The sequence below is a fragment of the Pseudotabrizicola formosa genome (assembly GCF_002900965.1).
Classification (GTDB): domain Bacteria; phylum Pseudomonadota; class Alphaproteobacteria; order Rhodobacterales; family Rhodobacteraceae; genus Pseudotabrizicola; species Pseudotabrizicola formosa.
This window is the reverse complement of sequence record NZ_PJOM01000003.1, coordinates 115,122-230,464: the sequence shown is the minus strand read 5'-3', so window position 1 is coordinate 230,464 and position 115,343 is coordinate 115,122. Positions and strand designations below refer to the sequence as shown.

The window sequence follows — 115,343 nt, the reverse complement described above, 5'->3', positions numbered from 1 at the left end:
GGACTTCCGCCGCCATTGTTCAGGTCAGCGGTCGTTCAACAGAAGGGGGCGGGAAAGGTCAAGCGGTTTTCCTGTTTGGCCATCAGTATTGATCCCGCTGGACCGCCGTTGGCGCAGTGCGCACAACCGTGACAAAGCCCTGTGGCGCCCTCCCCCTTGTGCCGCCTGGTGGTCACCCCCTTTGCCCGAACGGCATCGCATGCTGCCGCGCCAGTTCATGCCAGGCGATCCAGTCAAAGGTTTCCTCCATCGCCATCGGACGGGCAATGCCGAACCCCTGAACATGCCCGCACCCCAGTTGCGCCACAGTCACATGCTCTCCGGGCGTTTCGACCCCTTCGGCGACCGTTTCCAACCCCAGATGCTCACACAGCGACAAAATCGCCGCGACCATGCGCTTCTGATCCGGGTCGGTGTCGCATCGGGTGACAAAGCAGCGGTCAACCTTGATCCGCCGGACGGCAAAACGCCGGATGTTGACGATGGACGCCTGCCCGGTGCCGAAATCATCCAGATCAATACCGCAGCCCAGTTCGGCGATCCGCGCCAGATTGTGCACGATCACATCATCGTCAGACCGCGCCGCCACGGTTTCGAGCACTTCGACCGTCAGCCGTTCCGGCATCAGCGCGAAGCGGTCCAGCGCCCAGAGGAGCCGGTCAGGCAGGCGCGGATTGCGCAATTCGGCCCCGGAAAAGTTGACCGTAACCCGCGCGATGCTATGGCCGGCCTTGTCCCACCGGGTCAGGGCTGACAGCGCCCCATGAAGGATCAGCTCCCCCAAACGCTCTGACAGGCCGGTCTCCTCGGCAAGCGGCAGAAACTCTGACGGTGGAATGCCCCCGCGTTCCGGGTGGTGCCAGCGGGCCAAAGCTTCAAACCCAGTGATTTCACCGGTGTCGGTGGACAGCTGAGGCTGAAAAAAGGGGCAGATCTGCCCCTTGTCCAAGGCTTCTTCCAATCCCGCGCGCAAATCTGCCCGGTCGGCACGACGCTGGGCCAGTTCCGGTTGAAAGGCGCGCATTGCGCCGGGACCATGGCGCAGCGCCTCCTCCGCCGCGGTCCGGGCGGCATCCAGCAGCGGCGCGCCCAGCACGCCCGGTGCCCGGTCAGCCAGACAAAATCCCACCGATAGCGATGGATGCACGGTCAAATCATCAATGACCAGCGGGGCCGTGACCGCTGCCTGCAGACGCGCAGCCATCTGCACAGCGCTTTCCAGATCAAACCGTCGCATCGGCGCAAGGCTGACGGCAAAGCCGTTGCCGGGCAGCGCTGCCACCACATCGCCGTCACGCAAGGCCCGGCCCAGCCGTTCGCCTGTGCGCGACATCGCCCGGTCAAGCGCAAGCCGCCCAGTGCGGCCCGCAAGCCCGGTCAGGTCATCAAACATCAGCACAAAGCAGACGGTCGTCCTGCCCTGCGCCATGCCGCCCTCAAGCACACGATCCAGATTGGCCACAAACCACGTTTCGTTGGCCAGCGCTTCAGGTCGGCCGCCATCCGCAGGCGGGGCCACCCCGCGCCTGCGGTTGACGATCAGGGCAAAACCCGCGGTGGCAGCGATCGCGCCGGCCAGAAATCCCGCCGCGCCGCCAAGCCAGACCGCCAGGACTGCCGTGGCAGGCAACAGGATCACCCCAAGCCTCTTGGACTGTTTGCACAGCAGCGCCCCGACCGCAGATGTTTTGAACGCAATTCGGTGCATGCCCGCCCCCCGGACGCGGAGGCCCATCCTCCTGGCCGGCAAACCTAGAACGAGGGGGTATCGGAACCCTTAATCCGCATCCCGCAGGTGAGGAGGATTTTCTGCATCGGCCCGCATGGTCTGCATCAGTCCCGCAAAGTCGAACAGGCCGGGGTCGGCAAGATGCGACGGACGTACATTCATCAGAGCGCGGAACATCACCTGCCGTCGACCGGGCACCCGTGCCTCCCACTCATCCAGCAGCTTTTTCACCTGTGCGCGCTGCAAGCCCTCCTGGCTGCCACACAGGTCACATGGGATGATCGGATAGCCCATGGCCCGGGCAAACCGGTCACAATCCGCTTCGGCCACAAAGGCCAGCGGCCGGGCGACAAACAGATCGCCATCTTCATTGAGCAGGCGCGGCGGCATCGAGGCCAGGCGGCCGCCATGGAACAGATTCATGAAAAAGGTCTCGAGAATATCATCGCGGTGATGGCCCAGAACCACTGTCGAGCACCCTTCCTCGCGCGCGATACGGTACAGGTTGCCGCGCCGAAGCCGCGAACACAGGCTGCACATCGTGCCCCCCGGTTTGATCTTGTCGATCACGACCGAATAGGTGTCCTGATACTCGATCCGATGGTCTACCCCCATGCGGGTCAGAAACTCGGGCAGCACGGTGGCGGGAAAGCCGGGTTGGCCCTGATCGAGGTTGCAGGCCAGCAGATCCACCGGCAGCAGGCCGCGCCATTTCAACTCCTGCAAGACAGCGAGCAGTGTGTAACTGTCCTTGCCACCCGACAGGCAGACAAGCCACCGCTCACCTGGCTTTGCCATGCCATAGGTGTCAATCGCCTCGCGCGCTTGCTGCACCAGCCGTTTGCGCAGCTTGCGAAACTCCAGCCCTTTGGGCGCGCCGTGAAACAGCGGGTGAATGTCGTCGGCGTCATCAAGCATTGGAACCTCCGCGGGGATGCCCGGATATGCGGGTCGGGGACGCGCGCGTCAAGCGGTGCTGCCTGTGCCGCCCGCAAACGCAGGCCGCGGCCGGTCAGACATGCTGCGCGCCGTTCACCTCGATTTCGGCGCCCGAAATGTAGCTGGACTGGTCGGAACACAAAAACCAGATCACATCCGCCACCTCTTTTGGCTGCCCCAGCCGCTGCATCGGCAGCTTTTCCACAATCTTGTCGGTGCCCGGCGAGAGAATGGCGGTTTCCACCTCACCCGGCGCAATCGCATTGACCCGCACCCCCAAGGGCCCGAAATCATGCGCCATCTCGCGCGTCAGCGCGGCAAGTGCCGCCTTGGACGTGGCATAGGCCGCCCCTGCGAACGGATGCACCTTGACCCCGGCAATCGAGGTCACGTTGACCACCGATCCCTTGGCCGCCGCCAGCTCATCCTTCAGGCCGCGCGCCATGATCACCGAGGCAAAGAAATTGACGTGAAACACTTGCCCCCAGGTACGCAGATCGGTGTCCAGCGTGTTCAACCGGGCACCATCCGGACCCTTCGGGCTGATCCCGGCATTGTTGACCAGCGCATCCAGACGGCCGTTGATCCTGCTCTTGATCGTCTCGATCGCCGCGATGGTCTTGTTCGGGTCAGCCAGATCGATCTGGATATGGTTGTCCTCGCCCCCCGGCCAAGGGCAACGCGGATCGAACGGCTGGCGCGAACAGGTCAGCACGCGCCAACCCTCGGCTGAAAACCGCTTGACCGTGGCATGGCCTATCCCACGCGATGCCCCTGTCAGGACGATGGTTTTCTGCTCGGTCATGACCTACTCCTTGAGCCTGGCCAAACCCTACGCTTATGGTCGGAAAAGACAAGCCAGACCCGAGAGCGGACACTGTGCTTGGCAGGCTGCGGCAAAGGGTTTACCAACCACCCCAACCCGGAGGCCCCATGAAACAGCAGACCCTGACCATGCAAGATGCCCTGAACACCGCCAAGATGCTCTCTGAGGCCCTGCCTTACCTGCAACGCTATGCCGACTCGGTTGTCGTGGTGAAGTTCGGCGGCAATGCCATGGGCGACGATGCCGCCATGGCGGAATTTGCCCGCGACATTGTGTTGATGCGTCAGGTGGGCGTGAACCCGGTCGTCGTGCATGGCGGCGGGCCGATGATCAATGACATGCTGAACAAGCTGGGCATCACCTCCGAATTTGTGCGCGGCAAACGGGTGACCGACAAGGCCACGGTGCAGGTGGTGGAAATGATCCTGTCGGGTCTGGTGAACAAACGGATCGTGCAGGCGATCATGGATGCCGGGGGCCGCGCGGTGGGCATTTCCGGCAAGGACGACGATCTGATGGTATGCGAGGCAGATGATCCCGAGCTGGGCTTCGTCGGCCGCCCGGTCGAGATGAACGTGCAGGTGCTGCGCGATCTGTACAAGGCCGGTATCATCCCGGTGATTGCCCCCGTGGGAACCGGGATGGCGGATAACGAGACGTTCAACGTCAACGGAGACACGGCGGCCGGGGCAATTGCCGGCGCTTTGCAGGCTGACCGGCTTTTGCTTCTGACCGATGTGGCCGGTGTCAAGAACGCGGCCGGAGAGGTGATGACCCAGATCACCCCCGATGAAATTCGCCAGATGACGCGCGATGGGGTGATCTCGGGCGGGATGATCCCCAAGACCGAAACCGCGCTGCTGGCGATTGAACAGGGCACGCGGGCAGTGACCATTCTGGATGGCCGCATTCCAAATGCCTGCCTGCTGGAACTGTTCACCGACCATGGTGCGGGCAGCCAGATCCGATCGACCGAACCGCGGGTGAAACCGCTGGTGCGGCGGTGATCTGACCACGGCTTTCGGGGCCAAGGGCAGAGCCTCCGTCTGGCGGTTTTGGGAAGGGTGCAAATGGCAGAGCTGAGCCTCGACCGTCTGAACGCGCTGCTGGAGCCCCAGTTTCTGGAGGTGCTGGGTGCGTTTGACTGCACGCATGAGACAAGCTTTCCGACCTGGGCGCGCACAGTGGTGCTGCTGGGCCCGCGTGAGCCGGGGTTCTGGCCACATCTGAAGGCACAGCCGGAATGGGGCGGGGATGATCCGGTCGACCACTGGTCGCGGCGGGTGATCGGGCGGCTGGCCTGCGATCTGGGGGGCAAGGCGCGCTTTCCCTTTGGGGGCCCGCCGTATCATCCGTTCTATCAATGGGCGTTGCGGACGGGGCGTCTCTGGGCCAGCCCGGTGAGGCTGCTGGTGCATGGGACGCAAGGATTGATGGTCAGCATCCGGGGGGCCCTGGTTCTGCGTGACAGGCTGGAGCTGCCCCCTCCAGCCAAACCTTGCGACGGCTGCGCCCAACCTTGCGTGACGGCCTGCCCCGTTGGCGCTTTGGGCGCGCATGGGTATGACGTGGCCGCCTGCCACGCCTTTTTGAACCAGCCTGAGGGCGCGGACTGTCTGTCGGGGGGCTGCCGGGTTCGCCGTGCTTGCCCGGTGTCGCAAGGCTATGCAAGACTTGCAGAACAGTCGGCCTATCACATGGGCCGATTCCACAGGGCGGGGTAACCGTCTGTATCGGGGGGAGAGTGGAATGAAGCGCCTGATCTTGACGCGGCATGCGAAATCGAGCTGGGACGATCCTTTGACTCCAGACCATGACCGGCCGCTGAACGAACGCGGGCGGGGGGCGGCGGCGGATCTGGGGCAATGGCTGGCCAGCCGGGGGTATGTGCCCGGGCAGGTTCTGTGCTCGGATGCGGCGCGGACCCGCAAGACCTGGGAGGGAATTGCGCCCGCCCTGCCCGCCACGCCAGTTCTGGAACTCAAGCCGTCGCTCTATCATGCCGGGCCGGATGTGATGCTGGCGGTGCTGCGCCACGCGTCTGCCGATACGGTGATGATGATCGGGCATAACCCCGGGATTGCGGAATTTGCGGCCCGGCTGGTGGCGCATGCCCCGGTCAATCCGGAATTTGCCCGCTATCCGACCGGCGCGACGCTGGTGGTGGATTTTGTGGCGGACTCCTGGGAGGATGTCGGTCTTGGCCAAGGGGTGGTGGATGATTTCATCGTTCCGCGGGAGATCATGGCCTGAGGCTCCGCGGGCTTCCCCCTGTGTTACAGGGTGTAAAATGTAGCAAAATCAATAGGTTGACCTTCTGATCTTCATGAAATCTTAACGATTGCCACCGGATACAGCCCCTGGCGCACCGCTTGCGGCGGTGACCGGTTTCAGGCATGACGCATGATCAGACTCTGGAACAAGGCGACAGCCCATGGATTACGCAAAATCAGGCAACCCGAAACTGAGCAAGGATCAGGGCCGCCAGAAGGACCCCAGCGCCAAGCCGGGCAAGGAACTCAAGGCCAAGGCCCCGACCAAGATTCCGAACCTGCGGCCCAGCAAGGAAGAGCTGCTGGAGCGGATGAAGGCCAAGGCAACGGGCAAGAGCGCGGAATAAGGCGATCGGCCCCGGCACAGAGCCGGTCAGCCTTTGATCATGAGAAGATCTGTGCGATCTGATCTTCGTCCAGCAGCACCCACTGACCGGGTGACAGGCTCTTTGGCAGGGACAGACCGCCCAGGCGGACTCGGTGCAGGTCTTCGACATGGTTGCCGGTGGCGGCAAACATGCGGCGCACCTGATGGTAGCGGCCTTCGGTCACCGTGAGCAAAGCCTCGGTCTCCGAGAGCACCTGCAACTGCGCCGGGGCCAGAGGCTTTGCCTCACCTTCCAGCATCATATCCCCTGAGGCAAAAAGCGCGGCCTCGCTGCCCGTCAGCGGGCGGGCGAGCCGGGCGTGATAGGTCTTTGCGACATGGCGCTTCGGGCTGATCACCCGGTGCAGCAGCGCGCCGTCATCGGTCAGCAGCAACAGGCCGGTTGTCTGCTTGTCGAGCCGCCCGATGGTGGAAATCGCCGGGCTGCGCTGACGCCAGCGGGGCGGCAGACTGTCATAGACCAGCGGCCCCGCCTCTTTGTGTGAACAGGTCATGCCCAGCGGCTTGTGCAGCAGGATGACCAGCCCCGCCACCGGATCAAGCGGCTGGCCGTCGATCTTCATGCGGTTGGGCAAATCGGGTGTCACCGGAATGCGGATGGAGGCGTCTGACAGCACGGTGCCATCCAGCGTGATGCGCCCCGCCTTGGCCAGTTGCAGCATTTCGTTGCGCGAGCCATAACCCATTGACGACAGAAGCTTGTCAACGCGCGAGGTCGGGGGTTTGGCCATGGTGGTCATGCTTTCCCGGCGGGTCTGTCATTGGCCGCCCTTGCCGCTTTTCGGACAGGCCGTGGCGGGAGACAAGATGAAAAAAGGGCCCCGGAGGGCCCTTTTCTGACCGATGTGCCCCCCGCCCGGCCGGGTTCAGTGCCCCAGAATCTGCGACAGGAAGAGTTTGGTCCGGTCCGATTGCGGGTTGTTAAAGAACTCTTTCGGGTTGTTCTGTTCCACGATCTGACCCTGATCCATGAAGATCACCCGGTTGGCGACGGCCTGCGCAAAGCCCATTTCATGGGTGACGCAGAGCATGGTCATGCCTTCCTCGGCCAGTTCGATCATGGTGTCGAGCACCTCTTTGATCATCTCGGGGTCGAGGGCAGAGGTGGGTTCGTCAAACAGCATGATGCGCGGTTTCATGCACAAGGACCGCGCGATGGCCACACGTTGTTGCTGGCCGCCCGACAACTGGCCAGGGTATTTGTTCGCCTGTTCCGGAATTTTCACCTTGCGCAGATAGTGCATGGCCACCTCTACCGCCTCTGCCTTCGGGGTCTTGCGGACCCAGATCGGCGCAAGCGTCAGGTTTTCCAGAATGGTCAGATGCGGGAACAGGTTGAAGTGCTGGAACACCATCCCAACCTCGGACCGGACCTTGTCGATGTTCTTGAGGTCTGAGGTCAGTTCGGTGCCATCCACGATGATCTGGCCCTGCTGATGCTCTTCCAGCCGGTTGATGCAGCGGATCAGGGTGGACTTGCCCGAGCCGGACGGGCCGCAGATCACGATCCGCTCGCCCCGGTTGACGGTCATGTTGATGTCGCGCAGCACGTGGAAAGTGCCGTACCACTTGTTCATCTGGGTGATCTGGATGGCGACTTCGTCGCTGACCTTCATCTGGCTCGGGTCAATCTGGCGGGCAGTCAAGTCGAGGGCTGTGGCTTCGGACATGTTCCGGCTCCCTTAGCGATGATCGGTTTTGAGCTTGGATTCCAGATACATCGAGTACCGGGACATGCCGAAGCAGAACAGGAAGAAGATGGCACCGACGAAGATGTAGGGCTCCCAATAGATCCCTTTCCAGTCGGTGGAGGCGCGGACCGCGTCGGTGATGCCCTTGAGCGGATCAAGAAGCCCCACGAAGACCACCAGGGTGGTGTCCTTGAACAGTCCGATAAAGGTCGACACGATGCCGGGGATCGAGATTTTCAGCGCCTGCGGCATGATGATCAGGCGCTGCGCTTTCCAGTAATCCAGCCCCAGAGCGTCGGCGGCTTCATACTGGCCGCGCGGCAGGGCGGCGAGACCGCCCCGGACGACCTCGGCAATATAGGCGGCGGCGAAGAGCACCACCATGATGATGACGCGCAGGATGATGTCAAAATCGGTGCCCGGCGGCAGGAAGTAGTTGAGCAGCAAGGAGGCCGTGAACAGCAGGGTGATCAGCGGCACGCCCCGGATGAACTCGATGAACCCGACCGACAGCTTGTTGACGATGAACATGTCGGACTGACGGCCAAGCGCCAGCATCACGCCAAGCGGCAGTGAAAACGCGATGCCGGTGAAGCCGATGGTGAAGGCAAGGATGAAGCCGCCGAATTCGCGCGAGCGCACGCTCTCCAGCGCAATGGGGAGGAGCGATTGCAGGGCATCGGCAGCGGGACCGGCGAGGAACAGCCACCACAGGACCGGGGCGAGCACGGCCGCGATGGCGGCGATGATGGTGCCTGCGACGGGTTGCAGAAATTTGGCGGCGGCATAGCCGATGGCAAAGCCCGCGACCGCCATGACCGGAACCCAGACCGACCCGCCCCACAGCAGCCAGAAGCCGACGGCGGGGTAGACCAGCGAAAACCACAGCATCTTGCGCGGCAGTTTGTCAAACAACACCGGGGCGACGGCGACGCAGAGCAGGACGAAGGCCAGCACCGGGCGCCAGTACAGATGCGACGGGTAAAAGCCGAACAGGTATTGCGGCCAGCGTTCGCGGATCACCGCCCAGCAGGCGCCGGTGACGCCCTCACCCCAGCGTTCGGCGATGATCTGACGGCATTCGGACAGGCTGCCCGCGTTCCAGACCGAGCGTGACAGCCAAGGCGCAATGCCGATGACAAGATAGGCCACGATCACCACGCCCAGCACCGTCAGGATGCCGTTGAGGACAGAGGAAAACAGGTTTTCGCGCACCCATTTGACAGCCCCTGACTCGGTCAGCGGCGGGGCCTGTTCGGGCAGCATTTCGGTGCGGACGAAGGTGCTTGTGCTGGTGTTCATCTCAGCGCTCCTTCAGCTTGACGCGGTTGTTGTAGACGTTCATGGCCGACGAGATCAGCAGGCTGACGATCAGGTAGATCAGCATCAAGAGCATCATCGCCTCCAGCCCGCGGCCGGTCTGGTTCAGCGTGATGCCGCCCAGCGTGCCGCGCAGGTCCATGTAGCCGACCGCAATGGCCAGCGACGAGTTCTTGGTGAGGTTGAGGTATTGCGAGATCAGCGGCGGGATGATGACCCGCAGCGCCTGTGGCAGGATGATCAGGTTCATCGTGCGGCCCGGGCGCAGGCCAAGGGCAAAGGCGGCTTCGGACTGGCCGCGCGAGATGGCATTGATCCCGGCGCGGACGATTTCGGCAATGAAGGCGGCGGTATAGAGGGTCAGCGCCAGCCAGAGGGCCACCAGCGAGTTTGACACCTGCAGACCGCCGGTGAAGTTGAAACCTTGCAGGCTGGGGCTGTCGAGATGGGTGCCAAGGGCCAGCAGCACAAGGATGATCGGCCCGAACAGCGCAAGCATGCACTGCCACCAGGTGGTGGGCCGCAGGCCGGTTGCTTCCTGGATGCGGGTTGCGCGGCGCAGGATGTAACGGTTGAGCAAAAAGCCCCCGACCAGCGCCGCAACGATCGCCGTCAGATCAAGGTTCAGCCACAACGGCCCAAGGGGCAGCCAGCCCAGCGAACGGTCAAACATCAGCCAGGGAATGGCGGTGTAGCGGTTGGTGAAGGCCACCGTGTCGAACATCACCATCGACGCCGCCGGCGTCTCACCCCGGAAGGCGTTTGGGGCCGGAAATGCCTCGGTAAAGATGGTGTAGATCATCAGGATCCACAGCAGGAGCGGAATGTTGCGGAAGATTTCCACATAGACCGTCATCAGCCGCGCAATCACCCAGTTGTTGGACAGGCGCAGCACCCCGGCGATGACACCCACAACGGTTGCAGCGATACAGCCCAGAAAGGCGATCAGCAGGGTGTTGAGCAGCCCGACCAGTGTGGCGCGGGCATGGGTGCTGTCATTGGTGTATTCCACCAGTGTCTGGTTGATGTCATAGCCTGCGCGGTTCCACAGGAAACCAAAATCGATCCCCCGCCCCAGCGCGGCCAGATTGCTCAGCAGGTTGTCGATCAGCCAGGCCGCGCCGAGCATGACCAGCATCAGCACGACGATCTGGATGGTAATAGAGCGATAGCGGGTGTCGTAGATGAGCATCCCGAGCCGAAAGCCAGCTTTCGGTTCTTCCGTGACTACGGCCATTTATGTTCCCCTGAAGTCCGCGCGGTCCCGGGCTTTGCCCTTGTGTGTGGGGATGCTCCCCCGACGCTGCGGATTACCCTGTTCTTGCTTTTGGAAAGGTCCGGTTTGGCAAGGGGCGCACCGGGCAGGCGCGCCCCAAGGTCTTAGCCGATCAACGGAACGGCGGGGTGTAGAGCAGGCCGCCCTGGGTCCACTGCGCGTTCAGACCACGCGCCAGACCGATCGGGGTCGATTCGCCAATGGTGGCCGCGAAGATTTCGCCATAGTTGCCACCTGCCTTGATCGCGTTCAGAGCCCAGTTGGCCTCCAGACCGATCATCGCCCCCAGATTGTCCGAGGTGCCCAGCAAGCGCTGAACTTCCGGATTCTGCGACGAGGTTGCCAGTTCGTCGATGTTGGCCGAGGTGATGCCGAATTCTTCGGCAGCGACCAGAGCATTCATCGTCCAGCGAACCACGTCACCCCATTCGCTGTCGCCATGGCGCACTGCAGGCCCAAGCGGTTCCTTGGAGATGATTTCCGGCAGGATGACATGGTTTTCCGGGTCTGCGAACGCAGCACGGGTCGCCGCAAGGCCGGAGGCATCGGTGGTGTAGGCATCGCAGGCACCTGCCAGGTACTGCTGTTCACCCTCGGCATTGGTTTCGATCGGAACCGCCGTATAGGTCATGTTGTTGGCTTTGAAGTAATCAGCCAGGTTCAGTTCCGTGGTGGTGCCGGTCTGGATGCAGATCGTGGCGCCGTTCAGCTCTTTGGCCGAAGACACGCCCAGATCATTGCGGACCATGAAGCCCTGACCGTCATAGTAGTTCACGCCGACGAAATCCATTTTCAGGTCCGTGTCGCGCGAGAAGGTCCAGGTGGTGTTGCGGATCAGCAGGTCGATCCGGCCCGATGTGAGCTGTTCAAAGCGGTCGGACGATGTGGTCGGGATGTAGACCACTTTCGAGGCATCGCCGAAAATCGCGCCGGCAACGGCCTTGCACAGGGCGACGTCAAAGCCCTGCCAGTTGCCGCTTGCATCCGGGGCGGCAAAGCCGACCAGACCGGTGTTGACGCCACAGTTCAGTTCGCCACGGTCCTTGACGGTTTGAAGCGTCGAGGTGCCCTGCGCCAGTGCCGCGCCTGCAAGCAGGGTGGTGGCCGCGAGGGTGCCGAGGAATACGGATTGTTTCATTCTTACCTCATCCTGAGTTGTCGGCATTGTGCCGACGTTTTTATGCCCCGAGGCCGGTTGATGGGCGGACGGGGGCGAAACTAGTGGAGGTGAGCCTCTCCCAGTGGAAGCAGTTTCCTCCGAAGCGGTTTGAAAGGTCAAGCGTGTCGCGGATATTTGCCTAAAATCTTTGCAAATTAACGATTTAGAGGCTGTTACAGGCAGGCCTGCGCCGCTGTGCCTGCCTTTTAGGCAGGATTGTTACCCGCACAATGCCAAGAATCGCTCTGCGTTGAGCAAGGCGTCGCGGCGCAGGACCTCCATCGCGGCGGCCTCTTCATCTGTGCCCCAGAGCTCATTCTGCCAGGTTTCGTCGATTCGGCTGAGGGCAAAGGCCTGATCGCCGGTGAGCCGGCCTTGGGTGACGGCAAGGCCCAGAATCAGCGAGCCCGAGATCGCCACAAGGTCGTGCAACGCTGCCAGCTGAAAGGGTCCGAGCGCCGCCACATGGGCGCGCAGGCGCGCCAGACTGGGCTCGGGCTGCGGCACCGGAATCACGCCCTGGGTGACGGCCAGCGGCGCGCCAAGGGCCGTGCGGGCCCAGTCCAGCTCCGGGTCCCAGCCTGCGGCCTGGCGGTCGATCAAGGGCTGCGGTGCCGTCGCGCGATAACACAGCAGATCAGTGCTGCCGTAATTGGCAATTTCATCCACCACGCCGCCCGGGTGCGGGGCGACCTTGTCGAGGGCCGAATTGGCCGCGCGCGTCAGCGGCATGGTGTCGGGGCGGATCAGGCCCTGTTGCTGATCCCATTCGGCGGCGATGGCCTGCGCCATGGCAAGGGTCGGCAAGACCAACGGCTGTTTGGCCGGGGTCTTGACCGGACGCGCATCCAGCCGGACGGTGAAGCCGCCGTCACAGGGTTCGGCGGCTGTTGCAGCCCAGAAGCGTTTTGCCGCCCAGGTGCTCACCGCAGACTCTCGAACGGGTCGGCGGGCACGTCTTTCTCGTTCCAGTCCAGCAGCTTCCAGGTCCGTGCCATGTGTTCGGGCAAGGGTGCGGTAAAGGTCATCATTTCCTTGGTGATCGGGTGCTGGACTGACAGACTCCGGGCGTGCAGGTGCATTTTCTTGGACATCTCGCCGCCCGCCTGCGCGCCCCAGCCATCGCCCATATTTTCCTGCGCGGAGCTGCCGTATTTGCCATCGCCGATGATGGGGTGGCCGAGTTCGGCCAGATGTGCGCGCAGCTGGTGGGTGCGGCCGGTGACCGGCTCCAGCGCCATCCAGCTCATCCGGGTGCCGAGGAACCAGAGCGTGAAAAAGTCGGTGTGGGCGCGTTTGGCATCGGGGAATTCGGCCATCTTGGCGGGGTGGATGCACAGCATCTTTTCGCCCTCGCCGCCACGCCCGCCACCGGGGGCCTTCATCAGCCCGTATTTGATGCTGCCCTGACGCGGATGCGGCACGCCCGCGACCAGCGCCCAATAGATCTTGCGGGTGTTGCGGTGGCGCAGCGCCTCGGACAGGGCGCGCGCCACCCGGTCGGTGCGGGCCAGCATCAGAAGGCCCGAAGTGTCCTTGTCCAGCCGGTGGACCAGTTTGGGCTTTTCCTTGTAGCCGAATTTCAAGGCTTCGGCCAAGCCGTCAACATGCCGGTCGCCCTGCCCCGATCCGCCTTGCGACGGCAGGCCGGCAGGCTTGTTGAGAATGATGATATGCTCATCCTTCCACAGCACGGCGTTCTGGATCAGCTTGGTATCGGCCGCCGAAATCCGGCTTTCGGGTGAGCGGCTTGGGGCCTCGGTATCTGGCAAGGGCGGCACGCGGATGGTCTGGCCGGGGGCAATACGATCGGCCGCCTTGGCCCGGGCGCCATCGACCCGGATCTGCCCGGTGCGGCACATCTTTTCGACATGGCCCTGGGTCAGCTGCGGAAAGCGGCGCTTGAACCACCTGTCCAGCCGCTGTTCGCCTTCATCTTCGGACACCGTCAGGTTTAACACGCCGCTCATATCATGGACCTTGCAAGTTGGAGGCCGGCCACAAGTGCAGCAAGCGAGAGAAAGACCGAGGCCCCGACATAGCCCAGCGAAAGCCAGCTTTGCCCGCGCTCCCACAGGGTAACGGTGTCGAGCGAAAAGGCCGAAAATGTGGTGAAGCCGCCAAGGATGCCGGTCATCAGAAACGGCGCCAGTCGCAGTCCGCCCTTTTCCGCAAGCATCACCACCAGCACCCCCATCAGGAAGGACCCCGCCACATTGACCAGCAGCGTCCCATAGGGAAAGCCCGGGCCAAACACACGCAGGCTGGCAAGATTAACCAGATAGCGCAGGCATGCACCAATGGCCCCACCAAGGGCGACATGAGACAGGGTCAGGATCATAGGCGGTCTTTGCGGCGGATGGACGGATTTGTCAACGTGCGCGCCGTATCCGACCCGCCCGCTGTGCCGTCTTCGCCGGAAGATCCAAGCCCGCACGCGCCTGTCTGCCCCCTTCCACCGCCGCGCCCTAGCCGCCCTGACGTTTGGCCCGCAGCTTGGCAAAATACTCCACCCGCTTTTTCAGCTCACGCTCATATCCGCGTTCGGGGGGCAGATAGAACACCGGGCGCTTCATGCCTTCGGGAAAATAATCCTGCCCGGAAAAGCCATCCTCGGCCTCATGGTCATAGGCGTAACCCGCGCCATAGCCGATGTCCTTCATCATCTTCGTCGGTGCGTTCAGGATATGGCGCGGCGGCATCTGGCTGCCGGTCTCGCGCGCAGTTGCCCGCGCGGCCTTGTAAGCCACATAGACCGCGTTCGATTTCGGGGCGAGGGCAAGGTAGACCACCGCATTGGCCAAGGCCAGCTCGCCCTCCGGGCTGCCAAGCCGTTCATAGGTGTTCCAGGCGTCCAGACAGATCGAATGGGCCTGCGGTTCGGCCAGACCGATATCCTCCACCGCCATCCGGGTCAGGCGGCGGGCCAGAAAGCGCGGATCTTCGCCGCCTTCCAGCATCCGGGCAAACCAGTACAGCGCTGCATCCGGGTCTGACCCGCGCACCGATTTGTGCAGGGCACTGATCAGGTTGTAATGCTCTTCGCCGGACTTGTCGTATTTGGCGGCACGACGCATCAGGCGGGTGGCCAGCTGATCGCGGTCCATGGGTTTGTCGATCCGCCACGCCGCCACCTGCTCGACCAAATTAAGCAGCGCCCGCCCGTCGCCATCGGCCATTTCCAGCAGCGTTTCGCGGGCCTCCCCGGTGAGAGGCAGCACGCGCGCAAGCTCCTTTTCGGCGCGCTGCATCATGCGTTCCAGATCGGCAAGGCTCAGGCGTTCAAGAACGATGACCTGCGCGCGCGACATCAGGGCGGCATTCAGCTCGAAACTGGGGTTTTCGGTGGTGGCCCCGACAAGAAGGATCGTGCCATCCTCCATATAGGGCAGGAAGCCGTCCTGCTGTGCCTTGTTGAAGCGATGGATTTCATCGACAAAAAGCAATGTCCCTTGTCCGTTTTGCCGCCGGATCTTGGCGGATTCGAACACTTTGCGCAGATCCGGCACGCCGGTAAAAATCGCCGAGATCTGGACAAAGGCCAGATCCGTCTCTTGCGCCAACAGACGCGCGATCGTGGTCTTGCCCACCCCCGGCGGCCCCCACAGGATCAGCGACGACAGTGATCTGGCGGCCAGCATTGCCCCCAGTGGCCCCTCGGGGCCCAGCACATGCGCTTGCCCGATCACCTCGGTCAGCGTTTGCGGGCGCAGACGATCGGCCAAAGGCCGGGGGCCTTCGGCTTTGGGGGTTGCGGCGGCGGTGTCAAAAAGATCTGCCATCAGGTGACGATACCGCCCCGCGCCCGGCTTCGCTAGAGCCGGAAACGCAAACGCAGGATCTGACCGCCGCGGTTCACGTCGATGGCCCAAAGCCGGGTCTGCTCTTGCGCGGCAAGGGACACATCCTGTGGCACCGTGATGGCGCGGCCATTGATCGCCAGCAGCACATCGCCGGGGCGCAGGCCCACCTGCGCGGCAAGATCCTGCGCGCCCGTCACCACGACGCCGGTGGCATCCATCAACAGGTTCATTTCGGCCATCAACGCCGGGTTGATGCGTGCCACGCTCAGGCCCCGCAGCGCGACGCGGCCGGTGATGGTAACAGGGTCACGCGGCGGTGTTTCGGGCGGTGCGATCAGGGTGACATCGACGGTCGAGGTGCCATCCTCATGCAGATATGTCACCGGCACCGTGGCCCCGATGCCAAGGGCGGACAGGCGGAAGATCATTTCCTGCGGGGTGTTGGTCGGCTCTCCGGCGACCGACAGCACCACATCGCCGGGGCGCAGGCCAGCGGCGGCAAAGGGGCTTTCCGGGTGCAGATCGGACAGCAGCACACCATCGGGGCGCGGCAGGTTCATCGCCGCCGCCAACCCTGCATCCATCGCCTGCCCGTTCACCCCGGCCCAGGGCCGTTCAAACCGCGTGCCACCCGCCACCGCCTGCGCCACGACCGTTTCCACCAGATTGGCGGGAATCGCAAAGCCGATGCCGTTCGACCCGCCCGACCGCGTCAGGATGGCGGTGTTGATGCCCACCAGCCGCCCCTGCATATCCACCAGCGCGCCGCCCGAATTGCCCGGGTTGATGGCCGCATCGGTCTGGATGAAATAGCCGCGCCCCAGTTCCACCGAACTGCGCGCAAGGCCCGAGACGATCCCCGAAGACACCGTCTGCCCCACCCCGAACGGGTTGCCGATGGCCAGCACCAGATCGCCGACCTCTACGTCATCCGAGTTCCGGAAACTCAGCGCGGGGAGATCGGACGCATCCTGAAGACGCAGGATCGCCAGATCGCTTTCCTCATCGCCAAGGATCAACTCTGCCGCATATTCGCGGCGGTCATTCAGCACGACGCGGATTTCTGTCGCGCGCCCGACCACGTGGTAGTTCGACACCACGATGCCATCGGCCGAGACAATCACGCCCGACCCCAGCGAGTTCTGCACCCTTGGCTGGCTTTGGCCATAGCCGTTGAAGAACTGATCAAAGAACGGGTCACCGGCAAAGGGCGACAACCGCTCCTCGACGACGCGGCTGGCATAGATGTTGACCACGGCAGGCGCGGTCGATTTGACCACGGGCGCAAAGCTGAGGCTGATTTCGGCAGCATTGGCCGGGGGGCGGGTTTCGGTCTGGGCGGCCAGCGGGGCGGCGCAGAGCAAAATCAGAGCGGCAAGGCGGAGCATGGGCATCCCTTCGCGGTTGTGACAGCGATATGGCAAGGGGCTGCGCAATTTCAACCGCTTGCGCAGATCCAACGACCACTTGGAACGACAAAGCCCGCCACCGTTGCCGGGGCGGGCTTTGCGAAACTCTGGCCGGGTGGCCGGGTGGCTTATTCTGCCTCGAACGCTTCGGTGCGGGCGTGGTCGGCAGCGCCTTTGGCATTCGGGTCACGATCGACGAATTCGATGATCGCCATCGGCGCCATGTCACCGTAGCGGAAACCCGCCTTCAGCACGCGCACATAACCGCCCTGACGGTCCTTGTAGCGCGGGCCCAGGATTTCGAACAGGCGCGCGGTGTGCATGTCCTGCTTGAGCTGCGAATGTGCCTGACGACGGGCGTGCAGGTCGCCGCGCTTGGCCAGGGTGATCAGCTTTTCGATGATCGGGCGCAGTTCCTTGGCCTTCGGCAAGGTGGTCTTGATCTGTTCATGTTCAATCAGCGAACCGGCCATGTTTGCGAACATCGCTTTGCGGTGTTCATGGGTCCGGTTCAGTTTGCGGTAGCCGTTCGAGTGACGCATGGAAATCTCCTAAAGACGCGTGTTTTGCTTTGTCCGGTGCGGCCTACGTGCGGCTGCACTCACCTTGGGCTTTCGCCAGTTTTCCCCGGCACTCCGGGCATTTTGGGTAGGGCGGGGTTAACCCCGCCCTCCGCTATCAGAATTGATCTTCGAAGCGCTTGGCCAGATCTTCGATGTTCTCTGGCGGCCAGTCTTCGACTTCCATGCCCAGGTGCAGGCCCATGCCCGACAGCACTTCCTTGATCTCGTTCAAGGACTTGCGGCCAAAGTTCGGGGTGCGGAGCATCTCGGCTTCGGTTTTCTGGATCAGATCGCCGATATAGACGATGTTGTCGTTCTTCAGGCAGTTGGCCGAGCGGACAGAAAGCTCCAGCTCATCAACTTTCTTCAGCAGCAGCGGGTTGAATTCCAGCCCTGCATCGACTTCGCCCAGCTTCGCCGATTCCGGCTCGTCGAAGTTGACGAAGATCGACAGCTGGTCCTGCAGGATGCGCGCGGCATAGGCCACGGCGTCATCCGGCGTCAGGCTGCCGTCGGTTTCGACTTTCATGGTCAGCTTGTCATAGTCCAGCACCTGGCCCTCACGGGTGGGCTGCACTTCGTAGCTGACCTTCTTCACCGGCGAATAGATCGCATCAATCGGGATCAACCCGATCGGCGCGTCTTCCGGGCGGTTCTTGTCGGCCGAAACATAGCCTTTGCCGGTGTTCACGGTGAGTTCCATGAACACGTCGGCCCCATCATCCAGATGGCAGATCACATGTTCGCGGTTCAGAATCTCGATGCCGTTCGATTCCGAGATATCCGCCGCCGTCACCACGCCCGGACCCTTGGCCGAGATCGACAGGCGCTTCGGCCCCTCGACGTCCATCTTGATGGACACGCCTTTGAGGTTGAGCACGATGTCGGTCACGTCTTCGCGCACGCCAGCGACGCTGGAAAATTCATGCAGCACGTTGTCGATCTGGACGGATGTGATGGCCGCGCCTTGCAGCGACGACATCAGCACGCGGCGCAGGGCGTTGCCCAGCGTCAGGCCGAAGCCACGCTCCAGCGGTTCGGCGATCACAGTCGCCACGCGCGCCGCATCCGCGCCCGGTTTCACAACCAGTTGCGTCGGTTTGATCAGTTCTTGCCAGTTCTTATGGATCATGCTGTCGCCTCCATTCTTGTCCCATTGCCCATGTCCAGCAAGCGGTGGGACGCCCGAGGGTCCTTAAATGCCGAAATCGGGCCGTGCGAGGTCGCACGGCCCGACAGTATATCTGTCAATCAGACGCGACGACGCTTTGGCGGGCGGCAACCGTTGTGCGCCAGCGGGGTCACGTCGCGGATCGAGGTGATGTTCAGGCCAACAGCGGCCAGAGCGCGAAGCGCCGATTCACGGCCCGAACCCGGACCCTGCACTTCAACCTCTACGGTCTTCATGCCATGTTCCTGAGCCTTGCGTGCCGCATCTTCGGCGGCCATCTGGGCGGCATAAGGCGTCGACTTGCGCGAGCCCTTGAAGCCCATGGTGCCCGAGGACGACCAAGAAATTGCGTTGCCCTGAACGTCAGAAATCAGGATCTTGGTGTTGTTGAACGAAGAGTTCACATGAACAACGCCAGCGGCGATATTCTTGCGCTCTTTTTTCTTGGTGCGGGATGCTTTGGTATCGCGTGCCATAACTGTCTGCTCCCCTTATTTCTTCTTGCCAGCGATGGCTTTTGCGGGGCCCTTGCGGGTGCGAGCATTGGTATGGGTGCGCTGACCGCGGACCGGCAGGCCCTTGCGGTGACGCAGGCCGCGATAGCAGCCAAGGTCCATCAAACGCTTGATGTTCATCGAGACTTCCCGACGCAGATCACCTTCAACGGTGAAGTTCGCATCGATGAATTCGCGGATCGCCAGCACTTCGGCATCAGACAATTCGTTGACGCGACGGGCGCGGTCGATGTTGAGCGAAGCGCAGACAGTTTCAGCATTGGCGGGGCCAATACCGGTGATGTAGGTGAGGGCGATCGGAACCCGTTTCTGGGTCGGGATGTTTACGCCAGCAATACGTGCCAAACGTGTGTCCTTTTCAATGTTGCGGTTCCGTGGTGCCAGAACCTTTTTTCACAACTCCATCAGGGCATGACCCGGATGATGCTCTTCCCGGAAATGGGAAACCTCGGCACGATTCCGTGCCGGGACGCTGTGCTTTATGGGCAAACACCGCCCTCGTCAAGGGCGGCGACCGGTTTTTCAGGCCTTGTCAAGAATTTTCGCGATGTCCGCACTGACCGCGTCCATCTCTGCCAGCCCGTCAACGGAGACGAGGGCGCCCTTGGCATAGTAATAGCCGATCAGCGGTGCGGTGTTCTTGTAATACTCGCGCAGGCGCACTTCGAAGACTTCGGGCGTGTCGTCGCGGCGAACAGGCTCACCGTTCAGCCGCGCCTCTTCGGCGCGCTTCACGATACGACCGACAAGGGCCGCATCGTCGACCGAAAGCTCGATCACCGCGTCCAGAGCCAAGCCCTTGTCCGCCAGCAAGGCAGACAGAGCGTCCGCCTGTTTCAGCGTACGGGGGAAGCCGTCAAAGATGAACCCCCCGGCAGCCCCTTTGGTCAGTTGCTCGTCGATCAGACCAATCACGATCTCATCGGTGACCAGGGCCCCCCGTTCCATCACCTCGGCAACCCGGCGGCCCATGTCGGTGCCACTGGTCTTGGCCGCACGAAGCATGTCCCCGGTGGACAGCTGCACCATGCCACGCTCTTCCACCAGACGTTTGGCCTGCGTGCCCTTACCGGCCCCGGGAGGCCCCAGAAGAATGATGTTTGCCATGGGTCAGCGCCGTGTGGGGGTCTTGGGCGTGGTTTTCTTACGACCGCGCAGCTGCGATTTCTCGATCAGGCCCTCGTATTGATGGGCCAGCAGATGCGACTGCACCTGATTGATCGTGTCCATGGTCACCGACACCACGATCAGCACCGAAGTGCCCCCGAAATAGAAGGTAAACCCGAACTGGTTGCGCAGGATTTCCGGCAGCAGACAGACGGCCGCAAGATAGGCCGAACCCAGCACCAAAATGCGCGTGACCACATATTCCAGATATTCCTCGGTCTTCTTGCCGGGGCGGATGCCGGGAATGAACCCGTTCTGGTTCTTCAGATTCTCGGCCACATCCTCGACCTTGAAGGCCACGTTATAGGTGTAGAAAAAGCTGAAGAACACGATCATGCCGGTGAAGAACAGCAGATACAGCGGCTGACCGGGACCGAAATAGGCCAGAATGGTTGACATCACCGGGCCGGTCTGCGCGCCCGAGAAGGTGGAGATCGTGACCGGCAGCAGCAGCAGCGATGAGGCGAAGATCGCCGGGATCACGCCCGCCGGGTTCACCTTGACCGGCAGATGGCTGGACCCGCCGTCATACACTTTCATGCCGACCTGACGCCGGGGGTACTGGATGTGAATCTTGCGCAAGGCGCGCTCCATGAACACCACGAAGGCGATCACGGCAATCACCATCACGATCACCCCGATGATGACCACCGGCGAAATCGCGCCCGACCGGCCCTGGCTGAGGAATTGGGCGATGGCAGCCGGCAGTTCCGCGACGATACCGACAAAGATGATCAGCGAGATGCCGTTGCCGATGCCGCGCGCGGTGATCTGTTCACCCAGCCACATCAGGAACATCGTGCCGCCGACCAGCGTGATCATGCAGGCCGCCTTGAAGAACAGGCCCGGATCATGGGCAAGACCGCCCGCTTCAAGGCTGGCCGCGATCCCCCAGGCCTGGAACGTCGCCAGAAACACCGTGCCATAGCGGGTGTACTGGTTGATCTTCTTGCGGCCCTGCTCGCCCTCTTTCTTCAACTGCTCCAACGCCGGCACCATGGCCGTCATCAGCTGCACGATGATCGAGGCCGAGATATAGGGCATGATGCCAAGGGCAAAGATGCCCATCCGGCTGATCGCCCCGCCGGTGAACATGTTGAGGATACCACCGATCCCTGCCCCGGCGTCCTCCATGAAGGCGCGCAACTGCACGCCATCAATGCCCGGCACCGGAATATAGGTGCCCAGCCGATAGACGATCAGCAGGCCGATGGTAAAAAAGATGCGTTGGCGCAGGTCGGTTGCCTTGCCAAGGGCGCCCCAGCTGAGGTTCGCCGCCATTTGCTCTGCCGCAGATGCCATGTCCGGTCTCTTTCAAAGACAGCGCCGCCGGACCGTTCTCCGGTCGGCGGCGCGGGAAAACTAAAGCTGATGTAAGCGACCTTGGGGCCGCTCACAACACCCAATTGGCCCCAAGTGGCTTACTCAGCCGCTGCCGCCGGAAGAGTGATCGACCCACCAGCTGCCTTGATGGCCTCTACCGCCGCAGCGGAAGCGCCCGAAACCACCAGTTTGACGGCCGATTTGATCTCGCCCTTGTTCAGGATGCGGATACCGTCACGCTTGTGATTGGTCAGGCCAGCGGCAACCAGCACGTCCTCGGTCAGGTCCACCTTGATGTCCAACTTGCCGGCTTCGACGAATTTCTCGATCAGGCCCAGGTTGATGACCGCGTATTCCTTGCGGTTCGGCTTGGTGAAGCCGCGCTTTGGCAAGCGACGGTACAGCGGCATCTGGCCGCCTTCATAGCCACCGATGGCCACGCCGGAACGCGATTTCTGGCCCTTGATACCACGGCCAGCGGTCTTGCCCTTGCCCGAACCGGGGCCACGGGCAACGCGCTTTTGCTTTTTCGACGCGCCGTCATTGTCACGAAGTTCATTCAGTTTCATGTCGCACTCTCCATCGCCGGAACGTCCCCGCCTGCGACGGGAGGGGACAACACGGCATTTCTTGTTGATTTTGTGGACCGCAAGCGGCCACAGGTTTTGATTCTGTGGCCCGCAAGGGTCCACCGTGGGCGTATAATGGCTGCGGGGGTGTTAGGCAAGCGGATTGGCGGACTGCGGGTGGCGGGGTGAACCCCGCCCTACCGGATCATCCATGGCGCTATAGTCTCGCGGTAGGGCGGGGTTCACCCCGCCATCCCTTGCCCCCCTACCCCGCCGCCGGATAACTCCCGTCGGCGTCATGCGCCTCTTGTCCGGTCAGGGCGGGCGTGAACACGCAGATGATCCGCATGTCGCCGCGTTGCGCGCGCAGGATGTGCGCCTCGTGCCGGTCCAGCACATAGACCGTGCCGGGGGTCAGCGCAAACACCTCGCCGGTCGCCACATTCTCCACCTCGCCTTCACCTTCGATGACGTAATTCGTTTCGATGTGGTTCTTGTACTGCAACACCTGCTCGGTGCCTTCCTTGCAGATCGTGTCATGCAGGGAATAGCCAAGCCCGTCAGCAGCCAGCAAAATCCGGCGGCTTTCAAAGCTGTCGCCCGTCACATGGGCTGCGGTGTTCAGGATGGAGGCGAGGGAACGGACAATCATGAAAACCTCTGGCGCGGTGAACGCCTGATGGTGCTGTGACAGATGGCCTTGCGTCAAGACATCAGTGGCAATGCACCCGGCCTTGCGCGTTATCCATGTGGCAGCACTGACCGGGCGGCGAGCTTTTCCGGCACCCTCCACCATGGGCCTGCGCTTGCAGACCGAAAGTGGCAACACCAAGAAGAACAAGGGCTGCAAACAAAGGGCGCATGAGAAAATCCTGAATAAATGTTAACGAGTATGAACAAGCGTTAACAAACATGCGGGCCATCGCCTAATGAAAACGCCCCGAGGTTTCCCCCGGGGCGCAAGTCCTGCGGTAGGGCGGGGTTCACCCCGCCGCACCTTATCCGCGCTCTTCGATGATCTTCACAAGATGCGAGATCTTGTTGACCATGCCGCGGACGGAAGGTGTGTCTTCCAACTCGCGGGTGCGGTTCATCTTGTTCAGGCCCAGACCCTTGAGGGTCGCGGTCTGGATGGCCGGGCGGCGGGCGGCGGAGGCCACCTGCTGCACGACGATGGTTTTCTTTGCTTCGGTCATGATCAGGCCTCCTGCACTTCAGCTTCGGGCTTTTTCAGGATCTCGGCCACCTTCTTGCCGCGACGTGCGGCCACCTGGCGGGGCGAAGTCTCTGCTTTCAGACCGTCGATGGTGGCGCGGATCATGTTGTAGGGGTTCTGCGAGCCGATCGACTTCGCAACAACGTCCTGGATCCCCAGCATCTCGAACACGGCGCGCATTGGACCACCGGCGATGATCCCGGTACCCGCAACGGCGGTGCGCATCACGACTTTTCCGGCGCCGTGGCGGCCTTCCATGTCGTGGTGCAGGGTGCGGCTGTCCTTCAGCGGCACCCGGATCATCTGGCGCTTGGCCTGTTCGGTTGCCTTGCGGATCGCCTCCGGCACCTCTTTGGCCTTGCCCTTGCCGAAGCCGACGCGACCACGCTGATCACCGACGACGACGAGTGCTGCAAAGCCAAAGCGCTTGCCGCCCTTGACGGTTTTCGAAACACGGTTGATCGCGACCAGACGGTCAGCGAATTCGGGCGTTTCCTCACGGGAGTCCTGACGACGATCGCCGCCGCGGCCCCGATTTTCACGTTCTGCCATATCCAAACTCCTCAGAACTTCAGGCCGCCTTCACGGGCAGCGTCGGCCAAAGCCTTGATCTTACCGTGAAAGAGGAAACCACCACGATCGAAGAACACTTCTTCAACCCCGGCCTTCTTCGCCCGCTCTGCAATCGCAGCGCCGATCTTGGCCGCAGCCTCGACGTTGTTCTTGCCGATCAGACCCAGATCTTTCTCCAACGTGGAGGCGGACGCAACGGTCACGCCCTTCACGTCGTCGATCAACTGGACGCTGATGTTCTTGGACGACCGATGCACGGACAGGCGCAGGCGCCCGTTCGACATCGCCTTGATTTTGTTCCGGACGCGCAGGCGGCGCTTGAGGAACAGCTCTCTTTTGTTCAAAGCCATTTTGCCACCCTTACTTCTTCTTACCTTCTTTGCGGAAGATGAACTCACCCTTATAGCGGATGCCCTTGCCCTTGTACGGCTCGGGCTTGCGCCATTCGCGGATGTTCGCGGCGACCTGGCCAACAAGCTGCTGGTCGATCCCTTCCACAACGATTTCGGTCTGCTTCGGCGACGTGACGGTCACGCCAGCCGGAACGGCGAAGTTGACTTCGTGGCTATAGCCAAGCGACAGCTTCAGAACATTGCCGGCGACCGCAGCACGGTAACCAACGCCCTGAATCTCAAGCTCTTTCTTGAAGCCGGTCGAGACGCCCTGAACCAGGTTGTCCACCATCGACCGCGCCATGCCCCACTGCTGACGCGCGCGCTTCGAGGTGCCGCGTGGCGTCACCTTGATTTCGTCGCCGTCGATCGTGATGGTCACATCGTCGGTTGCGGTAAAGCTGCGGGTGCCTTTCGGCCCTTTCACTTCGACAGTCTGGCCGGACACCGACGCCGAGACGCCCTTGACCAGAGAGACGGGTTTCTTGCCGATACGAGACATTGCACCCTCCTCAGAATACGGTGCAGAGCACTTCGCCACCAACATTGGCGGAGCGTGCAGCTGCATCGGACATGACGCCTTTCGGCGTCGACACAATCGAGACACCCAGGCCATTGCGGACCGACGGGATGTCCTTGACGCCCATGTACACACGGCGACCCGGCTTGGACACGCGCTTGATTTCGCGGATCACCGGGGTGCCTTCGTAGTACTTGAGCGAGATCACGAATTCGCCCTGACCGTTGTCGGTCGGGTTCTTTTCGTAACCGCGGATGTAACCTTCCGACAGCAGCACATCCAGAACCCGGCCGCGCAGCGTGGACGCCGGCGTCGAGACAGTGGATTTGCCGCGCATCTGAGAGTTGCGGATGCGGGTCAGCATATCGCCGATAGGATCATTCACAGGCATATCTGCTCTCCCTTACCAGCTGGACTTGACCATGCCCGGGATCTGACCAAACGAGGCCAGTTCACGCAGCATGATCCGCGACAGTTTCAGCTTACGGTAGTAAGCATGTGGACGACCCGTCAGCTGGCAGCGGTTGTGCAACCGGACAGCAGACGAATTGCGGGGCAGTTGTGCCAGCTTCAGGGTCGCGCCGAAACGCTCTTCCATCGGCTTGGATTGGTCTTCGATCACCGCTTTGAGCGTCGCACGCTTGGAAGCATACTGCTTCACCAGCTTGGCGCGCTTCACTTCGCGGTTCACCATGGATTTCTTTGCCATTACTCTGGTTCCTCGCGCTTACGACGTGAAGGGCATGTTGAAATGCTTCAACAGCGCCTTGGCTTCCGCATCGGATCTCGCGTTCGTGCAGATGATGATGTCCATACCCAGAACTTCATCAACCTTGTCGAAGTTGATTTCCGGGAACACGATGTGCTCTTTCAGGCCCATGGCATAATTGCCATGTCCGTCGAAGGACGTGCCCTTGACGCCACGAAAATCGCGGACGCGCGGCAGGGCCACGTTGATCAGACGGTCCAGGAATTCGTACATCTTGTCACCGCGCAGGGTGACCTTGCAGCCCAAAGGCATCAGCTCCCGCACGCGGAAGCCGGCGATCGACTTCTTGGCATGGGTGATGACCGCTTTCTGACCGGCAATCAGCGACAGTTCTTCAGCGGCCTGTTTCACCTTCTTGGTGTCCTTGACCGCCTCGCCGACGCCCATGTTCAGGACGATCTTGTCCAGACGCGGGATCTGCATGTCGTTCTTGTACGAAAACTCTTCCTTCATCGCGGTGCGAATCTTGGAGGTGTATTCGCCTTTCAGGCGCGGGGTATATGTGGCTTGGTCGAGCATCAGATTGCATCCCCCGTGGTCTTGGCGAAACGCACCTTCTTGTCGCCGTCCATACGGAAGCCGACGCGGGTGGGTTTGCCGTTCTTGTCCACGATCGCCAGGTTCGACAGATCGATCGGCATGGACTTGGCCACGCGACCACCCTGCGAGCCCGCAGACTGCTTGGTGTGGCGGATGGCGACGTTGATGTTCTCGACAACGGCCTTGTTGGCAGTCGGGTTGACAGAGGCGATTTCGCCCTTCTTGCCCTTGTCCTTGCCGGTCAGAACGATGACGGTGTCACCCTTTTTGAGTTTCGCAGCCATCAGAGCACCTCCGGAGCCAGCGAGATGATCTTCATGAAGTTCTTGGCGCGCAATTCGCGGACAACCGGCCCGAAGATACGCGTGCCCACTGGTTCACCCTGGTTGTTCAGGATGACAGCGGCGTTGCGGTCAAAACGGATGGCGGTGCCGTCTTCACGACGAACCTCTTTGGCGGTGCGAACGACAACGGCCTTGCGCACGTCGCCCTTCTTGACACGGCCTTTTGGAATAGCTTCCTTGACCGACACCACGATGATGTCGCCCACGGATGCATAGCGGCGGTGTGAACCGCCCAGAACCTTGATGCACTGAACTCGGCGAGCGCCGGAGTTATCAGCAACATCCAGATTGGTCTGCATCTGGATCATTTGGTTTCTCCCGACCTTTGGGGACGGTCATGCAGATGACGCCCCAGGGTTTCGATTATCGCAGAACGTTTGCTGTCGGCCTCAGGCCGAAACAACCACCGTCCAACGCTTGGTTTTCGAAATCGGCGCACATTCCTCGATGCGGACAGTATCGCCAATCTTGAATTTGTTCTCTGCATCATGTGCGCGGTACTTCTTCGACTTACGCACAGTCTTTTGCAGCAGCGGGTGCTTGAAGCGACGCTCGACCAGAACCGTGATGGTCTGTTCGTTCTTGTCCGAGGTCACGACGCCTGAAAGGATACGCTTGGGCATGATAAACCTCTTACTTCGCCGCTTCGGCGGCTTTTTGGTTGAGAATGGTCAGCACGCGTGCTGCGTCCCGACGGACAACACGCATACGCGCGGTGTTCTCAAGCTGGTTCGTGGCGGCCTGGAAGCGCAGGTTGAAGGCTTCCTTCTTCAGTGCAACGAGCTGGTCGCGCAGCTGATCGGGGGACTTGCCCCGGAGTTCGTCGGCTTTCATGCCGTGTTCCTTTTCTCAATCACCAGAAAGCCCCGGCAGATGCAGGGTAACCTTGAACCCGGTGGATAATGCAAAACCAACGATTCCGAGTCGCCCGGGAACCGCAGATGGGCCCGTATAGGGGGCTTGGGAGTAGGAGGCAAGGGAAAAGGTAATAGACAATTACTCAACCGAACCGGAACATCAACGGCGGGTGCGAAAGCGGAAAGGATCAATCCATGGAGCCAGAAAGAACAGGCGCGCCTGATCTCTGGGCGTCAATGTGTGAAAGAGCAATTGCGACATGTTGCGACGATGGTCAAGAGCACGCTTTGGGTCAATCAGACCTGTCCCAGCGGCAATCAAGGCAACACCGAAATACATGCACTTTGCGAGCCCACCGAAAATCTCGGCCGTCCTGGGCTCCACCCACAGCGCCGCAAACATAAGGGTGATGAAAAGAGGTGTATTCCAGCGTGTCCAAAAATTGCTGAGCAGGGGCAGTTCAGGTGCCACCCAGAATATACCCGCCAGCCCGATCGACAGAGCCACAATGCTGAGCCACGCAGGAACAGCCCCCAGCCAAACGCCGGTGACTTCCCCGATACCAAGGCCAACCAGAATCGCAAAACCCGCCGACAGGACAAGGTAAGTCAAGCGCAACTTGCGTGTCCGCGTCTCAATTTGAGAGCGGACAAGAATTTCGGCCGCTTCACCCAAACATTCGCTGATGTGGCGCCCGCTGTCCTGGGCAAGCTTCTTTGCAAGGGTAAGGTGTCCAGGTTTCCGGTCCAACATCGCCCCTCCCTTGAGCCAGCCCCATCCATAGATCGACATCGGGATCAAGAGGCGGGCAATGTGTTTCCACAATGACGAAACCATGGCGCCGAGTAAGCAGCCAGCTTTCCCACAGCAGCACATCGCCCACCACTGGCTGCACATAAACAAACTGCCGCAACTCCTCCGGCGCGTTCTTGCGGCGCAAGGGGGACATCATCATCATCGGCAGGCGCGGGTCTTCGAGTTTGAGCGAACTCGTCCCCTCTGGCATCTGCACATAAGTGGTGCCCGAAATCACCGAATGCGGGTGGATGTGGCTGGCGCGCGTGCCGCCTTCGGGCAGAATGTTGATCCACAGCGCGTTCAGCTTCAGCTTTTTGCCATCAAGATCAAAGGCCAGATCGTCGCAGAACGCTGCCACATGCTTGTCCAGCGCGGCCTCCAGTGCCTTGAAGATTGTTAAGCGCCAAGGCAGATCGTCCAATGAGGCATAGGACGTAAAGCCCGGATAGCCATTCGCCTCACACCAATCCTGCCGAGCCTCGTCATCTTCGGCTATCGCGTTGCAGGACGCGGCAAGCTCCTGATAATCGTCCTTTTTCTTCGCCAGATCATTCAGCGCGGCGCGATAGAGGCGGGTTACAAACAGCGGTGATGAGGGCATCTCAGACCTCGGATTTGAAAAAGCCCCCACCGTTTCCGGCAGGGGCCCTGTCTGAGGGATGGCAGGGCCTTGCGGCGCAGCCTTACCAGTCTTCGCGGGCGACGACGCGGGTCAGGACCGGAAGCTTCATCGCGCCAAGGCGCAGGGCCTCGCGGGCGATGACATCCGAGACACCGTCGATTTCGAACATGATGCGGCCAGGTTTCACCTTGGCTGCCCAGTAATCGACCGAGCCCTTACCTTTACCCATCCGCACTTCGGTCGGCTTGGACGAGACCGGAACATCCGGGAAAATCCGGATCCAGACCCGACCCTGACGCTTCATGTGGCGGGTGATCGCGCGGCGGGCCGCTTCGATCTGACGCGCGGTCACACGCTCTGGTTCCGTGGCTTTCAGCGCATAAGAGCCGAAGTTCAGCAGAAAGCCGCCTTTGGCTTCACCGTGAATACGGCCCTTGTGCTGTTTGCGGAACTTGGTCCGTTTTGGTTGCAGCATCTTTCAATACTCCCTTACGCGCGTTCGCGGTCGCGACGAGGTTGACGCGGAGCCGCGCCTTCCTGTGCTTCTGCGTGACGGCGGTCATGCGCTTGCGGATCATGCTCAAGGATTTCACCTTTGAAGATCCAGACCTTCACACCGATGATCCCGTAAGGGGTCGAGGCTTCGGACAGGGCATAGTCAATGTCGGCGCGCAGCGTGTGCAGCGGCACCCGCCCCTCACGGTACCATTCGGTCCGTGCGATTTCCGCGCCACCCAGACGACCGGCGACATTCACACGGATGCCAAGGGCACCGATCCGCATCGCGCTTTGCACGCCACGCTTCATGGCGCGACGGAAAGACACCCGGCGTTCCATCTGCTGCGCGATCGACTCGGCCACCAGCTGCGCGTCGAGTTCCGGCTTGCGGACTTCGACGATATTCAGGTGCAGTTCCGACTTCGTGAACGCCGTCAATTTCTTGCGCAGCGTTTCGATGTCGGCACCCTTTTTGCCGATGATCACACCCGGACGTGCCGCGTGAATCGTGACCCGGCACTTCTTGTGCGGGCGTTCGATGATCACCTTGCTGATGCCGGCCTGCTTGGCTTCTTCGTGAATGAATTCACGCATCCGCAGATCTTCCAGCAGCAGGTTGCCATAGTCTTTCGACTCGGCGAACCAACGGCTGTCCCAGGTGCGGTTGACCTGGAGGCGCATCCCGATCGGGTTAACCTTCTGTCCCATTATGCCGACTCCCCGGACTGACGAACCTTGATGGTGATTTCAGAGAACGGCTTCATGATCTTGCCGAAACGGCCCCGTGCCCGCGGACGGCCACGCTTCATCACAAGGTTCTTGCCACACCAGGCTTCGGCAACGATCAGGCTGTCGACGTCCAGGCCATGGTTGTTTTCAGCGTTCGCAATCGCGGACTGCAGGCACTTCTTCACATCAGCCGCGATGCGGCGCTTCGAGAAGGTCAGGTCTGCCAAGGCCTTTTCAACCTTTTTGCCACGGATCAGACCGGCAACCAGGTTGAGCTTTTGCGGCGAGGTGCGCAGCATCCGGCTGATCGCCATCGCTTCGTTGTCCGCCACGCGGCGCGGATTCTTTTCCTTGCTCATGGCTTACTTCCTCTTGGCTTTTTTATCGGCGGCGTGACCGTAATAGGTCCGCGTCGGCGAATATTCACCGAACTTCTGACCAATCATCTCTTCGGTGATCGCAACCGGAATGTGCTTGTGGCCGTTGTAGACCCCAAAGGTCAGACCGACAAACTGCGGCAGGATGGTGGAACGACGCGACCAGATCTTGATCACTTCGCTTTTGCCCGACTCGCGCGATTTTTCTGCCTTTTTCAGGACATAGCCATCGACGAACGGGCCTTTCCAAATGGAACGTGACATGGATTAGCGGCCCTTTTTCTTGGCGTGACGCGAGCGGAGGATGTACTTGTCCGTCTCTTTGTTCGACCGGGTGCGGTTTCCCTTGGTGCCCTTGCCCCATGGCGTAACCGGGTGACGACCACCGGAGGTCCGGCCTTCACCACCACCGTGCGGGTGGTCGATCGGGTTCATCGCGACACCGCGAACGGTCGGACGCACGCCCATGTGGCGCTTGCGGCCAGCCTTGCCGAGGTTCTGGTTCGAATGGTCAGCGTTCGACACGGCACCGATGGTGGCCATGCATTCCTGACGCACCAGACGCAGCTCGCCCGAAGACAGGCGGATCTGGGCATAGCCACCATCACGGCCGACGAACTGGGCATAGGTGCCAGCCGCACGTGCGATCTGACCACCCTTGCCGGGCTTCATCTCGACGTTGTGGACAATGGTACCGATCGGCATGCCCGAAAACGGCATGGCGTTGCCCGGCTTCACGTCGGTCTTTGCGCCGGCGATCACCGAATCGCCAACAGCCAGACGCTGTGGTGCCAGGATGTAGGAAAGTTCGCCGTCCGCGTATTTCACGAGGGCGATGAAAGCGGTGCGGTTCGGATCGTATTCGATCCGCTCGACGACCGCTGCAATATCGAATTTACGACGTTTGAAATCCACAATGCGGTACAGGCGCTTTGCGCCGCCGCCCTTGTGCCACATCGTGATACGTCCGGTGTTGTTCCGTCCACCCGTCTTGGTCAAGCCTTCTACAAGGCCCTTGACCGGGCGTCCTTTCCACAGCTCCGAACGGTCGATCAGAACCAACCCGCGTTGGCCAGGCGTCGTCGGTTTATACGACTTGAGTGCCATGCTCTCTGTCTTCCGTCAGCTAGAGGGTCTGATGGTCAGACCCGAATTATAGGGCCCCGAAGGTCCCCGGTTTATAGGGCCCCGAAGGTCCCCGGTGGTGTGATCGGCCTGGATATACCAGCCCGATTTCGCAAAAAACCCGCGGCCCCGGAAAACCGGGGCCGCAAGATTCGCTGGCTTCTATCAGAGGCCCGTAGAGACGTCGATAGTGTTACCCTCTTCGAGCGTAACATAGGCCTTCTTCTTGTCGGACCGGACACCGGGACGACCCTTGAACCGCTTGGTCTTGCCCTTGGTGATGGTGGTGTTGACCGCCTTCACCTTGACGCCAAAGACAGCCTCGATGGCCTCTTTGATCATCGGCTTGGTCGCGTCCATATCCACCTGAAACACCACCGCGCCATGCTCCGAAGCCATGGTGGCCTTCTCGGTGATGATCGGCTTCTTGATCAGGTCGTAGTGCTGGGGTTTCGCGCTCATTTCAGACGAGCCTCCAATGCTTCGAGTCCTGCCTTGGTGATCACAAGCTGATCCCGCTTCAGGATATCATAGACGTTGGCGCCCATCGTCGGCAGAACGTCGATCCCTTCGATGTTGCGCGCGGCCAGAGCAAAGCCCTGATCCACAGCCGCACCGTCGATGATCAGAACGCGCTTCCAGCCGAGTTCCTTCGCCTGTTTCGCCAGGATCGCGGTCTTGGCTTCCGCCATCGCCAGCGTGTCCAGGATGATCAGTTCACCCGCCTTGGCCTTGGCCGACAGCGCGTGACGCAGACCCAAGGCGCGAACCTTTTTCGGCAGGTCATGCGCGTGGCTGCGCGGGGTCGGGCCCTTGACGACACCACCCTTGCGGAAGATCGGCGCCTTGCGCGACCCGTGGCGTGCGCCACCGGTGCCTTTTTGGCGATAGATCTTCTTGGTCGAGTAGGACACTTCGGCGCGGGTCAGCGTCGAATGGGTGCCAGCCTGGGCTTTCGCCCGCTGCCAACGCACCACGCGATGCAGAATGTCTGCGCGCGGGTCCAGACCGAACAGGTCGTCGTTCAGATCGACCGAACCGGCCTTGCCGCCGTCGAGTTTCAGGACATCAAGTTTCATGCTTCACCGCCTTCGGACTTCTTGGTGCCCTCGTCAGCGCCTTCGGCAGGCTCGTTGCCTGCATTCAGCGCCTCTTCGGCTGCCTTGGCTTCCAGAGCGTCCTGCTCGGCGGCCTGTGCGGCCAGACGAGCTTCTTCTGCTGCTGCGGCTTCAGCTGCTGCGGCTGCGGCTGCAGCCTCTGCGGCTTCACGCGCGGCTTTGGCAGCGGAACGCAGAGCTGCCGGGATGATCACCGAATCCGGAACCGGCTTCTTCACCGCGTCCTTGACCGTGACCCAGCCACCTTTCGATCCGGGGACAGCGCCCTTGACCATGATCAGACCACGGTCGGCATCGGTGCGGATGACCTGCAGGTTCTGCGTGGTCACGCGCACGGCACCCAGATGGCCCGCCATTTTCTTGCCCTTGAACACCTTGCCGGGGTCCTGGCACTGGCCGGTCGAGCCGTGCGAACGGTGCGACACCGACACACCGTGCGACGCCCGCAGACCACCGAAGTTGTGCCGCTTCATCGCACCGGCAAAACCTTTACCGATCGAGGTGCCGGCGATGTCCACGAACTGACCGGGGAAATAATGGTCAGCGGTGATTTCCTCACCCACGTCGATCATGCAGTCGTCGGTCACCCGGAACTCTGCCACTTTCCGCTTCGGCTCAACGCTCGCCTTGGCAAAGTGGCCGCGCATCGCAGCCGAAGTCCGCTTGGCCTTGGCCGTACCGGCACCAAGCTGAACAGCCGTATAGCCATCCTTGTCGGCGGTCCGCTGGGCTACAACCTGCAGATTGTCCATGTGCAGAACCGTGACCGGAACCTGCTTGCCGTCTTCGAGGAACAACCGGGTCATGCCCAGTTTCTTCGCAATAATACCAGAGCGCATCTGTTTCGTGCCCCCTTATACTTTGATTTCGACGTCAACGCCGGCAGCCAGGTCGAGCTTCATCAGCGCGTCCACGGTCTGCGGGGTCGGATCGACGATATCAAGAAGACGCTTGTGCGTGCGGATTTCCCACTGGTCGCGCGACTTCTTGTCGATATGCGGACCACGGAGAACCGTGAATTTCTCAATCTTGTTCGGCAGCGGGATCGGCCCGCGAACCTGTGCGCCTGTGCGTTTGGCCGTATTGACGATTTCCTGGGTGCTGGCGTCCAGCACGCGGTAATCGAAGGCCTTCAGGCGAATGCGAATGGTCTGACCTTGCATTTCTTGTTCCTTCGGAACGTAGACAGGGCAACATGCCCGGCCCATAGGTTCACATTTGTGGATGGTCTGCGGCGCGCCCGGGCTCCGGGCGCGCCGCGTGTCACTAACCTGTCATCCCCCATACAACAAGGGGATTCGGTACGATCAGGCGATGATTTTCGACACCACGCCTGCGCCGACGGTGCGGCCGCCTTCGCGGATGGCGAAGCGCAGTTTTTCTTCCATCGCGATCGGGGCGATCAGTTCGACGTTGAACTTCAGGTTGTCGCCCGGCATCACCATCTCGGTGCCTTCGGGCAGCTGAACCATCCCGGTCACGTCGGTGGTGCGGAAGTAGAACTGCGGACGGTAGTTCGCAAAGAACGGCGTGTGACGGCCGCCTTCTTCCTTGGTCAGGATATAGGCCTCGGCTTCGAACTTGGTGTGCGGGTTCACCGACTTCGGCTTGCACAGCACCTGGCCACGTTCCACGCCTTCACGGTCGATGCCGCGCAGCAGCACGCCGACGTTGTCGCCAGCCTCACCACGATCCAAGAGCTTGCGGAACATTTCCACGCCGGTGCAGACTGACTTCTTGGTGTCGCGGATGCCGACGATTTCCACTTCGTCGCCAACGTTGATCACGCCACGCTCCACACGACCGGTCACAACCGTGCCGCGGCCCGAGATCGAGAACACGTCTTCGATCGGCATCAGGAACGGCTGGTCAACCGCACGCGCCGGGGTCGGGATATATTCGTCAACGGCCTTCATCAGGGCGTGGATCGAATCTTCGCCGATGTCCTTGCGCTCACCGATCATCGCCTGATGGGCCGAGCCCTTGATGATCGGAATGTCATCGCCCGGGTATTCGTAGGACGAGAACAGCTCGCGGATTTCCATTTCCACCAGCTCGATCAGCTCTTCGTCATCCACAAGGTCAACCTTGTTCATGTAGCAGACCATGTAGGGAATGCCGACCTGACGGCCGAGCAGGATGTGCTCGCGCGTCTGCGGCATCGGGCCGTCCGAGGCCGCACAGACCAGAATGGCACCGTCCATCTGCGCCGCACCGGTGATCATGTTCTTCACATAGTCAGCGTGGCCGGGGCAGTCGACGTGGGCGTAATGACGGTTCGGGGTTTCATATTCAACGTGAGCGGTCGAAATCGTGATCCCACGGGCCCGCTCTTCCGGCGCACCGTCAATCTGGTCATAGGCGCGGAATTCGCCATAATACTTCGTGATCGCCGCCGTCAGCGTCGTCTTGCCGTGGTCAACGTGGCCAATCGTGCCAATGTTGACGTGCGGTTTGTTCCGTTCAAACTTTGCCTTTGCCATCTGGGCAACTCCTCATTCATGTGTCGGATGCGGCGGGGATCGCCCCGCCCTACGGGATTGGTAGGGCGGGGTTAACCCCGCCGCACCGTTAAGCGTATTTCTTCTGGATCTCGTCCGAGATGTTCTGCGGCACCGCGTCGTAGTGATCGAACTCCATCGAGAACACGGCGCGTCCGCTTGTCATCGAGCGCAGCGTGTTGATGTAGCCGAACATGTTTGCCAGCGGGACCATCGAAGAGATCACGTTGGCATTGCCGCGGCTGTCCTGGCCGGTCACCATGCCCCGACGCGAGGTCAGGTCGCCGATGACGCCGCCGGTATATTCTTCCGGGGTAACGACTTCGACTTTCATGATCGGTTCCAGCAGTTTCGCGCCGGCCTTCTTCAGCCCTTCGCGCATTGCGGCGCGCGACGCGATTTCGAACGCCAGAACGCTGGAGTCCACATCGTGGTAAGCGCCGTCGATCAGGGCAACCTTGAAGTCGATGACCGGGAAGCCTGCCAGCGGACCGGAATCCATCACCGACTTGATGCCTTTTTCGACACCGGGGATGTATTCCTTCGGCACCGCACCACCAACGATCTTGGTTTCGAACGAATAGCCTTCGCCCGGCTCCGTCGGCGAGATCACCAGCTTCACGCGGGCAAACTGCCCCGTACCACCGGTCTGCTTCTTGTGCGTGTAGTCGATTTCATGCTCGCGCGAAATCGTCTCACGATAGGCCACCTGTGGGGCACCGATGTTCGCCTCGACCTTGAACTCGCGACGCATGCGGTCAACGAGGATGTCGAGGTGAAGTTCGCCCATGCCCTTCATGATGGTCTGGCCCGATTCAATATCGGTTTCCACACGGAAGGACGGGTCCTCGGCCGCCAGACGGGCCAAAGCGATGCCCATCTTTTCCTGGTCGGCCTTGGTTTTCGGTTCCACCGCGATCTCGATCACCGGGACCGGGAAGGTCATGGTTTCCAGAACAACGGGGGCCGCCGGATCACACAGGGTGTCCCCGGTGGTGGTTTCCTTCAGACCGCCAAGCGCGATGATGTCGCCGGCAAAGGCTTCGGTGATTTCCTCACGCTCGATGGCGTGCATCATCATCATGCGGCCAACGCGCTCTTTGCGCTGCTTGGTCGCGTTCAGCATGCCGTCGCCCTTGGCCAGCTTGCCCGAATAGATCCGGGTAAAGGTCAGCGAGCCCACGAAGGGGTCGTTCATGATCTTGAACGCCAGGGCCGAGAACGGCTGGGCGTCATCGGCCGAACGGGCGATGTTACGGGTTTCCGACTCGTCACCCGGGGCAAAGCCCATGTAGGGCGGCACGTCCAGCGGGCTGGGCAGATAGTCGATCACGGCGTTCAGCAGCGGCTGCACACCTTTGTTCTTGAACGAAGACCCGGCCATCACGGGGATGAACTCGATCGCCAGCGTGCCCTTGCGGATCAGCTCGCGCAGCTTTTCCGGCGACGGCTCATTGCCTTCGAGATAGGCTTCCATCGCCTCGTCGTCCTGGCCCACTGCGGTTTCCAGCAGGTTCAGACGCCATTCGTCGGCTTCGTCCTTCAACTCGGCACGGATCGGCTGGCGCTTCCAGGAGGCGCCCAGATCTTCGCCCTCATAGACCCATTCTTCCATGGTCACGAGGTCGATGATGCCTTCCAGCTTGTCTTCGGCGCCGATCGGAAGAACGATCGGAACAGCATTGGCACCGGTCCGGTCCTTGATCATGCGCACGCATTTCATGAAGTCTGCGCCGGTCTTGTCCATCTTGTTGACGAACACGATCCGCGGAACCTTGTAGCGGTCAGCCTGACGCCACACGGTTTCGGTCTGCGGCTCAACCCCTGCGTTGCCGTCCAGAAGGACGACAGCGCCATCAAGCACCGCAAGCGACCGTTCGACTTCGATGGTGAAGTCCACGTGGCCGGGGGTGTCGATGATGTTGAAACGGTATTTGTCTTTTGCAGCGTGGTCCAGACCCGGATCAATGGTGCGTTCCCAGAAGGTGGTGGTCGCAGCCGAGGTGATCGTGATTCCACGCTCTTGCTCTTGCTCCATCCAGTCCATCGTTGCGGCGCCATCATGCACCTCACCGATCTTGTGGGATTTGCCTGTGTAATACAGGATGCGCTCGGACGTGGTGGTCTTGCCGGCATCGATATGGGCGATGATGCCGAAGTTACGATAGCGCTCAAGCGGATAGTCGCGTGCCATGTAAACCCCTTACCAGCGGTAGTGGCTGAACGCTTTGTTTGCGTCGGCCATCTTGTGGGTGTCTTCGCGCTTTTTCACGGCCGTACCACGGTTGTTCACCGCGTCCGAGAGTTCAGCAGCCAGACGTTCTTCCATGGTGTTCTCGTTGCGCTTGCGGGCAGCGATGATCAGCCAGCGGATGGCCAGAGCTTCGCGGCGCTCGGTGCGCACTTCGACCGGAACCTGGTAGGTGGCCCCCCCGACGCGGCGCGAACGCACTTCGACGGATGGTTTCACGTTTTCCAGCGCTTCATGGAAAGCCGAGATCGGTTCGCGCTTCAGGCGGGTTTCCACACGGGAAAGCGCACCGTAAACGATGGATTCTGCAACGGATTTCTTCCCGTCCAGCATCAGGTTGTTCATGAATTTGGTCAGAACCCGGTCACCATATTTGGCATCGGGCAGGATTTCGCGTTTTTCAGCGGCGTGACGACGAGACATGTTTCAAACCCTCACTTCGGACGCTTCGCGCCGTATTTCGAACGACGCTGACGACGATCTTTAACGCCCTGGGTATCCAGAACACCGCGCAGGATGTGATAACGCACACCCGGAAGGTCTTTGATACGGCCGCCACGGATCAGAACCACGGAGTGCTCCTGAAGGTTGTGCTTTTCGCCGGGGATGTAGCAGATGACCTCAAAGCTGTTGGTCAGACGCACCTTGGCGACTTTCCGCATAGCCGAGTTCGGCTTCTTCGGGGTGGTGGTGTAGACGCGCGTGCAAACGCCACGCTTCTGTGGGCAACCTTCCAAGTGCTGCGACTTGGACTTGCGCACGTTAGGCTCCCGCGGTTTGCGGATGAGCTGCTGAATAGTCGGCATTCACGTTCCTCGTGTTGCTGTCAATACTCGCCCCGGACCTCGGGGCACTGCTTCTCGACGTGTGCCGTGCGCGAATCGCAAAGCACAAAACCGCAATCATCCCCATCGCAGGGATGACGCGGTGGACTTCCAGAGGATCGGGGCTTTTCAGCCCGGATCTTGACCACATCAAGCATTCTGGTTCCGAAATGCCGATCTCTCTGCATGTCAGATAGGCGGGCGTATAGGGGGAGTCGCGCGGGTTGTCAACAGCGGCGCCCTTGCTGCACAAGGCAAAGCCGGGGCAGATCACCGCGCAGAGGGTGCCGGGCGGGTCTTGATCTTGCGTTCGCGCCACAGGGTAAAGATACCGGTCGCCACGACCAGTGCAGCACCCAGCAGGGTCAACGGGTCGGGCCAGGACCCGAACACCAGCCAGCCCAGAAAGATCGCCCAGATCAGCGCGGTATAGCGGAAGGGCGCAACAAAGCTGATGTCTCCCACCCGCATCACCATCACCGCAAACAGATAGCCCACCACCAGCGCCATCGACGCCGCCACCACCAATCCGCCCTGCGCAAGGGTCAAGGGCTGCCAGCCGCCAGGCAGGCTGGCCAGCCCCGCAGCCAGCGTCACGGCAATCGACGCATAAACCGCCACCATCACCGAAGGCACCGCGCGGCTGAGACTCCGTGTGGTCAGATCTCGCACCACGACAAAAGCCACCGACACCAGCCCCATCAGCGACCAGACATCAAACCCGTCCGGGCCCGGGCGAATGATGATCAGCACCCCGACAAAGCCAATCAGAATGGCCGTCATCCGCCGCCAGCCGACGCGGTCCTTGAACACCAGCGCCGCCGCCAGGGTCACCGCAAGCGGCAGCGCCTGCATGATGGCCGACAGATTGGCCAAGGGCATATGCATCAGGGCCGCCAGAAACAGGACTGTCGAGACAATCTCGGCCAGGCAGCGGACGGCGACAATAACGCCATCGCGCCGCGGCAGCGACGGCTGCCACTGCCCCATCACCCGCGCCAGCACGATCAGGCCAACCAGCATCAGCATCCCGCGCATCGCAATCGCCTGAAACAGCGGAACACCTTGGGTCAGGGCCTTCATCGCGGCGTCATTCAGCGTGAAGGCCGCCATGGCCACCATCATATAGATTGCACCGCGCGCATTGTCGGAAAGCTGCATCATCGTCTCCTGCCCCTTTTTTCTGCTTAGGTTGCAGGACGCCCGCCGGAAAGGGGCAGACATGTGTGGGGTACAATCATGGATAGGCCTGCCCTGCCCCTCGCGCTGGTCAATCCCCGTCTGCCTGCTACTGTGACCCGATGGAAACAGAGGTGCATGATGCGGTTTTTCGATTTTTCGTCCTGGCAAGGCATCCTGACCACATTACTGGGTCTGACGCTGATCACCCTGATCGGGGTCGGCATCCGGGTGGTCATGATGCTGACGCTGCAGGCCCGCCAGCAGCGGATGAACCGGCAGATCAATGAACGGCTGAAAACCCTGATCGCGGCCTATAAGGTGCTGGGCGGCTCATTCACCGGGCAATTGACCGTCAGCCCCGCCCACCTGCGCGATCTGCGCAGCCAGTCCCAGGCAGAGGGGGAAGCGGGCTCTGACAGCGCCTCCCCCGGCGCCGAACGGGCCCGCCGCATCCGCGACGCGGTCGAAGGCGCGCTGTCCGACATCCTGCTCTTGGGCACCGAAGAGCATGTGCGGCTGGCCGGTCAAGCCGCGCGCGATATGGTGGCGGGCCGCCCGATCCACACCGGCGAACTGGTGACCTCGCTGCGGACCTATATCCGCCGGGCGCTGGATCTTGATCCGGTCCCGCCCGAAGTGACCATCCCGGCCCAGGGCCCCACCCGCCCCGCCTCGAGCAGTGGCAATCGCTCCGGTGGCCGGAGCGGTGACCCGGCACGCGCAGGCGGTGGTGCGGGGGGAGGCGGCGGCGGCGGCGGGGCCGGCATGGGCATGGGCCTTGGCGCAGGCAGCCGTAGCGGGGACGACGCCTGACGCCCCGCCACGCGCCGATGACAGGGGCAGGACCACAGTCCCGCCCCCATCCCTTGCCAGCGGCGGCTCAATGCGTCGCGCCAGATCCACCGACAGCAATTATGGTATAGGGAACGCCCTCCACCGGGATCTGCCGCACCTCGGTCAGAGTCTCGGTCGAGATCATGCGCACCATCCCCTGCAACGGATCAGTGATCGCGATATGGTCGCCCGCCACCGCCAGACGCGGGCGCGGGTCGCGCCAGTGGCCATCCATCGAATAGGGGTCGGTCACTGTCACACTCTGCTTGATCTCGCCGGAAAGGATGTCCAGCAGGTGCAGCTGTCCGTCTTCGGTCAAGATATAGACGTTGCGCGCAATCACCGGGTCCAGCGCAAAATCCACCCGCCGCGTCGGCAGGTCAATCTTGCGGAACGGGGCGTCACTGCCCGGCTCGATCAGAACCACGGCATCAGGTCCATAATTGCCAAGAAAGACCTGCAGCGCCGTGCCGCCCTTGAGGGTCGAGACATTGCCCTCCCCCAGTTCAGCGGTCGGCACATGAATCAGGTCCGGTGCGGCACCCGCCTGCCCCGGCGATGCAAAGACCACGCCATCCTTGCAGCCAAAGGCAAAAACCCGCGCCGATTGCGCCTGCCCATGCACAGCGGGGCAGGGCATGACCTCGCCGATCTGCGCGCCAGCCTTGTCAATCACCTTCAACCCGACACGCGGTTGCTCGGGGTCGTCATGCGGAACCGACACCACCATGTAATCGCCCATCGGCGCGGCCAACCCGTGATGCGCCGCACCCGGCGACAGCGTTTCAGGGGCATGGCGACCCTGCAGCAGCCCCAATTCTGAAAACACCGTCACGTCGCCGGTGCCATCATCAAACAGCGCGATCCGGCCAGACCCTTCGACCACATGCGCGGGCTTTGTCCCGGTCAGGGTGATCTCCAGCAGCGCCGGATCTGCAAGCGTGATATCGGCATGGTCGCCGTGATCCTCCAGCGCGATGCCGGTATCGATCACTGCCACCTTGGCGGCATCGCCCTGCACCGCAAAGACGAAGCGCCCGCTGGCGCTGGCGGTCAAGGCCGGGGTCATGTCGATGTCAAAAGCCGCCAGGGCTTCGCCGCTTTCGGCGTCAATCGCGCGAACCACACCTTCAGCGTGGTCGCCGATGAACAGGCGATAATGCGTTTCAGCGTCTTCAGCCAAAGCACCGGCTGCCGACAGAACGGTCAGCGCGGCAGAGGCCAGAAGTCGTGAAGATACAGATGCTATGCGGGTCATACCCACCTCCGGTTTGTTAAGTCCGGTACAGTTACAGTATAACATTGCATTACACCAGAGCGGAGTGCCCCGAACCAGCCAGATACAGCCCCTCCCCGGCCCGTCCTGTGGTGAGTGTTAAAAATAGGTAAACTCAGAATTTCAACTCATTGATTTTCTTATTATAAAATCTTGTAACACAGTGGGACACCTCGGGCAGCCGGGCCCACTCCGCACAAAAGAAAACCCCCGCCGACATCACTGTCGGCGGGGGTTGATGTTTCAATGGGTCAGATCAATCCCGGCTGTCGAACGGGTCAGACAAGGGGGCGTCCTTGACCATCACGTCTTCCATCGGGGCGGCCAGAGCAGCGGCCTGTTCAGCCTCCCCCCGACGCGCCTCGATCACATCGGTGTCCCGATCGGCCGCAATCTTCTTGACCTTGCTTGTGGCCCCGCCGGTGCCAGCCGGGATCAACCGGCCGACGATGACGTTTTCTTTCAGACCGACCAGCTTGTCGCGCTTGCCCTGCACCGAAGCCTCGGTCAGCACCCGCGTGGTTTCCTGGAAGGACGCTGCCGAGATGAACGACCGGGTCTGCAAGGACGCCTTGGTGATCCCCAAGAGCACGGGTTCTGCCCGGGCTTCACGGCCACCGCGATTGCGTGCCTTCACGTTCTCTTCGTCCAGCTCGATCTTCTCGATCTGCTCGCCTTTCAGCAGCGTGGTATCGCCACCGTCCAGCACTTCCAGCTTGACCAGCATCTGGCGAACGATCACCTCGATGTGCTTGTCGTTGATCTTCACGCCCTGCAGGCGGTACACATCCTGCACTTCGTCGATCATGTAGTTTGCAAGCGCCTCGACGCCCATGATCCGCAGAATATCGTGCGGAGCCGGGTTGCCGTCCATGATGTAGTCGCCCTTCTGGACAAAATCACCCTCCTGAACCGGAATGTGCTTGCCCTTGGGGATCATGTATTCGACGGCCGTCATCGTCTCATCCACGGGTTCGACCGTGATGCGACGCTTGTTCTTGTAGTCCTTGCCGAAGCGGACGTAGCCGTCCATTTCCGCGATGATCGCGTGATCTTTCGGGCGACGGGCCTCGAACAGTTCCGCCACGCGGGGGAGACCCCCGGTGATGTCCTTGGTCTTGGCGCCTTCGCGCGGGATCCGGGCCACAACGTCGCCCGGCCGGATGTCCTGGCCCTCTTCGACAGAGAGGATCGCGTCCACCGACATCGGATAGGAAATCGGATTGCCGTTTTCGCCGCGCACCGGTTCACCCGTGGCCGGATCCATCACGATGACCTCTGGCTTCAGATCATTGCCCTTGGGCGCGGAACGCCAGTCGGACACGATCTTCTGGGTCATGCCAGTCGCATCGTCGGTATCATCGCGGACCGAAATCCCCGAGATCAGATCCACGAACTTCGCAACCCCGCCCTTTTCGGCGATGATCGGCAGAGTATAGGGGTCCCATTCGAACAGTTTGGCACCGCGCTTGACCTCGGCCCCGTCCTTGACGTGGATCTTGGAGCCATAGGTGATCTTGTGAACCGCCCGCTCCTGACCCACATCGTCGATGATCGCAATCGACATGTTCCGGCCCATCACGATCAGCTCGCCCATCGCGTTTTCCAGAAGGTTCGCGTTGCGGAACTCGATCTTGCCTTCCTGGCTGGCTTCCAGGAACGACTGCTGGCCGCCCTGCGCAATGCCCCCGATGTGGAAGGTCCGCATCGTCAGCTGGGTGCCGGGTTCACCGATGGACTGGGCGGCGATGATGCCGACCGCCTCACCGCTGTTGACCAGCGTCCCACGGGCAAGGTCGCGCCCGTAGCACATGGCGCAAACGCCCTCCTCTGCCTCACAGGTCAGCGGGGACCGGATACGCATGACGGCAACACCGGCCTGATCGATCAGGTCGGACCGACGCTCGTCGATCAGCTCGCCCGCAGCAACAAGAACCTCGTCCGTTCCCGGAACCAGCACATCATCAGCCGAGACCCGGCCAAGGACGCGGTCTGCCAGCGTCTGGATCACTTCCCCGTCGTTGACGGCGGCCTGTGCCGTGATCGCTCGGTCGGTACCACAATCATGGGCCCGCACGATGCAATCCTGCGCCACGTCCACCAGACGGCGGGTCAGGTAGCCCGAGTTCGCGGTCTTCAACGCCGTATCCGACAGACCCTTGCGGGCACCGTGGGTGGAGTTGAAGTATTCAAGAACGGTCAGACCTTCCTTGAAGTTCGAGATGATCGGCGTCTCGATGATCGCGCCATTTGGCTTCGACATCAGGCCGCGCATCCCGCCCAGCTGTTTCATCTGGCTGACCGAACCCCGGGCACCGGAGTGGGCCATCATATAGACCGAGTTCGGTTCCTGCTCCGCACCCTCTTCATTGAAGCGCGGGGCCGAAATGGTCGACATCATGGCTTCGGTCAGCTTGTCGTTGCACTTCGACCAGGCATCGACAACCTTGTTGTACTTTTCGCCCTGAGTGATCAGGCCGTCCATGTACTGTTGTTCGAATTCCTTCACCTGATCGCGGACTTCGCCCACGATGTCCCACTTGTTTTCCGGGATCAGCATGTCGTCCTTGCCGAACGAGATGCCGGCCTTGAACGCCTCGCGGAAGCCCATGCCCATGATCTGATCGCAGAAGATGACCGACTCTTTCTGACCGCAATAGCGGTAGACAGTGTCGATGACGTTCTGCACGTCTTTCTTCCGGAGCAGGCGGTTGACCAGTTCGAACGGTGCCTTCGCGTTCAGCGGAAGCAGGTTGCCCAGACGCAGACGGCCCGGTGTGGTTTCGTAGCGTTTCCACACTTCGTTGCCATGCGTGTCGATCTGCTTGATGCGCGCCTGAATCTTGGCGTGCAGATGCACCGCACCTGCGGCAAGGGCATGTTCAACTTCGTCCACATTGGTGAACATCATGCCTTCGCCGACCATGCCTTTGCGTTCCATGGTCGTGTAGTACAGACCAAGGACCATATCCTGCGACGGCACGATGATTGGCGCACCGTTGGCGGGCGAGAGCACGTTGTTGGTCGACATCATCAACACGCGGGCTTCCAGCTGGGCTTCCAGCGAAAGCGGCACGTGAACAGCCATCTGGTCGCCGTCAAAGTCGGCGTTGAAGGCCGCACAAACCAGCGGATGCAGCTGGATCGCCTTGCCTTCGATCAGGATCGGCTCGAAGGCCTGAATGCCCAGACGGTGCAGCGTTGGCGCACGGTTCAGCAGAACCGGGTGTTCGCGGATCACCTCGTCAAGGATATCCCAAACCTCGGGGCGTTCCTTTTCCACCAGCTTCTTCGCCTGTTTCACGGTGCTGGAAAGCCCCTTGGCCTCCAGCCGCGAATAGATGAAGGGCTTGAACAATTCGAGCGCCATCTTCTTCGGCAGCCCGCACTGGTGCAGCTTCAATTCCGGCCCGGTGACGATGACCGAACGGCCCGAGAAATCGACGCGCTTACCCAGAAGGTTCTGACGGAAGCGGCCCTGCTTGCCCTTGAGCATGTCGGACAGCGATTTCAGCGGGCGCTTGTTGGTGCCGGTGATCACGCGGCCGCGACGACCGTTGTCGAACAGCGCATCCACAGCTTCCTGCAGCATCCGCTTTTCGTTGCGCACGATGATATCGGGCGCACGCAGTTCGATCAGCCGTTTCAGACGGTTGTTGCGGTTGATCACGCGGCGATAGAGGTCGTTCAAGTCGGACGTGGCAAAGCGGCCGCCATCCAGCGGGACCAGCGGGCGAAGTTCCGGCGGGATGACCGGAAGCACGGTCAGCACCATCCACTCGGGGCGATTGCCGGATTCAAGGAACGACTCAACGATCTTCAGACGCTTGATGATCTTTTTCGGCTTCAGCTCGCCCGTCGCTTCTTTCAGCTCTTCACGCAGCGTGTCGGCGGTCTGTTCCAGATCGATCGCGGCCAGCATTTCGCGGATCGCTTCGGCGCCGATATTGGCAGTGAAGGCGTCTGCGCCGTATTGGTCTTGCGCGTCGAGGAAATCTTCCTCGGTCATCAGCTGACCATAGGTCAGGTCGGTGAGACCGGGTTCGATCACGACGTAGTTTTCAAAGTACAGGATGCGTTCCAGATCGCGCAGCGTCATGTCCAGCATCAGGCCGATGCGGGAGGGCAGCGATTTCAAGAACCAGATGTGCGCGACCGGGGCCGCCAGTTCAATGTGGCCCATCCGCTCGCGGCGGACCTTTTGCAGCGTGACTTCCACACCGCATTTTTCGCAGACAACGCCGCGATATTTCATGCGCTTGTACTTGCCGCACAGGCATTCGTAATCCTTGATCGGGCCAAAGATCCGCGCGCAGAACAGGCCGTCCCGCTCTGGCTTGAACGTACGGTAGTTGATGGTTTCGGGTTTCTTGATCTCGCCGAACGACCACGACAGGATCCGCTCTGGCGAGGCCAGGCTGATCTTGATCTCGTCAAAGGTCTTGACGGGAGCCACCGGATTGAACGGGTTTGTGCTGAGTTCCTGGTTCATTTCAATTCCTTAGAATAAGGGCGGCGGGGGAAGGTGCAGGGCGGGGTGACGCCCGCCCTGCTGAACGCATGTTGGGGTCAACCCCGACGCACGCTCACTCTTCCTCCGCATCCAGGAGTTCCATGTTGAGGCCCAGGCCGCGGACCTCCTTGACAAGAACGTTGAACGATTCTGGCACGCCAGCTTCGAAATTGTCCTCGCCCTTGACGATGCTTTCATAGACCTTGGTCCGGCCGGCCACGTCATCCGATTTGACCGTCAGCATCTCTTGCAGGGTATAGGCGGCACCGTAGGCTTCCAAAGCCCAGACCTCCATCTCCCCAAGACGCTGACCACCGAACTGTGCCTTACCACCCAGCGGTTGCTGGGTAACAAGCGAGTACGGTCCGGTAGACCGGGCGTGCAGCTTGTCATCCACAAGGTGGTGCAGCTTGAGCATGTATTTCACACCCACTGTCACCTTGCGCTGGAACTGCTCGCCCGAGCGACCATCGAACACCACCGACTGACCCGAGGTGTCGAACCCGGCACGCGTCAGCGCGTCGTTCACGTCCACTTCCTTGGCCCCGTCGAACACCGGCGTTGCAATCGGCACGCCCTTGGTCACGTTGCCTGCCAGCTCCAGCAGATCATCGTCGTTGCGGTCTTCAAACGCCTCGGCATAGGTTTCGTCGCCATAAGCGATCCGCATGGCTTCCTTGACCGGGGTCATGTCACCATTGCGGCGGTACTCTTTCAACGCCTCGTCAATCTGGATGCCCAGACCGCGCGCGGCCCAGCCCATGTGGGTTTCCAGGATCTGACCAACGTTCATCCGCGACGGAACCCCAAGCGGGTTCAGCACCAGATCAACGGCGGTGCCATCGGCCAGGAACGGCATGTCCTCGATCGGAACGACCTTGGAGATAACGCCCTTGTTGCCGTGACGACCGGCCATTTTGTCGCCCGGTTGCAGCTTGCGCTTCACCGCGACGAAGACCTTGACCATCTTCATCACGCCCGGAGGCAGATCATCGCCGCGACGGACCTTTTCCACCTTGTCTTCAAAGCGGTGCTCAAGCGCGCGCTTTTGCGCTTCGAACTGATCGTGCAGGGCTTCGACATCCTTGGCCTCGGCTTCTTCGCCAAGGGCAAGCTGCCACCACTGGCCGCGCGACAGCGTGCCCAGCAGTTCTTCGTCGATGGTGGAGCCTGACTTGATGCCTTTCGGGCCTTTGACAGCCGTCTTGCCCATCACCAGCGTTTTCAGACGCGAGTAGATGTTGCGCTCCAGAATGGTCAGCTCGTCATCGCGGTCGCGGGCCAGACGTTCGACTTCTTCCCGCTCGATCTGCAGCGCGCGTTCGTCCTTGTCCACGCCGTGCCGGTTGAACACCCGCACTTCGACGATCGTACCATAGGCACCGGGCGGCAGGCGCAGCGACGTGTCCCGCACGTCGGACGCCTTTTCACCAAAGATGGCGCGCAGCAGCTTTTCTTCCGGCGTCATCGGCGATTCACCCTTGGGGGTGATCTTGCCGACCAGAATGTCGCCCGGCTGCACTTCGGCACCGATGTAGACGATGCCAGCCTCGTCGAGGTTGCGCAGCGCTTCCTCACCGACGTTCGGAATGTCGCGGGTGATTTCCTCTGGCCCCAGCTTCGTATCGCGGGCCGCCACTTCGTATTCCTCGATGTGGATCGAGGTGAACACGTCGTCGCGCAGAATGCGTTCCGAAATCAGGATCGAATCTTCGTAGTTGTAGCCATTCCAAGGCATGAACGCGACGATCACGTTCCGGCCAAGGGCAAGTTCGCCAAAGTCGGTGCAGGGGCCGTCGGCGATGACCTGCGCGCGTTCCACCGTGTCACCCACCTTCACCAGAGGACGCTGGTTGATGCAGGACGACTGGTTTGACCGCTTGAATTTGCGCAGACGGTAGATATCGACGCCCGGCTCACCGGGTTCCAGCATTTCTGTCGCCCGCACAACGATCCGGGTCGCATCGACCTGATCGATGATGCCAGACCGCCGCGCCATGATGGCCGCGCCGGAATCGCGGGCAACCACGGCTTCAATCCCGGTGCCCACGAAGGGCGCATCGGCCTGCAGCAGCGGAACGGCCTGACGCTGCATGTTCGAGCCCATCAGAGCGCGGTTGGCGTCGTCGTTTTCAAGGAACGGGATCAGCGATGCCGCGACGGACACCAGCTGCTTTGGCGAAACGTCGATCAGGTCAATCGCATCTGGCGGGTTCAGCATGAATTCGCCCGCTTTACGCGACGAAATCAGGTCATCGGTGAAGCGCCCTTCGGAATCCTGTGCCGCGTTTGCCTGCGCCACCGTGTGGCGCATTTCTTCGGTCGCCGACATATAGACAACCTCATCGGTCACCTTGTTGTCGATCACCTTGCGGTACGGGGTTTCGATGAACCCGTATTTGTTCACGCGGGCGAAGGTCGCCAAGCTGTTGATCAGGCCGATGTTCTGGCCTTCCGGCGTTTCAATCGGGCACATCCGGCCATAGTGGGTCGGGTGAACGTCGCGCACTTCAAAGCCGGCACGCTCACGGGTCAGACCGCCCGGCCCAAGCGCCGACAGGCGGCGCTTGTGGGTGACTTCCGACAGCGGGTTGGTTTGGTCCATGAACTGCGACAGCTGGCTGGAGCCGAAGAATTCACGCACCGCAGCCGCAGCCGGTTTGGCGTTGATCAGGTCTTGTGGCATGATCGTATCGATTTCCACCGACGACATGCGTTCCTTGATCGCGCGTTCCATCCGCAGCAGGCCGACGCGATACTGGTTTTCCATCAACTCGCCCACAGACCGCACACGGCGGTTGCCGAGGTGGTCGATGTCGTCGATTTCGCCTTTGCCGTCGCGCAGCTCGGTCAGCGCCTTGATACAGGCGATGATGTCATCACGGTCCAGCGTGCGCTGTGTATCGGGCTTGCCCAGATCCAGACGCATGTTCATTTTCACCCGGCCAACGGCCGACAGGTCATAGCGGTCCTTGTCAAAGAACAGCGTGTCGAACAGCTGGCTGGCGGCTTCCACCGTTGGCGGCTCACCCGGACGCATCACACGGTAGATGTCCATCAGCGCGGTGTCGCGGCCCATGTTCTTGTCAGCCGCCATGGTGTTGCGGATGTAGGGGCCGACGTTGACGTTGTCGATGTCCAGAACCGGAATGTCGGTGATGCCCTGATCCAGGAGCACCTTTACGCTGCCGCCCTTGACCTCGCCGTCGCGGTCCAACTCCCACGTCAGCTCATCGCCGGCTTCAACCCAGATCTCGCCGGTTTCTTCATTGATAATGTCTTTGGCCACATAGCGCCCAAGAACATGATCAAACGGCACCAGCAGTTCGGTAACCTCTGCGTCGTCGACCCATTTTTTCACCATCCGCGGCGTGGCTTTCTCGCCCGCTTTCAAGATGACTTCACCGGTGGCCGCATCGACCAAATCAAAGGACGGACGGGTGCCGCGCACACGTTCCGGGAAGAACTTGGTGACCCAGCCTTTGTTCTTCACATATTGGTAATTCACGGTGTTGTAGTAAGCGTCCATGATCGCTTCCTGATCCATGCCAAGGGCATAGAGCAGCGTCGTCACCGGCAGTTTGCGGCGGCGGTCGATCCGGGCGAATACAATATCCTTGGCGTCGAATTCGAAATCGAGCCAGCTGCCACGATACGGAATGATGCGGCAAGCGAACAGCAGTTTGCCCGACGAATGGGTTTTGCCCTTGTCGTGGTCAAAGAACACGCCAGGCGACCGGTGCATCTGGCTGACGATCACGCGCTCGGTGCCGTTCACGATGAACGTGCCGTTCGACGTCATCAGGGGCATGTCGCCCATATAGACGTCTTGTTCCTTGATGTCCTTGACCGACCGTGCCCCGGTGGTTTCATCGACATCAAACACGATCAGGCGCAGCGTCACCTTCAGGGGTGCCGCATAGGTCATGTCGCGCTGCTGGCATTCATCAACGTCGTATTTCGGCTTTTCCAGCTCGTATTTCACGAATTCAAGAACGGCCGTTTCGTTGAAGTCCTTGATCGGGAACACCGACTGGAACGTGCCCTGAATACCTTCGCCGTCGGAAGGTTTCGGACCCTCGCCCGAATTCAGGAACAGGTCGTAAGAAGATTTCTGAACCTCGATCAGGTTCGGCATCTCCAGAACTTCACGGATCTTGCCATAATAACGGCGGATGCGTTTCTGGCCTACATAAGCTTGCGCCATGCTTGTCGTCACCTTTTTTTCTCGTGTCGCTGGCGAATGGCCGTCGGGCCACGGACATTCGCCGCTGGCGAAGGAGGGTTGGCTCTATTCATGCGATCCGTCCCGCAGGACCGCTCCCGAGCCGCGCCGCACCTGGAAAGGCGTTTTCGCGAAAACACCTTTCAAGACGCGATTGGCTGGGGACGGATCTCTCCATCCCCAGCCGTAAATCAGTGCTGCGGTATGACCCGCAACCGCGATTACTTCAGCTCGACCTTGGCGCCAGCTTCTTCCAGCTTCTTTTTGAAGCCTTCTGCGTCAGCTTTGGTCACAGCTTCTTTCACTTTGCCGCCAGCTTCGACCAGATCCTTGGCTTCTTTGAGGCCCAGGCCGGTGATGGTGCGCACTTCCTTGATCACGTTGATCTTGTTCGGGCCAGCGTCGGTCAGGACGACGTCGAACTCGGTCTGCTCTTCAGCCGGAGCAGCTGCAGCAGCCGGACCGGCAGCCATCATGACAGCGCCACCAGCAGCTGGCTCGATGCCATAGGTGTCTTTCAGGATGGTTTTCAGTTCCTGAGCCTGCAGCAGGGTCAGGCCAACGATTTCTTCGGCGAGTTTGTTCAGATCAGCCATTTTTTCATTCCGTTAATAAAGATGGGGTTCCAACGACGTGAGATCAACCCACGCGAGACGCGAAGATCAGGCGGCTGCCTTTTCCTCGATGGTCGACAGGATGCTTGCGATGTTCGAAGCAGGCGCGCCAATCGCACCAGCGATGCCCGAGCCCGGAGCACCGATGCACGACACGATCTGAGCAATAAGCTCTTCACGCGACGGCATGGATGCCACGGCTTTGACACCAGCCTGGTCCAGAACGTCATTGCCCATTGCACCACCAAGGATCACGAACTTGTCGTTCGCCTTGGCATAAGCTTCGGTCACCTTCGCCGCAGCGACAGGATCTTCCGAATAGGCAAGTACGGTCATACCCGTCAGAAGGTCACCCATTTTAGAACCGGGTTTGCCTTCAAGGGCGATCTTGGCGAGCTTGTTCTTGGCAACGCGTACGGACCCACCTACGTCACGCATTTTTGCGCGCAGGTCCTGCATCTGTGCAACCGTCATTCCCGCGTAGTGAGCAATCACCACAACGCCAGAGCTTTCGAAGATTTGGCCGAGTTCCTCGACCACTTTCTCTTTCTGGGCTCTATCCACAGTTTCACTCCAAGTATGGGGGTCTCCCCCCGGCTCAAGTTGGCCCCGATGGTCTGGGGCATTCGGGTCCGCGAAGGGTTCCGTAGGCCAAGATCACCCGAGGGTGATTTTCGTCTCGTTCCCCATCTCAGGCAGGAAGATTAAGGCCATCTGGCCACCCACCGTCTCGGACAGGACCGGGCGTCACCGCCCGGCCATCCCTTCCCCGAAGGGTTGGGAATTCAGGTGCCTCAGGCCGAAGCCGAGGTCAGGTCCACGGCAACGCCGGGGCCCATGGTGGAAGACAGCGACACTTTCTTGACGTAAGCGCCTTTTGCACCGGTCGGACGAGCCTTGGTCACCGCATCGACAAAGGCGCGCACGTTTTCGGCCAGCTTGGCCTCATCGAACGACACTTTGCCGATGCCGGCATGGATCACACCGGCCTTTTCGACCTTGAACTGCACTTCGCCGCCCTTTGCAGCTTCAACAGCCGTTTTCACATCCATCGTCACCGTGCCCACTTTCGGGTTCGGCATCAGGTTGCGCGGGCCGAGGATCTTGCCCAGACGGCCAACGATCGGCATCATGTCCGGTGTTGCAATGCAACGGTCGAACTCGATCTTGCCGGACTGGATGGTTTCCATCAGGTCTTCGGCGCCAACGATATCTGCGCCAGCAGCCTTGGCTTCATCAGCCTTGGCACCGCGGGCGAACACCGCAACGCGCACGGTCTTGCCGGTGCCGTTCGGCAGCTGGACCACACCGCGGACCATCTGGTCTGCGTGACGCGGGTCAACGCCAAGGTTCATCGCGATTTCGATGGTTTCATCAAACTTGGCCGAGGCGGCTTTCTTGATCAGCGCCACAGCATCCTCGACGGAAACCATGGACTTTCCATCGAACAGAGCGCGGGCAGCGGCGGTACGTTTTGCAACTTTTGCCATGATGATCAGCCCTTCACTTCGATGCCGCAGGACTTGGCAGAGCCAAGAATGATCTGCATCGCCGCTTCGATCGAATTGGCGTTCAGGTCTTTCATCTTGGTTTCGGCGATCTGGCGGATCTGTGCCACGCTCACCTTGCCGGCCACCATATGGCCCGGCTTGACCGAGCCCTTGGCACGGTTGCGCTTGCCCACCGGGGGCAGACCAGCGGCCTGCTTGAGCAGGAACGAGGCCGGAGCCGTCTTCAGCTCAAGGCTGAAAGACTTGTCCTGGTAATAGGTGATGATCACGGGCGTCGGGGTGCCGGGGGTGATGTCGGCGGTCTTTGCGTTGAACTCTTTGACAAAGGCCATGATGTTCAACCCGCGCTGACCCAGCGCCGGACCGACTGGCGGGGAGGGGTTTGCCTGTCCCGCTTTGACTTGCAGCTTCAGACTGCCGATAATCTTCTTGGCCATCTGGCCTCTCCTTATTCACTGCGCAGGTTTTGCGCGGTTTAGTGGTTCGGTCCGTCACTGCGACTGCACGCAGCGCTCGCCTCCCACGCGATACACTCAGATCCCCTTGGTGACCTGAGTGAATTCCAATTCGACGGGGGTCGCACGGCCAAAGATCGACACCGACACCTTGAGGCGGCTGTGCTCTTCATCCACGTCCTCGACCATCCCGTCAAAGCCCTCAAACGGCCCGTCCGTGACCTTGACCTTCTCGCCCACATCAAAGCGGATAAGGTTGCGCGGTGCGGCCTCCCCCTCTTCGACACGGTTCAGGATCTGGTTGACCTCCGAATCCCGCATCGGCATTGGCTTGCCCTGCGGACCCAGGAAGCCCGTCACCCGATTGATCGAGGAAATCAGGTGGTACCCCTTGTTCGTCATTTCCATGCGCACCAGCACATAGCCGGGCATGAAGCGGCGCTCCGATGTCACCTTCTTGCCGCGACGAACTTCGATCACCTCTTCGGTGGGGACCATAACTTCGTCAATCTCTTCGCCCAGACCCGCTTCAGCCACGGCCGTCTTGATTTGTTCGGCAACTTTCTTCTCGAAATTCGAGAGAACACTTACCGAGTACCACCGCTTGGCCATGCCTGCTTCACCCTGTCTGCCCGAGCGCCGGGGCACCCGAAATTCTTGCATTTTGAACGACTTACGTGGAAACGCGCGCCGCTTTCCGGAACAAAAAACAGCGCGCAACACGAATCATTGCGCGCCAGACTGCCCCTGAACTGGGGGCCGAATACCGCTCCCGACCTTGGAATTCAAGGGGTAACGCGATCTGCGACTGTCAGAACGATGTCAGAACCGCTGCCAGAGCAGTCCGGATACCGAGGTCAACAAGGCTGAAGAAAGTAGCCGTCAGGGCAGCCATGATGAAAACCATGATCGTGGTCAGCACCACTTCACGCCGGGTGGGCCAGACCACCTTGGCCACTTCGCCGCGCACTTGCTGAACAAACTGAAGGGGATTGGTCTTTGCCATGTGCTGTCCGGTCAAATTTGGGTCTGGGGTCAGATACGCGCTTGGCCGACTGAATTCAAGCCGGAACCGCCCAGGCCCGGGCAGATGAGGACGGGCGCCCCCCATAATAACAGAAAGGCGGCCGCGACCTTGGGCGCGACCGACCGGATCACGGGGCGTCTGGTCAGACCGTGCGACGGCGGCGCAGCCCTGGCAATGCGCCAAGACTCGCCAGCATCAACCAGCCTGCGGCAGGCAGAGGAACTGCCGCCGGGATATCACCCCCGGGAAGCTCTCCCTCCCAGGCTTGCTGGTGAACCTGACCACCCTGATTGAACGCGGCGGCAACCAGCGTCCCATGGATGTTGTTGCCATTCGTCACTGTGGCAAGCGGCGCAAGCACCGATCCGACCCAGCGGTTTCCGATGGTCAGCGACGTTGCCTCGTGGAAATTCCAGATCACGTTTGCGCCTATGCTTTCAAGCGTGTTGAAGGTCTTTGACAGATTGATCGATGTCCCGGACACGTTGATCAGGATCGACAAGGCACCGTTCAGGGTGATGTTCAATTCATTGCGATCAAGAGCCTCGGCCGCAATCGACACAACGGTCTGCTCGCCGGTCAGGCCGACGACCTGCCAACCTTGGGTGCCATTGAAGGCAGAAAGTGCAGCGTTGGCAGCCTGATCGCGGATGTCCTGCGACGCCTGCTTGAGTGTCGCCTCTAACTCTGCCGCAACAGTGCCCAGGCCCGCGACGCCAGTTTGCACAGAACCTGCATTGTTTACCTTGCCCGGCCCGACAATAGCGCCGCCGATTTGCACCGAAGCCCCGCCCTTGGTGTTGACGTCGCCCGAGCGCACATCACCCGCCACCGTCACATCGGCAAAGCCCGAAGGCGGCAGCACATAATTGGTGGTCGTCATTGAACCAGACCCACCAACCAGGTCACCGCCGACAAAGGCACGGCCGTGAACCTGCGAATTGAGGCTGTGGTCACCAAAGACCACAAGGTTGAACTGATTGAGGACTTCATCCGCGGTCAATGTTGCAGCTGAAAGCGGCGCAGCGCCAAGGAACGCAGCAGAGACGAGGCCGCAGAGGGGGATAATCAAGCGAGACATGGCAATGTCCTTCTTACACACAACAATTTGCGGCAGAATTATTTTGCATTCGAGTTTATGTAAATCACTGATCTTAAGATTGGTTAATCCAAACCATCGCGACGCCAACCGGACAAAGACTCTGAGCCGACGCAGAGAAGCACCACCGTCGATGGCGGGCCACGAGAGACACTAAAACATTATATTGGCAGGGGCAGCAGGGCTTGAACCCGCGACCTACGGTTTTGGAGACCGTCGCTCTACCAACTGAGCTATACCCCTACCTTGCCGGGTGGGTTACGGCAGAGGCCCGCGCCCGTCAAGAGGCAAACGCGGTTTCCAGCGCGCCGATGTCAGCTCCGGTCAGCGCAGGCAGCGCCCTGCGGATGCGGTCCAGCGGCTGATCCCACCATGCCAGAGTAATCAGCCGGGCAATGACCTGCGGCGCAAAGCGAAAGCGCAGCACACGCGCCGGATTTCCGGCAACGATGGCATAGTCGGGCATGTCGTGCGCCACCACCGTCCCGGCCCCGACGATCACCCCATTGCCCAGAGTCACCCCCGGCAGAATCAGCGCACCGTGCCCGATCCAGACATCATGGCCGATGACCGTATCGGGCAGGTTGCTGAAACTGTCGCGGTAATCGGCGAGCGTATCCCGGTCAAACACGCCGAACGGATAGGTGGTGAAACCGTCCATGGCGTGATTGGCCGACGCGGTGATGAATCGCGCACCATGGGCGATTTGGCAAAACCGCCCGATGATCAGCCGCTCTGGCGCGCCGGGGTAAAGGTAGGGGGCCAGATGCGCCGCCCAGTCCTGCGGCGGGTTGAAATCATTGGCGTAACTATGGTCACCGATCTGCATGTTGGGGTGATCAATCACCCGGTTCAGATGCACCATATCGGGATGGATGCGGCCGTCTGGAAACACCAGCGGATGCGTGGCGTGTGGATTCAGGAATGGCATGGGGTGCCCTTTCAGCGTGAACAGTTGCGTGAAACGGTTCAGGCGGTCTGGTCCATGTCATCCTCCCTCGGTTGCTTCAGCGGTATCACATCGGGTTCCGACTGGCCAGTCTGGCCGGACGGCACCTTGGCGGATCAGGCCGATTTCTTCACGAACTGGCACAGGATCACGATTGTCTGGCCATTGACCTTGCCTTCGATCTGGCCTGCATTGTCCTGCACCAGCCGGATGCCCCGCACCGCCGTACCGCGCTTGGCCACCATCGAAGACCCTTTGACCGGCAGATCCTTGGTCAGCACGACCGTATCACCGGCCGCCAGCAGAACCCCGTTGCTGTCACGATGCTCTACCCCCGCGACCGCCGCCCCCTGCCCCGCCTGGGCACGGGCCAGTACGTCGGGGTCGAGATACACGGTCTCCAGCAGCTCTGCCGCCCAAGGCTCTGCGGGCAGGGCTTTCAACATGCGATAGGCCGCAATCTGTGTGGCTGCATCCTCGGACCAGACGGCATCGCCAAGGCAACGCCAGCGCGGGCCCGGCGTAATATCCCCGGCCAGGCCAGCCGCGCATGTCAGGCACAGGACCGCAACATCCTGACCGGGGGTGAGGGACACCGGGCTGGCATCGGGCGCGGTACAAAGAATACAGGTCGTCATCGGCTTGGCCTTTCAGGCAATGGAAAAGGGCGCGCGGATCCCCGCGCGCCCTTTGGCTCTTACGCCGGCGTAGCAGATCAGGCGATGATTTTCGACACCACGCCTGCGCCGACGGTGCGGCCGCCTTCGCGGATGGCGAAGCGCAGTTTTTCTTCCATCGCGATCGGGGCGATCAGTTCGACGTTGAACTTCAGGTTGTCGCCCGGCATCACCATCTCGGTGCCTTCGGGCAGCTGAACCATGCCGGTCACGTCGGTGGTGCGGAAGTAGAACTGCGGACGGTAGTTCGCAAAGAACGGCGTGTGACGGCCGCCTTCTTCCTTGGTCAGGATATAGGCCTCGGCTTCGAACTTGGTGTGCGGGTTCACCGACTTCGGCTTGCACAGCACCTGGCCACGTTCCACGCCTTCACGGTCGATGCCGCGCAGCAGAACGCCGACGTTGTCGCCAGCCTCACCACGATCCAAGAGCTTGCGGAACATTTCCACGCCGGTGCAGACCGACTTCTTGGTGTCGCGGATGCCGACGATTTCCACTTCGTCGCCAACGTTGATCACGCCACGCTCCACACGACCGGTCACAACCGTGCCGCGGCCCGAGATCGAGAACACGTCTTCGATCGGCATCAGGAACGGCTGGTCAACCGCACGCGCCGGGGTCGGGATATACTCGTCAACGGCCTTCATCAGGGCGTGGATCGAATCTTCGCCGATGTCCTTGCGCTCACCGATCATCGCCTGATGGGCCGAGCCCTTGATGATCGGAATGTCGTCGCCCGGGTATTCGTAGGACGAGAACAGCTCGCGGATTTCCATTTCCACCAGCTCGATCAGCTCTTCGTCATCCACAAGGTCAACCTTGTTCATGTAGCAGACCATGTAGGGAATGCCGACCTGACGGCCGAGCAGGATGTGCTCGCGCGTCTGCGGCATCGGGCCGTCCGAGGCCGCGCAGACCAGAATGGCACCGTCCATCTGCGCCGCACCGGTGATCATGTTCTTCACATAGTCAGCGTGGCCGGGGCAGTCGACGTGGGCGTAGTGACGGTTCGGGGTTTCATATTCAACATGCGCGGTCGAAATCGTGATCCCACGGGCCCGCTCTTCCGGCGCACCGTCAATCTGGTCATAGGCGCGGAATTCGCCATAATACTTCGTGATCGCCGCCGTCAGCGTCGTCTTGCCGTGGTCAACGTGGCCAATCGTGCCAATGTTGACGTGCGGTTTGTTCCGTTCAAACTTTGCCTTTGCCATTCGCCAGCGCCCTTGAATTCGGGGGGCTCGCGCAAGATGCGTTCAGAGCCCCGTGCTACACGGGCGGCGAAGTAAGCTGTTCCCGGGGGGAAATCAAGCCTTTGTCGGCAGTTCCCAAGGGTCAGGGTGCGGAAGACGGCGCAGGCACCGGCCCACGCACCGCCGGCTGCCCAGCGGCAGACAGCGGTGCTGGAACCGGGGCAGAGACAGCTGAGACCCCGTCTGTGGCAGCCCGCGCCGTATCCGACGGCAGGCCGAACCACTCCGGGTTCTGCAAGAACCACTCCTCAACCCGCTTGACGGCGTTATAGGCAAGCGCATCCATCTGCTCTTGCTTGTTGCGCGTCAGCCCGGTGCCGATCACCGTCTCTCCCGACAGGCTCTCAAACACGGTGATCTGCTTGCCTTCGGCATTCAGCTTCAGACGGGCCGCATCATCCCAGACATTGGCGGTGACAACCAAAATCGACTTCGGTGCCGCGACGACCGGTATGCCGGGAGGGGCGAGCGCATAACCATCAACCGAAATGCCAATGTTGTACAGCTTGGTGCCCTGATACCGGCCAAAGCGGTCTTCGACGGCCTTTTTCATTGCAGCCTCCCATTCCGCTCCGCTGGCATCGCGCGAGATCGGAACCTTTTGGGTCTTGTCGGTCACCACGATGTTCAGGCCGAGGGCAAAGTTACCCAATGGCACCGGCGGTTCGGCCAGATCGTTTCGGGCACAGCCAAGCAGCAGGGTCAGACAAAGTCCAAGTCCGATCAGGCGGGTGCGGGTCATGGGCGGTTTCCTTGCAAAGGGCTCAGTCCGAATATCCCGTGGCGAGAGGTCGCGCAAGGCGGGCTGTACCGATGCAAAACGCCGGCACCGTCCTATATCACAGACAGCCTTCGGAGCCAGCATGACAGATCAACGCCCCAATGCGACCACGCAGACCCCGGTCAGGGTACCTTTGGCGACACGTCCCTTGGGTGTGTTCGGCTCGCTTGCCGCCGGGCGGCGCAATGTTCTGGAACTTATCCCCGAGATTGCCACCCATGCGCCAATCCTGTCCGGACGGACCGGAAAACGCTGGCATATGGTGATGGACCCAGATGCTTTGCGCCATATTTTGCGGGACAATGTAGAGAATTACCCCAAATCTGTGGTGACCAAGCTTATCCTGGAGCCGGCCATTGGTGACAGCCTGTTCGTGGCGGAAGGGCAAGACTGGCTCTGGCAACGGCGGACGGCCGCACCGGTGTTTTCACATCGCAACGTGGCCGCCCTTGCCCCTGTGATGACAACCGCCGCCGAGAGGGCCTCGGATCGCATCGGCAGGGGTGCGGGCCGTGCCGTCAATTGTTATGACGAAATGGTGACCGCAACCTTTGAGGTGATTTCGGATGTGACCTTTTCCGATGGCGAAGGGTTTGACCGTGCGTCGGTGCACCGGGCCATCGAGGATTACATGGCTCAGACCGCCCGCGTGTCGTTGCTTGACATCATCGGTGCCCCGGCCTGGGTGCCACGACCGGGGCGGATAGTTTCTGGCAGTGCGATGCGTCAGATGAAGCGGGTGGCCGACACCTCGATCCAACGCCGTCGGTCCGAGGGAAATGGCGGGGTGCCGGATCTGCTCGACCTTCTGCTGGCCGGCGAAGACCCGAAATCGGGCCGCAAGATGACCACGCCAGAGTTGCGGGACAATCTGCTGACCTTCATCGTGGCGGGGCATGAAACGACGGCGCTCACCCTGTCCTGGGCCCTTTATCTGTGCGCCTTTGATCCGGCGGTTCAAACGGCCGCGCGCGAAGAGGCACAGGCCCTGTTGGGCGACCGTGCCGCAACCGCCAGCGACATTGCCGGCCTGCCATTGATCCGGCGCATCATTGATGAAACGCTGCGCCTCTATCCTCCGGCGGCGTTCCTGTCGCGCACCGCCCAAGCCTCTGACACATTGTGCGGGCGCGAGGTACAGCCGGGGGATACCGTGATCCTGCCGATCTATGCCTTGCACCGCCATCATGCGCTGTGGGACCAGCCCGACCGCTTTGATCCCGGTCGGTTCGACGGGACAAAGCCGCCGGAGCGCTATGCCTATCTGCCGTTCGGTGATGGCCCGCGCGTGTGCATCGGGGCGAATTTCGCCCTGCAAGAGGCTGTCATCATCCTTGCCACCCTGCTTGCCCGCTTCCGCTTTGATCTGGTGCCGGGCAAGATGCCAGCTCCGGTGATGATCCTGACCCTCCGCCCCGAAGGCGGTGTCTGGCTGACCATCACGCCCGCCTGACCCCGGCTCATCATGTCGTGACCTTCCCAGTCAGGTGCATACCCTGTCGGCATGTGTTTTGCAGCGCGCCCGGTGGGGCGGCCAGCGCCGCCCCTTGCCGGCAAGGCTCAGACCAAGGCTGCCGCCTTGGCATGCAGATGCGCCACCAGACCCGGGTCCAGCTTCAACCGGGCGGCAAGCATGGCAAGATAGCCTTTTTCTGCCGCCCCCTCGCTGTCCACCGTCAGCAGTGACGCTGCATAAATCTCCGCGGCCTCTTCTTCGTTGCGCGCCAATGCAGCGATCCGTCCGGCATCCAGCGGCGCGTCCAGTTCTGCATTGATCATTGCCGAGGCTTCCGCCTCCAACCCCAGCGCTGCCAGTTGCGCGTCGATGCGCGCGCGTTCCTGCGGCGTCACATGGCCATCTGCCTTTGCCGCCGCGACCATCGCCTGCAACAGCCGTGCCGACAGGTCATTGGCCTGGGCCGGATCAGAAGGCAGGAACCGCGTGCCTTCGGGCTGCGGCAGTGCCATCGGCCCGGGTTCTGCGGTTACCGCCTTGCCCGCCTGCCAATCCTGATACGCCTTGTAGGCCAACCCTCCGATCAATGCGGCACCGCCAACCTGCACCCCCGTCCCCAGCACCTTGCGGCCGGTGTCAGACATGAGAATACCCAGCAAGCCACCGGCAATGGCACCCTTGCCCAAGGTGGACTGCCCGCCCCAAAGCTCTTTGGCCTTCTGACCAAGACCATCGGCGCTTTGCATCCCGACCTTGCCCCCCGTCGCCTGGCTGACCTGACCGAGCACGGAATCGAGCAAAGATTTGGCGTTGAACATGTCGACACTCCCTATAAAAGCTGTTGTGAGCCGAGATGGGGAGTGCAGAGGGTTTTCGCAACGCCTGCCGGAGGCGTTTTACGCCTGCCCCCAGCCCCCGCCCCCGGGTGTCAGCATTTCGAACACCGCGCCTGCCGGCAGATCGCGTTCGTCATTGCCCTTCAGCGGCTCGCGGCGTCCATCCGGCCAGATCACCCGGTTTTCCCCCAAGGCCCCGGCTGCGCCTCCGGCCATGCCAAAAGGCGGGATCTGACGACTGCCGCACAGCGTGGTTACAGTCACCGGGGTCAGAAACAGCATCCTTCGCAGCGCGCCATTGCCGCCGCGCCATTCGCCCGCCCCGCCAGAGCCATGGCGGATTGCGAACGCTTCCAGCCGCACCGGGAACCGCTTTTCCAGAATTTCTGGATCGGTCATCCGCGTGTTGGTCATGTGGCTTTGCACCGCATCGCAGCCACCAAAGCCCGGTCCCGCCCCGGTACCGCCTGCAATGGTCTCATAATTCTGGAACCGCGCGTTGCCCCAGACGAAGTTGTTCATCGTGCCCTGCGACGCAGCCATGATCCCCAGGGCGCCATAAAGCGCATTGCAGGCCGCCTGCGACACCTCGGTATTGCCCGCGATCACCGCTGCCGGTGCCCTTGGGTTCAGCATCGACCCCTCTGGCAGGATGATTGTCAGCGGACGCAGGCAGCCCTCGTTCAGGGGGATGGGCTTGCCAACCAAGGTCCGGAAGACATAAAGCACCACCGCCCGCGCTACGGCGGCGGGCGCGTTGTAATTGCCATTCTGCTGCGGGCTGGTGCCGGTGAAATCGATCACGGCGCTGCGGGTCGCACGGTCTACCCGCACTGACACCTTGATCGTTGCCCCGATGTCCATCGGACAGACAAAACTGCCATCTGCCAGCCGGTCAATCACGTCGCGGACACAGGCATCGGCGTTGTTCTGTACATGGCCCATGTAGGATGAAACAACTTCTGCGCCATAGGCCGCGACCACCCGCAACAACTCGCGCCGTCCCGTTTCATTGGCGGCGATCTGGGCTTTCAGATCGGCCATATTCTGATCGACAGACCGCGCCGGATAGCGCGCCGATGTCAGCAAGCTCCGCGTTGCCTCTTCGCGCAACATCCCCTGTTCCACCAGGGGGAACAGGTCGATCAGCACGCCCTCTTCCTCGATGTGGCGGCTGTCGGGCGGGGACGATCCCGGCGTGCGCCCGCCTATGTCTGCATGGTGCCCGCGCGAGCCGAGCCAGAACGCCGGGACGCCATCAACAAACACCGGTGTGATCACGGTCACATCCGGCAGATGGGTGCCGCCGTTGTAGGGGCTGTTCAGCATCCACGCATCCCCCGCACGGGCCATGCCTTGCGTTGCCGCGATCACCACTTTGACCGCGTGGGACATGCTGCCCAAATGTACCGGTACATGCGGTGCATTGGCGACCAGATCACCATGGCGGTCAAAAATCGCGCAGGAAAAATCCATCCTTTCCTTGATGTTGACGGACCAAGCCGTATTCGCCAGCGTCGCCCCCATTTGATCTGCGACCGACATGAACAGGTTGTTGAACACTTCCAGCAACACCGGGTCGGCATGGGTGCCAAGCGCAGGCGGGCGGGCCAGTGCTTCTGTCCGCTCAAGAATCAGATTGCCGGCACGATCAACGCGGGCCTGCCAGCCGGGGTCCACCACCACCGTTCCAGTTGTCTCTTGCAGGATGGCGGGGCCGGTAATCTGCGCGCCTTCGGGCAGGTGTGTCCGGTCATACAGCGGCACCTGCGCCCAGTCGCCGATCCAGACCCGTTCTGTGCTGATCGGCCCTCCCTGCCCCTGCGGCGCAACTGCGGCGGGCAGTGTCGCTCCGTCACCGATCGCCTCGACCGCCAGTATTTCGAACAGCACCGCCCGTTCGGGCGAGCTGAAGCCAAAGCGCGCTTGATGCGCCGCCTCGAAGGCTGCTTTCATGTCGGCTGCCTCGCCGAAGGCAACCTCCAGTGGCTGGTGCGAGCCGTCATAGCGCAGATGGGCGCGGGCGAGGATGCGCGGGTTGACCGCTCCCTGCGCTGCAACCTCGGCCCGGACCTGCGCGGTGATCGCCTCAAGCGTCGAACGTGCCTCTGCCATCGCCGTCAGGGGCGCATCAAATTGCACCTCATTCAGCGCGCGGATCTCGGCCAGCCCCATGCCGAAGGCCGACAAAACCCCCGCGAACGGGTGAATGAAAATCCGCGTCATCCCCAAGGCATCGGCCACGCCGCAGGCATGTTGCCCGCCTGCGCCACCAAAGCATTGAAGCGTGTAGCCGGTCACATCATGCCCGCGCTGGACCGAGATCTTCTTGATCGCATTGGCCATGTTGTCGATGGCGATCCGCAGGAAGCCACTGGCAAGCTCCTGCGGGGTCAGTGCGGCCTGGCCGGTGGCCTGTGCAATCTCTGCGCTTATCGCATGACATCGGGCCTGTGCGATGTCAGCGTCGAGCGGGTCGGTCCCCTTCGGACCAAATACTGCCGGGAAATGAGCGGGTGACAACCGACCCAGCACGACATTGCAATCGGTGATCGTCAGCGGCCCGCCACGACCATAGGCCGCAGGGCCGGGATTGGCCCCTGCACTTTCAGGGCCCACCTGCAAACGGCCATCCCGAAAGCTGCAGACCGACCCACCGCCCGCTGCCACCGTATGGATGTCCATCATCGGCGCGCGCATCCGCACACCGGCCACCTCGGTTTCAAAGCTGCGCTCATAGACCCCGGCATAATGACTGACATCTGTCGAGGTGCCGCCCATGTCGAAGCCGATCAGCCGGTCAAACCCGGCCACTGTCGCTGTCTGCACCATCCCGACGATGCCGCCTGCGGGGCCAGACAGGATCGCATCCTTGCCCATGAAACGATGCGCTTCGGTCAGCCCGCCGGAGGACTGCATGAAAAGCAGCCGCTCCGTCGCGCGGCCCATATCCAGCGCCCCTTCGACCTGCGCAACATAGCGGCGCAAAATGGGCGACAGGTAGGCATCAACCACCGTGGTATCACCGCGCGCCACCAGCTTGGCCAGACGGCTGACCTGATGCGACAAGCTGATCTGGGTAAACCCTTCCTCCGCCGCGATCTCCCCAACCCGCGCCTCATGTGTGGGGTTGAGGTAGCCATGCATCAGCGCCACGGCGACAGCCCGGATGCCTTGGCCATGCGCGGTCCGCAAGGCAGTCCGGGTGGCGGCCTCGTCCAGCGGGGTAATCTCTGTCCCTTCGGCATCCAGCCGCCCCGGCACTTCGGCCACCACCTCGTGCAGCAGATCAGGGCGTTTGATATGCAGGGCAAACAGGTCTGGCCTTGCCTGGTTGCCGATGCGCAGCAGGTCGGCAAAACCCTGGGTGATCAGCAAGAGCACCCTCTCCCCCTTGCGCTCCAGCAGAGCGTTGGTGGCCACGGTGGTGCCCATCTTGACCGCCCCGATCAGCCCGTCCGGAATGGCCTCATCCGGTCGAAGAGCCAGACAGTCACGGATGCCCTGCACGGCGGCATCAGCATAGCGTTCGGGGTTTTCCGACAAAAGCTTGCGGGTCTCCAGACTGCCATCCGGGCGGCGGGCCACCACGTCGGTGAAAGTGCCGCCCCGGTCGATCCAGAATTCCCACCTGCCCATGAACGTCCTCGTTTTCCTGCTTCCTTTGGGTGGGGCATGGGGCAAGAGGTGTCAACAGGGTGCCGGGAGGAAATTGGGCGGCGCAGTGCGGATCCCGCCGCACCATGACTTGTCTGACTGTTTCGCGGCGATGGGTTGGCCAGTCCAGATCAGGCGTGCCACACCTCTGCCCTTTGGTCGGCGGCGGATACCACAGCCGAGGACAGACCCCGCCCGCATTGAACGCAAAGGCTGGGGCTCGCTGCCCCTTCGGGGCGCAGTGAATTGGGCTTTGCGTCGATGGGAGGGCATGGCTATCGTAGGAGGCAAAATCTGGAAAGCCTGCGCAATGACCCTGCCCGCAAAAAGACTGACCCTACTTCCGGACACGCTGGCCATCGACATCGCACAAGAGGCCAAGGCGCCAGCCATCCGGGCGCTGGATCTGTCAATGTTTGCGGCGCAGGATCTGGTAAACCTGATCTTGCAGCGATCCGAAGTTCTGTTTGACATGCCACGGTCGGGGCAGGTGATCCGCGCCTGGAACGCAGGAGACGAAGGGCCCATCCGCGCATGTGTGGAGCGCTGTGGCGACGCGATTGCCAGACGGGCGGCAGGGGTCATCCATGCCGAGTATCGCCGGCTTGCACCGTTGCTCTTGGCCAATCCTCCAACCCGCGTCGCCGATATCGGCTGTGGCTATGCGCTGTTCGATCTGTTTCTGGCGCGCGATACTGCGGCGAGCCTGGTGCTGATCGACATCGAACAGAACACGCGGCGACATTTCGGCTATGCCGAGGAAGGAGCCGCCTATGCCAATTTATCGGTCGCGCGCGCCTTGTTGGAGGCCAATGGCATTGCGGCGGGGCGAATCGAGACGGTGAACCCCGAACGTGCGGATCTGGGCGCGCTGGCACCTGTCGATCTGGCCGTCAGTTTCCTGTCTTGCGGCTTTCACTACCCGGCCAGCACCTATGCGACGTACTTCCAAAACAGTGTGGTCCCCGGGGGCACGATCCTGCTGGACCTGCGTGCGGCGACAGCAACCGCCCAACTGGCCGGGCTGGAAGGCATGGGCACTGTCCGCGACCTGCCCGCCCCGCCCAAGGCACGCAGGATTTTGTTGCTCAAATCTGCCGCCTGAGCTTCGAGCCGTCAGGCAAAACGGAAGCTGGCGGACAAGGGCAACGCGCGCGCGCGGGTGCCGGTCAGCGCGAACAGCGCATTCGCCAGCGCTGGGGCAGCCGGCGGGGTGCCCGGTTCACCGATGCCACGGATCTTGGCGCCGCTTTCAAGGATCCGCACCTCAATTTCGGGGCATTGGCGCAGGCGCAGGGGCTCATAGTCCCAGAAGTTCTGCTCCTCCACATGGCCCCCGGCAAAGGTGATCTGGCCATTTATCGCAGCCGACAGGCCAAAGACCATCCCGCCCGACACCTGCGCCTCGATGTTGCGCGGGTCCAGCGCCGTGCCCACATCCACTGCTGCCCAGGCCCCGGTCAGGCGGATGCCATCCGGCGTGTCTTCCACCTCGATCACCTCGGCGGTGGGCACGCCGAAGGACAGGCAGAAGGCCACGCCAAACGCGCGGTTCGGGCGCGCCGCGCCCCAGCCTGACATCTCGGCCACAGCCTCCAGCACCTGGCGCGAAGGCAGGTGCGTCAGGTGCCGCAATCGGAAGGCCAAAGGGTCAACCCCGGCCAGATGCGCAAGTTCATCCACCGCACAATCGTGGAAGAACCCATTGTGCGAGGCCCCGACCGAGCGCCAGAACCCCAGCGGCACGGTGCGCGGCGCGCGATGGGTGATGACGCGGTAATTTGGAAAATCGTAAGGCTGTTCCCATGCGCCCTGCGACAGTGTGCTGTCAGGCCCGGCCATGGGAATACCAAACCGTTCGCCGAAGGTTTCCATGATCGAGGGAGCCGCGATGGCAAGATCGAAGGACTCGATTACGCCATCCCTGACGCTGCCCGAAAAACGGGCGGTCGCCATCGGGCGGAACGGGCCTTGAGTCATGTCTTCTTCGCGCGACCAGGTGACCAGAACCGGAACGCCCGGCAATGCGGCGGCGAGGGTTGCGGCGTGAACCGTGACATCAACCTCGCTGCGCCGGCCAAAACCGCCGCCCATCAGGGTGGTGTGCAAGGTGACGTTTTCTTCCGCGATGCCTGCCGCCTTGGCGGCGGCCCTGCGGGCAAATCCCGGTGCCTGTGTGCCGACCCAGACGGTAAGGTGGCCATCCTGCAGATGGGCAGTGGCCTGCATCGGTTCCATCGTGGCATGGGCCAGCGGCGGAACCTGATAGTCGGCCTGCAGCCTTTGTCCGGTCATCTGGGTCACGTCACCATCATCGCGGGCGGTGGCGTCGACAGTCTCGGCGGTAAAGGCCGCGGCAATCTGGCTGCGCATTTCATCACTGGTGGCGGGATAGGCGGCTGCGGTCCAGTCAAAGGTGACAGCGGCAGCCCCCTGCATCGCGGCCCAGGTGGTGGTGCCGACCACAGCAACGCCATTGCCAAGGGCAAGGACCTCTTCCACGCCGGGAAGGGCCAAGGCGGCAGTGGCATCAAAGCTGGTCATGGCCGCGCCAATGGCGGGATTCATCCGGACGGTGGCAAAGCGCATGCCGGGCAGGCGGATATCTCCGGCAAATATGGCGGTGCCTGTGGATTTCTCCACCATGTCGACACGCGGCAAAGACTTGCCCAGCAGCGTCCAGTCTGCGCGGGGTTTCAGCGGCGGCACCTCCGGCAAATCGCTGGCGGCCGCATCAACCGCCAGATCGGCATAGGGGATACGGGTGCCATCTGCGGCAATGACCGCGCCACCTTCGGTGCGCAATGTCTCCACCGAAACGCCCAGACGACGGGCGGCGGCCTGCACCAGCGCCATCCGCGCCACAGCCCCGGCGGCGCGCATCTTGTCATAGCCATCGGGGATCGAGGTCGATCCGCCAGTGATCTGCAGGGCCAGAAACTTTGCCGGGATCGCCATGGCAGAGCGGGCGGTTTCAGCCAGCCAACTTTCATCAGTGGGCGCGAAGGGCACGCCCTCCTCCAGCATGGCGGCGTTATAATAGGCCGCGGCCGGCGGGCCGTGCATCACCCGGACCTGATCCCAAGGCAGATCCAGTTCCTCGGCCACCAATGCGGCAAGGGTGGACTGGATGCCCTGCCCCATCTCGGCGCGTGGGGTGATAATGGTCACGCCCTGCGGGTCGATCAGGACATAGGGCGTGATGGCCCCGATCCCGGCGCCTGCAATCGGGTTGGCATGGGGCCTGCGATAGGCATAGGTGCCAAAGGCAACACCGCCCAGAATGGCGGCAGAGCCGATCAGAAAGCTGCGGCGGGCGATGGTTCCCAAACGGCTCATGTCACACCTCACGCAGGCGGTTGGCGGCATCGAGCACGGCGGCCCGAATGCGGGGATAGGTGCCGCAGCGGCACAGATTTCCATCCATGGCCGCGTCAATGTCCTGCACAGTAGGGTCGGGGTTTTCGGCCAGCAGGCTGGCGGCCTGCATGATCTGGCCTGACTGGCAGTAGCCGCATTGGGCCACCTGATGCGCGATCCAAGCCGCCTGCACGGCGTGCAGCGCAGCGGGAGTGCCTAAACCTTCAATCGTGGTGACAGAAGCCCCCGCCACATCACCCAGAGCGGTCTGGCACGACCGTACCGCCACGCCATCGACCATCACCGTGCAGGCCCCGCAAGCGGCGACGCCACAGCCATATTTGGTGCCGGTCAGGTTCAGCCCGTCGCGCAACGCCCATAGAAGCGGCGTGTCTTCGGGCAGATCGACCGTGGCGCTGATGCCGTTGACAGTCAGGGTCGTGGTCATGGCTGGATCTTTCTGGCAAAGGGTCCGGGCTGCCGACGACAGGCCGCCCTGACAAAATGAGCGCGAAATGTCAGAGTGTCAATTGACGGGATGCGAAATCTTCGTCACAGGAAGTAAATGCGTACTGAGATGGACAAACCGCCCCTGCAAGGGGCGGGCCGTGCGGCTGACCGTCAGGACATGATCCTTGACGCGGCCTTTCACGCCTTTGCGACCTATGGCTATCGCCGCACCACGATGGATGACATCGCGCGCGGGGTGGGGCTGTCGCGGTCGGCGCTGTACCTCCATTACCGCAATAAGGAAGATGTGTTCCGCAAGTTGGCAGAACGCTACTTTGCCGAGGCGATGGAGGCGATGGAGGCGGCGTTGATGGCCCCCGGCCAGACCCCGGAACAGGCGCTGATCGCAGCCTTCATCGCCAAGGACGGCAAGTTCATGGATGTGGTGCTGGGCACCCCGCACGGGTCGGAACTGCTGGATGCCGGCATGAGCCTGAGCCGGGATCTGGCCGATCAGGCCGAGGCGCGCAAGATCGGCCTGCTGGCGCGCTGGCTGGCGGCGCTGCCTATGGCGGACGGCATTGGATCACCCGAAGCGGTGGCGCGCACGATCATCGTGTCGGCCATGGGGTTGAAGTTCCCCGGCCAGACGCTGGACGGCTACCGGCAGGGCCAGCGACAGCTTGCGCGGCTGTTCGCGCGGGCGATCACCGGCTGACGTGGGGATACTATTCTGCCGGGTGGGGCTGCGTGGCCTGCTGCAGCTCTGCCGTCAGCAATTCGGTTTCCGCCGCACGAGAGCGCGAGAAGCCGGCAAGCAGCAGATACGCAACAGGGGTTACAAACAATGTGGCCAGCGTGGCAAGACCAAGCCCCCCCACAATGATCGCCCCCAGCACCGACCGCGCCTCCGCGCCGGCACCCGTCGCCAGAAGCAACGGCAAACCGCCCATCACGGTGGCCACCATCGTCATCATCACCGCACGCAGGCGTGTAACGGCAGCCTGCTGAATGGCGTCACGCACCGTGGCACCCTTTTCCCGTAATTGATCGGCAAATTCGACGATCAGAATCCCGTTCTTGGCCATGATCCCCACCAGCAGGACCAGTCCGATCTGGGAGTACACGTTCAGGCTGCCGCCGGTGAACAGCAGGGCAAAGATCGCGCAGGAGATGCCCAAGGGCACCGTCGCCATGACGATGATGGCAGAGACAAAGCTTTCGAACTGCGCCGACAGCACCAGAAACACCACCAAAAGCGCAATCCCGAACGTGATGACCAGCCCCGAAGACGTTTCGCCCAGCGTCGCCGCCTCGGCCAGTGGCAGAATTCGGGTGCCGTCGGTCGTCAGGTCGGCGGCCAGCAGCTGCACCTCTGTCAAGGCATCGCCCAAAGCAAGCTCGGGCGTCAGGCCCGCCGTGATGGGGACAGAGCGCATCTGCGATTCCCGCTCCAGCTGTGGCGCAACCGCGCGTTCGGTCAGGGTGACGAAGGTCGAAATCGGCACCATCAGCCCGTCGCCTGAGGGCACAAAGATCCGCTCCAGATCGCCCGGATCGTTGACCGGGTCGGCGTTCGAGACCAGACGGATGTCAAAGCTGTCATCATCCAGAAACAGCGTACCGACGGTGCGCCCATCGAGCACAGCCTGCAAAGCCTCAGCCATGCCGGCGATTTCGACCCCCAGATCTTCGGCACGGGCACGGTCAATTTCGACGAACAACTGCGGCTGCGTAGTGTCGTACCCAAGGTTGACCTGCCCGAAGCGGGGGTCGTTCTCCATCTGCTCCACCAAGGCGCGGGCGGTTTCGGCAAGAGTGTCATAATTATCGCCGGTCAGTGCAAAAGACAGCCCCCGACCTGCGCCACGGATGCCCAGCGAATTGGGCTGGATGGCGAAAGCGCGTACGCCGATAACCCCACGCAACTTGCCGGTCAGTTCCGAGGCAATCTCTTGCTGGCTTCGGACCCGGTCGGCCCAGTCCGCCAGCGAGATGACGATGAAGCCACGGTTGTCCTGCCCGCCCTGCCCCACAATCGAGAACACGCTGGTGACTTCGCCCGCATCCCGCAGCGGCGCGACAAGTTCTTCGATTTCGCGCATGCGGGCATCGGTATAGTCCAGTGACACGCCCTGCGGGGCCTGAACCGACAGCAGGATCACCGAGCGGTCTTCCGCCGGAGTCAATTCCTGCCGAAGATTGGAAAAGGTGGCGACGGAAACGGCCGCAAACAAAGCCGCCAGCGTGACGACGACCAAGGGCGCCGAAAGACAGGCGCGCAACGCCCCGGCATAGATCCGTGCCAACCGGTCGCCAAGCCGGGTCATCACGCTGTCAGGGATCTCGACATGCGGGCGCAACAGTTTGGCCGCCAAGACCGGGCACAGGCTGAGCGCTGTGACAGACGACAGCAGGACCGCAATCGCCAGGGTAAAGCCGAATTCGCGGAACAGCCCGCCGGTTTGGCCCGGCAAGAAAGACAAAGGCACAAAGACCGCCGCCAGAGTGCTGGTGGTGGCCAGCACAGCAAAGAATACCTGCTGGGTGCCCAGCACCGCCGCTGCCCGCGCGCCCATCCCCTCGGACCGCCGGCGCACGATGTTTTCCAGCACGACAATGGCATCGTCCACCACCAGACCGGTTGCCAGAACCAAAGCCAGCAAGGTGATGATGTTGACGGAAAACCCAGCCATCCAGATCGCAGCGAGCGTGCCGATAAGGGCAACCGGCATGGCGATGATGGGGATCAGCGTCGCCCGCACGTCGCGCAGGAACAAAAAGATCACCGCCGTCACGATCAGGACCGACAGGCCAAGTGCCAGCTCCACCTCATGGATGGCACCCTCGATGAAGTCGGCACTGTCTGATGTGACGAACATCTTCACATCCTCTGGCAACATCGGCTGCAGATCATCGACCACCTGCCGCACCGCTTCGGATATCGCCAGAGAATTGCCGTTGGCCTGCCGGATGATGCCGATACCGACGCCTGTCTCACCATTGGCGCGCAGGATCGACGCACCCGGGTCGGGGCCGAGGGTGACCTGCGCCACATCGCCCAGACGCACGTTGCCCGCAACCGTCAGCGCCTCGATCTGATCTGCGGTGCGGATGGCAGCAGTGGTGCGGACCAGAAGGCTTTGGCTTTCGGAGCTGAGCGCGCCGGCGGGGGAGTCAAAGGCGGCATTGCCCAGCACGGCGCGGAGATCGGCAAGGGTGAGCCCGCGTGCCGCCAACTGCATCACATCGACATCGACACGAAACGACAGGTCCCGATCGCCATAGATCTGAAGATCTGCCACGCCCGGCGCGGCCAGAAGCCGCGATTCAACCTCATCCGTGACCAGCGTGGTCAGCTCATCCGCACTGCGCCGCGACGAGGTGACGGCGATGCGCAGAATGGCATCGGCGTCGGCGTCAGATTTCACCACACGCGGCGCATCCGCATCGTCGGGAAGATTGTTGACCTGCCGGGCGACGGCATCGCGCAGGTCGGTGGCGGCCACGTCCAGATCGACGCTGTCATTGAATTCGACCGTCACCCGGCTGGACCCGAAGCGGGACGAGGATGAGATCGATTTTACCCCAGCCACCCGTCCCGCCGCCCCTTCGATCACCGCCGTTATCTCGCGGTCGATGGTTTCGGGGGCGGCCCCGGCATAACTGGTGCTGACCGAAACAACGGGTCGGTCCACCGCCGGCAGTTCGCGAACATCGGCCCCCATCAATCCGGCGAACCCACCAATGACGATCAGCGCATTCAGCACAAAGGCCAGGATCGGGCGGCGCACGAACAGGGCCGTGCTTTGACCCAAGGTTGCGGCAGCGGCGGCAGCCGTGGTGGGGCGATCATCCATCGGCATCAGCTCCTTGGTGGGGCAAGCGAGACTTCGGCCCCCGGACGCAGGGCCTGCACCCCTTCGGTCACGACAAGGTCGCCGGGTTGCAGGTCGGCTTCGATCAGCACGGCATCGGCGTTGCGTTGCAGGATGCGGATGGGCATGCGGGCTGCCTTCATCGCGCGCACGACCCAGACAAAGGCCCCGTCGGTGCCCCATTGAATGGCCAAGGGGCTGACGGCGGGAACTTCGGCCCCGGTGAATTCCATCGAGATCTGAAACGCCATGCCGGCACGCAAGGAGTCATCTGTATTGGCGATGCTGGCCTGTACCCGCAAGGTGCGGCTGGACTCATCAACCCGGTTGTCGACAGCGATCACCTCTCCGGCAATCGCATGGCCGGGGGTGGAAATTGGTGTGGCCCGCACGCTGGCGCCGGGAAGAACCTGCGCCGCGATGCGTTCCGGCACCCGGAAATCGACAATCAGGTTGGACCGGTCCTCGATCCGGGTGATGGTGGTGGTCGGGGTGACCAGATCGCCGATCTGCGGCTCGATCAACCCGACGTAACCGGCGATGGGCGCGGTCAGGCGGTGATCATCCAGATCGCGCTGTGCCGATTGGAGACCAAGATCGGCGGTGCGCAGCGCCAGCTCGGCATCCTGCCGTTGCAGGCTGGTGGTGGTGCCCGACTGCGCAAGCTGCGACAGACGGTCGATCGTCTGCTGCGCATCGGCCAGCACCAGACGCGCGCGTTCCACCGCAAGCCGGGCATTTTCGGCATCAAGTTCGGCGATCACCTCCCCCGCCGCGACTGCCTGGCCCGGGGCCACCTGCAAGGCGGTAAGGCGCCCGGTCACCCCGAAGGACAGATCCACCGACTGCGCCCCGCGCGCCGAACCGATGGCATCGATCATGTTGCTAAGCAGCCTGCGTTCCGCTTCAGCCGCGATGACCTGCGTCGCCCCGCCAGACCTTGAACGATCTTGCGCCCCGGCGGACGCCTCAGCCGCATCTGCAGGCACGACCCCCAGAGCCGTCAGCGGGCCCAGCAGCCCGGCCTGTGCCAGCCAGGGGCGGGTTCCCGGCACGAAGCGCGCGGCAAGCGGAGTGGCGATTGCGACAATCACAACGATTGCCACAAGTTGCGGCACAAGTTTCATCCGGGGTATGGTCCCTTTGGTTCTGGCGGCAGTCCTGTAAAACAGAGCGGTGCAGCGGCCTTTTGCGCAACACAGACAAATTCCTGGCCGTGAGCATAGGCCCTTGAGAGCAAAGGGGAAGAGCCCCCACCAAGATTTGACCGTTGCCGCCCGTTTGAAGGGCAATCTGCCGCCATCACATGCTGGGACAGGTCTGCTGGCCGACAAGAAGCGATAGGTTGGTCGTGAGCGTTTTCTTTCCGGTCCACAGTGTCAGCGTACCGAGAAAAAACGCTTCGTCGCAGACCAGGTCATGTGGTACAACCTATACGTGCACGATCGGACCGTAAGACTCTGCTGCCGCTTCTCTGAGAGTGGCTGATCCACAGCCTTTTAAGCAGTTCATCCACCCGACAGGACAGGTCCGAGGGGTGGTCTTAATGCATACGTTTCACCTTGACCCCGCGCCACATGGCGAAGGACGCTGGTATGAAAGTGCTGTACATTATCTTCTGGCTGATGCTCTGGGCCGCGCCTTCACGGTCAGACCCGGCAGCGCAGAGGGCCATGCTGTCCAGTCTGAAAATTCATCATGACATGGGCGGGCGGCTGGATCGGCGACAGGATGAAATTCGCAAATTGCGCCGCAGTGGTCAGGCGGTCGAATTGCGCGGCAAGTGCTATTCGGCCTGCACCATGTATCTGGGCCTGCCAAATGTCTGCGTCAGCCCGGAGGCAACTTTCGGATTTCACGGTCCACAACGCCTGTTCGGGCAGATGCCGCGGGATCTGTTCGACCATTGGTCAGACGTGATGTCCCATAACCTGCGCCCGCCACTGCAACGTTGGTTCATGTCAGAGGCACGGTTCGTGGGGCAACAGGTGATGATCCTGCCCGGGTCGGCCCTGATCCGGATGGGCTATACCCCCTGCCGTGACGCTGGCCGCGCCGTTCAGAGCGCATCGGCTGCCAGCGGGAACCCATAGACACTGCGGCTGTCCACCCCGACTGCCGAGCGCAGACTGCGGCTGCGCGCCGCGCATTCCAGTCGCATCTCGACCATGTCAGCGCGCAATTCTATGATCTCTGCCTGACGGTTGTAGAACTCCTCTTCGTTGTCCAGCAATTCAGACAACTGCCGGGTGCCCAGATCGAAGTACTGGCTGCGGTACAGCGCCCGGGTTTCCGTCACCAATGCGATTTGCCGTTCAAGCATTGACATCTTTTGCCGCGCTGCCGACAGGTTGCGCTGCAATCCACGAGACCCAAGGTCTGCGTCCAGTTGCGCCGCCTCGACACCGGCTTGAGCGCCCAAATGCGCGTTGCGCGCCGCATTGGCCCGGGCAGTCAAGGCTCCGCCCTCCAGAATGTCGGATTGCACCCCCATGTTCAGCCCGACATTGGCACCGCCATCGCCGCCGCCGCGTACAACCGGGTTGAGCGATATCTTGGGCAGGCGTGAGCGCTCGGCCCGTTCCAGTTTCAGCTGGGCCTTGGCCAGACGAAGCTGTGCCATCCGCATGTCATCGGTACCGCCGGGGGCCTGGCATGATCCGTCGGGCAGAACCACACTGCCCCCTGCCGTCAGGCCGGTCAGACGCAGCAGCCTGTCTTGCGCCTCGGCCTCGGCAAGCTGGGTGTCATGCACCAGAAATTCCGCTGCCTGAATGCGCTTTCGGGTTTCCAGAAGATCGGGGGATGTCGCAGCTCCAGTCTCGGTGCGGGCCCGGATCAGGGCTTCCAGTTTGCGCATTGCAGCCAGCTGCTCACGCCGCACGTCCAGCAGGTCGCGGTACATGCGGGTGGCGTCATAGGCTGACAATGCCGCCACAAGGGTTTCGTCAACCGTCTGCTGAAAGGCCAGATAGTTGATCTGCAGATCAATGTCGGCTGTGGTCACCGCCCGTTTCGTGTCGCCGAAGTCCAGAACAAGCTGGCGACCTTCCAGATCCAGCGCCGCGTCGCCCCTGCCCGCATCACCGATGCCGCCGCCGAGCGTCAGGCCCAGGCTGGGGAAAAGGGCCGCGCGTTGCACCCGCACATCATCTGCACTGGCAGCGACAAGACTTGCAGCCTCCCGCAGGGCCGGGCTTTTCAATAGGCCACCAGTGGCTGCATCATGGGCCGTTTCCCCCTCCGGCGATGTCAGAACCGCAAGCCCCGCTGCCTTGGCGCGGATCGCGGCCTCGGTTCCATCAGCCTCACGCAGACCGGTGCAGCCTGTCAGGGCCGCCAGCACTGGCAACAGGCACACAAGGTGCAACGGAGCCGTCCGGAACAGGCGCATCGCCAGTCGCATATGTCAGTTCACCCGCCCGGTGATCAGATCGGCACATTGCGGGCGACGCCAGACCGACCCCTGCACCTTGCCTTGGGCATCGTAGTAAATCCGATATTGGCAAACGAGCCGGTCTTGCCCGGTCAGCGACAGGGACAGGTTGTATTCCGCCATTCCGGCATCCGGGCTGATCAAGACAGGCTTACCGATCGCGGCCTCGACCATGGCTGCGTCCTGGCCCGTCGCAATCATACGTACGGCAGAAAGGGTGTCGCGCCTGCCGCTGCGGGCATAGCGGGCATCCAGATCGGGATAGTCACGCCAGACCCGGGAAAAACCGTCATCCGGATCGACAAGGTTCAGCCGGTCGGGCGCAGCTCCGCCCACACAGGCCGCGAGCAAAGGAAGCGAGAACATCAGCGCCAGAATGGCACGTTTGCTGAAAGGCCTGATCATCATGTCGGGAACCTCATTGATAAAGAACGGATATGCGCGCAGAGGCGCTTTGGCAAGGCGATGGGTCACCGTTCCCGCAAGGCCTCTTGCGCACGGTTGAAGGGTTTTATCAGGTACTGCCAGACGGTCTTTTCGCCGGTGCGGATGTCGACGGTGGCGATCATCCCCGGCACGATCGGGAACCGTGCTCCTGCGGCATTTTCCAGATGATTGGCCCGGGTACGGATGAAGATGCGGTAGTAAACCTGATCAGGTTTGACCTCATCGCGCACAGTGTTTGGCGAGATGGTCACCACTTCCCCTTCAAGACCGCCAAAAACGGCATAGTCATAGGCCGAGATCTTGACCATGGCCGCCTGCCCCGGATGGATGAACGCAATGTCGCGGGGGGAAATCCGGGTTTCGATCAGCAACTGGTCATCCATCGGCACGATGGTCAGCAATTCGCCACCGGGCGGGATCACCCCGCCGATGGTTGTCACGGCGATATCCTTGACAACGCCGCGCATCGGGGCGTGAAAGGTCAGCCGGTTCAGTTGGTCCGAGCGGCCGCGCATGACCGAAGCCTGGACTTCAGCTTCAGCCGTTACACGCTGAAGCTCTTCGCCGCTTTTCACCAGCGTATCGGCGCGCAGCCGGCCAATTTCCAGTTCTGTCTGCGCTGCCTCGCGCTGAAGCCGGATCAATTCGACCCGGCTAGATGCGCCGGAGGCCTGCAGCTTTTGGTTGATCTCCAGCTCCTGCCGGATCAGGTCGAGTCCCTCGGTCAGGCCTGCAAGGGCATCCGTCAGGCTGTTGCGGCGCGAATGGAACAGCGCCAGTTCATTGGCACGCAATTCGGCAAAGCGGTCATCGTTCAGCACGGCCGGGAACGTCACATCAGGCGCGCCGCCAATTTCCGCCCGCAGCCGGGCCGCTGCGGCGATGGCGGCATGGTAGCGCGCCGCCGCCTCCTCTACATTTGAAACCGAGCGGGTTGGATCCAGACGCGCCAGCACCTCGCCCGCCTCGACAATCGCACCTTCACTGACATCCAGTGATGCCAGAATGCCCCCTTCCAGCGACTGCACGACCTGCTCGCGGGCACTTGGAACAACCGTGCCCTGTCCGGTCGACACCTCGGCAAGCGGAAAGTAGGTCGCCCATGCCAGAAAGGCCATCAGCATGGCAAAGACTGCCCAGACCAGATTGCGTTCAGCATGGGCCGGTTGCCGCGGGCGTCGGGCGGCCTTGAAGGGTGAAGACATCGTCATGCTGTGGCCTTTCCGGCACGGAGTTGCGCCAGAACCTGATCCTTTGGCCCGTCATGGACAATGGCACCATTGGACACGACGATCAGCCGGTTCACCATGCGCAGCACGGCCGGTCGATGGGTGGCAACGATAACGCTTATGTCGCGGTCCAGCCCGGCCAGCATTTCGATCACCGCAGCCTCTGACACTTCATCCAGCGCGGCGCTGGGTTCGTCCAGCAACAGCACCTTGGGGTGACGCAGCAAAAGGCGCGCCAACAGCAACCCCTGCCGCTGCCCGCCCGACAGGCCAAGCCCGCCTTCCTGGACCATGTGGTCCAGCCCGTCCGGCAGTTTGCGGATGAAGTCGGCAAGCCGCAGACTGTCCAGCACGCTCAGAATCTCATCATCTGATGCCATCGGTGCGCCAAGTGTCAGGTTTTCACGCAATGAGCCGTGGAACAGGCGCGCACCTTGCCCCATGATGCAGATGTCGCGGCGCAGATCGGCAGGGTCCACCCATCCCATCGAGACGTCATCGACCCGTATTTCACCCGTCAGCGGTTCCAGAAGGCCGGCAAGCGCCGACAACAAGGTCGACTTGCCCGCACCATTGCGGCCCAGAATGGCGATCCGCTCGCCCGGCGCAATCTCCAGCCGGTCAACTTTCAGGACCGGGGTCTTGGCGTCATGGCCAAAGACCGCATCCCGCAGACGGAACACCCCGCGGATCACCGGCTTGTGGATGCGGCGGCTGTCTTCCGGCGCGTCGACGGGCAGCGCCATCAGCCGGTCCAGCCCTTCACGCGCAACCTTTGCCTGCTGCCAGCGGTTCAGGATCTGGGTCACCGAGGTCAGGGGAGACAGCATGCGCGACGACAGCATGGATGCGGCCACCAGGACGCCTGTGCTCATCTCGCCGGCCATTACCATCGGGGCACCGAAAAAGATGACGAAGGCGAAGACCGCCGCCTGCACCGTCTGTGCCCAGGCCGACAGTCGGCCGACCAGATCTCGCAACGCCATCGCAGACGTCGCTGTTGTTTCGTTGTAGTGGTTCCACAGGTTCTGAAACCGCGGCTCGGCCTGCAGTGCCTTTATGTCATCCATGCCCTGCACCGCCTCCACCAGCATGGCGCTGCGCAACGCACCTTCGCGTGTACTGGCCTCGGCCAGACGGCGCAGACGTTTTTGCGCCAGCAGCCCCGGAGCAATGAGCAGAACCGCAGCGATCAGCGGGATCCAGACCAATGGTCCGGCGATGTAGAAAAACAGAACCGAAAACAGCAGAAAGAACGGCAGGTCGGCGATTGCCGCAACCGTGGTCGAGGTCAGCATCTCGCGGACGTGTTCGAGTTCGCGGATCTGCGAGATAAAGGTACCAGTCGACCGGGGACGGGCCATGTTGCGCACCCGCAGCGCATGGCCGAACACCCGGTCCGAAATCCGCAGATCAGCCGCCTTGCCTGCCACATCGGTTATGCGCGCACGCGCCGTCTTCATCAGATGGGCAAAAAGGGTCGCCAGCAAGACGCCCAGGAACAGCACCTGCAAGGTCGTCATCGACTGTGACGGGACCACGCGGTCATAAACCTGCATGGAAAAGACAGTGCCTGCCAGCGCAAGCACATTGCTGACCAGCGATGCAACCATCACCGCGCGGTAAGGCGCTACATCGGACAGAACCAGCTTGCGAAGCCAGTCAGGCCGCCAGGGTTTGATGTAGTCATCGACGCGCCGGTCAGGCATCGCCGTCACCGGGCGCAGCACAAACAAGCGTTTCAGCCGTGCCGCGAGCGTCGCGTGGTCCATTAAGACCAGCAGACCCTTTTCGCCTGACACTGCCGCGCCAAAACCGGTGGCCGTTTCGGTTTCGATCACCGCGACCTCACCGCCTTGAAATTCTGCCAGCAGTGGCAGGCGCAGTCCGGTGATACTGCCCGGATCAGCCGCCACTTCCTTCAGCTGCAACCCGGCCGAGCGGGCCAGCCGCTGCAGCTGATCCTGCCCGCCTGACCATGCCAGATCCAGCCGCAATTGCTCGGGCGAAGGGGCCAGCCGGTAATGAGCGGCAATCCTTAGCACCGCCTCTGTCCAAGCCGCGGACTGCGGATCAGAGACGGGTTGGGGCAGGACCGGCTGATGAGTCACGTCTCGCATCTTTGTTTGTTCCACCCGATACCGGAAAACAACCGGCACCGGGACCATTCCAATCTGGTCGGGAGCGGCACACCCATTCCCCTCTACCAAGCCGCTGCCCCCAGACAGGGGCAGCGCTCAGGCGTTGCGTCAGGCGTGTTGCAACAGGTCGTCTTCCAGCGTCTGGCTCAGCAAGGTCCCGGACGTTGTCGACTCCCACCCGCCGTCATCGGCCAATCCACCCGATGGTCCGGCTTCCTCCTCCTCGGGCAGCAGCATCGCCAGATCGGTCGTGGTGGTGGTGAACAGCTCGGCTTCGGTCACGGGGTCTTGGGTTGCCGCAGGTTCGGCGTCTGCCTCGGGCTGGTCGTCCAGCGAAGCAAGGCCAAAGCTGTCTGATGCATCATCAAATGCCGCGAAGGACATCATCCCGGCCACCATCATGGGCGAGGTTTCTGATACAACGCCGCCCTCGAGCGTCAATGTGACCGTCGAACCACCTGCAAGCAGCCCGGTGTAGGCACCACCACCGATATTGGTCCAATCGCCCGAAAGGGTGACCAGATCTTCGTCGGTGCCCCGGATGATCAAGCTGGAGCCGGTGCCGATCATCTGCTTGACCTGATCTGGGGTCAGGTCGGCAATGCTGTTGCTTCCTGCAACCAACAGGTCCAGAACTTCGATGTTGCGCAGATTGGAGGCCAGGGCGGCTCCGGTCAGGTTTTCGCCGTAACGGATGTGGATCGTATCCTCCCCCGCCCCGGCATTGATAAGCTCTCCGGTCCAGATCAGCCGGTTTGCCCCCGTCGTCCCCAGTTGCGCCGTCAGATTGAGCACCAGCACCCCATCGACCGGAGCAGAAACATCGCTGCCGTCCACCGTCCAGGCTCGGACCTGGACAGGTCCATCAGTGATCGCGGCAATGGCCTGCACAAAGCCCAGATTGTCCAACTCCGCCTGAGACAATCCGGTCAGGGTGTAGGTATCACTGTCCCCATCATAGCTGACACCGTTGGTGCGCAGGGTGCTGCCGTTGTAGAAGGCCGCATATTGACCAAGGCCCGCGATTTCCAGCGTCACCGTCTCCTGCGATGCATCGGGCGCACCGGCGACCGACACATCCTGAGCATCCACCATCGACGCGTTGAGGTTCAGCGATATGATGGTGCCCTCGGTTCCGAACGCATTCGTCGTATCCAGTGTCAGACCATTGGCCACGGGAGTGATGGTCACCGAACCCAAAGGAATGGCCTGAACCTGCGGCGTCGGCAAAGCTGTCTCGCCTGACGTGACAATCAGGGTCAATCCGTTGCCTGCCCCATCGCCGCCCGGCAGGGTGCCGCTCCAGTTCACCGGGGGCAGGATCGCGACATAGGCAGGAAGGGGCGCACCATCCGCTGCCAGAACCCAGGTGTTGGTCCCACCGGTGCCGCCCGCATTGCTGGCCAGTGATGCAAGGCTGGCGTCTGTCGGGCTGGTTCCGGTAAAGACGATGAACCCTTCCGGCAGGTCCGACAACAGGATCGAACGGATGGTTTCTGACCCGTCGGCATCAACAAGCGCGACCGACAATCCGGTCAGCTGCACCAGAGAAGCATTGGTGGCATCCGGGGCTTCCTGCCCGGTAACGGCGGGGCTGTTGACCACCACACCATCATTGCTGATCTGCACCGGCAAAACCACGCTGCCGGTCGAGGTCACGGGGGCGGCAGCCCCCGTCTCCAGGTTCTGGACCCATGCGTTCACACTGAGCGACCCCTCGATCAGAGCGCCAGGCGGGGTATAGGTCAGGTCAATCGGTGCACCGATCGTGACGCCCGGAACCACATAATACAGGCCGTTCGGCACACCGGCCACGCCGGTCACGCTTTGGAGCAAATAGGTGCCATCCGGCCCGGTCAGCGTCCCCCCGGCCATATCAAGCGGCGAGGCATCTATCGTCAGGTACAGCTGCCCGTCCACGGTGCTGGCCCAAGCGCCATCCGCCCCGGTGCCCACCGTGATGGTGAAAGGTACCATTGTGTCGGATTCGGTCAGACGGCCATCACTGTCCGCTGCACCCAGCACAATTGCGATCGGGGCCGGATCGGTGACCGGCTCCACCGCGATCGGCGGGTTCGCTATTTCGGCAGACTCGTAGACATTGCCCCCCTGTACGGCTGTCGTCAGCCGCACATCAAAGGTGAAACCGGCAGTGTTGTTGACGTTGCTGTTTGCAGGCGGTGTGATGCTGATCGATTCCAGCAATGTCACAAGTTTCGCCTGAACCTGTTCTGGCGTATCGCCAGGCGCCGTCGTGACCGATGCCGTCCAGCTTTCCACGCCATTGATCACGGTACGGACCATGCCGCTGATACCCGTTCCCGCCGGCAGATCAGTGATCATCACCGTCAGAATGTTCGGTTGGCTGGTTTGCGCAGTCACCTGCGCGGTCACCATATCGGCCAGCAGAAAGCCGCTGTCTTCCTGCGCCGCAGGGTCCCTGAACGCCCACAGGTCGATGACGGCCGGGTCGGCATCACCGGTCCCGGCAAAGGTCGAGGTCAACTGCCAGGTTACACTGTCTGACCGCACGGCAGTGGCCGCCGCTGGCTCATCACCACGGTCCTGCACCTGCACAGTAATCGTAATCGGCACCGCGGTAAGGTTGCCCGCATTTTGTCCGATCTCAAAGGTCAGCGGCAGCGAAATCCCGCCCGCGCCGGTGATGGGCAAAGCTGCGGTACCTTCCAGCACAATCAGCCAGGTGTTCGGACCAATGGCCGCGCCATCGACAAGCGACACGCCCGATGGCACACCTTCTACGATCACGCGGATGGCCTTTTCGCTTCCATCCGCATCGGGTGACGACAGGGTGGTCGTAAGCGTCACCAGACCCGGGCCTGCGACGGTGACCGCATCCAGAGTGAAATCGAACCCTTCGGACGTACCCGTCGCGCCATCCAGCGCCAGATTGGGCTGATCTGTCACCGGAGTTGCCGTCAGCGCAAAGTCACGCACCTGCCACTCACTCGTCACAGGGGCCACGCTGCCATCGCCCGGATCGGTGATCTGATACTGGATCGGCAGTGTCCCAAGCGGTCCATCCCGATGCGGAGCCGCCTGCACCATCAATGTCGCCGCCTCCGCCGGGCTTAGGGCGTAATAATCCACCCCGCCTTCAGTGACGATGGTCAAACCGAATTCCGACAACAGTTGGGCCGGGTCGCCGAGGTACAGGCTGTAGCCCTCTGCCACCGTATCTGAAACAGAGATCCGCACCGCGGCCACAGTCTCGTCGGTATCCAGCGCACCACCGTTGCCTTGATGCACAATGCCAAACCCCAGGGAGGTCAACACGTCCTCGACGACAACCGTTGTGATCGCCACCGTCGCCTCTGGTGACGGCGTTACACTGAAGCTGACAGGCTGGGCAGCCCCGGTCAGGGAATTGCCGTCATTCTCGGTCGTCACAGGCACGACGTTGAATGTCGTCGTGCCACTATAGTTTGGCGGCACGGTCACACTGGCGATGCTCATCTGGGCCGCATTCATCACCCAGACGCGCGCATCACCGGTCTCCAGCGGGTTGAGCAGCGTGCCACCTGCCAAGGCAAAGCCCTCCGGCAATCCGGTGACACGCATGGTGAGCGTTTCCGAACCGTCGGCATCCAGCATGGTGACGCTGAACAGATCGGACAGCAGCACCGATCTGGAGCCTGCGTCCAGCGCAGCTTCGTCATAGGTTGCCGCAAAGGGCGTGATGCTGACCGGATCCGCCGCGCCTTTGACCGAAACATCCAGTGTCAGACTCTTGGTTTCGGAGGTACTGGAATAGCTGACTCCATTGATCAGGGTGGTGTCGACAGACTCCGCAGAAACGCGCAACGAGAAATCAAGGTTGCTGTTCAAGGGCGGCGTGATGCTGGTCGGCAGGTTGGAGTCGAACGCCTCGATCACGACGCGACCGAAGCCGGCAAGATCCGGATCTGGAACGATGGTCTGAGGGACACCATTATATGTCAAAACCGCTCCCGCCGGGATGCGGTCGATGGTGACCGTAAAGAGCTCGGATGGGTCCGTGCTGGACGGGCGGATCGACAGCGGAATTGATGTATCCTCGGTGCCGAAAACACGCGCGTTGATCGTCAGGGTGACATCATCGGCAACCGGCAGGATCAACAGGTTGCTCAGCACCGCACTGCCACCGACCGCTGACACTTCGGCCCCGCTGTCCGGATCGGTATCCACCGTGTAGGCCTGCACGTTGATGCGGAACTCGCCCGAAAAATCGGGCGCTGCCATGAAACGCAATGTGTCCAATGCCCCGACAGGTACGTCGATCGCCGTGCCAGTAAACGTGACCGTCTGCGTCACACCGCCGTCAACCCATTGGAACCGAGAGCCGATGGCACTGGCGTCGCTTCCATCGCCGCTGATCAGTTGGGGAGTCAGCCGGGCACAGGTGGCCTCTGAGCCATCTGCATCTTCATTTGCCCAGCCGTCGGTCATGCGGAAGAGGCCTTCCGTCCCGAGCGTGAACCAGGAATCTTCCGCGCCGGGCGTCACATAGGCGTGGCTCGGCATCATGGTCAGATCCGGCTGAGCATTGCCGTCACTGTCAGCGCCGATCTGTTCTGCTACCGGGGTGACCGTGATCGTCAGCGGATAGTCTGCCGTGCTGGTGGCAACTTCCGTGACACCCGCGACCGTTGCCGTGTCCTGGGTGGTGATCGTCAGGTTCAAGGTGCTGTCAGCGCTGCTGTGGGCGGGTGGCAGAATGGTGAAACCATCCAGCACGGCCTCGCGCTCGGCCTGCGTGCCGCTAGTGAATGTGATGACATATGCACCGGTAGCCCCATCCACAGAGGTGACGAAAACCGAGGCGTCGGCGGCAGGTGCGGTCACGGTCCACATATCGGGCACCAGGAACCTGACCTCTGTGATCACCTCCTGTCCGCCGCTTCCGGTGCTGGTGTCGACCAAGGTGACCCCGGCCAGGAAGTTGACCGAAGTGTCTTCGGCAGTGGTGACATTGGCTACCGCGACATCATTGGCAACCGGCAGGACATAGAGATCGAGGTAGACCGAGTTGTTGGTGGTATCGGCTTCCGACACACCCAAAGCATTTCCGGGCACAAGCAATCCGCTGTTCAGATATCCGTCGGCGTCCCAGTCCTGCGCGATCATCGTGACCGAAATTCCTGTCAGGTCACCACTGAAATGCGCGGTTCCACCGATCAGGATTTCGGGAAATCCGCTGACCGACGTGGAAAGTCCCGGTGCCGGAATGAGGAGCGAGGTCCCAGGCCCGACTTCGGTGTTGCCGACAACAATCGACTGCGGGCCGGAATTGGTGATGAGGAGGCTGCGCACCTCGCTGCCATCAGTGTCGAGGAAGCTTGCAGACAGCAGGCTTGACAGGTTGAAACGCCCGTCTTCGCTCAGCGTCGCACTTGCCAGAGGGCGTCCGCCCACGCCGCCGGTCGCGTCATAAACGATGGAAACAGGGCGTTCCTGAGTGTCGATCAACGCCCCCGTGGCATTGTAGGACAGCTGGACGTCATCTGTGACTGCCTGCACCACCACCTGGACCGACGTGCTTGTCGTCGCGCCGGCCACGCCGGACAGTTGCGCACCGTCAGCATCGACTTCGTAGCTGGTGACGGAGGCGTTCACGGTAAAGTTTGCCGAACTGTGTGGCGGCGGAGTCAACGTTAGGGTTTCAAACTGCGCTGCCGTCATCGACAAGATGCCGGTGGCCCAGCTGACACTGGGCTGGTCGGTCAGCAGAATCGTCACCGGGGTTCCCGACACGACGGTATAGGTGGCAGGGTCCCCGCCCGGAATGGACACGACCGTTCCTGCCGGAATGCCGGTCAGGGTGATCACGCCAAGACGCTCTGACGCTGCGTTGTTGCCCGGGCTGGTGGCAAGATCGACAATCGCCGGAACGTTCAGCCCCAATGCCACAGCGGTATCTTCAAGCGTTGCGACGCGATCAGCATCCCGGGTGAAACCGGGCGCGTCGGCGACCGGGGTTACGGTCATGGTGACCGTGGTGGTGGAAGCCGTCCCACCATCGTTGGTGGTATAGGTAAAGGTATCCGTGCCGCTGAAATTGGCCGCCGGTGTGTAGGTGATGGTGCCATCGACGTTCACCGTCACCACGCCATGCGGGATGATATAGTCCATGCCCCCCGCAGGGTTGGGCAGCGTCGACGTTGCTTCGGCGATGGTTGTATTGTCAGGCGTCGCATCAGCAGAGGTGTTGAAGGTGGTACTGCCATCCTCGGGAATTGTCCGGGCAAAGCTGGCGGTCGGCACATCGTCCTGCACGGTGATCAGAATACTGTCCGTATCACTGTCGCCATCGCTGTCGGTGACCGTGACGCCGAAGTTCAGCACCATCTCGCCCGTGCCGGAATGGTCAATCGGGCGCGCAAGGGTAAACACATAGCCCGCGTTTGCTTCCGTGGCATTGGTCAAGGCGAGGGTAAAGACCGTTTCGGTGCTGCTGCCGTCGCTGACAGTCCCCGTGAGGGTCCGAGTTGCTGCGTTCCAGCTGGTGCTGACCGGAAGGCCACCCGATGTCAGCTCGGTCACCCCATCCGGCAAACCGATCGCATCGGACAGGCTTGTGTCAAAGCTGTCTGCGCCGGGGGTCAGATTCAGACTGCCGCTGACGGTCAGCGCGCCCGGATTGGGCCCGCTTCCCAGCGGCAGGTTTGCTTCGTCGACCGTGGCGGGCGCAGGGGTTCCGATCGCTGGTACGGTATCGGTCACGATGATCTGCTGTTCGACTTGGGCAGAGATGTCACCATCACGGTCGATGACGGTAAAGCTGAAGTTGTCCTGCAGTTCAGTGTCGTTATCAGGTTGCACATGGCTGACCGTTGCCAAGGCGGCATAGGTCCATGCGCCATCGGCAAAGACCTGCAGGGTGCCACTCTGGGTCTCCACCGTCACGGTGCCGCCCGTTGTCAGCGTCGAGGTCTGTGTCACCCCGGCACGGTCAGTGTAGATGATCTGATGCACCTGACCGCCGTCGGCGCCCAAAAAGGCATCGGCCAGCAGCCCGGTCGCGGCAGGACGGTTGACGCTGGCACTTTCGGCCAGGATCAGGTCAGACGGTGCGGGCGGTGTCAGCGGCACATCATCGACCACGGCAGCGACCAGGGTATCAATCCGTGTGTCGCCATCGGTTTCGATTACGGCAATCTGGATGCTTTCACGCAACAGATTGTTCCCGTCGGCGCTCGCGTGGCTCTGGGCGGCCGTCAGGGTATAGCTGTAACTGACCACGCCGGTTACCGGGTTGTACCCGGTGATGACCATCGTACCGTAAGCAGTCGGTGCCATAACAGGCGCGCCGGAAGAGGCTGCAAGCAGGTCTGCCGCCAGAATCGATGTGCCGCCCGTGATGGTGCCACCCGTCACTGCCCCGCCGATCACAATTCTATCCAGCCCGGAAAGGTTGGCCTCAAGGGTGAAGGCAGAGTTTGCCACCGTTGGCTGCGTTCCGGGGGCGGACCCGCCGGACAGGCCGGATTCAAAGACCGTCACATGTTCCGGCTCAATCGGCTCATTGTCTGCAAGCTCAAGGCCGGACAGAGTGCGCAGAGCTGAGTCGGTGTTGCCATAAGGATCTTCGGCAGACACGCTGACGGTCACATCACCCTCTGGCAGAGGGGTTGCGGGTGTCACGCTCCAAAGCCCTGTCGGCCCGACGACAAGCGTAACCGGGTCGTTCGACCCGATGGTCACGGTCAGCGTCGCGCCGACCTCGGCAGTGCCCGTGATGGTCGGCACTTCGCCATTCACCACCAGCATCGGGTCAATTTCAACCGTGGTCACCGTATCCTTCAGGATGGTATCCGTCGTCGTGACGACGTTGCCGGCGCCGTCCTCTGCCGTCATCGTCACCGTGAGCAAGCCGTCGGGCAGCCCCGTCAGATCCGCCGTGAGCGTAAATTCTCCATCAGGTCCGGTCGTCACCGATCCCGGCGGCACCACGACGGGCTCACCACTGGTGCCACTGATGATCAGCCCCGTCACGCCGCCCCCCAGCGGGGCCTGACCATTGATGACCACCTGGGTCAGATCGTCGATCTGAGCCAACACATTGTCACCAACCGTCGCATTGTCCGGGCTGGCATCATCCAGAATATCAACGCCGACGACATTGATCACCCAGTCTGCAGTCGCAGTCGCCGTGCCAGTGCCGCTGCCGTCGGTGATCACATAGGGCAGAACAATCTCACCCAGGACGCCCGAGCCCGGGGTGAAGCTCAGGCCGCCTCGACCGTCCAGGCTGACCGTACCGCGCCCATCGCTCAACGTGATGCTGCCGCCGGGGGCGATCGGTTGACCATCAACCGTAGTAACCTGCAACAGCGCGGTCTGGCCTGCATCGATGTCGCTGTCATTGGAAACGACATTGGTCACGGCAGTCTGACCGGTCGAGATCAGGGCCCTGTCCGGTTGGGGCTGGGGTTGGTCATTGGTGCCATTGACGGTGACAGTGATGGTCGATGTCGCCGAGCCGTCCGCCGAAAGGACGGTCCAGGTCTCGGTCCGCGACTGACCAGCGCCCAGCGACTGCACCTCGGGCAAACTGTTGTCCACCCGGTAGCTCCAGACCCCGTTGGCATCAACCACAATAGTACCCAGCGGCGTTCCGACACCGTCGAATGTAACGCTGTCCGGATCAAAGGTGGATTGCCCGTCATCCGTGTCGGTGATGGTCAGTGTGCCGCTGGCCACCAGATCGCCGTCTGCGACAGCAACATCTTCGGTCACCGACCCGGTGCCGTTGGACACCACGGGCACGTCATTGGTGCCGTTGATGGTCACGGTGATGGTCGAGGTCGCGGTTCCGTCAGCCGAAGCCACGGTCCAGGTTTCGGTCAACGACTCACCACTGTTCAGCGTCTGCACCTCAGCCAGACTGTTGTCCACCCGGTAGGTCCACAGCCCGTTGGCATCAACCACAACCACGCCAAGGGCCGCGCCGCCATGGCTGCCGCCCGTGAACGTCAGGCTCGCCGGGTCAAACAGGGACTCGCCGGCATCCGCATCAGTGATTGTCAGCGTTCCGCCTGTGACCAGGTCGCCTCCGGCAACAGCGACATCTTCTGTCACAGATCCGCTGCCATCGCTTACAACCGGCACGTCATTGGTGCCGGTCACCGTGACGGTGATCTGCTGGGTGGCCGCGCCGTCGAGACTTTCAACAGTCAGAACATCCGTCGCGATCTGCCCCTCCACCAGCGCCTGTGTGGCGGCCCGGCTGTTGTCGAGGGTATACCCCCAGTTCCCGGTCATGGGGTCAAAGCTGAAGGTGCCGAAGGTGCCCTCCAGATTGGTCGGCATCTCGAAGGCCGTCGTGCCGTCATCCGGATCGTCCACGACCAGCTGACCGGCCGCTGTCGCTGTACCGGGGCTTGCGTTGTCCACGCCCCCGGCCTCGCTCACCGTGCCCGTCGTTGCCCCGACAATCACCACGGTATCGGCAGCCCCGGTCACTGTGATTGTCACGACAACCGAGGTGTATGCACCATGTTCATCCGTGACCCGCACCGGGTAGGTCAGTGTCACCTCTTCGCCCTCTGCCAGCGATTGGGTCGCGGACAAATCATTGTCCAATACAAAACGCCACTCACCTTCCGGGGTCAGTGTAAAGCTGCCATAGCGCGCATCGCTTTCACCCTCGATGGTCCAGACGGCCGTCGCGCCTGTGTCGGGATCGGTGGAAACCAGCTGGCCGGCAACCTCCGGCACGCCGGGTGTGCCGTTGTTCAGCCCTCCGGCTTCGGTCACAGCGCCGGACAGGTCACTGAGAGACGTCTCAACCACTGGCAGGTCATTGGTACCTGTCACCACGATCGTCAAAGTCGAGCTGATCGTACCGCCGCGACCATCCGACACCGTGTAGGTAAAGACCTCGGTCCCCTGCTGCCCCACCGCAAGCGCCTGAGTGGCAGCCAGCGCATTGTCGAGCGTATAGGCCCAGGTGCCGTCAGCCTGCAACACCAGCGACCCGTAAGTTCCGGCCAGCGCGGTGCCAGGCGCGGCAACTGCACCGTCCAATGCTACGCCCGTGATTTCCAATGTGGTGCCATTGCCGCGATCATTCGCCAACACATCGCCGACGGCCGAAGCAACACCCGCAAAGGCATCATTGCCGCCTGGTTCCACACCGGCCTCTTGCACTTCGGCGCTGTCAGGCTCCAGGGCGGGGCGAGAGTCCCCCCCAAGGCCACCAAGCACCGCAGCGCCGCCCGCAAGTGCAGCAAGCAACGGGCCACCGCCAAAAAAGCCCGAGGCAATCGGGGCGACCCCGCGCTCGATTTCGGCAAGCTCGAACATGGCATCAGGGCCGCTGTACTGTGCCCACCAGACGACGCCATCGCCGTCAACCAGCACAAGATCGTTGCGCTCACCTTCGGCATCGACAACGTAGAAATCTTTGATGGTAAAGGTCGTGCCATCCTTCAGTATCAGAACCAGATCGCTGCCCGACCGCCTGAACGCCTGCACCTGCGCCGGATCAAGCTGCAGCGTGACCACGCTGGGACGGTCAAGAACAACCTGCAGTGCCTCCTCATAACGGGAAGCGTCACCGGTGGCTTTCAGGGTGATCGTGGGGTTCATTGTCTGGTCCTGCTCATTCGTGACGTTGACACGTCATCATCGTTAAAATTCGCAAACATGCTGAAGCTCGCCCCAAACTGGGCGAGATCACCCCATGGCGCTGGCGGGCAGTTTTCCTGTGCTGCAGAGCCGTGCAGATCTCCGCAAAAGCCCGATCAAAGGCAACTGAGTCTTACACTTGTTACGCAAACCATCCGGCGGCGACTGTAGCCCGCCGAAACATTACAATTTAACTTTTCCGGTAACGGATTGCGCAAAATGGTAAAAATTTCAAGCGTTGAGTGTGACATCCCCATTTTTTCTTTTGCCTTTTGCAAAAGCGCCCTAACTCAGGGTCCCCATTGACATGGCGTTCAGACCAGATCTGACAGCAGTTATACCGGCAACACCCCTCTTGTTTTCGCATTTATCAGGTGGCCCCGCCGCTGGAGTGAAGGCTCAGGTCCACCGGCCCTTGCGCGTGCAGACAGGCAACACTGTCTCATTTATCGCGAAGGAGCCGCATCGGACCGCAAGGTCGTTGATGCAGCATCCACAGCCTCGAGCGTCGGGAAACCTGGGCCTCTGCGAGGCCCTTTGACCCGCTCAAATCAACAGAACAGTGCTGCACATGAGCGCGCAGCAAGGCCAGGAAGCGGAACCAACCGCCCATGCGACGGTTGACTTTGTGACCATGCATCAAGCCGCCGATGGTCGGCGTGCCATTTGCACAAGGAGGACAAAGACATGAAACTGCTTTTTGCATCAACTGCGCTTGTGACAACCTTCGCTCTGTCGACCGGAGTTTTTGCGCAGACCAATGCGACCACGGGTGCGGAGATCTTACCTAATGACGCCCCGGCAGACAGATTCATGGCGGGGCGCGCTCCGCAGGATCTGGTTGCCTCTGAGCTTCTGGGTCAGAACGTCTACGCGCGGCCCCCTGCTACGCCGGCCGCGGACAGCGGCGCAGATGCCGCCACCGCACTTGGCGCAGGTCAAGGAGATACCAATCAGACCACCGCACAACCCGAAGGTGGCCATATCCCCGAGGCTTATGCGGCGCGCAATTCCGATGGCACGAACAACCTGGCTTTGATGAGCGAGGCCGATCTGGAAGGATTGGACAACATCGGGCAGGTCGAAGATATCGTTCTGTCAAACGATGGACGGGTCGTTGCGCTTGTCGTCAATGTCGGCGGATTTGTGGGAAGCGGCGATCAGAGGGTGGCCTTGACCATGGACCAAGTCTCCTATTCGACAGACTCTGAAGATCCGAACCGCATTTACGTGGTCGTGACAACGCCATCGGACACGCTGGCCAATGCCCCGAATTTCGCGGCCGACCGGGCAACAGGCCAGACTGGCCTAGAGGGAACGGTCGCCCCATAACTGGCCATCACGCGGAGATGGTGACGTCTATCTCCGCGTGATGCCCCACAAGGGTCTTGCCAGCTCTGAAGACGATCCAAGATCTGTTCCTGCATGACGGCGAGACCGCAACAGCAGCTTCAGGTTCAACGAGCAAAATCAGCTCACGGCTTGATCTCCACCCGTAGCAAAATCTCCGCCCGTAGCAAAATCTCCGCCCGTAGCAAACGGAGGGGCCGCAACACAGGCCATGCACCTTCAGTGCTTCGCAATCAAATTTCAGAAAAGTGGTGGCGAGGGGGGGACTCGAACCCCCGACCCCGTGATTATGAGTCACGTGCTCTAACCAGCTGAGCTACCTAGCCATTGGCGGGCGTCGTATTGCGCCCGCCTTCGCGCGTCAAGGCCTATTCGTCATCACAGGCCAGCCGAGGCCGCATCTTCCTTGGCAAGGCTGCCCTGCGCGTGCGCCACGCGCGGACGACCCGAGGCCGTGACGCTCAGGATCGCTTCGATGAACATGCTGCGACCTTCAACCTCAGCCTCGCGGATCTGGCGCGTGCTGGTCAGGTGCAGATCCACGGCACCGGCACGCAAAGCGCGCGCCGAGGCATCAGCGGTCAAGGCGGCATGCAGCGCGGCAAGGGCGTCATCGCGGTCAGTAAAGCTCTCAAGCCCGCCCGGCAAATGTACGGCAAAGCGGCTCTCAGATGGGCTGGTGACGCTCCCGGTGGCACGCTGGCTGATCTGACCCACGACCGCGCCGATTGCATTGGCCACCCCGGCATGCTCGGGCAGGATCATCTCACACCCCAGACGCTCGCCCACGGCACCGTAATAGGCGGGGGCCGAGGCCCCCAAGCCTATCACCGGCACCGCCAGTCGGGCAGTGATCTGCATGACGCCGTGATGGCCGCGAAGGCCGGCGCGGGTCAGCGTATGGCGCGCAAGAATTTCGGGCGCGTCCCCGGCAAAGGTCGGGTCTTCGGCAAAGGCTGCCTCCAACAGGCAGTCGGCGGTCTGCATGGTCAACTGATCGATGATGGCCTGCGCCAGTGCCAGCGGATCGGTTGCAAACCGCTCTCCGGCCCCGGTGCGACGGCGGCCCAGCAAGCGCAGCGCCTTTGCCGAAGCCTGCGCATCCCAGACGTCCAAACGGCCAAGGGCGTGGCTGGCGTCCGAGGGCGTGACACCGGCAATCATCACCAGCCCGCGCGCAACCAGCCTGTCCAGCGCCGCCGCCTCCAACCGTGAGGTGAGCGCCTGAGCCAGAGGCATCGGTGCCGCGATACGGGCAACGAGTGCGGATTCCCGAGGGCTCAGCCCACCAGATAATCCCTGCATCGGGATCGCGAAGCGGCCATCATAGTCCCCCGCCACGTCGGCAGACAGCGCCCGGTCAAGCGCGGCATGGACCATCGCGCCGTGATCCTGCGCCAGCAACGAGACCGGCACCAACCGGCGCGGGCCAAGACGCAGGCCGCCGGTCAGCCCTTCCGTGATCAGGTGCACCTCGCTGTCGCCCCCAAGGCCGGTGGTGCGCATGGCCACCGCCTCGACCATGGTACGCAACCCCCCGACACGCGCGCCCTGCGAATCAATCTCGGGCAGGCCACCGCGCAGCAAGGCCACATCGGTGGTGGTGCCGCCAATGTCCGATACCAGTGCATCGCTTGCCCCGGTCAACCAGCGTGCGCCGACAATGCTGGCAGCAGGGCCCGAGAGGATGGTTTCAATCGGTCGTTCCCGCACCATCGCCGCAGAGATCAGGGCACCGTCACCGCGCACCACCATCAGGGGCGCGTCGATGCCGATGGCGGCAAGGTGGCGTTCGCAAGCCGCCACAAGACGATCGATCATGCCGATCAGCCGGGCATTCAGCACGGCCGTCAAGGCACGCTTGGGACCGTTCAGGCTGGCCGACAGCTCATGGCTGCAGGTGACCGGACGCCCCGTAACGCGGCGGATCAGGTCGCGCGCGGCAATTTCATGTGCCGGGTTGCGGGTGGCAAAGCGGGCGGCGACGGCATAGCCCATGACCTGATCCCCGCTGGCCTGCAGGGCCTGCTCCAATGCGGCAAGGTCAAGCGGGGCCAATTCCTGCCCGGCATGGCCATGTCCTCCGGTCAGGCGCAGGATCGGATCGCCGCGCAGTGCCTCGTCCAGCCCGCCACGCGCCTCATCGCCCGCATCAAAGCCAATGAACACCAGTGCGACCCGACCGCCCTGACCCTCGACCAGTGCATTGGTGGCAAGCGTGGTGGACAGGGACACCAGAGTGATGTCACCCGGGGAAACCCCGGCTTGCGCCAAGGCGGCATCGACCGCCCCGCCGATGCCGATGGCCAGATCATTGCGGGTGGTCAGCGCTTTGGCCTTGGCGATCACGCGGGTAGCGTCCTGATCGACAATCACCGCGTCGGTATAGGTGCCGCCCGTGTCCACCCCCAGAAAATAGCCCATCACCTGCCGTCCCCGCTGCTTTTGCCTTCAGCTAGGGCATGCGGCGGCAAAGATCATCACCGGATGCGACATCCGCAGTCGCGGATGGCTGACGGAAGGCGCAACTGCTTTTCTGTCCAGCTTCGCCGTGACCCCGGGGCATACACGCAGACCTGTCATTTGCCCTTGGCGCAGGCAGCGGTTACGCTGAGAAAAAACGGGGTAGACATGAAACAGGCAGGTATGGTCGGCGCGGCTTTGATGGTTGCGGTTCTGACGCAACCCGTGGCGGCGCAATCACTCAACACCTCCGCAGGCAACGAAACGGCTGAAAGGATACAGATGAAGGCGATCGGCACTGACCAGGGATTTGCAGATTGGCTGACAGCGTTTCGGCCCCGCGCGCTTGAGGCCGGGATTGCCCCTGACGTGCTGGACCGTGCCCTGGCACAGGCGCGTTTCGACCCGAAGATCGTCGAGCGCGACCGCAACCAGAGCGAATTTACCAAGACGATCTGGGACTATCTTGACACCGCCGTGTCTGATGACCGCATCGCGCATGGCCAGCGGGCCTTGGCAGAGCATGCGGCGACGCTGGAACAGATCGAGGCACAGTCTGGCGTGGACCGGCATGTGATCGCCGCAATCTGGGGGCTCGAGTCGGCCTATGGCAGCTTTCGGGGCGACACCCCGACGATTCAGGCCTTGGCCACGCTGGCCTATGACGCGCGCCGCGCAGCTTTCTTTGAAGCCGAGCTGATTGCAGCGCTGAAAATCATCGGCACGGGCGAAGTGTCGGTCGAGGCGATGCGCGGCAGCTGGGCGGGGGCGATGGGACACACCCAATTCATGCCTAGCAGTTGGTGGGCGCATGCGGTGGATTTCGACGGTGACGGCAAGCGCGATGTCTGGTCGGATGATCCGGGTGACGCATTGGCTTCGGCCGCCGCCTATCTGCGTCACTGGGGCTGGACCAGTGGCGCGCTCTGGGGGCTAGAGGTGCGTCTGCCCGACGGGTTCGACTATGACCAGACCACCGAACGGGTGAAAAAACCGGTCGCAGAGTGGGCCGCCCTTGGTGTTGTCCCGATGGCAGGGGGGGACTTGCCGGACCATGGGCAGGCGTCGGTGCTGCTCCCAGGCGGGGCACAGGGGGCGGCTTTTCTGATCTTTTCCAATTTTCAAGTCATCGAACGCTACAACACCGCAGATGCCTATGTCATCGCCGTTGGCCATCTGGCCGACCGTCTGCGCGGCGGGCCAGCGATTGAAGCCCGTTGGCCACGCACGTTGCGGGCGTTGTCACTGGCCGAGCGGATCGAATTGCAGGAGCGGCTAGGGGCGGCCGGATTTGACCCGATGGGCGTTGATGGCCGGATCGGGCCGAACACCATCGCAGCGGTCAAGGCGTTTCAGCGCGCGAACGGGCTGGTGCCGGATGGCTATGCCAGTCTGGATGTCCTCAACCGGCTGCGCTGAGTCGGGCCGCACAGCACCTGCGGCGGAGGTGTGACACAAGCAGCGGGTCAGGAGCGCGATGCCCAGGCCGGCTGCAGGTCTCCGGGCTGGAGCGTGGCGCTGAACACGGCGCGGGCGATGGCGCGGGCAAGGCAGGTGGCGGCGGCGTGGCCAAGCTGGAATGTGTCGGTCAGCGGATCGGTCAGGGCGCGCGCACCGGTGGCGGCGGCAAAGACCAGATCGCCATCCAGCGGGGTATGAGACGGCACAATCGCGCGGGCCATGCCATCATGCGCCGCAATGGCCATGCGCTGTGCCTGAGCCTGCGTCAGTGCCGCATCGGTGGCGACAATGGCGATCGTGGTCGACTCGCCCATGCGTTTTCGTGGGACCGGCGCGTCTTGCGGGGGCCGGCGCGGCGCAGGGCCAAGACCCCCGAATTCGGTACCCTCTTCCCAGGGCGCGGCCCAGAACTGGCGGCTGTCACCCACAGTAACCGAGCCCAACGCATTCACCGCAACGAGGGCACCGACGGTCAAACCGGCGGGCAATATCGCCGAGGCCGATCCAATCCCGCCCTTCCAGTTCTGCGTGGAGGCCCCATAGCCTGCGCCTGCGGTTCCGAGCGGGAACTCTCGGGAGGCAGAGCGCAAAGCGGCCCGGCCCATGATCGCATAAGGGTTGTGCGACCATGCCTTGTCGCCGCCGTTCAGCAAGTCAAACAGAATTGCTCCCGGTACGATCGGCACCCGCTGGTTGCCCACGGCAAAGCCGCGCCCCAAATTGCGCAACGCATCCGCCACACCCGAACAAGCATCGAGGCCGAAAGCCGAACCGCCGGACAGCACCAAGGCGTCCACCTCTTGCACAAGCCGGTCAGGGGCAAGCAGATCGGTCTCTCGCGTGCCGGGCGCGCCGCCCATCACATGTACCGCCGCCGTGAAAGGGCGATCAGCGGTCAACACCGTCACACCCGAGCGCAGCGCCGCGTCCTGCGCCTGACCGACCAGCAGGCCAGGAACATCGGTGATCAGGTTAAGTGGACCGGGACGCATCCGCCAAGGGGGCAGCAAAACAAGCTCCTTGGCAAGCCCTTTCGCCGCCGCCCACTGCGTGTCAGGATACGCTGCGGTGAAATAGCAGCGGGCGGGGCACTCTGATGCGGGACGGGTTGAACCTTGCAGGGCGTCTGCTTATCGCGGCGTTGTTTGCGGGCGGGGCGATGCAAAAACTGGCGGATCCCGCGCCTGTACAAACCATGCTGGCGGGGGTGGGGCTGCCGGCACTCCTGGTCTGGCCGGTGGCAGGATTCAATCTGATCGCATCGGTGGGGCTGGTGCTGGGCCCGCGCGTGGCACTTTGGGCTCTAGCCCTTGCGGCTTATTGCCTAGTGACCAGCGGTTTCCACTGGCAGCTGCGGGCCGACCCCTGGCAGGTGACGATCATGGTCAAGAACTGGTCTATTGCCGGGGGGCTGCTGATCCTTGCCGCCGCCGGGCCGGGGCGGTTTGTGATCCGGCACTGACTGCATCAGCGCACAGATGCCCCGCATTCTGCTGCCATTGCCGAAAACGGGCAGAGGGCCTAGGTTTTGATCCGAAGCGCGACCAATCAGGATGGGATACCAAATGACCGACACCGCTTATGTGCCGCCAAAGGTCTGGACTTGGGACAAGGAAAACGGCGGGCAGTTTGCCAGCACCAACCGCCCTATTGCCGGGGCGACGCATGACAAGGACCTGCCGCGCGGAACGCATCCGTTTCAGCTGTATTCGCTGGCTACACCCAATGGGGTGAAGGTCACGGTGATGTTCGAAGAGCTGCTGGAAGCGGGACATGCTGCCGAGTATGACGCCTGGATCATCAAGATCGGCGATGGCGATCAGTTCGGGTCTGGCTTTGTCGGCGCGAACCCCAATTCCAAGATCCCGGCCTTGATGGATTATTCCGGGGACGCCCCGGTGCGGGTCTTTGAATCGGGATCTATCCTGTTGCATCTGGCGGAAAAATTCGGCGCATTCCTGCCCGCATCCGGCCCGGCACGGACCGAGGTGATCAACTGGCTGATGTGGCAGATGGGGTCGGCCCCGTTTGTGGGCGGCGGTTTTGGCCATTTCTACGCCTATGCACCCGAGAAATACGAGTATCCGATCAACCGCTATGCGATGGAAACCAAGCGGCAGCTTGACGTGCTGGACCGGCAGCTGGCCGAGCATGAATTTGTGGCGGGCGATGAGTACAGCATCGCCGATATGGCGATCTGGCCTTGGTACGGCGGGATGGTCCTGGGCCGGGCCTATAACGCGGCCGAATTTCTGGATGTGGCGAGCTACAAGCACGTGCTGAAATGGGCCGAAAAGATCGATGCACGCCCGGCGGTGGTGCGCGGCCGCAAGGTGAACCGCGACTGGGGCGAACCGCATGAACAATTGCCCGAGCGCCATTCGGCGGCGGATTTCGATAAACTGTGATGGCAGAGGGCGGGGAGACCCCCGCCCAATCCCCTTGCGGGCAAAGTCCTGTCGCGGCATGATGTGCCCGAGCCGTGGCGATGGCGTCGCCACAGGGGCCTGCCCCCACCGCTTGCGGTTTTGCCGCTTCCGTCCTGTACGCCGGGACCTTTCGGGGTTCCGGGCGTTTGTCCGGCCCCATGATTGAGGTCTGACATGGAACTGATCCGCCCTGAACACTACCGTCTGCACAATGGCGGGGCCAAGGATGCCCTGCCCTTTGCCGATGAAGAATATGCCGAGCGTTTGGCCGGTCTGCGCGACATCATGGAATTGCACAGCCTTGACGCCGTGGTGCTGACCAGCATGCACAATGTCGCCTATTATTCCGGCTTTCTCTATTGCAGCTTTGGCCGCCCCTATGCCTGCGTGGTGACGAAGACGGATTGCATCACGGTCAGCGCCGGGATTGATGCGGGCCAGCCGTGGCGGCGGTCGGTGGGCGACAACATCACCTATACCGACTGGACGCGCGATAACTTCTGGCGCGTTGTGGCCGGGATCACCGGGACCGGCAAGGCAATTGGTTGTGAGGCGGACCATCTGACGATGGACCGGGCAGAAAAGCTGAACAGCTTTCTGAAACCCAAGCGCGGCATGGATATCGCGCCCGCCACGATGCAGCAGCGCATGATGAAATCACCGGCTGAAATTGCGCTGATCAAACACGGGGCCAATGTGGCCGATGTGGGCGGCTATGCCATCCGCGATGCCATCAAGGTCGGTGCAAGCGAGCTGGAGATCAGCATTGCCGGGCGAGATGCGATGGAGCGCGAGATTGCAAAGCGCTTTCCCGATGCCGAATACCGCGACACCTGGGTCTGGTTCCAATCGGGGTTGAACACCGATGGCGCGCATAACCCGGTCACGAATCGCAAGCTGCGCCACGGCGACATCCTGAGCCTGAACTGCTTTCCGATGATCAGCGGCTATTACACTGCTTTGGAGCGCACATTGTTTTTGGGCGAAGTGGATGAGGCCAGCAGCAAGATCTGGCAGCACAATATCGACGCCCATGAGTATGGCATGACCCTGCTGCGGGCGGGAAGCAGCTGCGCCGACATCACGGCCAAGATCAACGCCTTCCTGGCCGAGCGCGACATGCTGCAGTACCGTACCTTTGGCTATGGCCACAGCTTTGGTATCCTGTCCCACTACTACGGCCGCGAAGCCGCGCTGGAGTTGCGCGAGGATATCGAGACCGTGCTGGAACCCGGCATGGTGATCAGCATGGAACCGATGCTCACCATTCCGCACGGTGCACCGGGCGCGGGAGGGTACCGAGAGCACGATATCCTTGTGATCACCGAAGACGGAGCAGAGGACATCACGACATACCCTTACGGCCCCGATTTCAACGTCGTGGGGTAAGAAAAAAAGGCCGGGAAAACCCCGGCCTTTCACCTGCATTCAATGGTCTTAGCTGTCTGACTTGAAAAATTTCACTCTGAAACACTGGTAAAAAAGGATCACGCGCGCTTTACGAGCCGGATCAGGAACAGCAAGATCACAGCACCCAGCGTGGCGGCGATGATCGACCCCAGGATGCCCTCACCAAGGCCAAGCCCGATGGCGGGGAAGAGGAAGCTGGCAATCAGTGCGCCGACGATACCGACAACAATGTTGCCCAGCAGGCCAAAGCCAAAGCCTTTGACGATCAGGCCCGCAAGCCAGCCGGCAACAGCGCCGATCAACAGAATGATAAGAAGTGCTTCAATGGTCATCATAGTCCCTTTCTGAGACCCCGCTTGCGGGGATTATGCTCACAAACTCTTGAACGGCGAAAAAGGTTCCCGGCTAAATGTCGCCGATGTCAAATTTCACACGCCAGACATAATTGCTTCATCTGGCTTTGACCTCTTCGGCTCATGGCTCGCTTAGATTTCCGATCTGAACGAGGATGATACCGATGCCGATGAAGACACTTGGGCTGACTTCTACTTTGGCCATCTTTGCCGCCTTTCCCGCTCTGGCAGAGCTGAATTTCAACCGCATCGCCAGCTTTGCCACGCCGCAGAACATGGCGCAGGGAGAAGATGCCGCGCGCGAAACCAGTGCCGAGATCATTTCGGCATCCGAGGATGGTATGACGCTGGTCTACACCGACAGCCCGCTTGGGGTGATTGGTCTTGTCGACATCACTGACCCGAAAGCTCCAAAAGCCATGGGCAACATCGATGTGGGCGGCGAGCCCACAACTGCGGTGTTCATTGGCAACATGATCTTTTCGGGCGTGAACACATCGGAGAGCTTTACCAATCCGTCAGGCAAGCTGGTGACGATTGATCCCGCAACCCGCGCCATCACCGCCGAATGCGACATCGGCGGCCAGCCGGATGCGGTGGCAAAGGCCCCGGACGGGTCTTTCCTGGCGATCGCCATCGAGAATGAGCGTGATGAGGATGCGGGCGACGGCGGCCTGCCGCAGATGCCGGCCGGCTATGTCGTCAAGCTGCCAGTGGTGGACGGGGTCGCGGATTGTGACGCGCAGGTGCGGGTCGATCTGACCGCGCTGGCTGAGATCGGGGCCGAAGATCCCGAGCCGGAATATGTCGATGTGAACGCAGCCGGTGAGATTGTTGTCACCCTGCAGGAAAACAACCACATCGTGGTGATCGGTGCCGATGGCACTGTGGTCAGCCATTTCAACGCCGGTGAGGTTGAGGTGTCGGGTATCGATACCAAACGCGATGGCCGTCTGGAGTTCACCGAAACCAAAGGTGCTGTGCCGCGCGAACCCGATGCGATTGCCTGGATCGACGCCGATCATTTCGCCACGGCGAATGAGGGCGACTGGAACGGCGGCACGCGCAGCTGGTCGATCTTCAACAAGGACGGCACGCTGATCTGGGATTCTGGCAATACGCTGGAGCGCGCGATTGCCGAAATCGGCCATTACCCGGAACACCGCAGCCACACCAAGGGCGTGGAGCTGGAGTCGGTGAAGTTCGACACGTTTGACGGCGTGCCGATGGCCTTTGTTGCATCCGAACGCAGCTCGATCATCGCAGTCTATGACCTGACCGATCCAGCCAGCCCTGTGCTGCGCCAGCTGCTGCCCTCAGGCGTGTCTCCCGAAGGGATTGCCACCATTCCGGCGCGCAACCTGCTGATCACCGCGAATGAGGTTGACCTTCGCGCAGACGGCCTCGCCCCTGCCCATGTGATGATCTATGAGCGGACCGAGTCACTTGCCGCCTATCCGATGCTGACCAGCGCAGGTACTGATCCGCTGATCGGCTGGGGCGCGCTTTCGGGCCTCACTGCAGGCGCGGAGCCGGGCCAGCTTTATGCCGTGTCAGACAGTATTTACGGGGCAATGCCGCGCATCTACACCATTGACGCCACCCAGACGCCTGCACAGATCACCGCGGCGCTGGACATTACCCGCGGCGGCCACCCGGCGCAGAAACTGGATATCGAAGGCATTGCGCCCGATGGCAACGGCGGGTTCTGGGTGGCATCGGAAGGCCGCAGTGACCGTCTGATCCCGCACGCGATTTACAACGTGAACGACAAGGGCGAGATCAAACAGGAAATCGCCCTGCCCGAAGCGCTGCTGCCGCATGAAATCCGCTTCGGGTTCGAAGGCATCACCGTGGCCGGTGACTGGCTGTGGATGGCCGTGCAGCGCGAATGGAAAGACGATCCGAAGGGCATGGTCAAACTGCTGGCCTATAACACCGCCGACAAAAGCTGGGGTGCCGTGCATTATCCGCTGGATACGCCCGCCGAGGGAGCCTGGATGGGTCTGTCGGAAATCACCCTGCACGGCGATTGGGTCTATATTGTCGAGCGAGACAATCAGATCGCAGGCAAGGCCGTGACCAAGAAACTGTACCGCGTTCCGGTGGCAGACATGCAGGCTGCCGAGTTGGGGGGCACTTTGCCGGTGGTGACCAAGGAACTTGTGCACGACTTCCTGCCTGATTTGGCGGTGCTGAACGGGTATGCCATGGACAAGGTCGAAGGCTTTGCCATCGACTCTGCGGGCACGGGTTGGGTCGTCACCGACAATGACGGCGTGGACGACTCGTCGGGCGAGACACTGTTCTGGTCCATTGGCACGATGAACTGAGCCCTAAACACTGTGACCAAACCGGATGCGGAACGGATTTCCGCATCCGGTCCATCACAAAAGCGCCACCGATTGCTGATCCGGGCAGGAAAACCTGTCCGGGTCTTTCCGTTTTGCAAAACGGCATGCTAGGGAGGTGTGAATCGTTTTATCAAGGCGTCCCATGTCTTTTGAGCCCCTCAGCCGCCGCAGCTTTTTGTCCCTCTCCGGTTTTGCCGCCCTGTCAGCCTGTGCCCCAGCCGTGCCCGGCAGCGATCAGCCGATGTTTTCGGCCGGGTTCCTTCCCGAATACGGGCCGGTATTTGACAGCGGCTACACCTTGCCCGGCATTCCGGGCCAGTACACGCAAAGTCCGAACCGGCGCATTACCGGGCAATATCTGGGCGAACAGCCCATCGGCACCATCGACGTCGATCCCTATTCCAAATTTCTGTATTTCGTGCGCGAAGGGGCCAATTCCGTGCGCTACCCCGTGGGCGTTGGTCGCGCCGGTCTGGCATTCGCCGGCAATGGCACCATTCAGCTTAAACGCAAATGGCCGGGCTGGACGCCGACCCGCAACATGATCCGCCGTGAGCCGGAGGTTTACGGACCATTTGCCGGCGGCATTCCCGGTGGTCTGCGCAGCCCCTTGGGCGCGCGGGCGCTGTATCTCTACAAGGGCGGACGCGACACCTATTTCCGCATCCATGGCACCAATGACATGGAATCTATCGGGAATTCCGGGTCGGCAGGGTGTATCCGCATGTTCAACCAGGACATCATCCACCTGTTCGAACTGGTGCCGATCGGCACCCCCGTCCATGTCCGCACCGAGGCCGAGGCGCTGCGGGTGGACCCGGAAAACTTCAACCGTGGCGTCGACCTGCCATCCCGCACGGTGGACCCCGAGCTGATCTATGGGCCCAATGCCAACACGCAAGCGCCGGTGTTCGACGATCCGCGTGATGGCATGCCGGCGACCGGCGGCGACAACGTTCCGCTGTAATGTCAGGCGCTGCCTTTGACGTCGGCCAAAGGCAGCGTGGCAGCCCTTTTCTTTCGTCTGCGTCCCGGCAATAGTCCGCAGCATGACAGCTCCCCGCCCCCTCTGGCTGATCGCCGCCCCTGCCGTGTTTCTGGTGCTGTGGTCGGCCGGATTTGCCGTCGCCAAGCTGGGCTTGGGCCATGCCGAACCCATGACCATACTGGCGCTGCGCTACTGCCTTGTGCTGGTCGTGCTGTTGCCATTCGTGCTGTTTCTGCGCCCGCCAATGCCCGCAACGGCGCGTGGCTGGCTCGACGTGGCGGTGGTCGGCTTTCTGATCCAGGTCGGATATTTCGGCCTGTGCTATCTTGCGTTCAAATCCGGCGTATCGGCGGCCGGGGTGGCGATTGTGGTCTGCCTGCAGCCGATCCTTGTCGCGCTGATTGCTCCACGTTTCGTCGGCGAAGTGGTCAGCCGCAGGGCGTGGATGGGTCTGGCCTTCGGACTGGGCGGGGCCTTGGTGGTCATTCTGTCCCGGTCGCAGGTGCAAGCGGAAAATCCTTGGGGCCTGCTTCTGGCGGCGGGCGGATTGATCGGGATCACGGCAGGCACAGTCTATGAAAAGCGCTTTGGGGTCAGCCAGCATCCGGTGACGTCGAACCTGATCCAATATGCAGTGGGGGCTGCCTTTACCTTGCCGGTGGCCCTGCTCACCGAAAGCCAAAGCATTTCCTGGGATGCAGAGTTCATCGCCGTCATGGCCTATCTGGTGATCGGCAATTCACTGCTTGCCATGTCGCTGTTGTTGGCGATGATCCGCGTGGGCGAGGTCAGCCGCGTCTCTGCCCTCTTCTACCTTGTGCCGGCAATGTCAGCCTTGTTCGCTTGGCTTCTGCTGGGTGAAGCGATGCCCCCTCTGGCATGGGCCGGGATGGCACTGGCAGGGGTCGGGGTGGCGATGGTCAGCCGTAAGGCCAGGCCCGCCTAGACCCGGATCACATAGTCCTTGAGTGTGGTTTCGACCACCTCCCATATACCTGCGAACCCCGGGCGGATGATCAGGCTGTCACCGGCCCGCAAATGCGTTTCAGACCCATCTTCGGCGCGCAGGATTGAATGGCCAGACAGGATGTGGATGTATTCCCATTCTGCATAGGACACCCGCCACGCACCGGGCGTGGAGTGCCACAGCCCACAATAGAGCCCGTTCCCCTCTTCAAGGGACCAGGTGGTATGCACCGGATCGCCCGACACCAGCTTGGCTGGGTCAGGTCTTTCCTCTTCGGCCACGGCGCCATCTTGGGTAACGCGTTCGATCAGGGACATTGCGGCCTCCGGTGTCTGTGCTGCTGCCATGGGACATTGCAGCTGCCGTGCCGTCAAGTCCGCGCATCGCGACCTCGGCCCGATGTGCCGCAGTGCGGCGCAATATTCTTGCGCATCGCGGCGCGGTCATGCACTGATGTCGGGCAGTTTATGGACGCCCGAATGACAAGGCGTCACAGGCAGGAGACGATCATGAGCGCCACATCCCCCGTCCGCCCGGTTCTGCCGCCCGACATCACGGCCCGCAAAGGGGGACAGCCGTTGGTGATGCTGACAGCCTACACCACGCCGATGGCGCGCCTCGTCGATCCCCATTGCGATATGGTATTGGTCGGCGACTCGCTTGGCATGGTCCTGCATGGCCTGCCCTCGACCATCGGCGTGACGATGGAGATGATGATCCTGCATGGCCGGGCAGTGATGCGCGGGCTGTCAAAGGCGATGCCGGTCATCGACCTGCCCTTTGGCAGCTATGAGGAAAGCCCGCAGCAGGCGTTCCGCAGCGCTGCGCGCCTGATGGCGGAAACCGGGGCACCGGCGGTGAAGCTGGAAGGCGGGGCGCATATGGCTGAAACCATCGCCTTGCTGACCGCGCGCGGGGTGCCGGTGATGGCGCATATCGGGCTGACGCCGCAATCGGTAAACACGCTGGGGGGTTACAAGGTGGTGGGCCGCGATGCAGAGGCCGCCAAGGTGATGGCCGACGCGAAGGCATGCGAGGCGGCAGGGGCCTTCGCCATAGTCCTGGAAAAGGTGCCGCATGGTCTGACCGCCCAGATCACTGCGGCGTTGAGCATTCCCACCATTGGCATCGGCGCGGGGGGGGATTGCGACGGCCAGGTGCTGGTTATCGACGATATGCTGGGGCTGTTCACCGATTTCCGGCCGAAATTCGTCAAGCGCTACGCCGAACTTGGCAAGCTGGCCGATGAGGCCATCGCATCTTACGCCGCAGACGTGCGCGCCCGCGCTTTCCCCGGCCCTGAACATGCCTTCGCCGATGTCCTGCCCGGGAAAGCCAAGCCGTGACCTTGCCTGCAATCGTCCGCACCGTCGCCGATCTGCGCGCCTATACCGGTGCCTGGCGGGCCACTGGCCAGACCATTGGCGTTGTCCCCACCATGGGCGCGCTGCACGACGGCCACCTGAGCCTTGCCCGGGCCGCCAGGCGTGACTGTGACAGGGTGATCACCACCATTTTCATCAACCCGATGCAGTTCAACAATCCCGATGACCTGCTGAAATACCCGCGCACCGAGGCTGCAGACGCCGCCCTGCTGGCCACCGTGCCGGTGGACCTTATCTTTGCCCCAACGCGCGAAGAGGTATACCCCGAGGGGTTCAAGACCGTGGTCTCGGTTGCCGGCGTGTCGGAGCCCCTGGAAGGGCGGATGCGGCCGGGCCACTTTGACGGGGTGGCCACGGTGGTCACCAAGCTGTTGGGCATGACACAGGCTGATCGGGGCTATTTTGGCCAAAAGGATTGGCAGCAACTGCAGGTGGTGCTGCGCCTGGTGCGCGACTTGAATCTGGCGGTGCAGATCGTCGGCTGTGAAACGATCCGCGAGCCAGACGGGCTGGCCATGTCATCGCGCAATGTGCGGCTGACGGCAGAGGGGCGTAAAAAGGCCGGCGTGCTCTATGCTGCCATCACGGCAGCCGCGGATGACATTCGCGCCGGCCAATCCGACCGCATGGCCATCCGTGAGGCGGCCGAGACAATCCGCGCGGCGGGGTTTGAACGGGTGGAGTATATCGAGTTGCGCGACGCCGCGACCCTGATGCCATCAGACGATCCCGCCAGCCCCCGCCGGATGCTGGCCGCCTGCTGGCTGGACGGGGTGCGGCTGATCGACAACATCCCGGTTTGACAGGCAGCCCTCGCCCCCTTTTCGGGGTCAGGGTCTGTTCAAAAGATATCCCGGTGACCTGGCGCATCAGTGCAGTCTGCCCAAGCCACCGCATTTCGCCTAGATCCCTGCGAACTGCCCATAAACCCCTTGCGAAAACACCAGGGGCATTCCTTCACGATAAGCAGCGCGCAGAACGCGCCCCACCACGATCAGATGATCGCCACCGTCATGCGTGGCGTGTTGCGCGCATTCAAACCGGGCCAAGGCGCCGTGAATGAGCGGAACGCCTTGGGCATTCAGGTCATGGCCAAGCCCGTCAAAGCCCGCGCCATCGCGGCTGAAGCGCGGCAGCCATTCAGCGTGGGCCAGATCGAGCACGTGAATCGCATAATGCTGCGCCTGTGCAAAGGGCAAGAAACGGCTGGAGGATTTCGCCGGGGACCACAGCACCAAAGGCGGATCAAGTGACACCGCGGCAAAGCTGTTGGCGGTAAAACCCAGCGGCCCGGTTGCCGCGGCGCAGGTCACCACCGTCACCCCGGTCGCAAAGCGGCCCAGCGCGTCGCGGAACGCGCGCGGATTGTCAGCGGGGCCGAACTCCAGATCTGTCATCAAAATTCCATCACAATTGGCCGCATGCCATCACGGCACCTCATGCTCTATGGCATGGGTATAGAGCTCGAACCACGTCTGACGATCCATTTCAACACGGCAGGCGTCGGAAAGTTTTCCAATCCGGTCAAGGCTGTTGGTTCCCATCACCGGCAAAATGCGGGCCGGATGGCGCAAAAGCCAGGCCACCGCCACCGCCGACCAATCCGTGCCCTGCTCTGCCCCGATCCGGTGCAGGGCCGCGCGCAGCGGTGTTTGCGATGCCGACAGCAGGCTGCCGCCAGCCAGCGGGCTCCATGCCATCAAGGGGTGCCCGTGGCGCTGGTGATAGGCAATGTCGCCATTGGTCAGGGCGCTGTTGGCAATCAGATTGAGTTCGATCTGATTGGTCCGCAACCGCGTGGTCATCCCCGCTTGCAGCAACTCGAAATCCCAAGGACGGAAATTCGACACCCCGACAGACAACACCTTGCCAGAGGCCACCAGTGCATCCAGCGCCGCGCCGGTCTCAGCATGGTCCATCAACGGGTCGGGGCGGTGGATCAGCAGCAGGTCAATCCGGTCCGTCGCCATGTCACGCAAGGATGTCTCGACTGAGGCGGTGATATGCGCCGCCGATGTATCATAATGTTTGATCCGCGCCGCGGCATGGCGTCCGGCTGGTGCGATGATATCACATTTGGTGACGATCTCGATCTGGTCCCGCAGCGCGGGGGCGGCTTTCAGTGCTGCGCCAAGGATCGCCTCGGCCGTGTAGCCGCCATAGATATCGGCTTGATCCATCGTTGTGATGCCTTGGGCAAGGCAGGATTCAATCTTGGCCTGCACATGGGCGGGCATGGTGTTTTCATCATCGGCCAGCCGCCACATGCCATAAACAAGGCGCGAGAGCGAGACATCGGGCGAAAGTGCAATCTTTTCCATCAGCGGCGGGGTCCGTTTCCTAAAGGAGTGGCCGGGGTGCTGGCGGGCACGCGGCCATATGCGTGGGGGAGCGAGCAGGTCTTCAGCTGCGGCAGCACCTTGGTGCCAAAATGGTCACATTCATCCAGATGGGGGTAGCCCGAAAAGATGAAGGCCCTTATGCCCATCTTTCGATATTCTTCAATCTGGCTCAGCACCTGATCGGTGGACCCGACCAGCGCCGCCCCACAGCCCGACCGCGCCCGGCCAATGCCGGTCCACAGGTTCGGCTCGGTATAGCCGAACTGATCGGCCAGATCGCGGGCGCGGGCCTGATGCGCGACACCAAGCGATATGGAATCATGCGCCCGGTCGCGGATCAGCTTGCCATAGTCGTCGTCCAGTTTGCTGGCGATGTGTTCGGCATAGTCCCGCGCCTCGGCTTCCGTGTCGCGCACAATCATATGCACCCGCAGCCCATAGTCCAAGGTGCGGCCATGGGCGGCGGCGCGGGCATGCACGTCACGCATGCGTTGAGCCAGAACATCCTTGGTTTCGGGCCACATGAGGTAGACGTCGCATTGCGCGCCGCACAGCTCCAAGGCATCAGGAGAGTAACCCCCGAAATACAGCAAGGGCCCGCCGTTTTGTTGATAGGGCCTGGCCGGATCAGCGCTGATCTTGGATATCTGATAGACCTCACCACTGTATTCGATGTGGTCGCGGGTCCAGGCCTGCCGCAGAATCTCCACCACTTCATGACTGCGCCTGTAGCGGAACGCGCTTGGCGCCACCTCTCCGGGAAAGTCGGAACTGATGACATTCAGCGTCAGCCGACCTTGCAGCATATGGTCCAGCGTCGCCACGGTGCGGGCCAGCATCACCGGCTGCATCTCGCCGCAGCGGATGGCGGCGAGGAAATTTATGCGCTCAGTGAGCGGCGCACAGCCCGCAACAAAGGACAAGGTGTCCTGCCCCACCTGATAAGAGGACGGGCACAGAATGTTGCGAAACCCATGGCTTTCAGCGCGCTGCACGATGCCAGAGCAATGCGCCCAACTGGACCGCAGCGTCGGATCAGGCACGCCGAGATATTCGTAATCATCCGAACACAGGGCGGCGAACCAGCTGACCTCGCTCGCCTCAAGATCGGCCGAGGTGACGGGCACCACTGTCATCGCGTTTTCCTCCCTGAAAAGTCCGCGCATCAGAGCTACGTTTTGTCTTGCGTAGCATCGGAAATGATATAGATCAATCCTGTATCAATTTGCGGCACCGACATGCCATCCCTCGGCGCATTACCCCTGTACCAACAGATCAGCGAGCTTTTGATCCGTGACATCGCGGCAGGCCGGCTGATGGATGGTGAACGCCTGCCGCCCGAACGCGACATGGCGGCCGGTCTGGGCATTGCCGTGGGCACTCTGCGCCAAGCGCTGAAAGAACTCGCGGCAAAGGGGTTGATAGAGCGCAAACAAGGATCGGGCAATTACATCCGCGCCAACGCGGACCCGTCCTCGGTCTATGCGCTGCTGCGGATCGAATTGCGGGAGGGCGGCGGCCTGCCCACCGCCCGCGTGCTGTCGGTGGACCGATTGGCCAAGGACCCGGCCCTGCCCGCCTTTGGAACCAGCAGTGAAGGCCACCGCATCCGACGCCTGCGGTACTTGTCAGGCGTGGTGGCAGCGGTCGAAGAGATCTGGCTGGACGGCGCTTTGACAGGCAGGATTGTGCCGCAGGATCTGTCGGAATCGCTCTATCTGTACTACCGCCAGCGGCTGAACCTGTGGATCGCGCGGGCCGAAGACCGGATCGGGCTTGGGAAGCTGCCCGGCTGGGCTCCGGCCGAATTTCCGCATGCGCCCGGCACGCCGCTGCCCATGATCACCCGGATCGCAAGCGCACAGGACGGCCAGTCTGTCGAGGCGTCCCTGACCTGGTATGACCCTGACCGCGTGGCCTATGTGGCCCGCCTGAAATGAGGCTGACATGGATCTGAGATACGGTATCATCGGCTGCGGCATGATGGGGCAAGAGCATCTGCGCAATATCGCGCTGATCCACGGGGCCAGCGTGGCCGCGATCTTCGAGCCGGACGCTGCAATGCGGGCTGCGGCGGCGAGCCTTGCCCCGGAAGCGCAGATGGTAGGCAGCGTGGCCGAGGTGGTGGCGCACCCGGAGGTGAATTGCCTGCTGATCGTATCGCCCAACCACAGGCATCTGGCGCAGCTGGAGGAGATTGCCGCAATCCGGCCCCTGCCCATCCTGTGCGAAAAGCCGCTCTTCACCGATCCTGCCGACGCCCCGCGACTGGCGACCTTGCGCGCCACCTATCCGGCGCAGATCTGGGTGGCGATGGAATACCGCTACATGCCCCCGGTGGCGCATCTGATCGCCCAAGCGCAAGCCGCGACAGGCGGCATAAAGATGCTGACCATCCGTGAGCACCGCTTTCCCTTTCTGGAAAAGGTGGGCGACTGGAACCGCTTCAATCGCAACACCGGCGGCACGCTGGTGGAAAAATGCTGCCATTTCTTTGACCTGATGCGGCTGATCGCCGGCTGCAATCCGGTGCGGGTGATGGCATCGGCGGGTCAGGCGGTGAACCATATGGATGAGGTTTATGACGGGCAGATCCCCGACATCTGGGACAATGCTTTCGTGATCGTTGACTTTGAAAACGGTCTTCGCGCCATGCTGGAGCTGTGCATGTTCGCCGAAGGCGCGCGCTATCAGGAAGAAATCACGGCTGTCGGACCAAAGGGCCGGATCGAATGCCTTGTCCCCGGTCCGGGGCGGTTCTGGCCCGCGCATCTGGGTGATGCCCCGGTGCCGAAGGTCATCATCAGCCCGCGCGACCCCAAGGGTCCGCGGGAGCTTGAGGTACCAGTGGACCCGGCGCTGCTGGCGGCGGGCGATCATAACGGCAGCACATTCTATCAGCATCAGGAATTTGCCCGCGTGGTGCGCGACGGGCACACCCCTGAGGTCAGCCTGCTGGATGGCTGGTGGGCCGTGGCCATCGGCATGGCGGCACAGGAAAGTGCCGCGACAGGCCAGGCCGTTGACCTGACCCGCGCCGCCTATGTGCCGACCGCTGCGCGTGCCCGCCAGACGTGATCTGATTGCGCCCCCGCAAAGGGCAGGGACAAGCCGTTTTTTCAGGGGGCGCTGCCTCCGTCGCGCAGCGGATTTGCCGCTGGCCATCCGCTGGGCACCGGCGCGCGACTCCCCCGGAGTCCTTGGAAAAGCTGCAAACCCCGGACCGCGGCGGGCAGTTCCCGCTTGCATCTTGCCCCCGAAATCTGTTCCCTGCGGCGCAGACGGGCTGGAGACGATGATGACGGTTTTGAAGCTGAATGATGGAAACCGGATTCCGGCGCTTGGCCTTGGCATCTGGCAGATTCCCGCAGATCAGACCGGGCGCATCGTGTCTTTGGCGATCGGCATGGGCTATGGCCTGATCGACGGCGCGGCAATCTACGGCAATGAAGAGGGTCTTGGTCATGGGCTGCGCGACGCCGGCGTGGCCCGCGATCAGCTGTTTGTGACCACCAAGATCTGGAATGACCGTCAGGGTCATGACGAAACGCTTCGCGCCTTTGACGAGTCGGTGGCGCGATTGGGCACGGATCCCGACCTGCTGCTGATCCATTGGCCCTGCCCTGCCAAAGACCTGTATCTGGACACCTGGCGTGCGATGATCCGGCTGCGCGAGGAAGGGCGGGTCAAGTCGATTGGCGTTTCGAATTTCATGGGGCACCATCTGGAGCGGCTGATCGGGGAAACCGGGGTCACCCCGGTGCTGAACCAGATCGAACTTCACCCGGGCTTTCAGCAGACCGAACTGCGTGCCCTGCATGACCGGTTGGGCATCGTGACCCAATGCTGGACGCCGCTCGGCAAGGGGCAGTCATTTGAGGCGGCCCCGGTGCAGGCGGTGGCCGCGCGCACGGGCAAGACCCCGGCACAGGTGATCCTGCGTTGGCATGTCCAGCTGGGCTGTTCGGTGATCCCGCGCAGCACAAACGCCGGACGTCTGGCCGAAAATCTGGCGGTCTGCGATTTCAGCCTGACCGATGAGGACATGGCCGCCATGGCCACGCTCGATGCCGGTGCCCGCGTCGGGCCAGACCCGCTTCACTTCGGTTAGGTTTTGTCACAGCGGTTTGTCCGTGCAGGTAAATCCGCACGGCTGATTGTGCGGATCACAAAACAGCATTTGACGCCACCCCGGTCCGGGCACATCGTGCCGCGCCTGACAGGAGCGTAGCCATGACCCAGACCAAGGCCCCCCTCATCACCCCGGTGCTGATTGCCGGCTGTGTCATCCTGATGCTTGGCTTTGCCATCCGCGCCAGTTTCGGGATGTTTCAGATCCCGATTGCCGAGGAATTTGGCTGGGCGCGGGCGGAATTCTCGCTCGCCATTGCGATCCAGAACCTGGCCTGGGGGATCGGCCAGCCGCTGTTTGGCGCAGTGGCTGAACGGTTTGGCGACCGAAAGGCGATCATCGCAGGCGCGCTGACCTATGCCCTCGGGCTGGTGCTGTCCTCTTTTGCCGTGACGCCGGGCCAGCATCATGTGCTGGAAATTCTGGTGGGCTTTGGCATCGCGGGTACCGGCTTTGGCGTGGTGCTGGCGGTGGTTGGGCGGGCCGCCGCGCCCGAGCACCGGTCGATGACGCTTGGCATCGCCACCGCCGCCGGGTCGATGGGGCAGGTCTTCGGGGCACCATTGGCCGAGTTCCTGCTGCAATCCTACAGCTGGCAAGAGGTCTTCGTGATCTTTGCCGGGCTTATCCTGTGCAGCCTGTTTGCGCTGCCCTTCATCCGCTCGCCCCATGTTGCTACCCGGGCGGAGCTGGAGGAAAGCATGGGCACAGTGCTGACCCGCGCCTTCAAGGACCCGTCCTTCAGCCTGATCTTCCTTGGATTTTTCAGTTGCGGCTATCAGCTGGCCTTCATCACCGCGCATTTCCCGGCCTTTGTGACCGAACTTTGTGGCCCGATTGATCCGGCGGGGATGCTGGCGGGCATGGGCATCACCACGACCTCCGCCCTGGGGGCGGTGGCGATTTCGGTGATTGGCCTGGCCAATATCGCGGGCACGCTGACAGCAGGCTGGCTGGGCAAGCGCTATACCAAGAAATACCTGCTGACCGGCATCTACGTGGCGCGCACCATTGCCGCCGCCGCTTTCATCCTGCTGCCGATCACGCCGGAATCCGTGCTGATATTCTCTGCTGTCATGGGGTCGCTCTGGCTTGCGACCGTGCCGCTGACATCGGGTCTGGTGGCACATATCTATGGCCTGCGCTACATGGGCACGCTTTACGGATTCGTGTTCCTGTCGCATCAGATCGGCGGGTTTCTGGGCGTGTGGCTGGGGGGCAAGATGTATGACATCACCGGCGACTACACATTGGTCTGGTGGATCGGCGTGGGCGTGGGGGCGTTTTCAGCCATTGTCCACTTGCCGATCCGGGAAAAGCCGCTGGCTGCCCTGCCCGCCTGAAGCCGGACCGGTCTGAACGCTGCCTCTGCTCTCCCACGCAAAACTGGGCCGTGCAGTGCCGCCGATCCTTGCAAACGGCCCTCATCTGGACCAGTTGACCCGCCTGCACGACCCTGCAATGGTCGCGCGCCAAGACAGAGGAACACCATCCATGCGCGCCGGAATTGCCGCCCTTCTGGGGGCTTACGTCCTCAGCCAGTTTTACCGTGCCTTTCTGGCGGTGCTGACCCCGGTCCTGGACCGCGATCTGGGTGCCACGGCCAGCGATCTGGCCGCCGCCTCTGGCCTGTGGTTTCTGGCCTTCGCCGTCATGCAGATCCCGGTGGGCGAGGCGCTTGACCGCGTCGGTCCGCGTCTGACCTCTGCCGTGCTCATGGCCGTTGGGGCGGCGGGGGCGGTGATCTTTGCCATGGCGACCGGGCCGGGGGCGATCAAGCTGGCCATGGTGCTCATCGGCGTCGGCTGTTCGCCGGTCCTGATGGCGTCCTATTACATCTTCGCCCGCAGCTATGCGCCTGCGGTGTTCGGCACGCTGGCCGGGGCAACGGTCGGCATCGGCAACCTGGGCAATATCGGCGCGTCGCTGCCGCTGTCGATGGCGGTCGAGGCTCTGGGCTGGCGGGCCTCACTCTGGGGGCTGGCGGCGATCACGGGGCTGGTGGCGCTTGCGATCCTTGCCCTGTTGCGCGACCCGCCCCGCACGGCGGGGGGGCAGTCAGGCAATCTGCTGGACCTGTTGCGCATGCCTGCTCTGTGGCCGATGCTGATCATGATGGCGGTGTGCTATGCCCCCGCCGCCTCGATCCGTGGCCTCTGGGTCGGGCCCCTCTTTCGCGACGTGTTCGGGGCCGATGCCGCCTGGATCGGACAGGTCAGCCTGATTATGGGGCTGGCCATGGTGGCGGGCAGCTTTGCCTATGGCCCGTTAGAGCGCGCGCTTGGCACCCGCAAATGGCTGATCCTTGGGGGCAATGCCCTGGCGCTTGCCGCACTGGTCGGGTTGTGGCTGTCGCCACAAAGCCCCACGCTGACCATTGTCTTGCTGGCGGCCCTGGGCTTTGCCGGGGCGTCTTTCCCGATGGTCATCGCCCATGGCCGGGCCTTTATCCCGGCGCATCTGACAGGGCGGGGCGTCACGCTGCTGAACCTGTTCGGCATCGCCCCCGTGGGGCTTTTGCAACTGGCCACCGGCCGCATCCACGCCACCACCGCGCCCGACCCGGCCTCGGCCCCCACCGCCGCCATCTTCGGCTTCATTGCCCTGTTCCTCGCCGCCGGGCTTGCGGTCTATGCCTTCTCGCAAGACCGGACCGATTGACATTATCTGTTCTGAAATATCCCGGGGTGCGGGGCAGAGCCCCGCTCTTATTCTACAACCTCTTCCCCCTGCTCCCCCTTTGCGGTAGGACGCAGCGTCGTTTGACGCATGGAGGGCCGGATGGGCTATAAAGTCGTTGTCGTGGGCGCGACGGGGAATGTGGGCAAGGAAATGCTCAATATCCTCGCCGAGCGTGAATTTCCCGTGGATGAGATCACCGCACTTGCCAGCCGCAAGTCGCTGGGGACCGAAGTGTCCTTTGGCGACAAGACCCTCAAGACCAAGGATCTGGACACCTTCGACTTTACGGGCTGGGACATCGCGCTGTTTGCCATCGGGTCGGATGCCACCAAGATCTATGCCCCGAAGGCTGCCAGCCAGGGCTGTGTGGTGATCGACAACTCATCGCTCTATCGCTACGACCCGCAGATTCCGCTGATCGTACCGGAAGTGAACGCCGACGAGGTCGTGCATTACAAGAACAAGAACATCATCGCCAACCCCAACTGCTCGACCGCGCAGATGGTGGTGGCGCTCAAGCCTTTGCACGACCGTGCCCGGATCAAGCGCGTGGTGGTCGCCACCTATCAGTCGGTGTCGGGCACCGGCAAAGAGGCGATTGACGAATTGTGGAACCAGACCAAGGGCATCTATGTGCCGGGTCAGGAAGTGGCACCATCCGTCTACCCCAAGCAGATCGCCTTCAACGTGATCCCGCATATCGACGTGTTCCTCGATTCCGGGGATACGAAGGAAGAGTGGAAGATGGTGGTCGAGACCAAGAAGATCCTCGACCCCAAGATCAAGGTCACCGCCACTTGCGTCCGTGTGCCGGTCTTTGTCGGCCATTCCGAGGCGATCAACATCGAGTTTGAGGATTACCTTGATTGGGAAGAGGCCACCGACATCCTGCGCGAGGCGCCGGGTGTACTGGTGATCGACAAGCGCGAGGCC

Annotated in this window: 104 protein-coding genes, 2 tRNA genes and 1 pseudogene (1 of these 107 only partly in view); 25 read left to right on the top strand and 82 right to left on the bottom strand. The window is 62.0% G+C overall.

The genetic code is table 11. The features are described 5' to 3' along the window. Positions 1 to 172: 172 nt before the first annotated feature. The 3 genes from CXR43_RS12320 to CXR43_RS12310 all read right to left on the bottom strand — a co-directional run bounded on the left by CXR43_RS12320 (position 173) and on the right by CXR43_RS12310 (position 3,473). Positions 173 to 1,708, bottom strand: coding sequence for a putative bifunctional diguanylate cyclase/phosphodiesterase (locus CXR43_RS12320; RefSeq protein ID WP_103334677.1), 1,536 nt, complete (start codon positions 1,706 to 1,708; stop codon positions 173 to 175). 69 nt (positions 1,709 to 1,777) lie between these two features. Then, the gene (gene ttcA, locus CXR43_RS12315; protein ID WP_103334380.1) at positions 1,778 to 2,647 is read right to left on the bottom strand and encodes a tRNA 2-thiocytidine(32) synthetase TtcA; all 870 of its coding nucleotides are present in this window, start codon (positions 2,645 to 2,647) and stop codon (positions 1,778 to 1,780) included. A 94-nt stretch (positions 2,648 to 2,741) separates the two neighbouring features. Continuing rightward, positions 2,742 to 3,473, bottom strand: coding sequence for an SDR family oxidoreductase (locus CXR43_RS12310; protein ID WP_103334379.1), 732 nt, complete (start codon positions 3,471 to 3,473; stop codon positions 2,742 to 2,744). Positions 3,474 to 3,622: 149 nt separating this feature from the next. On the opposite strand from CXR43_RS12310, the gene argB reads away from it, so the two are divergent. The 4 genes from argB to CXR43_RS12290 all read left to right on the top strand — a co-directional run bounded on the left by argB (position 3,623) and on the right by CXR43_RS12290 (position 6,114). Next, complete coding sequence (argB, locus tag CXR43_RS12305; protein ID WP_435530806.1) at positions 3,623 to 4,501, top strand: acetylglutamate kinase; 879 nt, start codon at positions 3,623 to 3,625, stop codon at positions 4,499 to 4,501. 63 nt (positions 4,502 to 4,564) lie between these two features. Then, the gene (locus tag CXR43_RS12300) at positions 4,565 to 5,218 is read left to right on the top strand and encodes a ferredoxin (RefSeq protein ID WP_435530801.1); all 654 of its coding nucleotides are present in this window, start codon (positions 4,565 to 4,567) and stop codon (positions 5,216 to 5,218) included. Positions 5,219 to 5,243: 25 nt separating this feature from the next. Next, on the top strand, positions 5,244 to 5,747 hold the full coding sequence (locus tag CXR43_RS12295) for a SixA phosphatase family protein (protein ID WP_103334377.1): 504 nt from the start codon (positions 5,244 to 5,246) through the stop codon (positions 5,745 to 5,747). Between the two features lie 181 nt (positions 5,748 to 5,928). Beyond that, positions 5,929 to 6,114: a hypothetical protein gene (locus tag CXR43_RS12290; protein ID WP_103334376.1), complete on the top strand. Its 186-nt coding sequence runs from the start codon at positions 5,929 to 5,931 to the stop codon at positions 6,112 to 6,114. 37 nt (positions 6,115 to 6,151) lie between these two features. On the opposite strand, the gene CXR43_RS12285 is transcribed toward CXR43_RS12290, so the two are convergent. The 45 genes and pseudogenes from CXR43_RS12285 to CXR43_RS12060 form a co-directional block, all read right to left on the bottom strand. Beyond that, complete coding sequence (locus CXR43_RS12285) at positions 6,152 to 6,886, bottom strand: pseudouridine synthase (protein WP_103334675.1); 735 nt, start codon at positions 6,884 to 6,886, stop codon at positions 6,152 to 6,154. Between the two features lie 135 nt (positions 6,887 to 7,021). Then, the gene (locus CXR43_RS12280; RefSeq protein ID WP_103334375.1) at positions 7,022 to 7,825 is read right to left on the bottom strand and encodes an amino acid ABC transporter ATP-binding protein; all 804 of its coding nucleotides are present in this window, start codon (positions 7,823 to 7,825) and stop codon (positions 7,022 to 7,024) included. 12 nt (positions 7,826 to 7,837) lie between these two features. Next, positions 7,838 to 9,148, bottom strand: coding sequence for an amino acid ABC transporter permease (locus CXR43_RS12275; RefSeq protein ID WP_103334374.1), 1,311 nt, complete (start codon positions 9,146 to 9,148; stop codon positions 7,838 to 7,840). A 1-nt stretch (position 9,149) separates the two neighbouring features. After that, positions 9,150 to 10,403 carry an amino acid ABC transporter permease gene (locus CXR43_RS12270; RefSeq protein ID WP_103334373.1) on the bottom strand — a complete coding sequence of 418 codons (1,254 nt, stop codon included), beginning with the start codon at positions 10,401 to 10,403 and terminating at the stop codon, positions 9,150 to 9,152. Between the two features lie 151 nt (positions 10,404 to 10,554). Continuing rightward, positions 10,555 to 11,580: an amino acid ABC transporter substrate-binding protein gene (locus tag CXR43_RS12265; RefSeq protein ID WP_103334372.1), complete on the bottom strand. Its 1,026-nt coding sequence runs from the start codon at positions 11,578 to 11,580 to the stop codon at positions 10,555 to 10,557. Between the two features lie 240 nt (positions 11,581 to 11,820). Beyond that, positions 11,821 to 12,528 (bottom strand): ATP12 family chaperone protein, encoded by a 708-nt coding sequence (locus CXR43_RS12260; protein ID WP_103334371.1) that lies wholly within the window; start codon positions 12,526 to 12,528, stop codon positions 11,821 to 11,823. Next, the gene (locus tag CXR43_RS12255; RefSeq protein WP_103334370.1) at positions 12,525 to 13,571 is read right to left on the bottom strand and encodes an RluA family pseudouridine synthase; all 1,047 of its coding nucleotides are present in this window, start codon (positions 13,569 to 13,571) and stop codon (positions 12,525 to 12,527) included. Before CXR43_RS12255 ends, CXR43_RS12260 begins: the two co-directional genes overlap by 4 nt. Beyond that, the gene (gene crcB, locus CXR43_RS12250) at positions 13,568 to 13,942 is read right to left on the bottom strand and encodes a fluoride efflux transporter CrcB (protein ID WP_103334369.1); all 375 of its coding nucleotides are present in this window, start codon (positions 13,940 to 13,942) and stop codon (positions 13,568 to 13,570) included. The genes CXR43_RS12255 and crcB overlap by 4 nt, the downstream gene beginning before the upstream one ends. Before the next feature lie 127 nt (positions 13,943 to 14,069). Continuing rightward, positions 14,070 to 15,383, bottom strand: coding sequence for a replication-associated recombination protein A (locus CXR43_RS12245; protein ID WP_103334368.1), 1,314 nt, complete (start codon positions 15,381 to 15,383; stop codon positions 14,070 to 14,072). Positions 15,384 to 15,415: 32 nt separating this feature from the next. Next, a complete protein-coding gene (locus tag CXR43_RS12240; protein WP_435530800.1) occupies positions 15,416 to 16,798 on the bottom strand; it encodes a Do family serine endopeptidase in 1,383 nt (460 codons plus the stop codon). A 143-nt stretch (positions 16,799 to 16,941) separates the two neighbouring features. Beyond that, positions 16,942 to 17,355, bottom strand: a complete 414-nt coding sequence (rplQ, locus tag CXR43_RS12235) for a 50S ribosomal protein L17 (protein WP_103334367.1) — start codon at positions 17,353 to 17,355, stop codon at positions 16,942 to 16,944. Positions 17,356 to 17,491: 136 nt separating this feature from the next. Further along, the gene (locus CXR43_RS12230; protein ID WP_103334366.1) at positions 17,492 to 18,508 is read right to left on the bottom strand and encodes a DNA-directed RNA polymerase subunit alpha; all 1,017 of its coding nucleotides are present in this window, start codon (positions 18,506 to 18,508) and stop codon (positions 17,492 to 17,494) included. A gap of 119 nt (positions 18,509 to 18,627) precedes the next feature. Beyond that, positions 18,628 to 19,023 (bottom strand): 30S ribosomal protein S11, encoded by a 396-nt coding sequence (gene rpsK, locus CXR43_RS12225; RefSeq protein ID WP_103334365.1) that lies wholly within the window; start codon positions 19,021 to 19,023, stop codon positions 18,628 to 18,630. A 15-nt stretch (positions 19,024 to 19,038) separates the two neighbouring features. Continuing rightward, positions 19,039 to 19,407: a 30S ribosomal protein S13 gene (gene rpsM / locus CXR43_RS12220; RefSeq protein WP_103334364.1), complete on the bottom strand. Its 369-nt coding sequence runs from the start codon at positions 19,405 to 19,407 to the stop codon at positions 19,039 to 19,041. A 177-nt stretch (positions 19,408 to 19,584) separates the two neighbouring features. After that, on the bottom strand, positions 19,585 to 20,169 hold the full coding sequence (locus CXR43_RS12215; RefSeq protein WP_103334363.1) for an adenylate kinase: 585 nt from the start codon (positions 20,167 to 20,169) through the stop codon (positions 19,585 to 19,587). A gap of 3 nt (positions 20,170 to 20,172) precedes the next feature. Continuing rightward, positions 20,173 to 21,531 (bottom strand): preprotein translocase subunit SecY, encoded by a 1,359-nt coding sequence (gene secY / locus CXR43_RS12210; protein WP_103334362.1) that lies wholly within the window; start codon positions 21,529 to 21,531, stop codon positions 20,173 to 20,175. Between the two features lie 119 nt (positions 21,532 to 21,650). Beyond that, positions 21,651 to 22,121: a 50S ribosomal protein L15 gene (gene rplO / locus CXR43_RS12205; RefSeq protein ID WP_103334361.1), complete on the bottom strand. Its 471-nt coding sequence runs from the start codon at positions 22,119 to 22,121 to the stop codon at positions 21,651 to 21,653. Positions 22,122 to 22,386: 265 nt separating this feature from the next. After that, the gene (locus tag CXR43_RS12200) at positions 22,387 to 22,773 is read right to left on the bottom strand and encodes an ectoine synthase (RefSeq protein ID WP_103334673.1); all 387 of its coding nucleotides are present in this window, start codon (positions 22,771 to 22,773) and stop codon (positions 22,387 to 22,389) included. 346 nt (positions 22,774 to 23,119) lie between these two features. After that, a complete protein-coding gene (gene rpmD / locus CXR43_RS12190; protein ID WP_103334359.1) occupies positions 23,120 to 23,317 on the bottom strand; it encodes a 50S ribosomal protein L30 in 198 nt (65 codons plus the stop codon). A 2-nt stretch (positions 23,318 to 23,319) separates the two neighbouring features. Further along, a complete protein-coding gene (gene rpsE / locus CXR43_RS12185; RefSeq protein WP_103334358.1) occupies positions 23,320 to 23,889 on the bottom strand; it encodes a 30S ribosomal protein S5 in 570 nt (189 codons plus the stop codon). An 11-nt stretch (positions 23,890 to 23,900) separates the two neighbouring features. Beyond that, the gene (gene rplR / locus CXR43_RS12180; RefSeq protein WP_103334357.1) at positions 23,901 to 24,260 is read right to left on the bottom strand and encodes a 50S ribosomal protein L18; all 360 of its coding nucleotides are present in this window, start codon (positions 24,258 to 24,260) and stop codon (positions 23,901 to 23,903) included. Positions 24,261 to 24,270: 10 nt separating this feature from the next. Continuing rightward, the gene (rplF, locus tag CXR43_RS12175; protein ID WP_103334356.1) at positions 24,271 to 24,804 is read right to left on the bottom strand and encodes a 50S ribosomal protein L6; all 534 of its coding nucleotides are present in this window, start codon (positions 24,802 to 24,804) and stop codon (positions 24,271 to 24,273) included. Between the two features lie 10 nt (positions 24,805 to 24,814). Then, the gene (gene rpsH / locus CXR43_RS12170; protein WP_100195939.1) at positions 24,815 to 25,213 is read right to left on the bottom strand and encodes a 30S ribosomal protein S8; all 399 of its coding nucleotides are present in this window, start codon (positions 25,211 to 25,213) and stop codon (positions 24,815 to 24,817) included. 12 nt (positions 25,214 to 25,225) lie between these two features. Then, entirely contained in the window at positions 25,226 to 25,531 is a 306-nt protein-coding gene (gene rpsN, locus CXR43_RS12165; RefSeq protein WP_103334355.1) for a 30S ribosomal protein S14, read from the bottom strand. An 18-nt stretch (positions 25,532 to 25,549) separates the two neighbouring features. Further along, positions 25,550 to 26,110, bottom strand: coding sequence for a 50S ribosomal protein L5 (gene rplE / locus CXR43_RS12160; RefSeq protein ID WP_103334354.1), 561 nt, complete (start codon positions 26,108 to 26,110; stop codon positions 25,550 to 25,552). Beyond that, complete coding sequence (rplX, locus tag CXR43_RS12155; protein ID WP_103334353.1) at positions 26,110 to 26,415, bottom strand: 50S ribosomal protein L24; 306 nt, start codon at positions 26,413 to 26,415, stop codon at positions 26,110 to 26,112. The genes rplE and rplX overlap by 1 nt, the downstream gene beginning before the upstream one ends. Beyond that, positions 26,415 to 26,783, bottom strand: a complete 369-nt coding sequence (rplN, locus tag CXR43_RS12150) for a 50S ribosomal protein L14 (protein ID WP_013066055.1) — start codon at positions 26,781 to 26,783, stop codon at positions 26,415 to 26,417. Before rplN ends, rplX begins: the two co-directional genes overlap by 1 nt. An 81-nt stretch (positions 26,784 to 26,864) precedes the next feature. Beyond that, the gene (rpsQ, locus tag CXR43_RS12145; RefSeq protein WP_103334352.1) at positions 26,865 to 27,098 is read right to left on the bottom strand and encodes a 30S ribosomal protein S17; all 234 of its coding nucleotides are present in this window, start codon (positions 27,096 to 27,098) and stop codon (positions 26,865 to 26,867) included. Positions 27,099 to 27,108: 10 nt separating this feature from the next. Further along, complete coding sequence (gene rpmC, locus CXR43_RS12140) at positions 27,109 to 27,309, bottom strand: 50S ribosomal protein L29 (protein ID WP_103334351.1); 201 nt, start codon at positions 27,307 to 27,309, stop codon at positions 27,109 to 27,111. 183 nt (positions 27,310 to 27,492) lie between these two features. Further along, positions 27,493 to 27,945, bottom strand: a complete 453-nt coding sequence (locus CXR43_RS12135; protein WP_146036516.1) for a hypothetical protein — start codon at positions 27,943 to 27,945, stop codon at positions 27,493 to 27,495. Between the two features lie 238 nt (positions 27,946 to 28,183). Then, positions 28,184 to 28,732 (bottom strand): annotated as a pseudogene (locus CXR43_RS12130) (TIGR02466 family protein); the annotation flags it as partial. Positions 28,733 to 28,814: 82 nt separating this feature from the next. Then, on the bottom strand, positions 28,815 to 29,228 hold the full coding sequence (rplP, locus tag CXR43_RS12125; protein ID WP_103334348.1) for a 50S ribosomal protein L16: 414 nt from the start codon (positions 29,226 to 29,228) through the stop codon (positions 28,815 to 28,817). A 14-nt stretch (positions 29,229 to 29,242) separates the two neighbouring features. After that, positions 29,243 to 29,959 (bottom strand): 30S ribosomal protein S3, encoded by a 717-nt coding sequence (gene rpsC, locus CXR43_RS12120; RefSeq protein ID WP_103334347.1) that lies wholly within the window; start codon positions 29,957 to 29,959, stop codon positions 29,243 to 29,245. Next, positions 29,959 to 30,339: a 50S ribosomal protein L22 gene (rplV, locus tag CXR43_RS12115; RefSeq protein WP_103334346.1), complete on the bottom strand. Its 381-nt coding sequence runs from the start codon at positions 30,337 to 30,339 to the stop codon at positions 29,959 to 29,961. Before rplV ends, rpsC begins: the two co-directional genes overlap by 1 nt. Before the next feature lie 3 nt (positions 30,340 to 30,342). Further along, positions 30,343 to 30,621 (bottom strand): 30S ribosomal protein S19, encoded by a 279-nt coding sequence (rpsS, locus tag CXR43_RS12110; protein WP_103334345.1) that lies wholly within the window; start codon positions 30,619 to 30,621, stop codon positions 30,343 to 30,345. Between the two features lie 3 nt (positions 30,622 to 30,624). Next, positions 30,625 to 31,464 (bottom strand): 50S ribosomal protein L2, encoded by an 840-nt coding sequence (gene rplB / locus CXR43_RS12105; RefSeq protein WP_100195929.1) that lies wholly within the window; start codon positions 31,462 to 31,464, stop codon positions 30,625 to 30,627. A gap of 183 nt (positions 31,465 to 31,647) precedes the next feature. Continuing rightward, positions 31,648 to 31,944, bottom strand: a complete 297-nt coding sequence (locus CXR43_RS12100) for a 50S ribosomal protein L23 (protein ID WP_103334344.1) — start codon at positions 31,942 to 31,944, stop codon at positions 31,648 to 31,650. Next, entirely contained in the window at positions 31,941 to 32,561 is a 621-nt protein-coding gene (rplD, locus tag CXR43_RS12095) for a 50S ribosomal protein L4 (RefSeq protein ID WP_103334343.1), read from the bottom strand. Before rplD ends, CXR43_RS12100 begins: the two co-directional genes overlap by 4 nt. Continuing rightward, entirely contained in the window at positions 32,558 to 33,439 is an 882-nt protein-coding gene (gene rplC, locus CXR43_RS12090) for a 50S ribosomal protein L3 (protein WP_103334342.1), read from the bottom strand. The genes rplD and rplC overlap by 4 nt, the downstream gene beginning before the upstream one ends. A 15-nt stretch (positions 33,440 to 33,454) precedes the next feature. Then, positions 33,455 to 33,763, bottom strand: a complete 309-nt coding sequence (gene rpsJ / locus CXR43_RS12085) for a 30S ribosomal protein S10 (protein ID WP_023666234.1) — start codon at positions 33,761 to 33,763, stop codon at positions 33,455 to 33,457. Between the two features lie 144 nt (positions 33,764 to 33,907). Continuing rightward, positions 33,908 to 35,083 (bottom strand): elongation factor Tu, encoded by a 1,176-nt coding sequence (gene tuf, locus CXR43_RS12080; RefSeq protein WP_103334327.1) that lies wholly within the window; start codon positions 35,081 to 35,083, stop codon positions 33,908 to 33,910. 88 nt (positions 35,084 to 35,171) lie between these two features. Then, complete coding sequence (gene fusA / locus CXR43_RS12075) at positions 35,172 to 37,295, bottom strand: elongation factor G (protein ID WP_103334341.1); 2,124 nt, start codon at positions 37,293 to 37,295, stop codon at positions 35,172 to 35,174. Positions 37,296 to 37,304: 9 nt separating this feature from the next. Then, positions 37,305 to 37,775: a 30S ribosomal protein S7 gene (gene rpsG / locus CXR43_RS12070; RefSeq protein WP_103334340.1), complete on the bottom strand. Its 471-nt coding sequence runs from the start codon at positions 37,773 to 37,775 to the stop codon at positions 37,305 to 37,307. A gap of 11 nt (positions 37,776 to 37,786) precedes the next feature. Further along, positions 37,787 to 38,158, bottom strand: a complete 372-nt coding sequence (rpsL, locus tag CXR43_RS12065) for a 30S ribosomal protein S12 (protein ID WP_103334339.1) — start codon at positions 38,156 to 38,158, stop codon at positions 37,787 to 37,789. Between the two features lie 288 nt (positions 38,159 to 38,446). Next, complete coding sequence (locus CXR43_RS12060; protein WP_103334672.1) at positions 38,447 to 39,337, bottom strand: DMT family transporter; 891 nt, start codon at positions 39,335 to 39,337, stop codon at positions 38,447 to 38,449. A 159-nt stretch (positions 39,338 to 39,496) separates the two neighbouring features. Here CXR43_RS12060 and CXR43_RS12055 point away from each other — a divergent pair, with 159 nt between their 5' ends. Next, on the top strand, positions 39,497 to 40,171 hold the full coding sequence (locus CXR43_RS12055; protein WP_103334671.1) for a hypothetical protein: 675 nt from the start codon (positions 39,497 to 39,499) through the stop codon (positions 40,169 to 40,171). 67 nt (positions 40,172 to 40,238) lie between these two features. On the opposite strand, the gene CXR43_RS12050 is transcribed toward CXR43_RS12055, so the two are convergent. The 15 genes from CXR43_RS12050 to CXR43_RS11980 all read right to left on the bottom strand — a co-directional run bounded on the left by CXR43_RS12050 (position 40,239) and on the right by CXR43_RS11980 (position 58,533). Beyond that, positions 40,239 to 41,450: a metallochaperone AztD gene (locus CXR43_RS12050; RefSeq protein WP_103334338.1), complete on the bottom strand. Its 1,212-nt coding sequence runs from the start codon at positions 41,448 to 41,450 to the stop codon at positions 40,239 to 40,241. A 274-nt stretch (positions 41,451 to 41,724) separates the two neighbouring features. Further along, the gene (gene rpoC / locus CXR43_RS12045; RefSeq protein WP_103334337.1) at positions 41,725 to 45,960 is read right to left on the bottom strand and encodes a DNA-directed RNA polymerase subunit beta'; all 4,236 of its coding nucleotides are present in this window, start codon (positions 45,958 to 45,960) and stop codon (positions 41,725 to 41,727) included. 94 nt (positions 45,961 to 46,054) lie between these two features. Further along, positions 46,055 to 50,188 (bottom strand): DNA-directed RNA polymerase subunit beta, encoded by a 4,134-nt coding sequence (gene rpoB / locus CXR43_RS12040; RefSeq protein ID WP_103334336.1) that lies wholly within the window; start codon positions 50,186 to 50,188, stop codon positions 46,055 to 46,057. Positions 50,189 to 50,427: 239 nt separating this feature from the next. Further along, positions 50,428 to 50,802 (bottom strand): 50S ribosomal protein L7/L12, encoded by a 375-nt coding sequence (rplL, locus tag CXR43_RS12035; protein ID WP_103334335.1) that lies wholly within the window; start codon positions 50,800 to 50,802, stop codon positions 50,428 to 50,430. Positions 50,803 to 50,868: 66 nt separating this feature from the next. After that, entirely contained in the window at positions 50,869 to 51,384 is a 516-nt protein-coding gene (gene rplJ, locus CXR43_RS12030; RefSeq protein ID WP_103334334.1) for a 50S ribosomal protein L10, read from the bottom strand. A gap of 230 nt (positions 51,385 to 51,614) precedes the next feature. Beyond that, on the bottom strand, positions 51,615 to 52,310 hold the full coding sequence (gene rplA, locus CXR43_RS12025) for a 50S ribosomal protein L1 (protein ID WP_103334333.1): 696 nt from the start codon (positions 52,308 to 52,310) through the stop codon (positions 51,615 to 51,617). A 5-nt stretch (positions 52,311 to 52,315) separates the two neighbouring features. Further along, the gene (gene rplK / locus CXR43_RS12020; protein ID WP_103334332.1) at positions 52,316 to 52,768 is read right to left on the bottom strand and encodes a 50S ribosomal protein L11; all 453 of its coding nucleotides are present in this window, start codon (positions 52,766 to 52,768) and stop codon (positions 52,316 to 52,318) included. Positions 52,769 to 52,864: 96 nt separating this feature from the next. Next, a complete protein-coding gene (gene nusG, locus CXR43_RS12015) occupies positions 52,865 to 53,398 on the bottom strand; it encodes a transcription termination/antitermination protein NusG (RefSeq protein WP_103334670.1) in 534 nt (177 codons plus the stop codon). Between the two features lie 199 nt (positions 53,399 to 53,597). Next, positions 53,598 to 53,792: a preprotein translocase subunit SecE gene (secE, locus tag CXR43_RS12010; RefSeq protein ID WP_103334331.1), complete on the bottom strand. Its 195-nt coding sequence runs from the start codon at positions 53,790 to 53,792 to the stop codon at positions 53,598 to 53,600. A 163-nt stretch (positions 53,793 to 53,955) separates the two neighbouring features. Next, positions 53,956 to 55,002: a collagen-binding domain-containing protein gene (locus CXR43_RS12005; protein ID WP_146036515.1), complete on the bottom strand. Its 1,047-nt coding sequence runs from the start codon at positions 55,000 to 55,002 to the stop codon at positions 53,956 to 53,958. A gap of 77 nt (positions 55,003 to 55,079) precedes the next feature. Further along, positions 55,080 to 55,155 (bottom strand) — tRNA-Trp (locus tag CXR43_RS12000). A gap of 37 nt (positions 55,156 to 55,192) precedes the next feature. Then, entirely contained in the window at positions 55,193 to 55,843 is a 651-nt protein-coding gene (locus tag CXR43_RS11995) for a CatB-related O-acetyltransferase (protein ID WP_103334329.1), read from the bottom strand. Between the two features lie 134 nt (positions 55,844 to 55,977). Further along, positions 55,978 to 56,499, bottom strand: a complete 522-nt coding sequence (locus tag CXR43_RS11990) for an alkylphosphonate utilization protein (RefSeq protein WP_103334328.1) — start codon at positions 56,497 to 56,499, stop codon at positions 55,978 to 55,980. 77 nt (positions 56,500 to 56,576) lie between these two features. Next, complete coding sequence (gene tuf, locus CXR43_RS11985; RefSeq protein ID WP_103334327.1) at positions 56,577 to 57,752, bottom strand: elongation factor Tu; 1,176 nt, start codon at positions 57,750 to 57,752, stop codon at positions 56,577 to 56,579. Positions 57,753 to 57,873: 121 nt separating this feature from the next. Further along, positions 57,874 to 58,533: a hypothetical protein gene (locus CXR43_RS11980; protein WP_246831379.1), complete on the bottom strand. Its 660-nt coding sequence runs from the start codon at positions 58,531 to 58,533 to the stop codon at positions 57,874 to 57,876. Between the two features lie 121 nt (positions 58,534 to 58,654). Between CXR43_RS11980 and CXR43_RS11975 the strand changes: the two genes are divergently transcribed. Then, on the top strand, positions 58,655 to 60,025 hold the full coding sequence (locus tag CXR43_RS11975; protein ID WP_103334326.1) for a cytochrome P450: 1,371 nt from the start codon (positions 58,655 to 58,657) through the stop codon (positions 60,023 to 60,025). 107 nt (positions 60,026 to 60,132) lie between these two features. Here the strand turns inward: CXR43_RS11975 and CXR43_RS11970 are convergent, their stop codons facing one another. Then, complete coding sequence (locus tag CXR43_RS11970; RefSeq protein WP_103334325.1) at positions 60,133 to 60,846, bottom strand: tellurite resistance TerB family protein; 714 nt, start codon at positions 60,844 to 60,846, stop codon at positions 60,133 to 60,135. Positions 60,847 to 60,924: 78 nt separating this feature from the next. Beyond that, a complete protein-coding gene (locus CXR43_RS11965; RefSeq protein ID WP_103334324.1) occupies positions 60,925 to 64,503 on the bottom strand; it encodes a hydantoinase B/oxoprolinase family protein in 3,579 nt (1,192 codons plus the stop codon). A gap of 328 nt (positions 64,504 to 64,831) precedes the next feature. Here CXR43_RS11965 and CXR43_RS11960 point away from each other — a divergent pair, with 328 nt between their 5' ends. Then, entirely contained in the window at positions 64,832 to 65,626 is a 795-nt protein-coding gene (locus tag CXR43_RS11960) for an SAM-dependent methyltransferase (protein ID WP_246831378.1), read from the top strand. Between the two features lie 11 nt (positions 65,627 to 65,637). Here CXR43_RS11960 and CXR43_RS11955 read toward each other — a convergent pair whose 3' ends face one another. Both CXR43_RS11955 and CXR43_RS11950 read right to left on the bottom strand, forming a co-directional pair. After that, entirely contained in the window at positions 65,638 to 67,860 is a 2,223-nt protein-coding gene (locus CXR43_RS11955; protein WP_103334323.1) for a xanthine dehydrogenase family protein molybdopterin-binding subunit, read from the bottom strand. Between the two features lies 1 nt (position 67,861). Continuing rightward, positions 67,862 to 68,329 carry a (2Fe-2S)-binding protein gene (locus tag CXR43_RS11950; protein ID WP_103334322.1) on the bottom strand — a complete coding sequence of 156 codons (468 nt, stop codon included), beginning with the start codon at positions 68,327 to 68,329 and terminating at the stop codon, positions 67,862 to 67,864. A gap of 129 nt (positions 68,330 to 68,458) precedes the next feature. Here CXR43_RS11950 and CXR43_RS11945 point away from each other — a divergent pair, with 129 nt between their 5' ends. Continuing rightward, the gene (locus CXR43_RS11945) at positions 68,459 to 69,049 is read left to right on the top strand and encodes a TetR/AcrR family transcriptional regulator (RefSeq protein WP_168219824.1); all 591 of its coding nucleotides are present in this window, start codon (positions 68,459 to 68,461) and stop codon (positions 69,047 to 69,049) included. A gap of 10 nt (positions 69,050 to 69,059) precedes the next feature. Here CXR43_RS11945 and CXR43_RS11940 read toward each other — a convergent pair whose 3' ends face one another. Both CXR43_RS11940 and CXR43_RS11935 read right to left on the bottom strand, forming a co-directional pair. Next, positions 69,060 to 72,191, bottom strand: coding sequence for an efflux RND transporter permease subunit (locus tag CXR43_RS11940; protein WP_103334668.1), 3,132 nt, complete (start codon positions 72,189 to 72,191; stop codon positions 69,060 to 69,062). A 5-nt stretch (positions 72,192 to 72,196) separates the two neighbouring features. Beyond that, on the bottom strand, positions 72,197 to 73,336 hold the full coding sequence (locus CXR43_RS11935) for an efflux RND transporter periplasmic adaptor subunit (RefSeq protein WP_103334320.1): 1,140 nt from the start codon (positions 73,334 to 73,336) through the stop codon (positions 72,197 to 72,199). A gap of 468 nt (positions 73,337 to 73,804) precedes the next feature. Here CXR43_RS11935 and CXR43_RS11930 point away from each other — a divergent pair, with 468 nt between their 5' ends. Continuing rightward, positions 73,805 to 74,302 carry a hypothetical protein gene (locus CXR43_RS11930; protein WP_146036514.1) on the top strand — a complete coding sequence of 166 codons (498 nt, stop codon included), beginning with the start codon at positions 73,805 to 73,807 and terminating at the stop codon, positions 74,300 to 74,302. Here the strand turns inward: CXR43_RS11930 and CXR43_RS11925 are convergent. The 5 genes from CXR43_RS11925 to CXR43_RS11905 form a co-directional block, all read right to left on the bottom strand. Beyond that, positions 74,269 to 75,615, bottom strand: coding sequence for a TolC family protein (locus CXR43_RS11925; RefSeq protein ID WP_103334318.1), 1,347 nt, complete (start codon positions 75,613 to 75,615; stop codon positions 74,269 to 74,271). The two genes, CXR43_RS11930 and CXR43_RS11925, sit on opposite strands and share 34 nt — an antisense overlap. A 3-nt stretch (positions 75,616 to 75,618) precedes the next feature. Further along, positions 75,619 to 76,053, bottom strand: a complete 435-nt coding sequence (locus CXR43_RS11920; protein WP_146036513.1) for a hypothetical protein — start codon at positions 76,051 to 76,053, stop codon at positions 75,619 to 75,621. Positions 76,054 to 76,115: 62 nt separating this feature from the next. Next, complete coding sequence (locus CXR43_RS11915; RefSeq protein ID WP_103334316.1) at positions 76,116 to 77,303, bottom strand: beta-barrel domain-containing protein; 1,188 nt, start codon at positions 77,301 to 77,303, stop codon at positions 76,116 to 76,118. Beyond that, positions 77,300 to 79,441 (bottom strand): type I secretion system permease/ATPase, encoded by a 2,142-nt coding sequence (locus tag CXR43_RS11910; protein WP_103334667.1) that lies wholly within the window; start codon positions 79,439 to 79,441, stop codon positions 77,300 to 77,302. The genes CXR43_RS11915 and CXR43_RS11910 overlap by 4 nt, the downstream gene beginning before the upstream one ends. Positions 79,442 to 79,570: 129 nt before the next feature. Continuing rightward, on the bottom strand, positions 79,571 to 90,055 hold the full coding sequence (locus tag CXR43_RS11905) for a VCBS domain-containing protein (RefSeq protein ID WP_103334315.1): 10,485 nt from the start codon (positions 90,053 to 90,055) through the stop codon (positions 79,571 to 79,573). Positions 90,056 to 90,781: 726 nt separating this feature from the next. Here CXR43_RS11905 and CXR43_RS11900 point away from each other — a divergent pair. Beyond that, the gene (locus tag CXR43_RS11900; protein WP_103334314.1) at positions 90,782 to 91,426 is read left to right on the top strand and encodes a PRC-barrel domain-containing protein; all 645 of its coding nucleotides are present in this window, start codon (positions 90,782 to 90,784) and stop codon (positions 91,424 to 91,426) included. A 267-nt stretch (positions 91,427 to 91,693) separates the two neighbouring features. On the opposite strand, the gene CXR43_RS11895 is transcribed toward CXR43_RS11900, so the two are convergent. Together CXR43_RS11895 and CXR43_RS11890 are read right to left on the bottom strand one after the other, a co-directional pair. Continuing rightward, positions 91,694 to 91,770 (bottom strand) — tRNA-Met (locus tag CXR43_RS11895). A gap of 52 nt (positions 91,771 to 91,822) precedes the next feature. Continuing rightward, entirely contained in the window at positions 91,823 to 93,868 is a 2,046-nt protein-coding gene (locus tag CXR43_RS11890; RefSeq protein ID WP_103334313.1) for a hydantoinase/oxoprolinase family protein, read from the bottom strand. Between the two features lie 207 nt (positions 93,869 to 94,075). Between CXR43_RS11890 and CXR43_RS11885 the strand changes: the two genes are divergently transcribed. Next, entirely contained in the window at positions 94,076 to 95,326 is a 1,251-nt protein-coding gene (locus CXR43_RS11885; protein WP_246831377.1) for a lytic murein transglycosylase, read from the top strand. 47 nt (positions 95,327 to 95,373) lie between these two features. Here CXR43_RS11885 and CXR43_RS11880 read toward each other — a convergent pair whose 3' ends face one another. Continuing rightward, positions 95,374 to 96,360 carry a P1 family peptidase gene (locus CXR43_RS11880; protein WP_103334311.1) on the bottom strand — a complete coding sequence of 329 codons (987 nt, stop codon included), beginning with the start codon at positions 96,358 to 96,360 and terminating at the stop codon, positions 95,374 to 95,376. Positions 96,361 to 96,464: 104 nt separating this feature from the next. On the opposite strand from CXR43_RS11880, the gene CXR43_RS11875 reads away from it, so the two are divergent. The 3 genes from CXR43_RS11875 (at position 96,465) to CXR43_RS11865 (ending at position 99,186) form a co-directional block, all read left to right on the top strand. Next, complete coding sequence (locus CXR43_RS11875; protein WP_103334310.1) at positions 96,465 to 96,830, top strand: DoxX family protein; 366 nt, start codon at positions 96,465 to 96,467, stop codon at positions 96,828 to 96,830. Positions 96,831 to 96,933: 103 nt separating this feature from the next. Beyond that, on the top strand, positions 96,934 to 97,776 hold the full coding sequence (yghU, locus tag CXR43_RS11870; protein ID WP_103334309.1) for a glutathione-dependent disulfide-bond oxidoreductase: 843 nt from the start codon (positions 96,934 to 96,936) through the stop codon (positions 97,774 to 97,776). Positions 97,777 to 97,977: 201 nt separating this feature from the next. Then, a complete protein-coding gene (locus tag CXR43_RS11865; RefSeq protein WP_103334666.1) occupies positions 97,978 to 99,186 on the top strand; it encodes an aminopeptidase P family protein in 1,209 nt (402 codons plus the stop codon). A gap of 98 nt (positions 99,187 to 99,284) precedes the next feature. Here the strand turns inward: CXR43_RS11865 and CXR43_RS11860 are convergent, their stop codons facing one another. After that, positions 99,285 to 99,539 carry a GlsB/YeaQ/YmgE family stress response membrane protein gene (locus tag CXR43_RS11860; protein ID WP_103334665.1) on the bottom strand — a complete coding sequence of 85 codons (255 nt, stop codon included), beginning with the start codon at positions 99,537 to 99,539 and terminating at the stop codon, positions 99,285 to 99,287. A gap of 185 nt (positions 99,540 to 99,724) precedes the next feature. Here CXR43_RS11860 and CXR43_RS11855 point away from each other — a divergent pair, with 185 nt between their 5' ends. From CXR43_RS11855 to CXR43_RS11845, 3 genes are all read left to right on the top strand, one after another. Then, complete coding sequence (locus CXR43_RS11855; RefSeq protein WP_103334308.1) at positions 99,725 to 101,893, top strand: esterase-like activity of phytase family protein; 2,169 nt, start codon at positions 99,725 to 99,727, stop codon at positions 101,891 to 101,893. Between the two features lie 163 nt (positions 101,894 to 102,056). Continuing rightward, the gene (locus CXR43_RS11850; RefSeq protein WP_168219822.1) at positions 102,057 to 102,881 is read left to right on the top strand and encodes a L,D-transpeptidase; all 825 of its coding nucleotides are present in this window, start codon (positions 102,057 to 102,059) and stop codon (positions 102,879 to 102,881) included. 82 nt (positions 102,882 to 102,963) lie between these two features. After that, positions 102,964 to 103,848 (top strand): DMT family transporter, encoded by an 885-nt coding sequence (locus CXR43_RS11845; protein WP_103334307.1) that lies wholly within the window; start codon positions 102,964 to 102,966, stop codon positions 103,846 to 103,848. Here the strand turns inward: CXR43_RS11845 and CXR43_RS11840 are convergent. Next, positions 103,845 to 104,186, bottom strand: a complete 342-nt coding sequence (locus CXR43_RS11840) for a cupin domain-containing protein (protein WP_103334306.1) — start codon at positions 104,184 to 104,186, stop codon at positions 103,845 to 103,847. The genes CXR43_RS11845 and CXR43_RS11840 overlap by 4 nt on opposite strands. Positions 104,187 to 104,378: 192 nt before the next feature. Here CXR43_RS11840 and panB point away from each other — a divergent pair, with 192 nt between their 5' ends. Then, the gene (gene panB, locus CXR43_RS11835) at positions 104,379 to 105,215 is read left to right on the top strand and encodes a 3-methyl-2-oxobutanoate hydroxymethyltransferase (RefSeq protein WP_103334305.1); all 837 of its coding nucleotides are present in this window, start codon (positions 104,379 to 104,381) and stop codon (positions 105,213 to 105,215) included. A 2-nt stretch (positions 105,216 to 105,217) separates the two neighbouring features. Continuing rightward, complete coding sequence (panC, locus tag CXR43_RS11830) at positions 105,218 to 106,057, top strand: pantoate--beta-alanine ligase (RefSeq protein ID WP_103334663.1); 840 nt, start codon at positions 105,218 to 105,220, stop codon at positions 106,055 to 106,057. Between the two features lie 99 nt (positions 106,058 to 106,156). Here the strand turns inward: panC and CXR43_RS11825 are convergent, their stop codons facing one another. Genes CXR43_RS11825 through CXR43_RS11815 form a run of 3 tightly spaced genes read right to left on the bottom strand, consistent with a single transcriptional unit; the run spans position 106,157 to position 108,732 of the window. Beyond that, complete coding sequence (locus CXR43_RS11825; protein ID WP_435530799.1) at positions 106,157 to 106,654, bottom strand: flavin reductase family protein; 498 nt, start codon at positions 106,652 to 106,654, stop codon at positions 106,157 to 106,159. Between the two features lie 27 nt (positions 106,655 to 106,681). Then, positions 106,682 to 107,575, bottom strand: a complete 894-nt coding sequence (locus tag CXR43_RS11820) for an aldo/keto reductase (protein ID WP_103334303.1) — start codon at positions 107,573 to 107,575, stop codon at positions 106,682 to 106,684. Beyond that, positions 107,575 to 108,732 carry an LLM class flavin-dependent oxidoreductase gene (locus tag CXR43_RS11815; RefSeq protein ID WP_103334662.1) on the bottom strand — a complete coding sequence of 386 codons (1,158 nt, stop codon included), beginning with the start codon at positions 108,730 to 108,732 and terminating at the stop codon, positions 107,575 to 107,577. The genes CXR43_RS11820 and CXR43_RS11815 overlap by 1 nt, the downstream gene beginning before the upstream one ends. 102 nt (positions 108,733 to 108,834) lie before the next feature. Here CXR43_RS11815 and CXR43_RS11810 point away from each other — a divergent pair, with 102 nt between their 5' ends. From CXR43_RS11810 to CXR43_RS11785, 6 genes are all read left to right on the top strand, one after another. Beyond that, positions 108,835 to 109,536 (top strand): GntR family transcriptional regulator, encoded by a 702-nt coding sequence (locus CXR43_RS11810; RefSeq protein WP_103334302.1) that lies wholly within the window; start codon positions 108,835 to 108,837, stop codon positions 109,534 to 109,536. Between the two features lie 7 nt (positions 109,537 to 109,543). Continuing rightward, positions 109,544 to 110,674, top strand: a complete 1,131-nt coding sequence (locus CXR43_RS11805) for a Gfo/Idh/MocA family protein (protein ID WP_103334301.1) — start codon at positions 109,544 to 109,546, stop codon at positions 110,672 to 110,674. A 220-nt stretch (positions 110,675 to 110,894) separates the two neighbouring features. Beyond that, on the top strand, positions 110,895 to 111,707 hold the full coding sequence (locus CXR43_RS11800) for an aldo/keto reductase (protein WP_246831376.1): 813 nt from the start codon (positions 110,895 to 110,897) through the stop codon (positions 111,705 to 111,707). 122 nt (positions 111,708 to 111,829) lie between these two features. Beyond that, complete coding sequence (locus CXR43_RS11795) at positions 111,830 to 113,071, top strand: MFS transporter (protein WP_103334299.1); 1,242 nt, start codon at positions 111,830 to 111,832, stop codon at positions 113,069 to 113,071. Between the two features lie 151 nt (positions 113,072 to 113,222). After that, positions 113,223 to 114,389, top strand: a complete 1,167-nt coding sequence (locus tag CXR43_RS11790) for an MFS transporter (protein WP_103334298.1) — start codon at positions 113,223 to 113,225, stop codon at positions 114,387 to 114,389. Between the two features lie 120 nt (positions 114,390 to 114,509). Next, positions 114,510 to 115,343 carry the 5' portion of an aspartate-semialdehyde dehydrogenase gene (locus CXR43_RS11785; RefSeq protein ID WP_103334661.1) on the top strand. The gene runs 189 nt beyond the window's last position, so only the first 834 of its 1,023 coding nucleotides appear in the window; it begins with the start codon at positions 114,510 to 114,512; the stop codon falls past the right edge of the window.

Coding starts and splice junctions, on each gene's coding strand:
- CXR43_RS12320 (WP_103334677.1), bottom strand. CDS start 1,708: ATGCACCGAATTGCGTTCAAAACATCTGCGGTCGGGGCGCTGCTGTGC.
- ttcA (WP_103334380.1), bottom strand. CDS start 2,647: ATGCTTGATGACGCCGACGACATTCACCCGCTGTTTCACGGCGCGCCC.
- CXR43_RS12310 (WP_103334379.1), bottom strand. CDS start 3,473: ATGACCGAGCAGAAAACCATCGTCCTGACAGGGGCATCGCGTGGGATA.
- argB (WP_435530806.1), top strand. CDS start 3,623: ATGCAAGATGCCCTGAACACCGCCAAGATGCTCTCTGAGGCCCTGCCT.
- CXR43_RS12300 (WP_435530801.1), top strand. CDS start 4,565: ATGGCAGAGCTGAGCCTCGACCGTCTGAACGCGCTGCTGGAGCCCCAG.
- CXR43_RS12295 (WP_103334377.1), top strand. CDS start 5,244: ATGAAGCGCCTGATCTTGACGCGGCATGCGAAATCGAGCTGGGACGAT.
- CXR43_RS12290 (WP_103334376.1), top strand. CDS start 5,929: ATGGATTACGCAAAATCAGGCAACCCGAAACTGAGCAAGGATCAGGGC.
- CXR43_RS12285 (WP_103334675.1), bottom strand. CDS start 6,886: ATGGCCAAACCCCCGACCTCGCGCGTTGACAAGCTTCTGTCGTCAATG.
- CXR43_RS12280 (WP_103334375.1), bottom strand. CDS start 7,825: ATGTCCGAAGCCACAGCCCTCGACTTGACTGCCCGCCAGATTGACCCG.
- CXR43_RS12275 (WP_103334374.1), bottom strand. CDS start 9,148: ATGAACACCAGCACAAGCACCTTCGTCCGCACCGAAATGCTGCCCGAA.
- CXR43_RS12270 (WP_103334373.1), bottom strand. CDS start 10,403: ATGGCCGTAGTCACGGAAGAACCGAAAGCTGGCTTTCGGCTCGGGATG.
- CXR43_RS12265 (WP_103334372.1), bottom strand. CDS start 11,580: ATGAAACAATCCGTATTCCTCGGCACCCTCGCGGCCACCACCCTGCTT.
- CXR43_RS12255 (WP_103334370.1), bottom strand. CDS start 13,571: ATGAGCGGCGTGTTAAACCTGACGGTGTCCGAAGATGAAGGCGAACAG.
- crcB (WP_103334369.1), bottom strand. CDS start 13,942: ATGATCCTGACCCTGTCTCATGTCGCCCTTGGTGGGGCCATTGGTGCA.
- CXR43_RS12245 (WP_103334368.1), bottom strand. CDS start 15,383: ATGGCAGATCTTTTTGACACCGCCGCCGCAACCCCCAAAGCCGAAGGC.
- CXR43_RS12240 (WP_435530800.1), bottom strand. CDS start 16,798: ATGCCCATGCTCCGCCTTGCCGCTCTGATTTTGCTCTGCGCCGCCCCG.
- rplQ (WP_103334367.1), bottom strand. CDS start 17,355: ATGCGTCACTCGAACGGCTACCGCAAACTGAACCGGACCCATGAACAC.
- CXR43_RS12230 (WP_103334366.1), bottom strand. CDS start 18,508: ATGATCCATAAGAACTGGCAAGAACTGATCAAACCGACGCAACTGGTT.
- rpsK (WP_103334365.1), bottom strand. CDS start 19,023: ATGGCACGCGATACCAAAGCATCCCGCACCAAGAAAAAAGAGCGCAAG.
- CXR43_RS12215 (WP_103334363.1), bottom strand. CDS start 20,169: ATGGCAAACATCATTCTTCTGGGGCCTCCCGGGGCCGGTAAGGGCACG.
- secY (WP_103334362.1), bottom strand. CDS start 21,531: ATGGCATCTGCGGCAGAGCAAATGGCGGCGAACCTCAGCTGGGGCGCC.
- rplO (WP_103334361.1), bottom strand. CDS start 22,121: ATGAAACTGAATGAACTTCGTGACAATGACGGCGCGTCGAAAAAGCAA.
- CXR43_RS12200 (WP_103334673.1), bottom strand. CDS start 22,773: ATGATTGTCCGTTCCCTCGCCTCCATCCTGAACACCGCAGCCCATGTG.
- rpmD (WP_103334359.1), bottom strand. CDS start 23,317: ATGACCGAAGCAAAGAAAACCATCGTCGTGCAGCAGGTGGCCTCCGCC.
- rpsE (WP_103334358.1), bottom strand. CDS start 23,889: ATGGCAGAACGTGAAAATCGGGGCCGCGGCGGCGATCGTCGTCAGGAC.
- rplR (WP_103334357.1), bottom strand. CDS start 24,260: ATGGCTTTGAACAAAAGAGAGCTGTTCCTCAAGCGCCGCCTGCGCGTC.
- rplF (WP_103334356.1), bottom strand. CDS start 24,804: ATGTCTCGTATCGGCAAGAAACCCGTCTCTCTGGTCAAGGGCGTCTCG.
- rpsH (WP_100195939.1), bottom strand. CDS start 25,213: ATGCCTGTGAATGATCCTATCGGCGATATGCTGACCCGCATCCGCAAC.
- rpsN (WP_103334355.1), bottom strand. CDS start 25,531: ATGGCAAAGAAATCCATGGTGAACCGCGAAGTGAAGCGCGCCAAGCTG.
- rplE (WP_103334354.1), bottom strand. CDS start 26,110: ATGCTCGACCAAGCCACATATACCCCGCGCCTGAAAGGCGAATACACC.
- rplX (WP_103334353.1), bottom strand. CDS start 26,415: ATGGCTGCGAAACTCAAAAAGGGTGACACCGTCATCGTTCTGACCGGC.
- rplN (WP_013066055.1), bottom strand. CDS start 26,783: ATGATCCAGATGCAGACCAATCTGGATGTTGCTGATAACTCCGGCGCT.
- rpsQ (WP_103334352.1), bottom strand. CDS start 27,098: ATGCCCAAGCGTATCCTTTCAGGCGTCGTGACCTCGGACAAGAACGAA.
- rpmC (WP_103334351.1), bottom strand. CDS start 27,309: ATGAAAGCCGACGAACTCCGGGGCAAGTCCCCCGATCAGCTGCGCGAC.
- rplP (WP_103334348.1), bottom strand. CDS start 29,228: ATGCTGCAACCAAAACGGACCAAGTTCCGCAAACAGCACAAGGGCCGT.
- rpsC (WP_103334347.1), bottom strand. CDS start 29,959: ATGGGACAGAAGGTTAACCCGATCGGGATGCGCCTCCAGGTCAACCGC.
- rplV (WP_103334346.1), bottom strand. CDS start 30,339: ATGAGCAAGGAAAAGAATCCGCGCCGCGTGGCGGACAACGAAGCGATG.
- rpsS (WP_103334345.1), bottom strand. CDS start 30,621: ATGTCACGTTCCATTTGGAAAGGCCCGTTCGTCGATGGCTATGTCCTG.
- rplB (WP_100195929.1), bottom strand. CDS start 31,464: ATGGCACTCAAGTCGTATAAACCGACGACGCCTGGCCAACGCGGGTTG.
- CXR43_RS12100 (WP_103334344.1), bottom strand. CDS start 31,944: ATGAGCGCGAAACCCCAGCACTACGACCTGATCAAGAAGCCGATCATC.
- rplD (WP_103334343.1), bottom strand. CDS start 32,561: ATGAAACTTGATGTCCTGAAACTCGACGGCGGCAAGGCCGGTTCGGTC.
- rplC (WP_103334342.1), bottom strand. CDS start 33,439: ATGCGCTCTGGTATTATTGCGAAGAAACTGGGCATGACCCGGTTGTTC.
- rpsJ (WP_023666234.1), bottom strand. CDS start 33,763: ATGCAAGGTCAGACCATTCGCATTCGCCTGAAGGCCTTCGATTACCGC.
- tuf (WP_103334327.1), bottom strand. CDS start 35,083: ATGGCAAAGGCAAAGTTTGAACGGAACAAACCGCACGTCAACATTGGC.
- fusA (WP_103334341.1), bottom strand. CDS start 37,295: ATGGCACGCGACTATCCGCTTGAGCGCTATCGTAACTTCGGCATCATC.
- rpsG (WP_103334340.1), bottom strand. CDS start 37,775: ATGTCTCGTCGTCACGCCGCTGAAAAACGCGAAATCCTGCCCGATGCC.
- rpsL (WP_103334339.1), bottom strand. CDS start 38,158: ATGCCGACTATTCAGCAGCTCATCCGCAAACCGCGGGAGCCTAACGTG.
- CXR43_RS12060 (WP_103334672.1), bottom strand. CDS start 39,337: ATGCAGCTTTCCGACAATGCGCGCGGTGCAATCTATATGATGGTGGCC.
- CXR43_RS12055 (WP_103334671.1), top strand. CDS start 39,497: ATGCGGTTTTTCGATTTTTCGTCCTGGCAAGGCATCCTGACCACATTA.
- CXR43_RS12050 (WP_103334338.1), bottom strand. CDS start 41,450: ATGACCCGCATAGCATCTGTATCTTCACGACTTCTGGCCTCTGCCGCG.
- rpoC (WP_103334337.1), bottom strand. CDS start 45,960: ATGAACCAGGAACTCAGCACAAACCCGTTCAATCCGGTGGCTCCCGTC.
- rpoB (WP_103334336.1), bottom strand. CDS start 50,188: ATGGCGCAAGCTTATGTAGGCCAGAAACGCATCCGCCGTTATTATGGC.
- rplL (WP_103334335.1), bottom strand. CDS start 50,802: ATGGCTGATCTGAACAAACTCGCCGAAGAAATCGTTGGCCTGACCCTG.
- rplA (WP_103334333.1), bottom strand. CDS start 52,310: ATGGCAAAAGTTGCAAAACGTACCGCCGCTGCCCGCGCTCTGTTCGAT.
- rplK (WP_103334332.1), bottom strand. CDS start 52,768: ATGGCCAAGAAGATTATCGGCAGTCTGAAGCTGCAAGTCAAAGCGGGA.
- nusG (WP_103334670.1), bottom strand. CDS start 53,398: ATGGCCAAGCGGTGGTACTCGGTAAGTGTTCTCTCGAATTTCGAGAAG.
- secE (WP_103334331.1), bottom strand. CDS start 53,792: ATGGCAAAGACCAATCCCCTTCAGTTTGTTCAGCAAGTGCGCGGCGAA.
- CXR43_RS11995 (WP_103334329.1), bottom strand. CDS start 55,843: ATGCCATTCCTGAATCCACACGCCACGCATCCGCTGGTGTTTCCAGAC.
- CXR43_RS11990 (WP_103334328.1), bottom strand. CDS start 56,499: ATGACGACCTGTATTCTTTGTACCGCGCCCGATGCCAGCCCGGTGTCC.
- tuf (WP_103334327.1), bottom strand. CDS start 57,752: ATGGCAAAGGCAAAGTTTGAACGGAACAAACCGCACGTCAACATTGGC.
- CXR43_RS11980 (WP_246831379.1), bottom strand. CDS start 58,533: ATGACCCGCACCCGCCTGATCGGACTTGGACTTTGTCTGACCCTGCTG.
- CXR43_RS11975 (WP_103334326.1), top strand. CDS start 58,655: ATGACAGATCAACGCCCCAATGCGACCACGCAGACCCCGGTCAGGGTA.
- CXR43_RS11970 (WP_103334325.1), bottom strand. CDS start 60,846: ATGTTCAACGCCAAATCTTTGCTCGATTCCGTGCTCGGTCAGGTCAGC.
- CXR43_RS11965 (WP_103334324.1), bottom strand. CDS start 64,503: ATGGGCAGGTGGGAATTCTGGATCGACCGGGGCGGCACTTTCACCGAC.
- CXR43_RS11960 (WP_246831378.1), top strand. CDS start 64,832: ATGACCCTGCCCGCAAAAAGACTGACCCTACTTCCGGACACGCTGGCC.
- CXR43_RS11955 (WP_103334323.1), bottom strand. CDS start 67,860: ATGAGCCGTTTGGGAACCATCGCCCGCCGCAGCTTTCTGATCGGCTCT.
- CXR43_RS11950 (WP_103334322.1), bottom strand. CDS start 68,329: ATGACCACGACCCTGACTGTCAACGGCATCAGCGCCACGGTCGATCTG.
- CXR43_RS11945 (WP_168219824.1), top strand. CDS start 68,459: ATGGACAAACCGCCCCTGCAAGGGGCGGGCCGTGCGGCTGACCGTCAG.
- CXR43_RS11940 (WP_103334668.1), bottom strand. CDS start 72,191: ATGGATGATCGCCCCACCACGGCTGCCGCCGCTGCCGCAACCTTGGGT.
- CXR43_RS11935 (WP_103334320.1), bottom strand. CDS start 73,336: ATGAAACTTGTGCCGCAACTTGTGGCAATCGTTGTGATTGTCGCAATC.
- CXR43_RS11930 (WP_146036514.1), top strand. CDS start 73,805: ATGAAAGTGCTGTACATTATCTTCTGGCTGATGCTCTGGGCCGCGCCT.
- CXR43_RS11925 (WP_103334318.1), bottom strand. CDS start 75,615: ATGCGACTGGCGATGCGCCTGTTCCGGACGGCTCCGTTGCACCTTGTG.
- CXR43_RS11920 (WP_146036513.1), bottom strand. CDS start 76,053: ATGATGATCAGGCCTTTCAGCAAACGTGCCATTCTGGCGCTGATGTTC.
- CXR43_RS11915 (WP_103334316.1), bottom strand. CDS start 77,303: ATGACGATGTCTTCACCCTTCAAGGCCGCCCGACGCCCGCGGCAACCG.
- CXR43_RS11910 (WP_103334667.1), bottom strand. CDS start 79,441: ATGCGAGACGTGACTCATCAGCCGGTCCTGCCCCAACCCGTCTCTGAT.
- CXR43_RS11905 (WP_103334315.1), bottom strand. CDS start 90,055: ATGAACCCCACGATCACCCTGAAAGCCACCGGTGACGCTTCCCGTTAT.
- CXR43_RS11900 (WP_103334314.1), top strand. CDS start 90,782: ATGAAACTGCTTTTTGCATCAACTGCGCTTGTGACAACCTTCGCTCTG.
- CXR43_RS11890 (WP_103334313.1), bottom strand. CDS start 93,868: ATGGGCTATTTTCTGGGGGTGGACACGGGCGGCACCTATACCGACGCG.
- CXR43_RS11885 (WP_246831377.1), top strand. CDS start 94,076: ATGAAACAGGCAGGTATGGTCGGCGCGGCTTTGATGGTTGCGGTTCTG.
- CXR43_RS11880 (WP_103334311.1), bottom strand. CDS start 96,360: ATGCGTCCCGGTCCACTTAACCTGATCACCGATGTTCCTGGCCTGCTG.
- CXR43_RS11875 (WP_103334310.1), top strand. CDS start 96,465: ATGCGGGACGGGTTGAACCTTGCAGGGCGTCTGCTTATCGCGGCGTTG.
- yghU (WP_103334309.1), top strand. CDS start 96,934: ATGACCGACACCGCTTATGTGCCGCCAAAGGTCTGGACTTGGGACAAG.
- CXR43_RS11860 (WP_103334665.1), bottom strand. CDS start 99,539: ATGACCATTGAAGCACTTCTTATCATTCTGTTGATCGGCGCTGTTGCC.
- CXR43_RS11855 (WP_103334308.1), top strand. CDS start 99,725: ATGCCGATGAAGACACTTGGGCTGACTTCTACTTTGGCCATCTTTGCC.
- CXR43_RS11850 (WP_168219822.1), top strand. CDS start 102,057: ATGTCTTTTGAGCCCCTCAGCCGCCGCAGCTTTTTGTCCCTCTCCGGT.
- CXR43_RS11845 (WP_103334307.1), top strand. CDS start 102,964: ATGACAGCTCCCCGCCCCCTCTGGCTGATCGCCGCCCCTGCCGTGTTT.
- CXR43_RS11840 (WP_103334306.1), bottom strand. CDS start 104,186: ATGTCCCTGATCGAACGCGTTACCCAAGATGGCGCCGTGGCCGAAGAG.
- panB (WP_103334305.1), top strand. CDS start 104,379: ATGAGCGCCACATCCCCCGTCCGCCCGGTTCTGCCGCCCGACATCACG.
- CXR43_RS11820 (WP_103334303.1), bottom strand. CDS start 107,575: ATGGAAAAGATTGCACTTTCGCCCGATGTCTCGCTCTCGCGCCTTGTT.
- CXR43_RS11815 (WP_103334662.1), bottom strand. CDS start 108,732: ATGACAGTGGTGCCCGTCACCTCGGCCGATCTTGAGGCGAGCGAGGTC.
- CXR43_RS11810 (WP_103334302.1), top strand. CDS start 108,835: ATGCCATCCCTCGGCGCATTACCCCTGTACCAACAGATCAGCGAGCTT.
- CXR43_RS11805 (WP_103334301.1), top strand. CDS start 109,544: ATGGATCTGAGATACGGTATCATCGGCTGCGGCATGATGGGGCAAGAG.
- CXR43_RS11800 (WP_246831376.1), top strand. CDS start 110,895: ATGACGGTTTTGAAGCTGAATGATGGAAACCGGATTCCGGCGCTTGGC.
- CXR43_RS11795 (WP_103334299.1), top strand. CDS start 111,830: ATGACCCAGACCAAGGCCCCCCTCATCACCCCGGTGCTGATTGCCGGC.
- CXR43_RS11790 (WP_103334298.1), top strand. CDS start 113,223: ATGCGCGCCGGAATTGCCGCCCTTCTGGGGGCTTACGTCCTCAGCCAG.